The following is a 111677-nucleotide window of genomic DNA, read 5'->3' as shown; positions in this document are numbered from 1 at the left end:
CGCCGAAGCTGAGGACCGGCACCTTCAAGCCCGAGGCACCGAGATTACGATATTCCATGATCTACACTCCTATTCTGCGGGACACGTGATCGAGCTTGCGGACACCCGGTCGAGCCGCAGGCTCCAGAACGCCAGCGCGAGACCGAGGGCCGTGATAACCGCTGCGACTACTGGCAAGGCGGCGAGGCCGAGACCGCGATCGATGGTCACGCCGCCAGCCCAGGCGCCTAGCGCGTTGCCAAGGTTGAAGGCGGCGATGTTCAGGCTGGAAGCAAGGTTCTGCCCGGCCGTTCCCGCCTTCTCGATCACGCGAATCTGGAGCGGCGCGACCGTGGCGAAAGCTGCCGCGCCGAGCAGGCCGATCAGCAGCACGGCCGGCGCCTTGGCAGGGAGCGCGAGCGCAAGCACGACAAGGACGATGACGAGGCCGGCAAGGGTTCCGATCAGAGCACGCGGCAAGCCACTATCTGCAAGCCGTCCCCCGGCGATGTTGCCGATCGATAGCCCGACGCCGAATACGAGGAGGATCGGCGAGACCGCCGCCTCCGAAAATCCGGTGATCCTGGTAAGGATCGGCTGAATATAGGTGAATACCGTGAAGAGACCGGCGAACCCAAGCACGGTCATAGCCAACCCGAGCTGCACCTGCGGCCGCGCGAGCACCGTCAGCTCTTCGCGCAGCGATGTGTTCTCGCCGTTGCGGCCCACATGGTTCGGCACCAGCAGGGCAAGCACGATGAACGCGACGACGCCGATCGCCGCCACGGCCCAGAACGCGGACCGCCAGCCGAACGACAGGCCGAACCAGGCACCGAAAGGCACACCAAGCAGCGTGGCGGCCGTCAGGCCCGTAAACATCATCGCGATCGCCGAGGCCCGCTTGTCTTGTGCGACAAGCCCTGTCCCCACAACCGATCCGACGCCGAAGAAGGTACCGTGCGCGAGCGAGGTCAGAACGCGCGCTGCCATCAGCGCGGCATAGCTGGGCGCGACTGCGCAGGCGGCATTTCCGAGCGTGAAGATCGCCATCAACGCCAGCAGCACCGCCTTTCTCGGCATTCGGCGCGTGGCGAGCGTCAGGATCGGTGCGCCGGCGAAAACCCCGAGCGCGTAGCCGGAAATCAGCAGGCCGGCGGCCGAGACGGAGACCTGCATGTCGGCAGCGACCTGTAGCAGCAGACCCATGATGATGAACTCGGTCGTGCCGATGCCGAAGGCGCCAGCGGTAAGGGCGAGGACGGCAACAGGCATGGTTTTGGCTCCCGATCAGCAGTGATCGGCCAATAATGATGCGTCGCGTCATCTGGAACTAGAGGGAGACAATTCCATTCATTTATGAGATGAATTCATCATGCCTCGCTTCGACACCAACCGTGCCGCCGAGATGGAAGTATTCGTGCGGGTCGTCGACCTCGGCGGTTTCACTGCGGCGGCGCGCGAGTTCAAGCTGACGCCTTCCGGCGTCAGCAAGCTTGTGTCGCGGCTCGAAGCGCGGCTCAGCACACGCCTCATCAACCGCTCAACGCGCAAGCTACAGCTCACGCCCGAGGGGCAAGCCTTTTACGACCGGACCATGCGCATTCTAGCCGATATGGACGAGGCCGAGCGCGAGGCATCGGCAGGCGCCTGTCCCCGCGGCCATCTCCGGGTCAATAGCAACGTCCCGTTCGGGATGCGTCACATGATGCCGCTAGTGCCTCTGTTCCTTGCGCAAAATCCCGAGGTCACGCTCGATATCATGCTCTCGGACACGGTCATCGACCTGTTGGAAGAGCGCGCCGACATCGCCATACGCGTGGGCCCGCTTCGGGAATCGAGCCTCGTGGCGCGCAAGCTCGGTACGAGCCGAATGGCCGTTGTGGCATCGCCGGACTACCTTGCGCGGCACGCAGCTCCTCGCACTCCAGGCGATCTTGCGCGCCATAAAGGCATCGGCTGGACCTTCTCGCGCATCGTCGAGGGCTGGCCGTTTCGCAAGGGCAAAGGCATCGAGTCGCTATCACCGCCACCTGTTGCGCGGGCAAGCGATGGCGAGGCCGCGCGCCTTCTCGCCCTCGGCGGCGCGGGACTTGCGCGCCTTGCCCTGTTCCATATCGGTCCCGATATCGAGGCGGGCCGTCTCGTGCCTGTTCTGGAGGATTTCAACCCGGGTGACTGCGAGGATGTTCACGCCGTCTTTCTAGGCCAGGGCGGTCCCCTGCCCGCCCGTGTGCGCGCGTTCATCGACTTCCTGGGCGATCACGTCCGCATCGACAGCGTCAGCCTCGCGCGCGGTCGCCAGGGAAAATGGAAAGTGGCAGTTCCCAACCCACATGGCCGGCCGCGGGACGCGTGATGATTGCAACGAGCTTCGCTTCGCCTTGCTGTCGGTCGATTGGCGCAAATGGCGTCTCATGGCAAACAATGGCCAGGCCTGGGCCGCGGATCGCAAGCATGGGTTCGCGAAAAATCAGGCGGGCTGCAGCAGCGCCTTGCGAACCAGATCCGCGGTGTTGCGGGCGCCGAGCTTGCGCATGGCCTCGGCGCGATGGCTCTCGAATGTCCTTGGGCTGATATTCATCCGCAAGGCGCCTTGCTTGTTGGAGTAACCTTCGCTGATCAGGCTCAGCACCTCGCGCTCGCGCCTGGTCAGAGGCTTCTGCCCGGACTCCTGGGCCAACAACAGGCCCGGCCTGCGGGCGCCATCCGCGGAGCGGCCGACGTGGCCCTCGCTCGCCTGCTTGCGAACGGCGTCGGACGCTTGATGATTGTCCGACATCTGTTTCACCAGAGCGTGGACACGTTCGGTTTGCTGAAGCGCGTTCTCCACCACCTGTTGCAGGTAGAGCCGGTTGCCGGATCCTTGCGGAAACTGGTGGCTGTGCTGCTTGATCTCATTCATGTAGAGCAGCAGCGCTGTCAGCGGTCCGTTCAGCTGCCGCGCGATCGCCGCTCCCGCCTCTTCCGCGGCACGCGAGCGCGCAGCGGATAGCTGGACGATCTCAGGATTCTCTTCGAGAGGTGTGATGTTTTCCATCCACTTCGTGAAGTGCGAATCAGCGGCGCGATGATCTTGTCCCGACATATAACTATTTTATCGGTTCCACCCTCTTCCATAGTTAATTTCTTAACCGGTAAGAATACGGAGAATTCCGCCAGCGCGTCCCACCGCCTGACTAGATTGGGTTAAAAATCACTCGAAATTCGATATTTTTGACGAAAATGCGTGATCCGAACAAGAGCGCCTTAGGCCGCTGGTCCCGTATTTTTAACGGTGAGAGCATTTGCTTTGTTAATAGATCTCAGCCGTCTCGACGTGGGTTTCCCGGCGGCGCACGGCGTCTCTCGTTCCCTCGACACCCGTTCCGCGCGCACCGGCGTGCTTCACGGCATCGCCCTGACGAATACGGCTGAGAGATCGTTCGGCCGGAAAGTGAGGCCAGGACTGCCGCACCGAGTTCTATCCGACCTACGCTTACAAGGCGATCGGCACCGCAGCGCACGAGAAGGCGCAGTAGGCTTAAGGTCAGCCGAGCCTGGAGATCTGCTCCTCGGTCACGACGCGCTCGACATTCTCGGATTTGCTCCTGATGCGATAGCGTGGGCGGCCGTCGGCTTCGATCGGCAGGCAGGAAACGATGGTGTAGACGCTTCGTTCTTTCGCCGTGGCACGGCCCTGCGGCCCCTGCTGCTGGTGATGGACGTCGTCGTTGATCGCGAAGTTATGAGCCATCGTCGGTCTTCCCGCTGAAAAAGCGCTTGTAGTCTCAACGGCCTGGTAACGCAACACATTGTCCGCCTGATGTGCTTCGGATTTGAGGTCCACCGTGTCAGGCCGTCAGGAGCGCCTTTCGCCTGCCTACACGCGCGATCGATTTCTCGATCGCCGAACCGGACAAGGTTCCCTCGCGCAGGCCTTCTGCGATGTATTCGGCAATCTTGGCCATCTCCTGTTCCTGGTCGAACAAATTGTTGCCGATGCAGAGCATATCCATGCCGGCTTTGAGCGATTGCAGGCTGGCTTCCCGCGTGCCCAACGCCTTCTGCAATCCTTGCATCTGCATGTCGTCGGTGATCAGGAGCGTATCCGGAAGGCGCTTGCGCAAACGCGCCAAGCCCTGCCGCGGACAGCGTCATCGGGCAATGTTCGTCCCATTGTCTGACGATGGCGTGGCTAACCAGCACTGCATCGCCGAACATTTTTGGCGCAAGCGAATAGAACAGCTCTTCCTGCTCACCGCGAAAGGCATCGGAGATATCCATGAATTCCTGATGCGAATCCACCACCGCGCCGCCGATGCCGGGGAAATGCTTCAGGCACAGGCCGATGCCCTGCGCCCGCGCCACCTCGCTTGCCAGCAACGCATTGGCTTCCACCTCGGCGATGTCGGCGGAGTAGGCACGCTTGATTCTGCCGATATTGGGGTTGTCAGGATTGTAGTCGACGTCGATGACAGGCGCGAAATCATAGTGGATGCCGAGCCGCCGCATCTCGGCAAAGCTCGCGGTGAGGATCGCGTGCTTTTGATCCGGTGCAAGGAGATTGAATTCCCTCGCACTGGGAAGCGGCGCAAAGCCGCGGTTTTCCTTCAGCCGCCGCACCAATCCACCTTCCTGGTCGATGAACACCACCGGCCCCGACGGCAGCGCGGAAATCTCGGCGCAGAGGCGTTGCACCTGTTCAGGCGATTCAATGTTGTTGTCGTATTCTCGCGTCCGACAGGAATAGTCGAACAGGATCACCCCGCCGAGACCGTAGCGGGCCGCAAATTCCTTCAGCCAATTGGGAACGATCTTGCCGAAGAAGCCGAGGATGAAGAGTTCGCCGATGTCATTCATTGTGGCGGCCCTCCTTCGATAAGGCACATCGGCGCGCACCCGATCTCGATCAACCAAGCACTATCAGCGCGTCGAGGTCGATCTCGGTCAATGTCCCGTTCGTGTCTCCACCAGATTTTTTCGTTGAGCGGCTGATTGCCGGGGCTTGAACAGGCGCCACCGGAGTTTCGGGTCGAGATGTCGAGTCGTCTGCAGGCAGTCTGCTCAATTTCCTCTCGAGGGATCGCCAGCAGCATCAGTACCGGACGCTTCCGGCGCTACGTTCGCCGACGCACCCCGGTCGGTCCAATCCGGCGGCAGCCCAATCCTCTCTCCGATCATGCCGGTCAGTCCCGGCGCTCGCCCGAATGCTTCACAAATCGCCTCCTTCGACGCGCCACCGAGAGAGGCCTTCAGGCTGCCGATGGATGGCGGCGCGGAGATCTTCCCGAACGGACTCTCGGCAGTAACAAGCAATTTCCCGAAATCGTCTCCGAAAGCACTGGCGAGATCATAGGCATCCCCGTCGCTCGATACGCGCGGAGCGCTGGTGAAGGAATTCGCTCCGCGGGCCCAGATCATGGCAGCCTTTTGGTTGCCGCTGCGATCACGGACCTCGGCCTCGACTGACAGGCTCCCGAGTCCGATCGGAAGCCGCGGCACAGGGATGGGCACACCGGGAGCCACGACGGACGGTACAACGCTTGCGACCTTGGAGACGCCGGCGGCCGTCGCATCGGTCGGCGCAATGTGGGTAATGACCGCCCGGACACTCAAGTCCGCCGCTTCCGTCGGTGCTACAATTCGGAAGCGCTCGCTCAGCGCAAAACACATCGCTCTGTTTACCGCATTCTTGATTAGGCTGCGCTGCTGGTCCGAGAACGGCTCTCTTGCCGCGGCTACCGTGAATGCGGTTGGCTCGATCCGCGCGGTCTTCGCGCCGAGAACATAAGCTTTGCTGACCCGAACTTGCGACTTGGTCAGAAGATCATCGGACGGCGTCAGATTGTCGTAAGAGGCTAACGACCCGGACCGATCCAGTGGTGCGGTCGCGCAACCGGCAGCCATCAAGCCCAGCGTCGGGGCCAGGACCCATCTCATGGCGAGGCAACGAGGCCAACCTCCGATCCCTGGACCATGCGCCGGGAACGCGCGACCGGAACAGGAGAAAGCGCGGTGCCGGGCGCCGTTGCCAGGATTGGTTGCCATGTCGCATTCCAGCGCGTGAGCGTCGTCCCGTTGCCGTCGAAGGCCAGGTCGAGGAAAGCCAGAGTGAGTTCCGCGGTCGCAGCCTTCACCTTCGGATTCAGCGCCGGGCCGCCTGTGAACGAGCGATCTGTAAAGATGCTGTGCGAGCCGCCTTCGAATACAGCAAGCAGCTTGCGGGGTGTGGCAATGCCGTTGAAAACGGTTAACCGATCGGCAGCGGGCGAGTGGTATCCGGGAATTTCGATGACGTCGTTGGTCGCAGTCACGTGCAGGTTCGGAACCGTGATCTTGCTCAGCACCGAAGCAAGATCGGACTCGCCATAGAACGGCGGCGCCGAGATCACGATCGCCGCCGCAAAGCGCGGGTCGCGGGCCTCGACCCACTGCCCTTCACGCATCACGCGGGCGCCAACCGCAAGAAGGGCCGTGTTCGCGCCATATGAATGTCCGGCCGCCACGATACGCCGACGATCGATCTGGGTGCCGTAGGGGCTCGACAGCACGCGGTCCAGGGCGAAGCGCAGATCCCAGGCCCGCGCAAGCGCCTCGCTCTCATGAGCCGCTCGCTGCAAGCGGTTCACTACGGTGAGAGGATTGCCGACCCAGAGCGACGAATCGCTGCCCGCATGCTGAACATGCAAACTCGCAATGCCGCGGGCGGCCCAATATCGCCCCAGATAACTGTAGCCGCGGCGGGAGCCACCCATGCCATGGGAGAACACGATGAGCGGCACGCGCAAACCCGACGCGACACTCGTGGGCCAATGCAGACGCGCCGGAACGGCCCGCGAACGCGCGGGATCGACCCAGTCGAAATCAACGAAAGCGGGCGCGGCGGATTGCGCTCGCGCTGGATTTACCGGAGCGGCGGCCGTGATTGCGACGGCGAGCAGCATGGCACCGAGGCACCGTCGCGTCATGTTGGCCGCCACGATTGTTTCGCCCCGGCCACCCGCGAGAGCGGATTGAACATGCCGCGAGGGAGTATCGCCGCCCACCCTGCTCTTCATAAACACACCTTGAACACAATTCGCACTGGGTGTAATCTTATATTGCACTGAGTGTAATTTTGCAAGATAACAAATTCGTATCAGAGCTGGTCATGGAAAGTTCGGCTCCCAAGGAGGAACGTCCCCGCGAGCGGAAGCGGCGCGAGACGCTGCATCGTATCGCCGAGCAAGGCCTGAAACTGTTTTTGACCCGCGGCTATGAGGCTACCACGCTCGACGCGATCGCGGAGGCAGCGGGAATCTCGCGGCGGACGTTCTTCTACTACTTCAAGTCCAAGGAAGAGATTCTGCTGGCGTGGCAGGACGGCGGTTTCACCGAGACCCTGCGAACCGCCGTGCTGGAGCAATCGACCAGACAGTCGCCACTCAACGCGGTGAAGAGCGCCTTATTGGAGCTGACGATCCGTTTTCAGGCCGATTACAAGCAAACCAGGGTGATCGAACGCCTGATATGCGCGAACGAAGCGCTACGCATACGACATCAGGCGAAATATATAGAGAAAGAACAAGCGGTATTCGACGCACTCTGCCAGATGTGGCCGCAGCCCAAGCGACAGCCTGCGCTCCGCATCGTCGCCATGATCTCGATCGGAGCGCTTCGTCTTGCGATCGACAACTGGAACCGGGACCAGGGAAAACGACCTATCGCCATTTATCTCAAAGAGGCGTTCGCCGACCTGAAGTCGGAGATTTGAAACGCCCGCGGCTCGCCCGTTGCCAGGCTCGAGAGTTCGGCCCAGGCACACGCCATTGACGCAAGGTCAATCCCTTCTGCCGCCTGCCCGGACTCTGTCCTGAGATCGACGATGTCATCAACATCAACATTGTAGGCGCAGATCGTCAAAGGATCGAAGCGAGTGCTTCGCTTCATCGCGGCTCGCTGCACCGAAGCGCAAGAGGGCGGGTGCTTGGCTGCAAGTTCAATACGCGTCGAACGGAACCGGCAAAAGAAAGCCGAGTTCCGGCTGCGGCAAGCTGGATATGTGACGCCTCGCACATTTGTCGGCGCGCAGGTGGGCTAGGCTTCAGTCCGCGAGAGGTGCTGTGGAGAGACTTAGTCCGCGTCAACCGCTCGACCTCTTACGAGATGCTGCTTGCGTAACGAGCAGGCGATTGTCGACCAGGCTGAAAATTCCGGGTGCCAGGTGCGGCTCAGACGCCGTTTTGGCACGAGAGAACAAAGCTGAAAGCGTATACAATGCGGCGCATCCCAAATCTCCGATCGATCAACCCAATCGCAAACCGATCATTGCGGCCAGGATTTCGTTGCGCGATTCCGAAGGCCGTGAAGCGAGCGGTGGTAGCAACTGCATGCTGCTTCACTCTGCTGATCGGCCTCCAACCTGCTCTTGCCGACGCCGCGTCCGATAGGGACATGGCCACTCGCTACGAGCAGGCGGCGCAAGCGGGCGATGATGAGGCCCAGTTCTACCTCGGGGCGCTCTATTCGTCAGGCGTCGGTCGTCCGCGCAGCGACCAGGAGGCATTTCGCTGGTTCTTGCGCGCGGCCGATCAGGGACATGCCCATGCCATGCTGATCTTCGCCGGCCTTTACGCGAGCGGGCGCGGCGTAGCGAAGGATAACGTGAAGGCCTATTCCTGGGCCCACATCGTCGCTTCTGCGAGCAAGCTCGACGAGGACCGCAACGGTGCGCGGCAACTGATGACCCTCCTCATGAAGAAGATGACGAGCGACGAGATCGGCCGCGCCGTGGTGGCCGCAAGAGCCTGGCGCGCCGTTCGGGTTGCCGGCGCGGCCAGGGACTCCGTCAAGGCTTCCGACAAGGCTTCGAAAATCGAAAGAGCACTAGACAGCTCGGACCAACCCGAGCCGGCCGCGCCTCCACCTGCACCCGCCGTCGTGCAGCCAGCGCCCGCCGCCGCGCCGCCGCCTGCTGTGTCGCAGCCGGCTTCATCCAACATCACGGTGTTGCCGGCATCTCCCAAGGCCACGTCGGCAGCTCCAGTGAAGAGTGCGAAGAAAGAAGATGTTCGTGATCTGCTCGACCAGGTTCCACCGGGACTGCGCAAGCGGTTTGGCTTCTGATTCAGGGGACGCGCCATGAAATTGCAGCATCTGATCGCAACCGGCATTCTGGCCGTCGCCACGGCAGGAGTTGGCTATTACGCCTATCCCCATTTGCTTCGTGCACCGTTGGTGACCACCAGCATTGCGGGCCTCGCGCCGGTCTCCGAAGCGGTTTACGGCACCGGCACCGTCGAGCCCGAGCGCTGGGCCAAAGTGGTGCCGCTGCAGCGCCGCCGGCTGGTCGAGCTTTGCAGATGCGAGGGACAGGTGGTGAAGGCCGGCCAGATTCTCGGCCGCCAGGACGACGCGGAGGAGCGCAGCGCGCTGGATCAGATGGAGATCAATCGCGGCCAGCTCGAACGTGATCTGGCACGCGCCGAGAAGGATCGCGACAAAAGCGACGCCGCGCGCACCGAATACGAGCAGCGCTGGACCAAGCTTGAGGAAACGAAATCGCGGATCGCCGCGCAGAAGGTACGGCTCGATTCGCTGCTGCTGAGAGCTCCGCTCGACGGCATGGTGCTGCGGCGCGACGGCGAGGTCGGCGAGATCGCCGGCCCCACGGATGTCTTGTTCTGGGTCGGACCGCCTGCGCCGATGCAGGTCGTTGCCGAAATCAATGAGGAGGAGATCAACCGCATCGCGGCCGGCCAGAAGGCTCTTCTGCGAAGCGAGGCTTTCCCCGGAAGGGCGCTGCGAGCCACGGTCTCACAGATCACGCCGAAGGGCGACCCGACCCGCAAGACGTTCCGCGTCTATTTGCGACTGCCACAGGATACGCCGCTGCGAATTGGCATGTCAGTCGAGACCAATATCATCGTCCGCGAGAAGCCGGCGACTATCGTCGTGCCTGCAGAAGCCGTCGCAGGCGATTCGGTCCAGATGGTCGATGACGGCCGGGTCAGACGCGTGCCCGTGAAAGTCGGCATCCGAGGCAGCCGCAACATCGAGATCATGGGCGACGTATCCAAGGGCACCCCCGTGCTTTCACCCGCACGCATTGATCTCGCTGACGGCGCCAGGATTCGCATCGACCACAGTTCGACCAGAGCTGTGGAGCCGGCGGCCGCGAGTGAACCGATCGATCAGCCAGCCGCAACACCGGAATCAGCCGTGGTAGCCGCGGTCAACACAGCTTCTTCGGATCCCGATGATGCGGTGATTTCGGCAGCCATGACCGCCCACATCGATTCCGTCGTGAACGACGCCCGTCGCAACCTCATCAGTAACAGCCGGTAGCCGCCGTGAAGCTTCTGTTCAACATCGCATGGACTCACGTCAGCACCCGGGTGCGGCAGACCCTTGTGGGCATGGCCGGCGTATCCATGGGAGTAGGCTTCACCATCATGATGGCGGGCCTGATGCAGGGTTCGCAACTCGACTTCCTGCGGCAGCTCGTCGACACGATGCCACACATCACGGTCGAGGATGAGCGGCGCTCCGTGCCGACGCAACCCGCAGAGCAGGAATATGCGGCGGTCCAGATGTCCGACATCGCCAATATCGGCAAACGTCCCGGAATCAAATATCCGGAATCGGCGATGAGTTCACTGCGCTCCTGGATACCCGGCGACGTGGCTCCCTCGGCGAAGACCACCGCGATCATCAATCACGGCGGCGCGCGCATCGGCATCACCTTGTCCGGTATCGACCCCCGCCGTGAGGTTCAGGTCTCGAAACTTGCCACGCAAATGCGTGAGGGAAAGCTCGATGACCTTTCACGCGCGCCGAACGGCATCATCATGGGCGAGGCGCTGGCCGAAAAACTCGGCGTGAAAACCGGCAACACCGTCCTCTTGATCGGCGGCCAGGGCGTCCAACTGAATTCGACGGTTGCTGGGCTATATCGCTCCGGCCTGAAGCGCGTCGATGAGAGCCAGATTTATTCGCTGATGGGCCCCGCGCAGGTCATGATGGGACAAAGCGGGGTCGTCAACCAGCTCCGACTGCGGTTGAACGATCCCATGTCGGCGCAAAAGGTCGCAGCCCAGGTCGAAGCGCAGACCGGCTACAAATCAGTGTCCTGGCAGGAAGCCAATGCCGACTTGCTGTCATCGTTTACCGTGCGCGATTTCATCGTGCTTACCGTGATGGGCGCGATGTTGCTGACATCGTCCTTTGCCACCTACAACATCATCTCGACGATCACACACGAGAAGCGCCAGGACATCGCGATCATGAAATCGCTGGGCATGCGCGAGTACGCGGTGCGGTGGATTTTCATCATCGAAGCCGCCATCATCGGCGTGGTCGGCATCCTGTTCGGGTGGATCCTTGGTTACCTGCTCTGCTACGGCTGGTCGAAGATCACGATCTTCAATCCGCTGACGGGCGCAACCGTTCCGCTTCAGATCTATTACTCGCTGACGCACTATGTGATCGTCGGCGGCATTTCCCTTGTCTGCTGCGCAGGGGCGGCCTACTTCCCGGCGCGCAAGGCAACCTGCGTCCATCCAGTTGAAATCATTCGGGGGGCATCATGACCGAGGTCGCTTTGCAAGCGGTGGAGCTGGTTCGCCGCATCGAGGGCGCGGTTTCGCACACCCTCGTCAATGGTATCGATCTTGCGGTGAACAAGGGCGAATTCGTCGCCATTACCGGCCCGTCGGGATCGGGCAAATCGTCGCTGCTCTATCTGTTGGGCCTGCTCGATGCTCCCAGCGAAGGCGAGGTCATGATCTGCGGCCAGCCCACCTCGAAATTGTCGGAGACGGAACGGGCCGACGTCCGCCTGACCAAATGTGGCTTCGTCTTCCAGTTTCATTTCCTGCTGCCGGAGTTCACTTCGCTCGACAATGTGCTGCTGCCGATGCGCGCAGCGGGTAAAATGACCGAAGGCGAGATGCGCGAGCGCGGCCTTGCTCTGCTTGGCTCGCTTGGGCTTGGTGAGCACGCCAACAAGCGTCCCAACCAGCTCTCCGGCGGCCAGCGCCAGCGCGTCGCCATCGCCCGCGCGCTTGCCAACCGTCCCGAGATCATCGTCGCCGACGAGCCGACCGGCGCCCTCGACACCGCGTCGACGGAACAGGTGTTTTCGATCCTCCGCGACATCGCCGATCAGGGCCAGACCGTGGTCGTGGTGACCCACGATCCAGCGCTCGCCGCCCGCGCCGACCGCCGCATCCACATCGTCGACGGTAAGATCGCTGAGATCACGGGGCGCGGTGGCGGCGAGCTGGTTTGTGAGGCGGTGAATTAATCAGAGTTTGGCGGAGAGGGAGTCCGACGAACTATCGCTTTCCATTGATCGTCATCGTCCGTCGTCGATTTAAGTTCTCCCTTTCTTATAGGCCTATCTGCCGCTCTTGTTCGCCACCGTCTATTTCCGCCCGTCCCAAGCCGTGCTATTTTTGGGGACTGATTTGGGGACCAACGGGGCGGGGACATGGCAAGCAAACTCACTGCGCGAAAGGTCGAAACTGCCAAGCCGGGCAAATACAGCGACGGCGGCAATCTCTATTTGATCGTTTCGGAATCGGGGGCCCGGAAATGGGTTTTGCGCTTCACATGGCGCGGTCGAGCGAAAGAGATGGGGTTGGGCAGCGCCACCAGCGTTCCCCTAGCCGACGCTCGCGAGAAGGCCGCCAGCGCGCGCCGGAAGATTTCCCAAGGGCTCAACCCAATTGAAGAGCGCAAGCGCGACGGCGGCATTCCCACCTTTGGCGAAATGGCCGACGACGTACGGGAAACGCTTTCTGCCGGTTTCCGGAATGAGAAGCACAAGGCTCAATGGAAATCGACATTGGAAACCTACGCCGCCCCCTTGCGCGCAAAGCCGGTGGACACCATCGCAACCGACGACGTGCTAGCCGTCTTGAAGCCGATCTGGACTACCAAGGCCGAAACCGCCTCGCGCGTGCGCGGTCGGATTGAAAAGGTCTTGGATGCGGCCAAGGCCAAGGGCTTCCGTGAGGGGGAGAACCCTGCCCGGTGGCGCGGCCATTTAGATCATTTGTTGCCGCGACCGTCCAAGCTGGCGCGGGGCCAACATGCCGCAATGCCCTATGAGGACGTTGCGTCATTCGTCGCCACCTTGCGTGAACGGGAAGCCACCGCTGCCCTCGCCCTGGAGTTTTGCATTCTGACGGCGGCTCGGTCTGGCGAGGTATTAGGCGCACGGTGGCCTGAAATCGATCTGGATAAGAAACTCTGGACCGTGCCCGCCAACCGCATGAAGGCCGGTCGCGAGCATCGGGTGCCGTTATCCAGCCGCGCCGCATCGATCCTCAAGGAACTGGTAAAGCTCAAGGCAGGAGACTTCGTGTTCCCCGGCCAGGTTCGCAACAAGGCGCTGTCAAACATGGCAATGGAAATGATGCTGCGCCGCATGAAGATCGAGAACGCTACAGTTCACGGCTTCCGCTCCAGCTTCCGCGATTGGGCGGGGAACGTCTCAAGCTTTCCGCGTGAAGTGACCGAAACCGCGCTTGCTCACGTCATCGGCGACAAAGCCGAACAAGCGTACCGTCGGAGCGACGCGCTCGAAAAACGACGCAAGCTTATGGAAGCCTGGGCGTCTTATTGCGAGCCCAAGACTGCGGGCAATGTGGTGACGCTTCAAAGCAAACACGTTTAATTCTTAGCCCCCGCCTCTGGGCAATTCGCAACTGGTTTCAAGCGCGCTGATTTTGCACGAGCGCCCCGGCGCACCGTGACATGCAACTGGAAGCCCATCGCATCGAGAACATTAAAAACAGTCGTGAAGTTTGGTTTTTTTGGATCGCCTGAAAACGCACGGTAAATGCTCGGCCTCGAAAGCCCAGTTTTCTGCGCAAGGTCAGAGATATTGTACAGATGGGTGGCGGCGCCAATGGCGTGACAAATTTCGGCGATATCCGACTTCGCGAGCGCTCGATTTATGCAATCGGCAGCGTCCTGCCTTTGGTTCGATTGTGGGCGGGTCGCGGGCCTGACGGATTTTTCAGCCATCGTAACCTCCAACAAAATAGGCCGGCATTTCTGCCGGCCTACTTTACTGGAACAGATGTAATAGGACGAGGTCAGTATCTCGCTGCGACCGGTGCGCCGTAACCACCGAAGCGGTAGTTGATGCGGACGGTAACGATATCGACGTCCTGGCTGATCCGGTCGGTGCCGAAGAAGGCGCCGGTCGTGTCGACGAAGGTGTGGTCGCGGTCCTCCATGAACAGGTGATTGTATTCGACGCCGACCGACCAGTTCGGGGCGAAGCCGAATTCGATGCCCGCGCCGACCACGGCACCCCAACGGGTGTCGTCGCCGGTGGTGGCAACCAGGAGGCCCGTGGGAACATCAAAGATGCGGTAACGATCCGCGGTGACGGCCGCACCGCCCTTGACGTAGAACAGAACGTTGTTGGCGGCGTAACCGACCTGGCCCGTGATCAGGCCGAACGCATCGATGCGCGACTCGTTGCGGAGTGTCGGATCGATCAGGCTCACATTGCTGCCCTGGAAGTCGGCCCAGTTACCCTGGCCTTCAATACCGAACACCCAGGTGCCGGCCTGCCAGCGATAACCGATCTGACCACCGGCGGTGCCGCCGTCTGCGTCATGGCAACCCTCCGCGATGCTGCCGCCGGCGACCGGCAGGAAGTCCCAGCACTTGCGGCTCGTACCCCAGCCGCCGTTGGCACCGATGTAGAAGCCGGTCCAGTCGTACACGACCGCGACCGGCGCCGGCGCGGGTGGCCGTGCCTTGACGGCCATATCGGCGGCCGAGGCGGGAGCGCCCATCCCGAGAGCAAGCAAACCAACAGTTCCCAGCAAAAATTTCTTCATCTAGTTTCTCCATCCGCGTCGCCTTGTCGCGACCGCCAACCGCAGTTGAATCGAGCTTCCGAATTGCAACTGTAAGTTTGCGTGATTTTCCCGGGAAAGTCCGTGTCTCGGGGGCAACAATGCGTTTTTCAAATGTGACCCAATAGTGGCAGGTCGGAAGTCTTTCGGTCTCTATCCCTTTCCGGGATTGGGCGGGCAATGTGTCCCAATTTCCGCGCGAAATCACAGAGACGGCACTGGCTCATGTCATCGGCGACAAGGCCGAGCAAGCCTACCGTCGCAGCGATGCCTTAGATAAGCGCCGAAAGCTCATGGAAGCTTGGGCTGCCTATTGCGAGCCCAAGAAAGCGGGTAATGTAGTTCTGATTGGCAACCGCAAACGCACCAATTGAGCGACTCACTGTACGATACGGAGCGCGGATAGGACGGCCATCCGACAAGCCGGTAGCACCACCGGTTTCCGCGCGCTCCCGTGGTGCCGCGAGGTGCAGATGTCCAAATCGAAACCTTCCCCGCCAAAAAACCTGAACTATACGGATTTCGTGTCCTGCGGGTTTAGCCTGGATGAAATCAATCTCCTACTCACTGCAGTCGGAGAAGGCGTTTCGGCGGCGATAACGGATCGTGAAAAGCTTCGTTTGATCTTACAAACGATTTCACTGCGTTCGCAATGTCGCGAGCGAATGCCGAAACGTATTCAGTTGCCACTAAGAGAGCGATTGATCGGCTTCATAGTGTCAGCAAGAAAGCCAAAGTGTCGCTCAACGAAGCGATCAACAATCATTTCCAAAACACTTGGTTGCTCAATAAGGCTTGGGCCACTTGGCCGGGGCACGGCGAGCAGAGGTTAATCCAGATTCATTCTGCTCTTCATGATTTAGATAAAATGCTGACCGCGCCTGATTTACGGAGCTACAGTTACGGCATGAGTCTGGAGGTGCAATTACTGGGCCTTACACTGCCAACCACTTTCGAGACCCACTTCGGTCGCCCCTACAAGATTTCGCGCACAGCGAATCAAACACCCTCAGGACCGGCATTTAGATTTACGATGGAATGCTTACCGCTCAAGAAGGTCCTCAACAGTGTTGGTCGTGCCTTCACGGCCGAAACGATTTTGGCTCACCGCAATCAGGCTCTCAAAGCGATCAAGGCGCATCCCGAACTCGCAATTGCTCGGGCTCCAGTGCTGGTCCGTCGATGATGTGGCGGTAAACACAAAACTGTTTTGACACCACAACGTCCCGAAGTACTTCGAGCCGATTAGTTTCCGAACATCCGCCGATAACCGTGCGGACGTAAGGAGACGTTGAATTGATCGAACATGCATCAGGAACCTTGCGCGAAGGCCTTTCCGTAGCGGAAGCTTGCGCGGTAGCCGGAATTGGCCGGACGAAAATCTATCAAGCAATTAGTGAAGGCCGCCTCAAGGCTCGCAAGTGCGGCAAGCGTACGCTCATCCTAAGGGATGAATTGCGCCATTTCCTCGTTTCACTTCCGAGTGCGGCGTGATTCCAGTCCATCAAAAAATTGCCCGGCGCGGTCTGATCCACCGCTACCGGGCTTGTTGCTCATCCCTCGCGAAAGGAAATTGCCTCATGAAACTACATCACCCTCCCAAGAAATGCCAGCGTCCCGGCCAGTCCGATAGACTCGTCAGTCCGGATTTCTGCACAAACGAATACCGGGTTCGGCGGATTGCCGGTCAATGCCGGGTTTCTCTCGCCACCGCCGAAACTATCATCGCGAACGCGGGCTTCTCTGATGGGGAGCGTCGCTGATGATTTTAATCGTAAAAGCACAAATTGGCGAAACCGGACCGCTGGTGACCGTGCGCGGACGCGACGCTTGGGCATTGCTGGAGTTGAAGGCCGCCAATGACAACGGCTGCACTCCGATCGATCATCCGGGGCCGCGCTGGAGTGGCTACGTCCACAAGCTCCGCAAGGCCGGGATTGTCATCGAGACGATTCGCGAAGCCCATGGCGGCCCCTTCTCTGGGCAGCACGCCCGTTATGTGCTGCGGAGCCTGATTACCATCCTCGAAAAGAAAGGCGGCAAGTCATGATAGCGATTGCTGGCCCAGAAATCATCACTGGCGGGGCTTTGGCCCCGCCCGCACTCCAACCACGTCCAATGTCACGAACAATCACGGACAGGGTTCTGAGCCTCCTAGGGGGTGCTAATGCCAAAGCGGCCTAGACGGAATAAACGGCTCGATGCACCGCATGTGCGGCTTTACCGTTGGATGCTGGATTGCCCCGCCTACCTCTCTCTGAGTTGCCAAGCCCGTGCCGTCCTCCTCGAAATCGCTAGAGGCCACGACGGCACCAACAACGGCAGGCTCGGCCTCTCGGTTCGCCGGGCTTCCCAGCGTTGCAACATCGCACGCGGAACGGCTCAACGCGCCTTGGTCGAACTTCAGGAGCGCGGCTTTGTCGATTGCATGACGAAGGGAGCATTTAGCCGGAAGGCACCGCATGCCACCGAATGGCGACTGACTTGGTGGAGCTGCGATGTCACCGGCGAACTTGCGAGCAAGAAATTCATGAGCTGGGGCCGCGAAAAACAAAACGCGGTATTAAAATATCCCGTTGCGGTATCAAATCAGAGCCACCGCGCCGCGTGAAACGACAGGAAAAGAGCCTCACGGTGCCTTCGTTTGATACCGTGAGGGCTGTTTCGGCGGTGGTCGCGGTATCAATCTAGGGCACACATATAGTTTACCATAGGGCGTAGCCCGAACATCAACACCACTACGCTGCAACGCGGTTCACGAGGCAGCATTCAGATAGCCCACAGCTGATGTCGCAGCGCGCGACCGGGACTAGATTTTTGGCAGCCCGACCAGCGCAAACGCGGAAACCTGCGCACCTGGCTGCCCTCCCGGCAAAGCAAGCACTAAACGTGCAATCAATTGCCGCTCGATCTCTGGAGGTGTAACATAATTAATACGTGGCGAGTCACCGAGAATAGGCAGGGAGGCTCACAAATGGACGATGGCAGAATCGCATCGACGCTCCAAACAAACACGCTCATTTCCTAAACATATTGAGCACTGCTCGTGATGGCGCGCGTTGCGTCAGATCGGCAGTTTGACGGGGAGTGCGGCTGATGACCGATTTTCACAAAATTGGCGCGGACATGGGTGATTTCCTGCGTGGCCTTTTGCAGAGCAAGGAGATCAAAACCGAGACACAGGGGAGCGCGAAGAAGTATCTCTTGGTGGATGCTACCGAGGTTTCTCAAGGCACGAGTGTAAGCCTCGATCTTCAGCTTGGCAGCGCTGAGTTCGCTGAAGTTGTATCTCGCGATGTCGTATTCGAGGGCGTTGTCCAGTTTAAGTCAGGACAAACAGCTGCTCTGCAGCAGACTGTTGCGCAGAACTACGCACGCGCACTGGCCTTGGTCCCGGTGGCGGGGAAACCCGACGTCCTTCACATCGTCGCCGACGGCGAGCTCCAGCCGAGCGCTAAAGCACCGTACGAAGTCACGCTGCACGAAAGAAAGGCGGTTGAAGGGTCCGTCGTTCGACTCACCGGTCAGATAGCTAACATCGGCCTCAAAGACGCATCGGGGATTGCTGTCGTCGACGCAGCTAAAAGGGAAGTCAAGACGCATGTCAATTTTACCGTAACTCACGATCCCATCGACTTCGGCGTGATCGGTTTAGTGGGCGGGCTCGCCGCGCTGATATGTGGCGGGGTCGTTCTCATCGACGCAATCCTTAATGATTGCCTCAGAGACGCGAACGCGCAGTGTGGGACGAGGGGCGTGAAAAAGATAACTATCAAGCGGTCATACGGCTTTTCTTGGAAGCAAGGGCCGGATGTAGGTTGTGGGCAAACCTGCGAGATTGAGTGCAATCGGTAGAAGCAGGAGCGCGCCAGAGCGGACATTAACTGGACACCTTGCCCGCTACCTTGGAATGACTATTTCGAGGCTTAACATGGAGCCTTGGATGCCACGGCCACGCGAACGGGTTTGCTTGCAGGATGGACTGAAGCTGGATCTGAATCGGCTCGCTCGAAAGGGATTTGTCCAACACGGCGCGAACATTGGCGGACGTGGAATTACGTGGACGCATTCTTACTGGGGCGAAATTGCCACCGGAATGATTAGCGCGGATATGAGCGGCAACAATGAGGGTTGGTTTCGTATTCAGCTGGGCAGTCTCGATCAGTGGATCACCCTCGTGTCCCGTCCGCGTCATTTCGGTGGGCGGCAATGGTATTTTCTATGCCCGATCAAGAGTCGGCTCGCGTCCGTCTTGTGGAAGCCGAACGGCGCGAGTCGATTTTGCAGCCGACAGACTTTGGGCCGACAAGTCGCCTATCAATCGCAATTCAACGACGCCACAAACCGGGCTCACGGTGGAATAGCGCGGATCAAGTCTCGGCTGATTGGTAACCTCGATCCAGACGAATGGGATTTGCCGCCTAAGCCGAAATGGATGCGGTGGGCGACTTACAATCGCTATTCGGAACAATACGACCGTCACGAGGACGTTCTGGACCGTGGTTGCATTACGCTCGCGGCAAAATTCCTCGGAAAATAATTTCGTTTGAAATCAACAGGCAGTTTCAAGTTAGCCAAGAGATTTCGATTCCGAGCCAGCGCCATTGCGACACCAATGTTGCAAGCGATGAGCAGATAATTGGTCTTTACCATTAGGCGCCACTCTGAGGAACCTAGTGCCCCGAGGATGCGTTGGCCTGCCTAGCATGGAGGACGGCTATGACGGAGAAGTTCAACCCAGCGCCGAAAGATAAGCATGCCGAAGATCCGAAACAGGCGCAAAAGTCCGACAAGGAAATGCATGATAAATTGGACAAAGGTCTAGAGGATACATTCCCAGCATCCGATCCGGTAAGCAGCGCGCAGCCGGCGCAGTCCAAGCCGGATGCCGATAGACCGGAACGGAAGCGCTGACCGAACAATGCTTCGCCGTCGCGGGGTGGGCGGCGCAAAACATGGCTGTCGGCTTTGCCGCAGAGCCTTCCCGTTTTGGAGATCCAAGATGCGCGTTCGAACCATTCACTTCGTCTTTGCGATGTCAGTATTCGGTGCGCTAAATGCTCCAATATCAGCCCTTGCAAATCCCGAGCTGGAGGCGTGCCGATCGACAGGGTTGATCGCTCTTAGGGAACGCGATCCATCATTCAAAGACGTGACACTCGATTTTGATGGAATGACAGTTGCCAAAGCCAACACTAAGGTCGAGGACGGCCTTCGAGCGCCAATCGTTGTTCGGTCGCGTCGGGCTTCTCCGCCCGATAACTTGACACTTTCTCCCGTGCAGCGCGCTCTTCCTCCAGGCTTAAGTTGCCGTAGGTCTGCATTACCCAATCGATGGCTGCATGCATCTGACGCTCCCCGGGAGATTTCGGCACTGATCCGCGCTGCCCACGCTTTGAAACCTGATTGGCGGGATTAGCAAATGCCAAAATCATAAATACCCAGCCACTTGATCCGACCTTCAACAGCCTTACGAAGCCCACTCTTGTAGTGGTCGATCTTTCTCCCATTGTCAGCCCGCCATGCATCCCAACCGCTTCCGCAACTGACGGTGCCAGAATCGTAAACAGCGTCGGGAACGCGTTTGTCAATCGGCGTTCAAATTTGACCCCTCATCGGCTTCCAATTTTGACCCCCTTGAGCGGCGGGGTTTGGCGGTAGCGCTCGGCTCGTCGGAGCTGGCCGGGATTGCGGAGACGAGACGAGCGCGGGTTGCGTGATCGTCGTCGCGGCTTTTGAATCGCCAGCTGTCATTGCCGGTCTCGACGATGTCACAGTGATGGGTCAGCCGGTCGAGCAGCGCGGTGGTCATCTTGGCGTCGCCGAACACGCTGGGCCATTCGCCGAACGCAAGATTGGTGGTGACGATCACAGAGGCGCGCTCGTAGAGCCGGCTGACGAGATGGAACAGAAGCTGGCCGCCGGACTGGGCAAAGGGCAGATAGCCGAGTTCGTCCAGGACGATGAAGTCCATCCGGGTCAAATGCTCGGCGAGCCGCCCCTGCCGTCCGTTGCGGGTCTCGATCTCGAGGCGGTTGACGAGGTCGACCACATTGTAGAAGCGCCCGCGGGCACCGGATCGGATGCAGCTCCTGGCGATTGCGATGGCCAGATGGGTCTTGCCGGTGCCGGTGCCGCCGACCAGCACGACGTTGCGTTGCTGGGCGATGAAGCCGCCGCCGGCGAGGTCATTGACCAGCGTCCGGTTGATGGGCGTGCCTTCGAACTGGAAGTCCTCAAGGTCCTTGGCCAGCGGCAGCTTGGCGATGGTGAGCTGGTACTTGATCGAACGGGCCTGCTTCTCGTTGATCTCGGCGTTGAGCAGGTCGCCGACAATGCGCTGGGGTTCGTGCTGGCGCTTGACGGCAGTCGCCATGATCTCGTCGAAGGCGGCCTTCATGCCGTACAGCTTGAGTTCGCCCATGAGGTCAAACAGTTGGGTGCGCTCCATTAGTTGGTTCTCCTGAGGTTGTCGTAACGGGCACAGTCGGCGATTGGCGCATGCCGCAACATCAGCGCCGCCGGGGTAAGGATGTTGGCTGGTGGCGCAGGATCTCGCTGGCGGGCCAGGATGTTGAGAACGACATCGGCGGAATGGACGCCGTGAGCGACTGCCTCGGCGCAGGCCGCCTCGACGGCCGGCAGACCGTCGGTCAGCACCGCGTTGAGGATGTCGACCATTTGCCCATTGCCATCGTCGGTGCTGGCGAGCTTCCGCCGGATCCGCTCGATTGCGGCCGGCAGAACCCAGTCCTTGAAGGGAGCTCCGTTGCGCAGAGCGCCGGGTTTACGCGCCAGCACCGGCACATAGTGCCAGGGATCGTAGGTCGTCTCGCCGCGTCCGAAGGATCGCGGATGCTCCGCAACAACTCTTCCATCCTGACGGATCACGATGCGGTCGGCATAGGCTTGGACCTCGACCGGGCGTCCGACGGCACTGGCCATGACGGAGTACTTGTTGTTGTCGAAGCGCACCAGACAGGTCTTCGAGACCGACGCCTGCACGGCATGGAAGCCGTCGAACCGACCGGCATAGGGAACGAGCCTGGGCCGCTCGGCTTCGAACACCTCCCAGACCGTCTGCTCGGCCAGCTCCGGATGGCGATGCGCTTTGGCGTAGGCGATACATTTATCGAGCAGCCAGGCATTTAACTCGTCCAGGTTCTTGAACCGCAGCCGCGGCGTGAAGAAGCGTTCCCGGACCAGTCCGACCTGGTTCTCAACCTGCCCCTTCTCCCAGCCCGAGGCCGGCGTGCAGGCGACCGGGTCGACCAGATAATGGCTGCACATCTGCAGGAAGCGGCGATTGTAGCGGCGATCTTTGCCGACAAAGATCGTCTCCACCGCGGTCTTCATGTTGTCGTAGATGCCGCGGCTGCAAGTGCCCTTGAACAGGGCGAACGCCCGGTCGTGGGCGTCGAACACCATCTCCTGCGTCTCGCGCGGATAGGCCCGCACGAACAGCATGCGGCTGTGGCAGAGCCGGACATGCGCGACCTTCACGATCACCGTGGTCCCGCTCAACAGCACCACCTCATGGCTCCAGTCGAACTGATAGGCTTCGCCCGGCGCAAAGCTCAGCGGGACGTAAGCCGCCGCGGTTGATTGCCCGCGCTCCTTGCTCCACCGCCTGGCGTAACGACGCACCGCATCGTAACCGCCGTCATAGCCGCGGTCGCGCAGCTCTTCGAAGATCCGGATCAACGTCAGCTGTTCACGAGTGGATTTGGCCGCGTTCGCCGCCAGCAACTCGTCGAGCTCCGATGCCCATCGTCCCAGCTTTGGCCGCGGCTGCACCAACCGCTCGTACTCGAACGAGGTCTCTCCCGACCGCAGCACCTTCCGCACCGTGTTCCGCGACACCTTCAGGTCGCGGGCGATCTCCTTGATCGTCTTGCCCTTGATGAAGTGCTCGCGCCGTATCCGCGCAATCGTCTCCACGACCAGCATCCCCGACCACCTGCTTCATTCCAAAGCAGGCAGCGCAACAGACCTAACGATAGGGGGTCAATTTTGGACGCCGATCCCCCGGCTTAGGGGGTCAATATTGCAGGCCGAATAACATCTGAGGTACTTGGTGACGAACTCGTCACCGGGGTAGGGGCCAACACGGTTCTCGCGCGAACGTATCTTACTTACGGATGGAAATATAAACACGGGACGCTTCGCAATGTGTTGCCACAAACCGTGAAAATCGTGGCACGTGATCTAAAAGTGCCAAGGTATGTATATGTAACGGAGTTTTCGTTACTGCGTCAGTTAGAAGGCCTTTCACAGTACCAACGCCGTATCGTTGCCCACTGTGTTGTCGATGCAACCGCGAAGCACCAAGACATGGAATCTATCCTGCTGTTCCATGCACCTGGCCTTTGCTTTTGGCATCAGCATGATGCGGCCAACTCACTAGTCCGCTATGTTGCACCACTGTCTGACGACGGCGAGTACTATCCAAAGGCTCGCGGAGAGATAGATTTTGCACGGTTCGCGACGCCGTAACCCGCTTCTCCGATTTTTTCGTTATCTTTGCTGCGTGAAACAGCGCGAAAGAGCCTCACGGTGCCTTCGCTTGATACCGTGAGGACTGTTTAGATGGTCGTCGCGGTATCAATCCAGGGCACACATATAGTTTACCATAAGGGGTCGCCGCTAAGCGGACCACAACGACTTCGTTCGATTTTCCCCACATCATCGAAGCGCAAGAGTGCTTGGACCACCCCGTCCGGCACTCTATAGCCGACAACAATGTCCGGCCCCGTGTGCTGCAGGTCCACAAGCTCTCCAGCTGGCTTTTCTCTGAAGCGCTGCTCCCAATATGCGGTAATCGCGTCGTGTCCAACCATAATCTTCCGACCGCCACACGCGCACCCTAACGATGCAAGTTCGGCGTACAGATCCACAATGGAAAAAGAGGCCGCTCGGTAGGCATCAAGCCAATCGATCGCAGCGGCCATCGGGTCAAAGGTGCTCATGCCCCTACCTACATGCCATGAAAGACGCGATTCAAGAAGTTACCGATGAACAGTAACTGAATGACTTGCTGAGCAGCCAACACATCTTGGAAACGGATCGTTAGAAAGTTTGATCTTCGACACGCTTCATTGCTTGACTATCCTGGCTATCACCTTCATCCAGCGCTTGGACCGTCCGCTTTCATATGAAGGTCTTTCGGTTTGGTGCTGGTGGGCCGCGCCATTCTGGACGCCATTCTATGCGTTGGCTTGGCTCAAAAATCTCGCCGCCCAGAATGGCAAGAGCGGCTGACAGCAGCCGCTCTTTTTCAAAGTGGAAACTGCACGCCCGGGTTAGGCGGTGCGCCGGATCTCTTCCATACTTTGTTTGATCTGCTTTCCGGCGTCGTCGGCCATTTTGAGCGACATATCGGCTATCCGACGGCCGCTCTCCAGGGCGGATTCCACGGTCTCTCGCACCATGTCACTTTGTACTGCTGCAAAGTCCTGAGGAGTTCGGCAGGACCACAACTCATTCATGCGGTCCATGTTCTTCTCGACTTGATGCCGAACCATCTGGAAGTACTCTTGAGACATTCCACCCACCACTCTGGCAGCAGCGGTACCTGTGTAAAGCAGCGTTTGCGCGTTGCGCGCCGACCGTTCCGTTGCCTTCGTTGCCTGTTGCACCCCTTCTCCTGACACGCCGAGCGTCCGACCAAATTGCTCGGTAGACCGTCCCATGGCTGAGGTCGCGGCTTCCAGGCCGAAGCGCCATGCGTTCTGCAACGTCTCGACGTTTTGCTTGAGCAGGTCCGCACTTGCTCGAGCCACTTGCTCACCGGCTTCAGCCGCAGCTTGCCCGACCGTCGCCGTCTGATCGGCTGCAGCTTGTCCGATACGGGTGGTCTGCTCAGCAGTCCTCTCGCCGGCGCGGCGGGCTGCGTCTTCCATACCTTGAGTAGCCTTGTCCTCCTGGCGTGGATTTGCCATCTTTGTTTCTCCGCTGATTGCAGGTTGATGACTTGCCCCAGCTCCTTGCCGAGAACGCGCGCTGGGTGAGACCGTTCCTAAGCCGCCAGTCTTTTCCGCCGACGTCGTTAGGAACGATGGATGGTCAAGTTATGCCGCAGACTGGCTCTTCGCTTGCTGCAAATTGGCTGGCTACTCACGTCGCGAGGCTCAGCAATACGCTCTGCTGAACAAATACTCTTGCTGAAACTGTCTTCGTCATCGTTGTGGGCATTCTTCTTGCTCTCTTGCCCCCCAAATTGCGAACCACTATTTCGAGGCCTAACCTGGAGCCTCGAATGGCACGCCCGCGCCTACGCGTCTGTTTGCAAGACGGACTGAAGCTGGATCTGAGCCGGCTCGCTCGAAAGGGATTTGTCCGCAACGGGGCGAACATCGGCGTTCGAGGAATTACGTGGACGCACTCCTATTGGGGCGACGTTGCTACGGGAATGATTAGCGCGGACATGAGCGGCAAAGACCAAGGCTGGTTTCGTATTCAGCTTGGCAGCCTCGATCAGTGGATCACTCTCGTTGCCCGTCCGCGGCATTTCGGTGGGCGGCAATGGTACTTTGTTTGCCCTGTCAGGAATCGGCCCGTCTCTGTCTTATGGAAGCCATCCGGGGCGACACGATTTTGTAGCCGGCAAACCTGGGGCCGACAGGTCGCTTATCAATCGCAATTCAACGATGCGACAAATCGGGCGCACGCTGGAAAGGAGCGGATCAAGTCGCGACTGATTGCCGACCTCGATCCAGACGAATGGGATTTGCCACCTAAGCCGAAGTGGATGCGGTGGGCGACCTACAATCGCCACGTCGATCGATACGATCGGTATGAGGAAATTCTCGACTACGGATGCGCCGCTCTGGCCGCAAAGCTAGGAAAGAATTTCTTCTTATAAATCAATAGACCCTTTGAAGTTAGCCTAGAGATTTCGATTCTCTCGCGCGCGCATATCGGTTTCAAAACCCCTTTGATGGGGAGATCCGGGCTCAGTTGATCTGGCGTCGCCGGGCTACTCAGAACGCCAAGGAGACTTGCTATGCCTAGTTGCGCCAACCGAAGGTTTGCAGGAACGACGGAGGCTGGGCATTTTGCACAAACTGGCCCTGTTGGGGTGCTCGAGCTTCTTGTGCGGGCGGGTCCTGTACCCGTGAATTTTGCTCCCGCCGGACTTTCTTTCGGGGATTGTGCACGGGCCGCATCTCTGCCCGTGCATTATGGAGGGCGCGGACGTGTCGGGGCTTTTGCTTGGGCTTGAGAGATGCTCGGGTATCTTCCGCAACCTGTGCCGGGGCACTTTGCACAACCTGTGCCGGGGCATCTTGAACGGACTGTACGGGCCCGACCTGTGCCTGCGCATCTTTCTCGGCTGCCCAAGCTTCGAATTGCCTCGCAACCTGTGCCGGGGCACTTTGCACAATCTGTGCCGGGGCATCTTGAACGGACTGTACGGGCCCGACCTGTGCCTGCGCATCTTTCTCGGCTGCCCAAGCTTCGAATTGCCTCGCAACCTGTGCCGGGGCACTTTGCACAATCTGTGCCGGGGCATCTTGAACGGACTGTACGGGCCCGACCTGTGCCTGCGCATCTTTCTCGGCTGCCCAAGCTTCGAATTGCCTAAGCAAGGCTTCAGACGATGGCTCACTATTTTCCGTCTGACTCTGACCGACGGATCCAGAGGCGGCAGCAATTTCGTCGTGGGTCGGCGCGTCCTTTGCGGTCGGCAAAGCCTGAGCGTCGGCGGTAGATTGAATTGTTGGCGTCGACTGATCGGTGCCGGGCTGAAGCGCTGATTTGTCGACTAGCGAAGCCGTGACGTCCGCAAGGAGCGTCACGGGATTTCCCACCGATAGTATCGCGATACCGATCGCTGTCGCCGTTGCAACCAAAATACTTGTCTTGAGGACTCGCGACGAGATAGCAGCTCTGTCCCAATCTTTCCCGATACCCTGCTGCTCAGGTTCATCGGCGAGAAAGAGAGGCAAAGGATGGTCTGGATTAAAACCGTCTTTCGTCGGCATTGGGTGATGCCTCCTCTGAATGTTCTTGTCGATGTACCCTGCTATCGAGGTCCAAAAAGCGGAGAAATCTTGTTTTCACTTGGGCCGGGGAACCGCACGATTCGCCTTCGTCCCTCAGGCGCGGTCTTTCGGGAGCTCGCCATGCTCGCCGCTCCGAGACGCCGACACGGCCGTATTGCGCCATCAGGATACGAAGTAACGCCAGTGCATTCCTCAGAGCCGGTCGCCGCTGCCCCCCGCAGCGCAAAATCGCAGAACGCACCAGCGGCTAGTGGCGGGGGACGGGATGCAAACGAAACTGGAGAATCAACCCCAATGCAATTACCTATGCACCAGACCAAAGGGATGCGGAGCGCGAACACGGAGCGGGAAGTCGTGCCAGGCCCCGGCGATGGCAAACGGTAGATGATGGCGGTCCGTCGCTCGGTGCGCCAAAGGGTAATCAGCACGCATACAAGCATGGGCACTATTCGGCAGAGGTCGTTGCTCGACGCCGTGAGATTTCCGGCCTCATCCGAGCCGCTCGTGCTTTGAGTTCAGGCAGCCTGTAGCGCCATCTTATTGCGACGATAAGCCATGAAGCCGATGCCAGCGAAGCCAATCAGCAGCATCGCCCATGTTGAGGGTTCGGGGACGGCCGGTGATACTTCCAACACCAACTGCTGATTGCCGTTGGCACCCGAACTGCTGAATATTTCTCTCAACGCCTTGGTAGCGCCAATGGAGAACAACCCATTCCCAATCGCGTTATTGAGGTCCGCGATAGCCGCGCTATTTAATTGAAAGTCCAAAATGTCGGTCGGATGGAAGTCTACTGGTTGACTTGGTGATCCAGCTGTGCCGGTGCCATAGCTGACGCCACTTCCCAAGTCATTCCAAATTGCGAGAGGTGCGATACCGACGGTATGATTGAGCACCGATACACTGGTGTTTACGTCAAAAAACGAAATCAGACCGCCATCGTTATACCCTGTGCCGACGAAAGCCTGAAGTTTAAGCTTTGCGCCCGTTATTGTCTGACCCTGAAGCACAGGGTTACTCAGATCGAATGTAAAAAAGCTTCGATAGCTAAAATCTACGCCGGGACTTACGTTGGGGGATGTTCCAGTAATGTAGTTCGTGTTGGTCAATATGTTTGGAGTATCTAAGCTCCACCATCCCTGCCCCGCCTTCCCAAGCTGAGAAACTACAGAGGCATCGTTTGTGCTTAGAGTAACTGTGCTGGCATGGGCTATCGTGCCAATGCACAGCAACGCAGCAAAGCCTAAAGCCAGTCTAAATCTCATGACCCCGCCCCCCTGAACATCTTATCTCGTGTTCCCGCGCGCGTTGTGTCAATGCCAGCCAGCCGATTTGAGGGCGCGGAAGAAACAGCAGGGTCTGGGGGCTGATTTGGGGACTCATGCCAAAGGGCATGAAAATAAATAAGCAAATTCAAAAGCTTAACTGTTTACAATGGCGGAGAGGGAGGGATTCGAACCCCCGATAGGCTTGCACCTATGCCGCATTTCGAGTGCGGTGCATTCAACCACTCTGCCACCTCTCCAGGCGCCAAGGCGGGCCGGATTCGGCCCTGCGGTCGGGCCGTGTTCTAGGCGAGGAAGCCGGGGCAGACAAGGCGCGCGGCGGAGAAATTCGCCAAAAGCGGACCGGGCGGCTTTTGGAAAAATGGTGGGACCGCCAGACGCGACAAAAAACTGGCGGTCCCGTGCCGCTGCTTTGAAATCCTGGCCGGGAAGTGCGGCTTCGCCGGTCAGCCGGAGCGACGAAATGACGGTAGCAACGGCTGCGGAAACGGCAACGCTAACCCGTTTTTAACCTAACCAGTCAACCTTACCTCCCGCGAAAACGATCAATCCCGGCTCTTTTTCGCCTTCTTCTCGTCCTTGCCGTTGGCCTTCCGCCTGTTAGTGAAGCGCGCATTGCCGAGCCCGGTGCCGATGGTCAGCACGCCCCAGCGCTCGACATCCTGCATGAAGGGAACTTCGGAAAGGCCCTGCACCACGCCGTCATTGTGCATCAGCACGGCGGTGTCGTGATCGCCAATCTGCGGGATCGCCTCCACCAGGCTTGCCGGCAGGTTGAACTTGCTGCTTTCCCAGTTGCCGGGCAGGTTCTGTGCGCCCTTCTCGATGGAGCCATCCTCGTTAATGACGCCGGGGCACGCGATGCCGATGAAGGGCGCAAGTTTCAGGCCTTCGGTTTCCGCAGCGTCGATCAGGTCCTTCAGCATCTTCACCAGCCGCTTGACCGCGCCTTCGCGCGTCGGCTCATCGTCGGCATGCCGCCACAGCTCGGACGTCCAGACGTCAGCCTTGGACAGATCGGGCGCCTGCTTCCAGCTGGTCTCCACGACGCCGCAGCGGATGTTGGTGCCGCCAATGTCGACCGCAAGAATGCTGTCATGGCCTTCGAATATCCAGGACGGCGCCAGATGCAGCGTGCCGATCAGACCGGCGTCATCGGGATGAAAGCGGATCGGCAGCAGATCGACCTCGAAATCCTCTGCCTTCAGGATGAGGTCGGTACGCGCAATCGCGAGCTCGCCGACCCGGCTTTGCCGAAAGCCGCCCCCGACCACGATGCGCTCGGTGTCAGCCCAGGCCTTGGTCTTGAGAAACCGCTGCGTCACATAGGCCAGCTCCTGGGCGAATTCTTCGATCGCGCTGTGCACCAGCGCGGCTGCGCCGACATCGGCGCCGATCAGCGCCTCGTCGAGTTCGCTCTTGGCGATGTCGCCGCTGGATTTTTTGCCCAAGGGATCGTCGCCGTTTTTCTTCAGCGGCTTGCGCAAGTCGTCCAATATCTTGCGGAAGGCCCCCTTGCTGGCGCGGTCCCCGAGAAAGCCCTCGTCGTCCTTCAGTTCGACGTTGAAACTGTCGACCTCCACCGACGGCAGGCGGCTGGCCCCGTGGCGGGCGATGCTCGTGCTGGTAGTGATGTCTTCTGCCATTGCCCTCACCCTGCCGTATCTCGCTGGCGACAACGGGCGGGGAACCCGTTGGTTTCAAGCGGGAGCGAATGGCGAGTGGCGAATAGCGAATGGGAGCGGCGAACAAGTAGCCCTATTCTTCGCCATTCGCTGCTCGCCATTCGCCCTTTCGGGCCAAATCCCTCATTTTTGGCCGATTTTCAGGCCGTTTCGCCTTGACTCGCGGCGTTCTCGGGCTATAAGTCCCCGCATCCGGCGCGGGATTTCTCGCGCCACTTGTTTTTGCGCGAAATCTTACGGGGTTTGCTCCCCGGCCGCGCGAAAATCGTACCCATAACGACTGACCAAAAAGCCGACCCGGACAGCCCTTTCGGGAATACGTCCGAGGCCGGGATCGAACACGAAGGAAAAAAACGATGTTCGCAGTCATCAAAACCGGCGGCCGGCAGTACCGCGTCGTTCCGGATGATGTGCTCGAGATAGGCAAGATCGCCGGCGAAGTCGGCACGATCGTGCAGCTTGGTGAAGTTCTGGTGGTCGGCGGTGACACGCCGGTGCTGGGCGCGCCGACGGTGGCAGGCGCTTCCGTTGCGGCCGAAGTGCTGGACCACAAGCGTGGCCCGAAGGTGATCGCGTTCAAGAAACGTCGCCGCAAGAATTCGCGCCGCAAGCGCGGCTATCGCGACGAGATCACGGTGCTTCGCGTCACCGAGATCCTGACCGATAACGCCAAGCCTTCGATCGGCCCGCGGCCGAAGAGGGAAAAGGTCGCCGCTCCCGCCGCTGAAGCGTCGTAGACGCCGCGAAGGCAAGAGCGACAAGAAGTGATGCGCTTCGACGAAAAGTTGAAGCGCAACAAAAAATGAAATGATTCCGTCAAGGAATTGATCTAGAAATATTCGAGAAGTCGGAGACGGGCCATGGCTCACAAAAAAGCAGGCGGATCATCGCGAAACGGACGCGATTCAGCGGGCAAGCGCCTTGGCATCAAGGCGTATGGCGGCGAACACGTGATTCCCGGCAACATTATCGCGCGTCAGCGCGGCACCACCTGGCATCCCGGCCTTAATGTCGGCATGGGCACCGACCATACTCTCTTTGCCAAGGTCGAGGGTCATGTCGAGTTCCGTGCAAAAGCCAATGGTCGCACTTTCGTATCGGTAGTTCCGATGACGGAGGCGGCCGAATAGACGGTGGACATAATCGAGTCTGCCGGATCCTGTTGAACCGGCGGAGTCGAAATGGGCTCCAGGGGAGGCGGGAAACCGGCCTCCCTTTTTTAATTTGCGCATATTCGCAATCAGGAGCCCGACATGTTGCAGGACATCCCGATCCAGACCCCGACCTTGCGTCAAGCGAGTAGCTGCGTCCTCGAGACCGAACGGCTGACGCTGCGTCGGCCGACGCTCGCGGACGTAAAAGCGATTGCGCGTCTCGCCAATGATCGCCGCATTGCGGAAAACACCCGCCGCCTGCCGCACCCCTACCTGCAGGACCACGCGGTCGAGTTCGTGCGCGCGAAGGCTACCGATAACAGCGAGACGGTTTTTCTGATCGAACATAACTACTCACCGATCGGGATGGTCGGCATCGACCGCGCTGACCCGGACGCGCCGGAGCTCGGCTACTGGCTCGGCGTCGCGCATTGGGGCCAGGGCTTCGGCACTGAAGCTGCGCGCGCGGTGATCGACTTCTTCTTCGAAGAATTCGATGCCGAGCATCTCGTTTCGGGCGCCCGCGTCGCCAACCCGGGGTCGCGAAACATCCTGGAGAAATGCGGCTTCCAGTGGAGCGGCGTCGAGTTGCACCGCTTCGAAGCGCTGGGATCCTCGACCCCGGTCGACCGCTTCCGCCTGACACGCAGCGTGTGGGCATCGCTGAAGAACTGGGGAAGCTCGACGAGAAGAGAGCGCTAGTTTCGTCCTAGTTTTCGTCGTTGCCTGCGACAAACGCGAAGCGTTTGCGCAAGGGAGCAAAGCCACGAAGCAATCCGAAGTCTTCTGTCATTCCGGGATGTCAGAAGGACCAGACCCGGAATCTCGAGATTCCGGGTTCGATGCTGCGCATCGCCCCGGAATGACCGCGGGCGTGAACTTCACGCTGGCGGATTGACCACCGGTTCCTCGCGCCCAAGCTGCTGCTCTCGCAGGAAGATATAAATGCCCGCACCGATGATGATGGACGCACCGACCAGGGTTGAGATCGACGGCACGTCGCCCCACACGACAAAGCCGAAGATCACCGCCCACACGATCATCGAATATTGATACGGCACCACGACGCTGGCCGGCGCCAGCTTCAGCGAACGGTTGATGCACAACAGCGCGACGACGGAAACTACTCCCGCCGCAGCGAACAGGACGAGGCTGCCGAGGGTGGGCGTCACCCAGCCGATTGGCGACATCAGCGCGCCGAGCAGGAATGTGCCGCCGAACTGCGACGTCGTCAGCACGATATCCGGCGTGTCCCGCAGCGAGCGCGTGATCAGCATCAGGAACGCGAACGACAGACTGCCGCCGAGCGCGATCATCGCCGGCCAACTCACGGTCTGCGTGGACGGACGCAGTGCGATCAGAACGCCGCAGAATCCGATCAGGATCGCCGTCCAGCGCCGCCAGCCGACGTGCTCGCCGAGCACGATGCCGGAGAGCGCGGTGACGAAGATCGGCGAAGCGAGGTAATAGGTGATGACGTCGGCGAGCGGCAGATAGACGGTGGCGAGAAAGAACGCCGCGACTTCGAGCGTCGAGAGCGTCACGCGCAATAGCTGCAGCCACGGCCGCTCAAGACGCGAGAACTCGGCGCGCTGCTTCCAGATCACCGGCAATAGCACCAGCAGCGCCGCGCAGGCGCGCAGCCAAAGCAACTGCCCGACCGAATAGGTCGCGACCATGAATTTTCCGAGCGCATCGCCGAACGAGAACATGAAGATCGACAGCAGCATCAATCCAATGCCGGCGAGGCGCGCCGAGCGCTCGTCATAGGTCGAGATCTTGCCGAACAGGCTCATGACGTTTCCTGCTTTTTGCTCTTCGTCATGGCCAGCGGGTCCCGGCCATCCACTTTTTTGCGCAGCACGTTGTAAAGACGTGGGTGCAAGGGACATTTAGCGCGAAGATGCGCTTCGCGCTATTGCCTGGAGACGACGAATTGAGACGGATCGATTGCCGCAGCCACAGCGCTGCGGTACCGGTATCGCTCCAAAATCGGCAGGAAATCCGACATGACCGTGTTCGACCCCGCCCAGCATCGCATGGTGAGCGAACAGCGCTGGTTCGAGGATTTTGTGCTCGGCGAACGCTTCGTCATTCCTAGCCGGACCCAGACATCGGCGGTGTTCGCCGCGTTCCAGACCGCGAGCGGCGATACCCATCCGATCCATTACGATGTCGAATATTGCCGCGCCCGCGGCATGCCGGACCTGCTCGCGCATGGCTTCCAGACCTTGGTCCACACCGCGCCGGGTGCAGGCCTGTTTCCCTATCTCGTCGAGGAATCGCTGGTCGGCTTCCTCGAGCAGTCGAGCAAGTTCCTGAAACCGGTCTATGCCGGTGACACCATCTACCCCGCGCTCGAAGTGATCGAACTCGTTCCGGGCCGCTCGACCGGCGTGGTGACACTGCGCTCGACCGTGTTCAACCAGCGCAAGGAGCTCGTGCTGGAAGGAATGCAGAAGTTCCTGGTTCGCCGGCGACCGGCCCCGTAGGAAGCCGTGGCTTCCGGTTCGAAACCGAAAAAAGCCCGAAAATTAAGGCTTTTCGCCAATGTTGCGAGCCTTGAGGGTTGCCGCGCGGGGGCCCCTGCCCTAACTAGTACAAATCATGAAATTCCTTGACGAGGCAAAGGTCTATATCCGTTCCGGCGACGGCGGCAACGGCTGCGTGGCGTTCCGCCGCGAGAAGTTCATCGAGTTCGGCGGGCCCTCCGGCGGCAATGGCGGCCGCGGCGGCGACGTCATCGTCGAGGCGGTCGATGGGCTGAACACGCTGATCGACTATCGCTACCAGCAGCACTTCAAGGCGCAGAAGGGCACCAATGGCATGGGCAAGGACCGCCATGGCGCCAACGGCAAACCGATCGTTCTGAAAGTGCCGGTCGGCACGCAGATCTTCGACGAGGACCGCGAAACGCTGATCCACGACTTCACCAAGCTCGGCGAAAAATTCGTGCTTGCCGAAGGCGGCAATGGCGGTTTTGGCAACGCGCATTTCAAATCCTCCACCAATCGCGCACCACGCAACGCCAACCCCGGGCAGGAAGGCGAGGAACGCTGGATCTGGCTGCGGCTCAAACTGATTGCGGACGCCGGCCTCGTCGGCCTGCCCAATGCCGGCAAGTCGACCTTTCTCTCCGTCGTCAGCGCGGCCAAACCGAAGATCGCCGACTATCCCTTCACCACGCTGCATCCGCAACTCGGCGTCGTGAATGCGCAGGGCCGCGAATTCGTGCTCGCTGATATTCCCGGCCTGATCGAGGGCGCACATGAAGGCGCCGGCCTCGGCGACCGCTTCCTCGGCCATGTCGAGCGCTGCCGCGTGCTGCTGCATTTGATCGACGCGACCTGCGAACATGCCGGCAAGGCCTACAAGACGGTGCGGACCGAACTCGAAGCCTATGAGGGCCATCTCGCCGAGAAGATCGAGATCGTCGCGCTGAACAAGATCGACGCGGTCGCGCCGGATGAATTGAAGAAGCAGAAAGACCGGCTGAAACGCGCGGCGAAGAAGACGCCGCTGTTGTTTTCCGCCGCTACCGGCGACGGCGTGCCAGAAGCGCTCAACGCGCTGGTCGAGGTGATCGGCGAGGCCCCGGTTTCGCTGAAGGCCAAGGGCGGTCAGGACCCGTGGGCGCCGGTCCCGCCGCCGCAGGGCTGATACAAAGTTAGCCTCCCGCGGCACGCGCCACTTCCAAATCGGGAAACCGGCGCGTATTGCTTCCGACCATCCGCATCACCCGACCGCATCATGAAACGCCCCGCGCTCAAAAACTTCCGCCGCATTGTCGTCAAGGTCGGCTCCTCGCTGCTCATCGACTCCAATGCAGGCGAAGTCCGTTCGGCATGGCTGTCCGCGCTGGCCGCCGATATCGCCAAGCTGCACGGCGAAGGCCGCGATGTTCTCGTCGTCTCGTCAGGCTCGATCGCGCTCGGCCGCAGCCGGTTGAAGCTGCCGCGCGGCACGCTGAAGCTGGAAGAAAGCCAGGGCGCTGCGGCGGTAGGGCAGATCGCGCTGGCGCGGATCTGGTCGGAAGTGCTCGGCGCTTATGGCATCGGCGCCGGACAGATCCTGGTAACGCTGCAGGACACCGAGGAGCGCCGGCGCTATCTCAACGCGCGCTCGACCATCGCCAAACTGCTGGAATGGCGCGCAGTACCTGTGATCAACGAGAACGACACGGTTGCGACCAACGAAATCCGCTACGGCGACAATGATCGCCTCGCTGCGCGCGTCGCCACCATGACGAGCGCCGATCTGCTGATTCTGTTGTCCGATATCGACGGGCTCTATGACGCGCCGCCCGGCGCCAATCCCAACGCAAAACTGATCCCGATCGTCGAGTCGGTCACGTCGGAAATCGAGGCGATGGCGGGCGCCGCCGAATCCGAACTGTCGCGCGGCGGCATGTTCACCAAGATCGAGGCAGCGAAGATTGCGACCACATCAGGCACGCATATGCTGATCGCCTCGGGCAAGATCGAGCATCCGCTACAGGCGATATCAGATGGCGGACGCTGCACCTGGTTCCTGACGCCGGCCAATCCCGTCACCGCGCGAAAACGCTGGATCGCGGGCTCGCTGGAGCCGAAGGGCACGCTGACCATTGATGCCGGCGCGGTCGCGGCGCTGCGCGCCGGCAAAAGCTTGCTGCCGGCCGGCGTGACCCGGATCGACGGCCAGTTCGCCCGCGGCGATGCCGTGGTGGTGCGCGGCCCCGACACCCACGAGATCGGCCGCGGCCTCGTCGCCTACGACGCCGAGGATGCGGAGAAGATCAAAGGCCGCTCCTCCCCGGACGTGATGGCGATTCTCGGCATCAGCGGCCGGGCAGAAATGATCCACCGCGACGATTTGGTGGTAGGCCCGAGCGGAGCCATTCCGGCCAAGTAGGCCAATGGCCGAGTGGCCGTTTGCCGGTACCGGGCAGCCAGCCATGCTGGTTCCGGACCTCGCAACAGCGGGATTTCCGTGCTAGGACATAGCCTTACTCTAGACCTTGAGACCTGTGATGACCGCCCCCTTGAAGGCAATCGACGGTAACGCCGATCTGCCCGCTTTGATGACCGACCTCGCTTCCCATGCGCGCGAGGCCGCGCGGGTGCTGGCGCTGGCGCCGCCGGAGCAGAAGGACCGGGCGCTGGAGGCGATCGAGCGCGCAATTCGCGCCAACACGGCAAAGATCCTCACGGCCAATGCCGAGGACGTCGCAGAGGTGCGCGCCACAGGCGCGACCTCGGCCTTCATCGACCGCCTGACGCTGACACCGGCGCGCATCGACGCGATGGCGGACGGCGTTGCGACGGTGCGCGGCATTCCCGATCCGGTCGGCACCGTCACCGAGAGCTGGCAACGACCGAACGGCATGACCATTGAGCGCGTGCGCGTGCCGCTCGGCGTGATCGGCGTGATTTTCGAGAGCCGCCCCAATGTCACGGCTGACGCCGGCGTGCTGTGCCTGAAGTCCGGCAATGCCGTGATCCTGCGCGGCGGCTCCGACAGCTTCCGTTCCTGCCGGGCGATTCACGAAGCCCTCGTACAGGGCCTGCGCGAGGCCAGCCTGCCGGAAGCGGCGATCACGCTGGTGCCGACGCGCGACCGCGCGGCGGTCGGGCTGATGCTATCCGGATTGAACGGCGGCATCGACGTGATCGTACCGCGCGGCGGCAAGAGCCTGGTGGCGCGGGTTGAAGCGGAAGCGCGCGTGCCGGTGTTTGCGCATCTCGAAGGCGTCAACCACGTCTATGTCGATCGCACCGCCGATCTCGAAATGGCTAAGTCGATCGTGCTGAACGCCAAGATGCGCCGCACCGGCGTCTGTGGCGCCGCGGAGACGCTGCTGGTCGATCTCGCGGGCGCCGCCGCCAATCTGAAGCCGCTGATCGAGATGCTGGTGGAGGCCGGCTGCGAGGTGCGCGGCGACGACGTCGTGCAGAAGGTCGACGCGCGGGTGAAGCCGGCGACCGACGAGGATTGGGATACCGAATATCTTGACGCCATCATCGCCGCCCGTGTCGTTGACGGGGTCGACGCGGCGATCGCGCATATCCAGAACCACGGCTCGCGCCACACCGATGCGATCGTGGCCGAAGACGCCAAGACGGCCGAGAAGTTTCTCAGCGAAGTCGATTCGGCGATCGTGCTGCATAACGCTTCGACGCAGTTCGCCGACGGCGGCGAGTTCGGCTTCGGCGCAGAGATCGGGATTGCCACCGGAAAATTCCACGCCCGCGGGCCGGTCGGAGCCGAGCAACTGACCAGCTTCAAATACCGCGTTCACGGCACCGGGCAGACGCGGCCGTGACCGCAAGCCCGCGCCCGCGGTGACCCGTCCGATGAAATTGCAATCCGCCGCGCAAGACATTCCCTTCCATACCAATGGCATGCGCGTCGGCATGCTCGGCGGCTCGTTCAATCCGCCGCACGCGGCGCATCGCGCCATCAGCCTGTTTGCGTTGAAGCGCTTGAAGCTCGATCGCGTTTGGTGGCTGCTGACCCCCGGAAATCCGCTCAAGGATACCGGCCGGCTGCACGGCCTTGCCGAACGGGCGCGCGCCGCGCGCGACGTCGCCGACGATCCGCGCATCGACATCAGTTGTCTCGAAGCTGTCATCGGCACCAAGTACACTGTCGATACGATCATTCATTTGCGCCGCCGCGTTTCCGGCGTGCGCTTCGTCTGGATCATGGGCGCCGACAATCTCGCGCAGTTCCATCGCTGGAAAGATTGGCGGCGCATCGCTGCCGAGGTGCCGCTCGCCGTGATCGATCGTCCGCCGCAGAGTTTCCGGGCGCTCGCCGCGCCGGCTGCCCAGGCGCTGGCACGGTATCGATTGCCCGAGAATCAGGCGGCCCGGCTAGCCGATCAGCAGGCGCCGGCCTGGGTTTTCCTCACCGGCATGAAACTGAACCTGTCGTCGACGGGCCTGCGGAACTCCGACGGGAGCTGGAAGGCAAAAAGAAGTGACAGTTCGGTTTGAACCGGCGGGTGGGGACACTGGAATATTGAAACCATTAACCCCACATGCCTAATATGGTCCGCGGACGTCGGGATTCGGCGTTCGCGATACAGTGAAAGGAATGGTCCCTGGCCACATCTGTATTGTCCAAGTCCAAGTCTGTTTTACCCAAGGTTCCGAGCACGACCGCCAAGACCGCGCGTAAAACATCGACACAAGCTGCAGCCTTGAAGGCGCAACCCGACGCCGACAAGACGCTGAATATGATCCTCTCCCGCCTCGACGATATGAAGGCGGAAGAAACGATCACCATCGACCTTCGCGGCAAATCCGCCTTTTCCGACTACATGATCGTCACGACCGGCCGGGTTAACCGGCATGTCGGTGCGATCGCGGAAAACGTCACGAAAGCCCTGAAGGAAACCGGCATCAACAACATCCATGTCGAGGGCTTGCCCAATTGCGACTGGGTGCTGATCGATTCCGGCGATGTGGTCGTGCACGTGTTCAGACCCGAGGTGCGTGAATTCTACAACCTTGAAAGGTTGTGGACGCAAAACCCGGCGGCGGCAGCGATCTGAAACCTCGGCCGATGCGAATCGGCTAAGGCGCATGTAGTCTTCCAGCGCGCGCGAAAAACGCGCGTGCCGGAAAGTGCGCGCCAGAAACAGCATTCATGCGCCTCGTCGTGGTTTCAATTGGCCGGCTGAAGCAAGGCCCGGAGCAGGAATTGGCCGAGCGCTATCGCGAGCGCTTCGAGGACATCGGCCGCAAGCTCGGCTTTCGCGGGCTTTCGATCCATGAAATTCCCGAAAGCCGCGCACGCGACACTGCGACCCGGATATCGGAGGAGGCCGCCGCGATTTTGGCGACGATACCTGAGAAGTCCGTACTGGTGGCGCTGGACGAGCACGGCAAGAGCATCGACAGCGCGACCTTCGCCCGGCAGCTCGGCGCTTGGCGGGATGAAGGGGTTGCCAACACAATTTTCGTCATCGGCGGCGCGGACGGACTTTCGCCCGATTTGCAGCGCAAGGCTAAATTGCGCATTGCGTTCGGCTCGGCGACCTGGCCGCATCAAATGGTTCGCGTCATGCTTCTTGAACAGATTTACCGGGCCGCCACCATTCTGGCCGGCCACCCCTACCACCGCGCGTAAGGCACGGTGACGTGAATACAGAGAACACTGAATAGCCGGATGCATTCAACGCGGGACATTCATTCATACCCTCGCACCGCCCATCGCGGCGCGCCGACGTCAGCCGTCTCGTTTCCCCTGATCCTGCTGTCCGCAAGCTTCGCCGTGATGTTGCCTTCGCCGGCGATTGCGCAATCCGCGGCGACCGCGCAGCAAGCGACCGCCGTTTCCCCCGATGCCATCAAGCAGCGCGAGCAGGAGCTGGAGGCCACGCGCGAGCAGCAGCGCAAGACGGCCGAGCTGCAACAAAAGCTGAAGGCCGATATTGCGGCGATCGGACAGGACCGCTCCAAGCTCAACCAGCAACTGATCGACATCGCCACCCAGGTTCGCAACGTCGAGACACGCATCGGCGAGACCGAGGGGCGACTACGCCCGCTCGACAGCCGCGAGCAGCAAATCCGCGCTTCGCTCGATTCACGCCGCTCCGAAATCGTCGAGGTGCTGGCCGCCTTGCAGCGTGCCGGACGGCGCACCCCGCCCGCGCTGCTGGTCAGGCCCGAGGACGCGCTGCAATCGCTGCGCACTGCCATGCTGCTGGGATCGGTAGTCCCCGAACTGCGCGGACGCGCGGAGAAACTCGCCACCGATCTCGGCGAGCTGGTGAACTTGCGCAAGACCATCGCCACCGAGCGCGACGTGCTGGCCCGGGACCGCGACAGGTTGAAGGACGATTCTGTCAGGCTGGCCGCGCTGGTGGAAGAACGACAGCGCAAGCAGAGCGCGATCGAAAAGGACATGGAGGCCGAAGGCGCACGCGCTATCAATCTGTCGAGGCAGGTCGACAGTTTGCAAGGCCTGATCGCGAAAATGGAGCAGGATTTGAAGAGCGCCGCCAAGGCGGCCGCAACCGCCAGCCTGCAGGGCGCCCCGGCTGCCCCGGGCGGCAAGCCCAATCTGGGAGCATTGAAAGATCCCGCCCGGCTGAGCCCGGCGATCGCCTTTGCCTCCGCCAAGGGGTTGTTCGCCTTTCCGGTCAATGGCCGCAAGATTCGCGATTTTGGCGGTTCCGACGGCGCGGGTGGCGTGGAAAAAGGCATTTCTTTGGCGACCCGCGCCGGGGCTCAGGTCACAACACCGTGTGACGGCTGGGTTGTTTACGCCGGACCCTTCCGCAGCTACGGACAACTCTTGATCCTCAATGCCGGGGGCGGGTATCATGTCCTGATCGCCGGGATGGAGCGCATTTCGGTAAACATCGGCCAGTTTGTACTTACGGGAGAGCCGGTCGCGACCATGGGAACGACGTCCCAAGTCGCATCCATTCTCGCGACGACCGCGAGCCAGCCGGTGCTCTATGTCGAGTTCCGCAAGGACGGCACTCCGATCGACTCAGGCCCATGGTGGGCCGCAAATGAAGGCGAAAAGGTTCGCGGATGATGCGCAAGACTTCTGTAATTCTTCTCAGCGCCGCCACCGGTGCGGCTTTGACGCTCTTCGTCACGCAGCCTCGTTCCGTGCTGATGGGATCGAGTGCGCGTGCTGCGACGTCTGACACCTACCGCCAGCTCAATCTGTTCGGCGACGTGTTCGAGCGCGTGCGCAGCGACTATGTCGAGAAACCCGATGACTCCAAGCTGGTCGAATCGGCGATCTCGGGTATGCTGACCGGCCTCGATCCGCATTCCAGCTACATGGACGCCAAAAGCTTCCGTGACATGCAGGTACAGACCCGCGGTGAGTTCGGCGGGCTCGGCATCGAGGTCACGATGGAAGACGGGCTGATCAAGGTCGTCTCGCCGATCGATGATACGCCGGCGTCGAAGGCCGGCATCATGGCCAACGATATCATCACCAATCTCGACGACGAAGCCGTGCAGGGTCTCACCCTGAACCAGGCCGTCGAGAAGATGCGCGGACCGGTCAACACCAAGATCCGTCTCAAGATCATCCGCAAGGGTCAGGACAATCCGATCGAAGTGACGCTGGTGCGCGACAACATCCGGGTCCGCTCCGTCCGCGCGCGCGTCGAACAGGACGACATCGCCTATATCCGCGTTACCACCTTCAACGAGCAGACCACCGAGGGCCTGAAGCGCGAGATCGGCAACCTCTCGAACCAGATCGGCGATAAGCTGAAGGGCTACATCATCGATCTGCGCAATAATCCCGGCGGCTTGCTGGAGGAAGCGGTCACCGTTTCCGACACCTTCCTGGAGCGCGGTGAGATCGTTTCGACCCGCGGCCGCAATGCCGAGGAGACGCAGCGCCGCGCCGCCCATTCGGGCGACCTGACCAAGGGCAAGCCGATCATCGTGCTGGTCAACGGCGGCTCGGCTTCGGCTTCCGAAATCGTCGCCGGCGCGCTGCAGGACCACAAGCGCGCGACGCTTGTCGGCACGCGCTCGTTCGGCAAGGGCTCGGTGCAGACCATCATCCCGCTCGGCAGCGGCAACGGCGCGCTGCGCCTCACCACCGCGCGCTATTACACGCCGTCGGGCAAGTCGATCCAGGCCAAGGGCATCGTGCCCGATATCGAGGTGCTGCAGGACGTGCCGGACGAATTGAAGTCGCGTACCGACACCAAGGGCGAGGCCTCGCTGCGCGGCCATCTGAAGAACGATGGCGACGAGAAGACCGGCTCGCAATCCTACGTGCCGCCGGACGCCAAGGACGACAAGGCGCTGAAGACCGCGGCCGACCTGCTGCACGGCATCAAGTCGACGGCAAGCGCACCGGCAACCGGCGACAAGGCGGCAGTCGACAAGCCAGCCAAGGCGGCGAACTGATCATAGCCCCGTAAATCTCAGTGAAGAGGCGGCCTCCGGGCCGCCTTTTTGTTGCGGTTCCTGCCCCTCCGCTGCCCCGGCCAGGCGGCTTTTGCGCGCGGCGCAGCGCCCGATCCGACTCCTCGTGGTATCGTCGGCGAGGGTGATTCGGGGAGGTCTATGACGGAAACGGCCGACGAACTGAGCACGCCGCTTGGACAGAAGACGGAGCGCCAGAAGCGGCGGTTTCGGCTGCCGTTCACCGCGGTGCAGGCACTGGCCATGCTGCTCGGCCTGTTCCTGGTCGCCTTCCTGACGATCGCTCTGTTTACCGACAATCCGCTGGGTGGCGAGCCCGTCGCGCGCGTCGCATTGCGCAAGCCGGCGGGGGACGACAAGCAGCCGGCAGCTTCCGGCCACACCGAACAAGCCGCAAAAAGTCCATCCCAGCAGGCTCCGGCCGGCGATAGTAAGACCGTGACCATCATCGATGGCTCCAGCGGCAAGCGCCAGGACGTCGTGATCGGCAGCGATGCCGCCGACAAGTCCGGCTCAGACTCCGCGCCGGCAACCGCGATGGCCGGCATCGATCAGCGGCTCCTGGAAAAGTCGCGCTACGGCATGATCCCGGCGGTTGCCGATGGTCTGAAACCCTTCACTGTCTACGCAGCCGATGCCGACCGCACCAAGGCCGCGAAGATGCCGGTGGTCGCCATCGTCATCGGTGGCCTCGGCGTCGGCGCTGCCAAGACGACCGATGCCATCATGAAACTGCCGCCGGCCGTGACTCTGGCTTTTACGCCTTATGGGGCGGATCCCGCCAAGTTGGCCGAGCGGGCCCGCGCGCAGCGCCACGAGATCCTGCTGCAGGTTCCGATGGAGCCATTCGATTTTCCCGATAATGATCCCGGCCCGCAGACCCTGCTCACGACGCTGACGCCAGAGCAGAACATCGACCGGCTGTATTGGCACCTCAGCCGGTTCCAGGGCTATGCCGGGATCGCGAATTTCATGGGGGCGCGTTTCACGGCGACCGACACGGTGATGCAGCCGATCATCCGAGAGGCAGCCAAGCGCGGCCTCGGCTATCTCGACGACGGCTCCTCGCCGCGGAGCGCGGCGCCGTCCCTGACGGCAGCCCAATCGATGCCCTTCGCCAAGGCCGATTTCACCATCGATGCGGTGCCGACCTCGGCCGAAATCGACCGGACGCTAGTGAAACTGGAGACCCTCGCCAAGGAGCGCGGACTGGCCGTGGGCGTCGCCTCGGCGCTACCGGTTTCGATCGAGCGGATTGCCGCCTGGATCAAGACTCTTGAGGCCCGCGGCATCATGCTTGTGCCATTGACAACGGCGATGCTGAAATCAAAATCAGGCTAGAGATCAAACTGATGGCAGCAATCCGGACTCCCTCGGACTGCGCCGCCGCGGCCGGTTTGCGGGTGGACTTGCTGCAGGCAAAGGAGTCCTGACGGGATGGCGCGCTACGAGGACCTGCCTTACCGGACCTGCGTCGGCATGATGCTGATCAATGCGGCCGGGCTGGTCTTCATTGGCCGGCGCGCCGGCGGCATCGAGCATGTCGATGAAACCCACGTCTGGCAGATGCCCCAGGGCGGGGTCGATCCCGGCGAGGACACCTGGGAGGCCGCCAAGCGCGAGCTTTACGAGGAAACCAGCGTTCGCTCGGTGGAGAAGCTCGGCGAAGTCCCGGATTGGCTGATCTACGACATTCCACGCACGGTGGCAGGCCGCGCCTGGAAGGGCCGTTATCGCGGGCAGCGGCAGAAATGGTACGCGGTGCGCTTCACCGGCAAGGACAACGAGATCAACGTCGCCAGTCCCGGCGGCGGAGGGCACAAGGCCGAATTCGTGAGCTGGCGCTGGGAGCCGATGAAGAATCTCCCGAACCTGATCGTTCCGTTCAAGCGGCCGGTTTATGAACGCGTGGTCAAGGAATTCGCCAGCCTTGCGGGCGGTTAGCATGACGCATCTTCCAAGCAGTGCTCCGTCGTTCCGGGGCATACGAAGCATGAACTACGATGTGCAAGTGCACATCGGAGAATCTCGAGATTCTCAGGTGCGCAATTACGCACCATAGTTCGCGCCAGCGCGCGCCCGGAGTGACGGCTGCAATGTCCGACAAACCCTATCGCCCCAACGTGGGAATCGCGCTGTTCAACACCTCCGGTCAGGTGCTGATCGGCCGCCGCTTTCGTGACGACGGGCCGGAAATCATCTTGCCGGGTCTGGAATGGCAAATGCCGCAGGGCGGCATTGACGCCAATGAGAACCCGCGCGATGCCGTCATGCGCGAACTCTGGGAAGAGACCGGGGCGGTCAGCGCCGAATACCTCGGCGAGACCGATTGGATAAATTACGAATTTCCGCCGTATGATGGGCCAGTCGACCATCGCTTGGCGAAATTCCGCGGCCAGCGGCAGAAATGGTTCGCATTGCGGTTCACCGGCCGCGACGACGAGATCGATCCGCTGACACAGCGCAACGGCCAGCCGGCCGAATTCGATTCCTGGCGCTGGGAACGGCTCGACCGTGTCGCGGACCTCGTAGTGCCGTTCCGACGCGACGTGTACCGGATGGTGGTGCAGCAGTTCGCGGAATTCGCCCGCTAGATTCCAATCAGAACCGAAAAGGTCCTAGTTTTAGCTGAGTCTGCGAGACGGCGGATGCGAGGCGCTTGACAGCGGCTCGTTGCTGAATATTTTTTGCGCAAAGCGGCTTCACCGCTCTTACTCACGCAGAGGAACGAAAGCGACCGTCAAGGAACGACGAAGATGATCGACGAAAAACTGGCCCGCTTGCGTACACACCGCAACAACATCGACCGTTATCGCCGGCTTCTTAAAACCAGGCTGACAGAGCTTGAACAACAGTACATCGAAAAACGGCTCTCCGAAGAACAGTCGGCTCTGGAACGACTCGCTGCCTCTACATTTCCGCTCACCTTCCAGGCGCCGGGGCGGCATCCGCATAGACCGGGGCCACCGATCTCGTCGGCAGCCTGACATGTCCACGGCGGCGCGCCGCTTGTCGGCTGGTCTTGCCAGGGCCGGGAATAACCGGCGTGACCCAATGGTGGCCTGACATGAAGGACGTGATCGTAACCAAGCGCCGCCGCAGTTGGGAATGGCGGGTAACGGACGAGAGCGGCAGGCCGATCATGAGCGGCAGGGAACGCAGCCGGCCGGCGGCCCGCTATCATGGCTACCGAGCCTTGTTCATGCTGCTCGCCGTCGGCCAAAGGCCGGATGAGATGCAGGCCCAGCACTCGGGGCGCAATATTGGGCAAATTGTTGCGCGCGCCCGGCTTCATCCGGTTGTGCGAACCGCGCCTTCGGCATCGGCGGGACCGGGGTCGGGCGGCTTAACGCCCGATTAAGTATCCGACCACCGGCGTGACGGTGCACCGAAAATTTGGCCCGCCGGTCTTGAAACTTTTCGATCGATTTCTAATTCGATTTTTGCCGCCGACAGCGGTGCCGGATGCCAGCCTGGGTCCGGCGAGTTGAGTGGGCGCCGGATGGTGTCCGACGCTCCTTCGTATCCATCTTGCTCTTAGGAGGACTTGGTTATGAGGACCTTTGACTTCTCGCCCCTGTGGCGTTCCACGATCGGCTTCGATCATCTGGCCGACCTGCTCGATAGCAGCTTGCGGCATTCGGCCGACGACAATTACCCGCCCTATAATGTCGAACGCTGCGGCGAGGACGCCTACCGGATTTCGCTCGCAGTTGCCGGTTTCGGCATGGACGATATTGCCGTAACCGCAGAACGCGACACACTGATCATCGAGGGCAAGAAGCCCGACGCCGAGCAACGCGAATACCTTTATCACGGCATCGCGGCGCGGCCGTTCCGGCGGGTGTTCAATCTCGCCGACTATGTGCAGGTCAAGCAGGCCTCGTTCAAGGATGGCCTCTTGATCGTCGATCTCGTTCGCGAAGTGCCTGACGCGATGAAGCCGCGGCGCATCCCGATCGGCAACGCCGGCGCTTCCCACCAGATCGAGCAGAAGGCGGCTTAAGCCGCTTCGGCAGTACCGGCTCGGCACGCGGATAACCGGCCGCGCGCGAGCCAATGCAAGCAACATCAACAATCTCTGTAAGGAGGACATTATGGCTTTTCGTGATCTGATCCCCTGGTCGAGAAACCAGGAGCTTGCGCCAACGCGCGACAGCTTCGATCCCTTCTTCACCCTGCACCGGGAAATGAACCGGCTGTTCGACGAGGCCTTCCGCGGCTTCGGGATGCCTGCCCGCTTTGGCAGTCCGCTGATGGAAGGTCGCTTCGGATGGCCGCGCATCGAGCTCAACGAGACCGACAAGGAGCTGAAGGTGTCGGCTGAGCTGCCTGGGCTGACGGAAAAAGACGTTCAGGTCGAGATCGCCAATGGCGTTCTGACGCTGCGCGGCGAGAAGAAATCTGAACGGACCGATAATGGCGGAAAATATTTCTCGGAGCGCTACTACGGTGCGTTCGAGCGGCAAATCCCGCTCGATGGCGTCGAGGAAGACAAGGCCGAAGCCAAATTCCACGACGGCGTCCTGACCATCACGCTACCGAAATCCGAACAGGCGCAATCGGCCGTCAAGCGTATTCCCATCGTCAATCAGTGACGAAATTGGCGGCGGCGCAGCGCGCCGTCGCCACCACCAACGTCTCGATCGAAAGGAGAGCAAGGAGACCCTGTCGATGAGCAAGGCCGATCTGAGCACCACTGAATTTGCGTTATTTCATCCCGCCGCACATTACGGCTCCCCAAATGAAGTATTGAACGACGAGCAGCTTTCCGACGCCGAGAAGCGGGTGATCTTATCGTCGTGGGCATCCGACATGTTCGCGGTCGAATCCTGCCCGAGCCTGCGCGAGATTCCGGGCATGGGTCACACCATCCGCCTAGCCGATATCCTCGCCGCTCTGCGCCAGCTTGACGGCGATGAAGAAATCCTGCCGCGTGCAGAAATCAGCACGCGATGGCGGCCGCGTTGGAAAACCGTATTGCAGGGGCTCTCATCATGCTGACACCAACCATTATGGCGATTGCATGGGTCAACCACGCAGCCGCCCTGTGGGCGGCGCCATGGCTTGCCTTGCACCACGGCGCGGCACCGCAAGCCGGCTCCTGACCAGAACCCTTCTTAATCCGCGGACGAGAACCCACGTGAACCGATTTTTCGCGATTGTGCTGGCGGGCCTGGTCGGCGCCGCGACTATTCCAACTCAGGCCTCGGGACAAATTCCGAACCTGCGAACCGGCGGCACAGTACCGACGCTGGCGCCCTTGGTGCGCGAGATCACGCCGGCTGTAGTCAACATCGCCGTGCACGGCAAGATCCGCCAGGACAATCCGCTCTATCGCGATCCGCTATTCCGCGAGTTTTTCGACGTACCCAAGCAACTCGAGAAGGAAATCAACGCCACCGGCTCCGGCGTCATCGTCGATGCGCAGAAAGGCTATGTCCTGACCAACAACCATGTTGTCGACCAGGTCGCCACGGTCCAGATCAAAACCAAGGACGGCCGGCAATTGTTGGCCAAGGTCGTCGGGCGCGATCCCGGCACCGACATTGCGGTGTTGCGGATTCAATCGCCGTCCGCATTGAAGGCGATCGCGTTCGGCGACAGTGACGCGCTCGAAGTCGGCGATTTCGTCCTCGCCATCGGCAACCCGTTTGGCCTTGGCCAGACCGTGACCTCCGGCCTTGTCAGCGCGCTTGGCCGAACCGGGCTCGGCAAACAGGGTTATGAGGATTTCATCCAGACCGACGCCGCGATCAACCCCGGCAATTCGGGCGGCGCGCTGGTCAATCTGAAGGGCGAATTGATCGGCATCAATTCAGCGATCATTTCGCCGGCCGGCGGCAATGTCGGCATCGGCTTTGCGATCCCCGTCAATATGGCGCGGCGCGTGATGGAACAGATTGTCGAGAACGGCCGCGTCGAGCGTGGCCGGATCGGCATCTCCCTGCGCGAACTAAATCCCGCGACCGACGGCGGACGCAGCGAAGGCGCACGGATTGCCGAAGTCAGCCCGGGCTCGCCGGCCGAATTGGCAGGCCTGCGTAAGGGCGACATCGTGCTGAAGGCGGACGACCGCCCCATTCACTCTGCCGCGCAATTGAGAAACCGGATCGGACTCGCGCGGATAGGCGAACAGGTGCGATTGACCGTTGAGCGTTCCGGCGCGCCGCAAAGCGTTACCGTTGCGGTGGGACCGGCCACCGAAGCAAGCAGCAGCCAGAGCAACGGCTCGGTTCAGCGACGCTAGCTGGAGCGGTTCCGAGCCGTGCCTGGGGAGCAGCCTTGCGAGAGAAATACTGCCGCAAAAAGCTCAGCGCCCGTCACCGTGTGACGAGCGCTGGCGTGTCAGGGTCTTCATTGTGCCCCGGAGCGGTGCCCCGGGGCTTAGTGCATAGCGGTGGCGTTGAGCTCGATCTGGATGCTCTTGAAGTGGTCCAGCCGCTCGATGGCGTGATCGAGCTCGGTGCCTTCCTTCTCGGCGAGCTTGGCTTCCATCTCGGCGATGGTCTCGGCGAATTGCGCGCGGTCGACCTCGGCCATCGAGGTAGCGACGTCAGCCAGCACAGTCAGTCCATTTTCCGACATTTCGGCAAGACCGCCGAGCACGATGATCTTCTGGTGCGCGCCGTCCGCGGTGATCGTCAGGATGCCCGGACGAACCGCTGCCACGACCGGCGCATGTCCGGCGAGTACGCCGAAATCGCCTTCCACGCCGGGAACGTCAACCTGATCGACCTCGCCGGAGAAGGCGAGCTTTTCGGGAGAGACGAGATCGAAATGAAAGGTAGCCATGGTCGTTCCGTTCTTTCTGCTGTCACCCGCGGGCTTGACCCGCGGGTCCATCAAAAGAAATCCTCTTGGCGATGGATTGCCGGGTCAAGCCCGGCAATGACGAAGTCTTAGGCCGCTTCAGCAGCCAGCCTCTTGCCCTTCTCGACGGCTTCCTCGATGGTGCCGACCATGTAGAACGCCGCTTCCGGCAGATGGTCGTACTTGCCTTCGCAGAGGCCGCGGAAGCCCTTGATGGTGTCGGCGAGGTCGACGAACTTGCCGGGCGAGCCGGTGAAGACTTCGGCGACGTGGAACGGCTGCGACAGGAAGCGCTCGATCTTACGGGCGCGGGCCACCGCGATCTTGTCCTCTTCGGATAGTTCGTCCATGCCGAGAATGGCGATGATGTCCTGCAACGATTTGTACTTCTGCAGCACCTGCTGAACCATGCGCGCGGTCTGATAGTGCTCTTCTCCGACGACGAGCGGGGAGAGCATGCGCGAGGTGGAGTCGAGCGGGTCCACCGCCGGGTAGATACCCTTTTCCGAAATCGCGCGGCTCAGCACCGTGGTCGCGTCCAAGTGAGCGAACGAGGTGGCGGGCGCCGGGTCGGTCAAGTCGTCGGCCGGCACGTAGATCGCCTGCACCGAGGTGATCGAACCCTTATGCGTCGTGGTGATGCGCTCCTGCAGCGCGCCCATGTCGGTGGCAAGCGTCGGTTGATAGCCCACCGCCGAGGGGATGCGGCCGAGCAGCGCCGACACTTCCGAGCCGGCTTGCGTGAAGCGGAAGATGTTGTCGACGAAGAACAGCACGTCCTGGCCCTGGTCGCGGAAGTGCTCAGCGACGGTCAGGCCGGTGAGGCCGACGCGGGCGCGGGCGCCCGGCGGCTCGTTCATCTGGCCGAACACCAGCGCGCATTTTGACTTCACGCTCGGATCGGGATTGCGCGGATCGGCGTTGACCTTGGACTCGATGAACTCGTGATAGAGGTCGTTGCCTTCACGGGTACGCTCGCCCACGCCGGCGAACACCGAGTAACCACCGTGGGCCTTGGCGACGTTGTTGATCAGCTCCTGAATCAGCACGGTCTTGCCGACGCCGGCGCCGCCGAACAGGCCGATCTTGCCGCCCTTGGCGTAGGGAGCGAGCAGGTCGACGACCTTGATGCCGGTCACAAGAATTTCGGCTTCAGTGGACTGGTCAGTGTAGGTCGGCGCTTCCTGATGGATGGCGCGCTTGCCTTCGGATTTGATTGGACCGGCTTCGTCGATCGGTTCGCCGATGACGTTCATGATGCGACCGAGTGTGCCATCACCGACCGGAATTGCGATGGGCTCGCCGGTATCGGTCACTTCCTGGCCGCGTACCAGACCTTCGGTAGCGTCCATCGCAATCGTGCGCACGGTGGACTCACCGAGGTGCTGCGCGACTTCCAGCACCAGACGGTTGCCCCCGTTCTTGGTCTCCAGCGAATTGAGAATGGCCGGCAGATGACCTTCGAACTGCACGTCGACAACGGCGCCCATGACTTGGGTGACGCGACCGATCTGGTTAGCTGCTGTGGCCATGAATTGCTCTCCTTCGAAATTCTGTACTTGAACGACCGTCGGTTAGTTCGTGCGCTAGACCGCCGCCTCGGCGCCGGAGATGATCTCGATCAACTCCTTGGTGATCTGGGCTTGACGGGTTCGGTTGTAGACTAGGGTTTGCTTGCGGATCATTTCGCCGGCGTTGCGGGTGGCGTTGTCCATCGCGCTCATCTGCGCGCCGTAGAAAGAAGCATTGTTCTCCAGCAGCGCGCGGAAGACCTGCACCGCAAGATTGCGCGGTAGCAGCCGCGTCAGGATCTCGTCTTCTTCCGGCTCGTACTCGTAAGCGATCGACGGACGGGCATTGGCGGCCGGCTCTTCGACCACCAACGGAATGACCTGCTGGGCGGTCGGAAGCTGTGCGATGACGGATTTGAAGCGCGAATAGAACAGCGTGCAGACGTCGAACTCGCCGGCTTCGAACCGTACCAGGATCTTCTTGGCGATGTCCTCGGCGTTGACGAAGCCGAGCTGGCGAACCCCGCGCAGATCGACGTGCTCGATGATCTGCTTATCGAAGGTGCGGCGGAGCTGGTCGTAGCCCTTGCGGCCGACGCAGAAAATCTTGACGTCCTTGCCTTGGCCCATCAGCGACAGCGCGCGCTCACGGACCAGACGCACGATCGCCGAATTGAACGCGCCGCACAGGCCGCGTTCGCCGGTGCAGACCAGCAAGAGGTGCACCTGATCCCTGCCGGTGCCGGCCAGCAGCGCCGGAGCACCGGGCGAACTAGCGGCAGCAGCGGCGATGTTGGAAATCACCGCATCCATCTTCTCGGCGTAGGGCCGGGCCGCTTCGGCAGCAGTCTGCGCGCGTCGCAGCTTGGAGGCCGCGACCATCTGCATCGCCTTGGTGATCTTCTGCGTCGCCTTGGTCGAGGCGATGCGGACACGCATGTCTTTAAGTGAAGCCATTCTCAGTTCACCCCGGCGATCCGGTGTCTGGCACCCGACCGCAAGCCACTCTTTCGTCGGGCCCGGCTATCCGCCGGGCCGCAACGGCAAATCATCAAGAAAAGGTCTTGGCGTAACCTTCGACCACGCTCTTCAGCTTGGCCGCGAGATCGTCGGAGAGATCGCGGCTGTCGCGGATGCCGTTGAGGATCTCGACGTTCTTGCCGCGCAGCAGCGACAAGAGGCCGTCCTCGAAGGAGCGCACCTTGTTGAGCGGAAGCGGGTCGAGATAGCCGTTGGTGCCAGCCCAGATCACGCAGACCTGCTCTTCCATCTTCAGCGGCGAGAACTGCGGCTGCTTCAATAGTTCAGTCAGGCGCGAACCGCGGTTCAGAAGGCGCTGGGTCGAGGCGTCGAGGTCGGAGCCGAACTGCGCGAAGGCCGCCATTTCGCGGTACTGCGCCAGCTCACCCTTGATCTTGCCGGCGACCTTCTTCATCGCCTTGGTCTGCGCCGAGGAGCCCACGCGCGACACCGACAGACCGACGTTCACCGCCGGACGGATGCCCTGGAAGAACAGGTCGGTTTCGAGGAAGATCTGACCGTCGGTAATCGAAATCACGTTGGTCGGAATGTAGGCCGACACGTCGTTGGCCTGGGTTTCGATGACCGGCAGCGCCGTCAGCGAGCCCGAGCCCTGGTCCTTGTTGAGCTTCGCCGCGCGCTCGAGCAGGCGGGAGTGCAGGTAGAACACGTCGCCCGGATAGGCTTCGCGGCCCGGCGGGCGGCGCAGCAGCAGCGACATCTGGCGGTAGGCGACGGCCTGCTTGGACAAGTCATCATAGATGATGACGGCGTGCATGCCGTTGTCGCGGAAGTACTCGCCCATCGTGCAGCCGGTGAACGGCGCGATGTACTGCATCGGCGCCGGGTCGGATGCGGTGGCGGCGACGATGATCGAATATTCCAGCGCGCCCTGCTCTTCCAGCACCTTGACGAACTGGGCAACGGTCGAGCGCTTCTGGCCAATCGCAACATAGACGCAATACAGCTTGATGTTCTCGTCCGGCTGCGCGTTGAGCGGCTTCTGGTTCAGAATGGTGTCGAGCGCGATCGCGGTCTTGCCGGTCTGACGGTCGCCGATGATCAGTTCGCGCTGGCCGCGGCCGACCGGGATCAGCGCATCGATCGCCTTGAGGCCGGTCGCCATCGGCTCGCTCACCGACTTGCGCGGAATGATGCCGGGCGCCTTGACGTCAACGCGCATGCGCTTGTCGGCCTGGATCGGGCCCTTGCCGTCGATCGGGTTGCCGAGCGCGTCGACGACGCGGCCGAGCAGACCCTTGCCGACCGGCGTATCGACGATGGCGCGGGTGCGCTTGACGGTCTGGCCCTCCTTGATCTCACGGTCGGCACCGAAGATCACGATACCGACGTTGTCGGTTTCGAGGTTCAGCGCCATGCCGCGGGTGCCGTTCTCGAATTCGACCATTTCACCGGCCTGAACGTTGTCCAGACCGTAGACGCGGGCGATACCGTCGCCGACGGACAACACCTGCCCGACTTCGGTGACCTCAGCCTCCTGGCCGAAATTCTTGATCTGGTCCTTGAGGATCGCGGAAATTTCCGCGGCGCGGATGTCCATCAGCCTGCCTCTTTCATCGCGTGCTTGATCGAATTGAGTTTGGTGCGAAGCGAGCTATCCACCATGCGGCTGCCGAGCTTGACCACAAGGCCGCCAATGATGGAGGGATCGACTTTCACGTTGAGCGCGACGTCCTTGCCCGTCACCGATTTCAGTGCGGTCTTCAGCGCGTCGAGATTCTTGTCACTGAGCTGTTCGGCGACGGTGACGTCGGCGGTCGCCTCGCCCTTGAACTTCGCCACCAGCGCGCGGAAGGCGCGGATCACATCGGCCACTGCGAACAGCCGGCGGTTGGCGGTCAACACCTTAAGGAAATTGGCGGAAACGCCGGTAATTCCAGCCTTGTCGAGCAGGGCATTGAGCGCCTTGGCCTGCGCATCTGCCGAGAAGACCGGACTGCGGACGAGGCGCTTGAGATCGGCGCTTTCGTTCAGCATGGCCTCGAATCTATCGAGATCGGCCTTTACCGCGTCGACGGATTTCTCCTCGCGCGCCAACTCGAACAAGGCCGTAGCATAACGGCCGGACACTCCCGAAACGGACGGATCTTCAGCAGCCACAGAGACGCTCTTTTCAGATGTCAAACTCGCAAGGGAAAAACCGTCGCCACGGGTAGCGGCGCCTAGCGATCCAAGCCCTTGGAATTCAAGCGGGACTTCGATTTTCGACCGGCACGAGGGGTGCCGGGATCGTTAAAATCGCGGCTTTGCTAACATAGCGAGCGCGCAGGTGCAACATGACCGCGTGTTCAGGCGGTGCCTTGTCGCACGTCAATTTTCAGGCCCCGTTTCAGGCCCGGGTCGAATGCGGTTTGATGGGGAATCGGTGCGCCGGAATTTTGACTCCGCCGGTGCACGCGATCTGGAGTGGTCCCCGACTGGCCAATTTGTTCCGCCCGTATTTGCATGGCCGCTATGACCGATAGCGTTCGGAACGAACCGCCCTGATCCTCTCCATTTGCCCTTTACTTACCTTAATCTGTCCACGCACGCGAATGACCGTATTCGCAAGTAATTGGCAGTATTGAATTGGTTAAAACTCCGTTAACACGCAAGATTACGGAATATCGCTCGATTAGCGATCTCGGTAACATGATATGTCAGCCCGAGACATTCCCGATTTACTGCCCAATTCATGCCTCATTGCCTCATCAAACGGCCCTCACCGAAATTGGGACGGGGGTTCCATTTGCCACGCATGTGGCAATACTATCTGAGGGCTAGTTTAATGTTGCATACCAATAAAGTTGTGCCGGGAACTCCAACCCGGTCGCGCACGGCGCTCGCCTTGATCGCCGCAACTCTCCTGGTCGGTGGCGCCGTCACCGAAGCTTCTGCAAAATCCAGGCACCACCGCCATCACGCCAGCCACGCTCACAAGGCCAAGAGCAGCAATTGGCTGGACGCCAATGCCTCGATCAGCCCGTCGGGCTCCGGGCACGGCTTCTCGGGCAAGGCCTCCTTTTACGGCAATGAATCCGGCAGCAAAACTGCCTCTGGTCAGCGCTTCAATCAGAACGCCATGACCGCGGCCCATCGCTCGCTGCCGTTCGGCACCAAGCTCCGCGTCACCCATCGCGGCCAGAGCGTCATCGTCACGATCAACGACCGTGGTCCTTTCATCCGAGGACGCGTGCTCGACCTCTCCAAGGGCGCAGCCCGGGCCATCGGCCTGACCGGCGCTGGCGTTGGCCACGTCACTGCCGAAGTCGTCTCGTAAAGCGCGCGATCGCGCGCCGTTTCCGGTCCATCAGATCGCGTAAGCGTTGCGTTGCGTAACCGTCGCGGAACCTTCCGCGGCAACAAAGGCCTGCCGTCGCAAATGACGGCAGGCTTTTTTGTTTTCACAGCTATTTCCCCGTCATTGCGAGCCAACGGGTCGCGCGAACGCGCGCCCCGATGACAGGCTCCGCGAAGCAATCCATCCCTCCGCGCATGAGGAGAGATGGATTGCTTCGTCGCTTCGCTTCTCGCAATGACGGGGGGGAGACGTTGCTGCAGCTACAAAAAGCTCTGCGGATCGACATCGACCTCGAGCTTGAGGTTGCCCTTGGTCTTCGGCCCGGCGGTGAGCCACTCGCGCAAATATTCCGAGAGGTCGACATTGCGCAGCGACTTCACCAGGATCCGGAACCGATAGCGGCCCTTGATCACTGCAAGCGGCGCTTCGGCGGGTCCCAGCACCTGGATGCGTTCGTCGATCGGCGCCACAGCGGCGAGGCGGCGCGCAAAGCCTTCCGCGGTCGGCCGGTCGCCCGCAGAAATGATCAGGCTGGCGAGCCGGCCGAACGGTGGATAGCCGGTGCGCTCGCGGGAGTCGATTTCGCTGGCGTAAAACGCCTCACGGTCGTTAGCGACCAACGCCTTCATCACGGGATGTTCGGGCTGATGGGTCTGCAAGTAGCCAACACCGCGGCCCTGATCGCGTCCCGCACGCCCGATCACCTGATTGAGCAGTTGGAAAGTGCGCTCAGCAGCGCGCGGATCGCCATTGCCGAGGCCCAGATCCGCATCGATCACCCCGACCAGATTGAGCCGCGGGAAATTATGGCCCTTCGCGACCAGCTGCGTGCCGATGATGATATCGACGCGGCCTTCCGCGATCTCGTTCAGCTCGCTGCGCATGGTCTCGATCGAGGTGATCAGATCGCTCGACAGCACCATGGTGCGCGCTTCCGGAAACAGCGCAGCCGCCTCTTCCTGCAGCCGCTCGACGCCGGGGCCGACCGCGACCAGCGATTCCTCAGCCTGGCAATGCGGGCAGATATTTGGGCGCGGCATCGAGAAGCCGCAATGATGGCAGACCAGCCGCTGGCGAAAGCGGTGATCGACCAGCCAGGCATCACAGATCGTGCACGCGAAGCGATGGCCGCAAGCCCGGCACAGCGTCAGCGGCGCGTAGCCGCGGCGGTTGAGGAACAACAGCGCCTGTTCGCGCTTCTCGATCGCGAAACGAATTTGCTCGGCGAGCGGCGGCGAGATGAAGCGGCCGCGCGGCGGCGGAGCGCGTCGCAAATCGATCGCTTCGATATGCGGCATGTGTTGGCCGCCGAAGCGGGACGGCAGCGCGACGCGCTGATAGCGTCCCTTGCGCGCGTTGACTTCGGTTTCGACCGACGGCGTCGCGGACGCCAGCACTATCGGGATTTTGGCGATATGCGCGCGCACCACTGCCATGTCGCGGGCGTGATAATGCGCGCCGTCATCCTGCTTGTAAGCCTGGTCGTGCTCTTCATCGACGATGATCAGGCCCAGATCCGCATAGGGCAGAAACAGCGCCGAGCGCGCGCCGACCACGACCGGCGCTTCACCCGCCGATATCGCCGCCCAATTGCGCTGCCGCGTGCGCGGCGTCAGTTCAGAGTGCCATTCCAGCGGGCGCACGCCAAAACGCTGGGCAAAGCGGTCGAGGAATTGCCCGGTCAGCGCGATCTCCGGCATCAGGATCAGCGTCTGCTTGCCGCGCCGGACGACTTCCGCAATCGCCTCAAAATAGACTTCCGTCTTGCCCGATCCGGTGACGCCGTCGAGCAGCGCGACGTGGAACGTGCCGTTGGCAGCGAGCGCTCGCATCATGTCCACCGCCGCGCGCTGCTGGTGGGAAAACTCCGGCTGCGCAAAGGACGGATCGGGCGCCAGCGGCGCCAGTGGCGGCGGCATCACCTCTATGGCCAGGGTCCCCTCATCGACGAGGCCGTCGACCACGCCTGAGCTGACGCCGGCTTCTCGCGCCGCATCCGACTTGCCGTGCAAGAGGCCGTCCGACAGCACCTCGATCAGCCGCCGCCGCGCTGGCGTCAGGCGCTGCGGCGCTGGGCCCACCAGCCGCACGCCGAGGCGCATCCGTTCAGGTCCCAGATTTTCGCCCATCCGCAAAGCCATGCGCAGGACCATGCCGCGCGCGGACAGCGTATAGTTGGCGACCCAATCGACGAGGCTGCGCAAGTCCTCCTTGAGCGGCGGCACGTCGAGCTTTTCGCCGACGTCCTTCAGGCGGTTGTGCAGACGCGGATCGGGATTGGCGTTCTCCGCCCACACCACCGCCACCACCTCCCGCGGCCCGAGCGGCACGCAAACGACATCGCCCGCCTTCAGCTCCATGCCGCGCGGCACGCGGTAGGAATAGTTTTGATTGAGCGCGACCGGCACCAGCACGTCGACGACGCGGGTCGAGGCGGCCGATGAGCTGGTTTGGCGGGTGGCGTGGTCCATCAGGGGGAATCAGGCTTGAGGTTTTCGGAGCGAGGCTAGCGCCGCCCCGGCCAGTTAGCGAACGGTAAACGAAAGAGGTGCGATATAATGCGCTGAATCACCGTCTCCAAGGCAAGCTCTCAAGGCAAGCTCTCAAGGCAAGCTCTCAAGACAAGCTCTCGAAGGCAAGAATGATGGCCAGGGAAGTTCCGGCACTGCAAGCGGTCGAGCTCGAATGCGCCGACGAGGGCCTCGCGCAGGAGATGACGCGCTGGCTGACGCATCTGCGCGCCGAACGGCGGCTGTCGCCGAAGACGCTTGAAGCCTACGCCCGCGACCTCCGCCAATGCCTCACCTTCCTCGCCGAGCATTGGGGCACCCAAGTCACGCTGAAGAAGTTTGCGGCGCTGGAGGCCACCGACGTCAGGGCTTTCATGGCGATGCGTCGCGCCGACGACATCGCCGGGCGCTCGCTGATGCGGGCGCTGGCTGGCCTGCGTTCGTTCGGCCGCTATCTCGAACGGGAGGGCAAGGGCAAGGTCGGAGCTCTGTCCGCGATCCGCGCGCCGAAAATTGCAAAAAGCCTGCCGAAGCCGATCCAGATGGCCGCCGCCAAACGCTTTGCCGATGCCGACGAGCGCGCCGGCGAGGAGCGCGATCCCTGGATTCTCGCGCGCGACGCCGCGGTGATGGCGCTGCTCTATGGATCAGGCCTGCGCATTTCCGAAGCGCTGGGACTGAAGCGCCAGGACGTGCCAAGAACCGGCGAAGGCGACGTCATTATCGTCACCGGCAAAGGCAACAAGACCCGCATGGTGCCGGTGCTGCAAAACGTGCTGGCACTGATCGCCGATTACGTTGCGATGTGCCCGCATTCATTACCGCCGGCCGGCCCGATCTTCGTCGGCGCACGCGGCGGGCCGCTTTCCCCGCGAATCATCCAGCTCACCATGGAGCGATTACGTGGCGCGCTCGGCCTGCCCGACAGCGCCACCCCGCATGCGCTACGGCATTCTTTCGCAACACATCTGCTCAGCCGCGGCGGTGATCTGCGCGCGATCCAGGAACTGCTCGGCCACGCCTCGCTCTCAACCACGCAGATCTACACCGGCATCGACAGCGAGCGGCTCTTGGAAGTGTACCGCACCGCGCATCCGCGCGGATGAATTATTAGGCGCTCGCGCCGACACACTCCCGTCACATCGATGGTTTCTTGAGTGACCGCTTGCGCTCGCGTTGCGGTTCCGGCAATCGTACGCCGTCAATTGGCAGGAGGGGAATCATGGGTGGTGCACATGAAAGCATGGAGCATGCGGAGCACGCCGAGCATGCTTCAGGCTCGAACAAGAAGATCGCGCTGCTGATCGCGGTGATCGCCTTGTTTCTGGCGCTGTCGGAAACGCTCGGCAAGGGCGCGCAGACCGAAGCGATCAGCAAGAATGTCGAGGCTTCGAACCTCTGGGCGTTCTTCCAGGCCAAGAGCATCCGCCGCACCACGGTCCAGGCCACGGCGGAGCACGCCAAACTCAGCCTAGGGACCATCGGCGATGATGCTGCGAAAGCGGCCCTGCAAAAGCAGATCGACGACTGGAACAAAACCGCGGCGCGCTACCGTTCGGAGCCGGAGACCGGGGAAGGTTCGGAACAGCTCGCCGCACGCGCCAAGCATGCCGAGCACGAGCGCGACCTCGCGACGGCGAAGTACCACCACTACGAAATCGCCTCGGCCGCCTTCCAGATCGGGATCGTGCTGGCGTCGGCCACCATCATCACCGGCATGATAGTGCTGGCCTGGGTCTCCGGCGTACTGGCGATTGCCGGCATCGGTATCACCGCGCTCGGCCTCTACGCGCCGCATCTTTTGCATTTGCATTGAATGTCATCACCCGCGAAAGCGGGTGATCCAGTACGCCGCGACGTCTCGGCTCAAGCACTATTGTCTCTGGGATACTGGGTCGCCCGGTCAAACCGGGCGACGACAGCAAGAAGCTATCGCGCTTCGTGCACGCTCTTGCGAAAACGTGCGATCGTGCGCAGCATGCGCGATGACCAGCTATCACCGTCGCCGCGCAAAATTTCCCGGATGCGCTGCTTGATTGGATAGACCAGGGCGGCTGCCTTGGCGCGCATCGCCAGGATGAACTCATAAATGTTCTTGAACCACGCCATCTGCAGCAGCTTCGGCCGCGTCACGTCGAAGATAAACGCGGTGACGCCGACGCTGAGGAATTTGCCGAGCACGAAAACGACGGCGGCGCTGAACCAATATTCATTCGCCAGCAGCCACAAGCCGACCAGCTTGAGCGGAAACAGCGGAATCACCGGCACGGCAAATACGATCAGCGTCATCGCCGGCGACAGCGCATCGACGCGGTCGGACAGCCATTGCTTGAAGGCGCGAAGCGGGATCAGCGCGACGATGCGCTCGACGATCGGCTCGAGATGATCCCACAGCCATGCTTCGATCAGAAAGATGACCGCAAGCAGGACCCAGAACGGCTGAAACAGGCGACGCATCATCTAAGTGGTCTCTGCCCGCTTCTGCCGGGTTCAATCACATATGGATGGCACGTTTGCCGACCCCAAGCGCGGCTTCCTTGATCGCTTCCGAGCGGGTCGGATGCGCATGACAAGTCCGCGCCAGATCCTCGGCAGAGCCGCCAAACTCCATGAGAACAGCGGCTTCATGGATCATTTCGCCGGCTTCGCGGCCGACAATGTGCACGCCGAGCACACGGTCGGTCTTCGCATCCGCGAGAATCTTCACAAATCCGTCAGTGGTCTGGTTGACTTTGGAGCGACCGTTGGCGGTGAACGGGAATTTGCCTGAGGTGTAGGCGACGCCGGCCTGCTTCAGCTCTTCCTCGGTCTTGCCGACCGACGACACTTCCGGCGTGGTATACACGACGCCTGGGATCACATCGTAGTTCACGTGGCCCGCTTGCCCTGCGATGATTTCGGCGCAGGCGACGCCTTCGTCCTCCGCCTTGTGCGCGAGCATCGGCCCTGCCACGACGTCGCCGATCGCATAGACACCCTTCACGCTGGTCGAAAAATGCGCATCGATCTGCACACGGCCGCGACTGTCGAGCGCGATACCGGCTTCCTTGCACCCGAGGCCTTCGGTGTAGGGCACGCGGCCGATGCAGACCAGCACCACGTCGGTCTCAATCGTTTCCGCTGCGCCGCCCGCCGCCGGCTCTACCGTCGCCTTCAACGTCTTGCCGGAAGCGTCGACCGCCGTCACCTTGGCGCCGAGCTTGAATACAAAGCCCTGCTTTTCGAGGATGCGCTGGAATTGTTTTGCGACTTCCCCATCCATGCCGGGCAGGATGCGATCGAGGAATTCGACGACCATGACCTCAGCGCCAAGCCGTTTCCAGACCGAGCCGAGCTCCAGCCCGATCACGCCGGCGCCGATGATCAGAAGCCTCTCCGGCACCCTGTCGAGCGACAGCGCGCCGGTCGACGACACGACACGCTTCTCGTCGATCTCGATGCCGTTGAGCCGCGCGATGTCGGAGCCGGTGGCAATGACAATGTTCTTGGTCTCGACCGTCTGCGACTTGCCGTTACTGCTGACCTCGACCTTGCCGGCGCCGAGAATCTTGCCGGCGCCATAGAGGACGTCGATCTTGTTCTTCTTCATCAGGAACTCGACGCCCTTGACGTTGCCGTCGATGCCCTGCTGCTTGAAATTCATCATCGCCGGCAGATCGAGCTTCGGCGTGGAGACGCTGACGCCCATCTTGGCAAAGGAGTGCGCGGCCTCCTCGAACATTTCGGATGCGTGCAGCAGCGCCTTCGACGGCATGCAGCCGACGTTGAGACAGGTGCCGCCCAGCGTTGCGTTCTTCTCGACCACGGCCACCTTCATGCCGAGTTGCGCCGCGCGCACCGCGCAGACATATCCGCCCGGACCGGTGCCGATGACGACGAGATCGTAGGAAGCCATGATGAAGTCCTGTAGCTGAGAAAGGTGTCAGGTATTACCGGCCGCCCGATACATCAAGGATGGCGCTGGTGACGTAGGAAGCCTCGTCCGAAATCAGCCAGACGATGGCATTGGCGATTTCTTCCGCAGTGCCGACGCGCTTCATCGGCACCATGTGAGCGAGCCGATGCGCGCGATCGGGCTCGCCGCCTGAGGCATGAATCTCGGTATCGATGAGTCCAGGCCGGATCGCCGCGACGCGAATGCCCTCGCCGGCGACCTCATGGCCGAGACCGATGGTGAAGGAATCCACCGCGCCCTTGGACGCCGCATAATCGACATACGTATTGGGTGAACCGAGTTTCGCCGCGACCGAGGAAAGATTGACGATGACGCCGCCCTCGCCGCCGTTGCGGGTCGACATTCGCTTCACGGCTTCGCGCGCGCATAAAATGCTGCCGGTCACGTTGACCGCCATCATGCGCTGAATGCGCTCGGCCGACATGTCCTCGACCCGCGCCGACGGACCGACGATGCCGGCATTGTTGACGAGCGCGCCGAGCGTTCCGAATTCGTCCGATGCCTTGAACAGCGCGAGAATGTCGGCCTCGCTGCCGACATCGCATTTCACGGCAATCGCCTTGCCGTTCTTGCGCTCGATCAGCTCGACGACTTCCTTCGCCGCAGCTTCATTGCTGGCGTAGCCGACCACGACGCGAAAACCGCGCGCCGCGGCAGCGATGGCGGCCGCACGGCCGATGCCGCGGCTACCGCCGGTGATCACAACAACCTTGTCCGTCACATCAGCCCCCAACGCCTGAGTTTCATACGGCATCCTCGTCTCATGATTTCGGAGACTGTGTGATTGTCCAACTGGTCGTAAGATCGGGATTCTCGACCGTCTCACCCGTCGATCGTAGTCTGTATTGCCCCGGCCCGGCCGCCTGAAACGCTCGAAGATCCGGCGGTAACGTCATGGTCTGTCCTGTCCACAACTTGCCTTCACACACAATTGCAATGCCTCCGGGGTTCGCGCTGACGATCCGCCCCCAACATTGAACCTGTGACGTCACCGTCTTTTCGTCCGCTGCAAGGTAGGTGATGCCTGCCAGAACCAATTGGCCGACGAGACCGTCCCCTTCCTCCTGATCCCATGGAGGCGGACCGCCATAGGGAAATTCCGATGGCACCCAGGGCGGGCGCGCTGAAGCATCATCCGACACAGCAACCCGCAACCTAGAGATCCAGCACCAGCCGTGCCGGATCTTCCAGGCTTTCCTTGACGCGCACCAGGAAGGTCACCGCCTCCTTGCCGTCGATCACGCGGTGATCGTAGGACAGCGCCAGATACATCATCGGGCGCACCTCGATCTTGCCGCCGACGACCATCGGCCGCTCCTGGATTTTGTGCATGCCCAAAATGCCGGATTGCGGCGCGTTCAGGATCGGCGTCGACATCAGCGAGCCGTAGATGCCGCCATTGGTGATGGTGAAGGTGCCGCCCTGCATCTCGTCGATCTTGAGTTGGCCGTCGCGCGCGCGGCGGCCGAAATCGGCGATCGATTTCTCGATGTCGGAGATCGACTTGTGGTCGCAGTCGCGCACCACGGGCACGACCAGGCCCTTGTCGGTGCCGACGGCAACGCCGATGTGGTAGTAGTTCTTGTAGATCAAATCGGTGCCGTCGATCTCGGCGTTGACGGCCGGGATGTCCTTCAACGCCTGCACCACCGCCTTGGTGAAGAAGCCCATGAAGCCGAGCTTGCTGCCATGCTTCTTCTCGAACACGTCCTTGTACTGGGCGCGCATCGCCATGATGTGGCTCATGTCGACCTCGTTGAAGGTCGTCAGCATCGCAGCCGTGTTCTGCACGTCCTTGAGCCGCCGCGCGATGGTCTGGCGCAGCCGCGTCATCTTCACGCGCTCTTCGCGCGCGGCGTCGTCTGCCGGCGATGGCGCGCGCACCTGCACGGACGCGGCTGGCTGATGGACCGGGGTCGGCGCCGACGCCGCCTTCTCGATCGCGGCCAGCATGTCGCCCTTCGTGACGCGGCCGTCCTTGCCCGAGCCGGGAACGGTCGCGGCATCGATGCCGCTCTCGGCGGAGAGCTTGCGAACCGACGGCGCCAGCGGCGCATCCGATGCTGCAGCCTTCGGAGCCGCAGCAGGGGCAGCGGCGGGCGCTGCAGCCGGAGCGGCGGCCTTGGCCGGCGCGGCCGGCTTGGCGGCGCCGGCCGCGCCTTCGTTGATCTGCCCGAGCAGCGCGCCGACGGCGACGGTCTCGCCATCCTTGGCCGCGATCTCGCCGAGCACGCCGGCCGATGGCGCCGGCACCTCGATGGTGACCTTGTCGGTCTCGAGTTCGACCAGCGGCTCATCCACCGCCACGGCTTCGCCGGCCTTCTTGAACCAGCGGCCGATGGTGGCTTCCGTCACGGACTCGCCGAGCGTCGGAACACGAATTTCAGTCATGGTATGGTTTCCTCAGTAACCTTTAAGCCTGATCAGTTCCAAAGTAGTCATCGCCCGCGAAGGCGGGCGATCCAGTACGCCGAGACGGTCATGATCGAATTCTAACGGCGCCGGGTACTGGATGCCCCGCCTTCGCGGGGCATGACGGAATGCTAGTTCAGCGCCTCATCCAGCATGGCCTTGAGCTGCGCCAGATGCTTCGACATCAATCCGGTGGCGGTTGCTGCCGAGGCGGCACGGCCGGCGTAACGCGGACGCCGGTTCGGCGCGTGGATCTGGTTCAGCACCCATTCCAGATAGGGCTCGATGAAATGCCATGCGCCCATGTTGCGCGGCTCTTCCTGGCACCAGACCACTTCGGCATTCTTGAAGCGGCCGAGCTCCTGCACCAGCGCCTTCAGCGGCACCGGATAGAGCTGCTCGATGCGCAGGAGGTAGATGTCGTCGATGCCGCGCTTCTCGCGCTCCTCGTAGAGGTCGTAATAGACCTTGCCCGAGCACAGCACGACGCGGCGGATCTTGTCGTCCGGCGCCAGCTTGATCTTCTCGTCGGGCAGCATTTGCGCGTCATCGTACAGAATGCGGTGGAAGGTGGTGTCCGCGCCCAGTTCGTCGAGCCGCGAGACCGCGCGCTTGTGCCGCAACAGCGACTTCGGCGTCATCACGATCAGGGGCTTGCGGATCTCGCGATGTAACTGGCGCCGTAGCACGTGGAAGTAATTCGCCGGCGTGGTCGGATACACCACCTGCATGTTGTCTTCGGCGCACATCTGCAGGAAGCGCTCGAGCCGCGCCGAGGAGTGCTCCGGTCCCTGCCCTTCATAGCCATGTGGCAGCAAGCAGACGAGACCGGACATGCGCAGCCATTTGCGTTCGCCGGATGAGATGAACTGGTCGAACAGCACCTGCGCACCGTTGGCGAAGTCGCCGAACTGGGCTTCCCACATCGCCAGCGCCTTCGGCTCGGCCAGCGAATAACCGTACTCAAAGCCGAGTACCGCCTCCTCGGACAGCAGCGAGTTGATGACCTCGTAGTGGCCCTGATCGTGGCCAAGGTGGTTGAACGGCGTGTAGCGGCTCTCGTCTTCCTGGTCGATCAGCACCGAATGGCGCTGCGAGAAGGTGCCGCGTTCGGAATCCTGGCCGGATAGCCGGACGTGGTGGCCTTCCTGCATCAGCGTGCAAAACGCCAGCGCCTCGCCAGTCGCCCAATCGATGCCGACGCCATTATCAATTGCCTTGGCGCGGTTTTCCAGGAAACGCTGGATGGTCCGGTGAACCCGGAAACCATCCGGCACCTTGGTGATCTTGCGGCCGATATCCTTGAGGACACGGACATCGACGCCGGTGACGCCGCGGCGGGCATCTTCTTCCTGGTCGGCGGATTTGAAGCCGGCCCATTTGCCGTCGAGCCAGTCGGCCTTGTTGGGCTTGTAGCCGGAGCCCGCCTCAAGCTCGGCATCGAGCCGAGCGCGCCAGTCGGCCTTCGCCTTCTCGACCTCGCCTTCGGTCAGCACGCCGTCGGTGACCAGGCGCTTGGCGTAGAGTTCGAGCGTCGACGGATGCGAGGCGATGTGCTTGTACATCACCGGCTGGGTAAACGCCGGCTCATCGCCCTCGTTATGGCCGTGCCTGCGATAGCAGAACATGTCGATCACGACCGGCTTGTGGAATTTCTGCCGGAACTCGATCGCGACCTTCGCCGCGAACACCACAGCTTCCGGATCGTCGCCGTTCACGTGGAAGATCGGCGCATCGATCATCTTCGCCACGTCGGACGGATATGGCGAGGAGCGCGAATAGCGCGGATAGGTGGTGAAGCCGATCTGGTTGTTGACGATGAAATGCAGCGAGCCGCCGGTGCGGTAGCCCTTCAGATCCGACAGGCTGAAGCATTCCGCCACTACGCCTTGGCCGGCGAACGCGGCGTCGCCGTGCAGCAGCAGCGGCAGCACCGAGATGCGCATGTCGGGCGGATCGCCGTGCTGGTCCTGCTTGGCGCGCACCTTGCCGAGCACGACGGGGTCGACGATTTCCAGATGCGACGGGTTGGCGGTCAGCGACAGATGGATCTTGTTGCCGTCGAACTCGCGGTCGGACGACGCGCCGAGGTGATACTTGACGTCGCCCGAGCCTTCGACGTCCTCGGGATTGGCGGAGCCGCCCTTGAATTCATGGAACAGCGCGCGGTGCGACTTGCCCATCACCTGCGTCAGCACGTTGAGGCGGCCGCGATGCGGCATGCCAAGCACGATTTCCTTCACGCCCAGATTGCCGCCACGCTTGATGATCTGCTCCAGCGCGGGGATCAACGACTCGGCACCGTCGAGGCCGAAACGCTTGGTGCCGGTGAATTTGAGATCGCAGAACTTCTCGAAGCCTTCGGCTTCGATCAGCTTGTTGAGGATGGCGCGCCGCCCTTCCGGCGTAAAACTGATTTCCTTGTCCGGCCCCTCGATGCGCTCCTGGATCCAGGCCTTCTGCGCGGCGTTCGAGATGTGCATGAACTCGACGCCAAGGGTCTGGCAGTAGGTGCGCTCACAGATCGCGACGATCTCGCGCAGCGAGCCGTATTCGAGGCCGAGCACATGGTCGAGGAAGATCTTGCGGTCGAAGTCCGCCTCGGTGAAGCCATAGGTGCGCGGATCGAGCTCTTCGCGATCGCGCGGCGCTTCGATGCCGAGCGGATCGAGCTTGGCGTGGAAATGACCGCGCATGCGGTAGGCGCGGATCAGCATCAGGGCGCGGACCGAATCGCGCGTCGCCTGGTTGACGTCGGCAGCGGATAATTCGGCGCCCCTGGCCTGCGCCTTGGCGGCCAGCTTGGCGCCGACGGCCTTCTCGACAGTGATCCAGTTACCGTCCAGCGCCGAGGTCAGTTCGTCCTGCGGCGTGATCGGCCAGTTGTCGCGGCCCCAGGACGGCCCATCGGCGTTCTTCTGGACGTCTGCCGGGGTGTCTTTCAGGCTCTTGAAGAATTCCCGCCAGTCGCTGTCGACCGAGCCGGAGTCTTGCTCGTAGCGGGCGTAGAGCTCGTCGATATAGGTGGCGTTGGTGCCCTGCAAAAATGATGAAAGGGCAAATGCTGCGTTCGCGTCCTGGCGAGACATGATGACGTCCTGGTGAGTTTCGCTTTGCGCGTGGAAAACGGCGCTGTAGCCGGTCCGGGAGGCCCGAACCAGCTCGGTAAGAAGCTTTACCCTATTTAGGGCGGATATTCCCGCCTAAAAGAACCAAGGACTGAATTAAAACTTCAATTTTTCGGCAAGGGTATGTCCAAGTCGTGCCGGCGACGGAGATACCGTAATTCCGGCCGCTTCCATGGCCGCCGTCTTGGATCCGGCGTCGCCCTTGCCGCCGGAGATGATCGCGCCGGCATGACCCATACGGCGGCCGGGAGGGGCGGTGACGCCGGCGATGAAGCCAACCATCGGCTTTTTCCGGCCGCGCTTGGCCTCGTCCTTAATGAACTGGGCGGCGTCTTCCTCGGCCGAGCCACCGATTTCACCGATCATGATGATCGAGGTGGTCTTGGGGTCGGCCAGGAACATTTCGAGCACGTCGATGAATTCGGTACCTTTGACCGGGTCGCCGCCGATGCCGACCGCGGTGGTCTGGCCGAGGCCCTCCTGGGTGGTCTGGAACACGGCCTCATAGGTCAACGTGCCCGATCGCGAAACGATCCCGACGCTGCCCGGCTTGAAGATATTGGCCGGCATGATGCCGATCTTGCACTCGCCCGCGGTCATCACGCCCGGGCAGTTCGGCCCGATCAGGCGGGATTTCGATCCCGACAACGAACGCTTCACGCGCACCATGTCGAGCACCGGAATGCCCTCGGTGATGCAGACGATCAGCGGAGTTTCCGCATCGATCGCTTCGCAGATCGCGTCCGCCGCGCCCGGCGGCGGAACGTAGATCACACTGGCGTCAGCGCCGGTCTTCTCGCGCGCCTCACGAACGGTGTCGAAGACGGGCAAGCCGAGATGCGTCGAGCCGCCCTTGCCCGGCGAGGTGCCGCCGACCATCTTGGTGCCGTATGCGATCGCGGCTTCCGAATGGAACGTGCCGTTCTTGCCCGTAAAACCCTGGCAGATGACTTTGGTGTTGCTGTCGATCAGAACGGACATGATTGCGAACGCTTTCTTCGGTGACCGTGAACGAGGGGTTAATGAATGCGCCGGTACGTGCCGGTGAGCACGTCGGCCCATCCTTCGGCATCAGGCGAGAACTGGATCTTCATGGTGTAGTTGTTATCGTCGACGACTTCGTAGACATGACGCGCATTGCCGCGCAGCGAGCCGCGCACTAGGATCAGCGCCTTGCCGCTCCAGCCGCCGGAGGCCGGTGCCGGCGAATAGTAGCCGAGCGAATCGTGCCAGAATAATTTGTAGGTCCGGTCGTCGCGGTCATAGGTGAACACGCCGTGAGTGGCGAACGTCTCCTTGCCGTCCCGCATCTGACGGGTGTCCTGAATCAGATAAAAGCCGTTGAGATCCATGCGCGCGACCACATGCGAGGTCGCCGGACCGCCCGCGGTCCAGCGCGACGGATAGACCATTTCCTCGCCCGCCCACTCGCCCGCAAAAACCGCGAGCCGGCGGTGTTCTTCCAGCGGTGTTGGAGCGGCGAGACGGTCAGCCATCGTTAGCCTCCCTTGACGGCTTTCACGATTTTCTGTGCGGCATCGTCGAGATTGTCGGCAGGTACCACGTTGAGGCCGGATTCGCGGATGATCTGCTTGCCGGCGTCGACATTGGTGCCTTCGAGCCGCACCACCAGCGGCACTTTCAGGCCGACTTCTTTAACCGCAGCGACCACGCCTTCAGCGATGATATCGCACTTCATGATGCCGCCGAAGATGTTGACCAGGATGCCCTTCACGTTCGGGTCGGCGGTTATGATCTTGAACGCCGCCGCCACCTTCTCCTTGCTGGCGCCGCCGCCGACGTCGAGGAAGTTGGCGGGCTCCATGCCGTAGAGCTTGATGATGTCCATGGTCGCCATCGCAAGGCCGGCGCCGTTGACCATGCAGCCGATGGTTCCGTCGAGCGTCACATAATTCAGATCATACTTCGACGCCTCGACTTCCTTGGCATCTTCCTCGGTCAAATCGCGCAACGCCACCGCCACCTCGGGATGGCGGAACAGCGCGTTGTCATCGAACGACACCTTGGCATCGAGCACGCGCAGTTCGCCCTGCTTGGTGACGACGAGCGGATTGATCTCCAGCATCGCCATGTCCTTGGCAACGAAGGCGGTGTAGAGCTGCGTCACCAGCTTCTCCGCCTGCTTGGCGAGATCACCGGTAAGGTTCAGGGCTTTCGCGACCGTGCGGCCGTGATGGGCCATGATGCCGGTTGCCGGATCTACCGAGAAGGTCACGATCTTCTCAGGCGTGTTATGGGCGACCTCTTCGATATTGACGCCACCTTCGGTCGAGACCACGAACGCGACTTCAGACGTTTCGCGGTCGACGAGGATCGAGAGATAAAACTCCTTGTCGATGTCGGAGCCTTCCTCGATGTAGAGGCGGTTGACCTGCTTGCCCTGCGGGCCGGTCTGCACCGTGACCAGCGTCGCCCCCAGCATCTGCTTGGCGAATTCGTTGACCTCGGCGACGGATTTCGCGATGCGGACGCCGCCCTTGTCGCCGGCGGAAGCTTCCTTGAATTTGCCCTTGCCGCGGCCGCCGGCATGGATCTGGCTCTTCACCACCCAGATCGGGCCGGGAAGCTGTTTGGCGGCGGCTTCCGAATCCGAGGCCTTCAAAACAGGCACGCCGCGGGAAATCGGCACGCCGAATTCATGCAGCAGAGCCTTGGCCTGGTATTCGTGGATATTCATTTGGACGCTCCCCAAGACCCTTAGCGGCGAATTCTACAGCTCACCGGCATTGGTAGTTGGCATACCATATACCAATATAACTGCAACCCTGAAAACGCTTTCGCCCCTGGCAAGGGGCGAAAGCTGTATGAAATCAACGACCGAGCAGATCGGGCGCGATCTTCTTGCAGGCGTCGACCAGGCCCTGCACCGCGCCGACCGACTTGTCGAAGGCTTCGCGATCCTTGCCGGCCAGCTCGATCTCGACGATGCGCTCGACGCCCTTCGAGCCGATCACGACGGGAACGCCGACATACATGTCCTTCACGCTGTACTCGCCGTTGAGATAGGCGGCGCAGGGCAGCACGCGCTTCTTGTCCTTCAGATAGCTCTCGGCCATCGCGATCGCCGAAGCGGCCGGCGCGTAGAACGCCGAGCCAGTCTTCAGGAGGTTGACGATCTCGGCGCCGCCGTTGCGGGTGCGGTCGACGATCTCGTCGATGCGTGCCTGCGAGGTCCAGCCCATCTTGACGAGGTCGGGCAGCGGAATGCCGGCGACGGTGGAGTAGCGCGTCAGCGGCACCATGGTGTCGCCATGGCCGCCGAGCACGAAAGCGGTGACGTCCTCGACCGAGACGTGGAATTCGTCGGCCAGGAAATAGCGGAATCGCGCGGAGTCGAGCACGCCAGCCATGCCGACCACCTTCTTGTGCGGCAGGCCGGAAGCCTTCTGCAGCGCCCACACCATCGCATCCAGCGGGTTGGTAATGCAGATGACGAACGCATCGGGCGCATACTTCTTGATACCGGCGCCGACCTGCTCCATGACCTTGAGGTTGATGCTCAAGAGATCGTCGCGGCTCATGCCGGGCTTGCGCGGCACACCGGCGGTGACGATACAGACCTTGGCGCCATCGAGCGCCTCATAGGAATTGGCCCCTGTCAGATTGGCGTCGAAACCGTCGACCGGCGAAGATTGCGCGATGTCGAGCGCTTTGCCCTGCGGCACGCCCTCGGCGATATCGAACATCACGACGTCGCCGAGCTCCTTCAGGCCGACGAGGTGAGCCAGCGTTCCGCCGATCTGACCGGAGCCAATCAAAGCAATCTTGTCGCGCGCCATGGGAAATTTGTCCTTCTGAGACGAAGAGTGAGGGGTGGATAATCAGTCGGATGGCTGGTTATCCCTTTCGATTGACCGGTTCAAGCCGGGGCATGCCCAATTCTAAGGCCGCGCCTGGAATTCGTTCAGGTATGCCAAGAAGCACTGTCATTCCGGGGCGCGCACAGCGCGAACCCGGAATGACGGTCACGTCTCCACCAGCCCGGTGCTCGATCCGCTCGCCGCGGAATCCTTCCTTCCATGTGGAAGCGCCAGATAGGATTCGGAACTCATCTCGATCAGCCGCGACGCGGTCCGCTTGAACTCGTTGGCTTCAACGCCCTCGGCAGCGACATACAGCGAGACCGGATCGGCTTCGGCCGAGGCCATCAGCTTCACCGCGTTGTCGTAAAGCGTGTCGATCAGCGAGATAAAACGCTTGGCGGCGTTGCGCGCGGCGTAATCCATCACCGGAATGCGGTCGATCAGAATGGTATGATAATCGTGCGCCAGCCGCAGGTAATCCGACGCGGCCAGCGGCTTTTCGCAGATATCTGCAAAGGAAAATCGCGCCACGCCGTGCGCCGAACAGGGCACGCGCAGGATGCGGCCCTTGATCGCGATGTCGCGCGGCTTGCACGGCGCCTTGCCGGTCATCTTGGCCCAGGCGCGGTCGAGTGCGGCGCCGGCTTCATCATCCGGCGGCACCAGCCACATCTTCACGCCGGCAAGTTTTTCCAGCCGGAAATCGGTGCGTGCGTCGAGCCGCAGCACGTCCATGCGGTGTTCGATTTGCGAAATGAACGGCAGGAACAGCGCGCGGTTGAGGCCCCCTTTGTAAAGATCTTCGGGCGCGACGTTCGAAGTCGCCACGACCACGGTGCCGAGTTCGAACAGTTTGGAGAACAGCCGCCCCAGGATCATGGCGTCGGCAATGTCGGTGACGTGGAATTCGTCGAAGCACAACAGCCACGCCTCGTCGAAGATGGCGTTGGCCGTCAGCTCGATCACGTCGCTATCTGCGATTTCACCGCGCGCGATATTCTGGCGATAGGCGTAGATCTTCTCGTGCGCCTCGGCCATGAATTCGTGGAAATGGGCGCGGCGCTTGCGCTGGACCGGGCTCTGCTGAAAGAACAGGTCCATCAGCATGGTTTTGCCGCGGCCGACCTCGCCGTGAATGTAGAGCCCGCGCGGCGGCGGCTCGCTTTTGTCGCCGAACAATCGGCCGAGCAGGCTTAGCTTGCGCGCCGGCTTGTAGCTCGACAGCCGCTCCTCAAGTGCGGCAAACGCCTCGGCAACTTCCGCCTGCGCGGGATCGGCCTCGATCGCGCCGGAGGAAACCATTGCCTGATATTGTGCGCGGAACGAGGTGGGGTCAGTCGACAGCATGACCCCTTTCGGCCTCAAGCGTGCGGAAATTGCAAGCCGTGAATTGGTGCTGGGGGTATGCTGATGAAGCCATTCCTGGATCGTCATACCCCGCGAAGGCGGGGTATCCAGTACGCCGCGGCCTTTCGGATCTATATCAGGCGTCTCTGGTATGCTGGATCATCCGCTTTCGCGGATGATGACAGCAGGAGAATACCGCGAGCCTGCCCTCACGCACTCAGCGCGTAGGAATCCTCGACCACATAGGGCCCGCCGCCGGTGGACGCGCGGGACGAGAACAACACGAAGCGCGAAGCCCAGAACGTGCGGCTCGGGAAATAGCCGCGCACCGAGAGATAATCGGCAACGTCCTGGCTCGAGGCGTCATGCAGCCGCGCCAGCGTCACATGGGGAATGAATTTGCGCCCCTCCGGATCGAGCCCGAGCCGCTGCATCAGCCTTTCGAGCTCGGCCTGCAGCTCGATCAGCGGCCGGCTCGGCTCGACGGAAGCGACCACTGCGCGCGGTTTCTTGCCCCCAAAGCTCTGCAGCCCCTGCACCTTGACTTCGAACGGCTTGCGGTTGACCCGAAACAGCATCGAGGCGATTTCATTCGCCGACATGCCGTCGATATCGCCAATGAAGCGCAAGGTGACGTGATAATTTTCGGGATCGATCCAGCGTGCGCCGGGAAGGCCGCCACGCAAATTGGAAAGGCTCTGGCCGATCTCGGCCGGAATTTCCAGTCCAGCAAACAAACGCGGCATCGCAAAATCCTCGATGCGAAGGCGCAAGCTTGAGGCTTACGCCTGGAAGCAAACCCGGTGACGAATCACCGATTACCAATTCCTACCCGACTTATGTGACCCTGCGAAGCACGCGGCGCGAGCACTCCGCAATGGTAAGGGAAAAGCTTGGGGTAACCTCATTCGTTGCTGCTTTTTTCAACTCCGCTGCCGGGAGATCGTGCCAACAAATGCCTCCACCATGGGCAGAATATTCTTCACGATAATGTCGACACCCTCGGCTGTCGGATGAATTCCGTCGGCCTGGTTGAGCTTGGCCTCGCTCGCAACCCCCTCCAGGAAAAACGGGTAGAGCGGCACGCCGAACGATTTGGATAGCTCCGGATAGATGGCGTTGAAGCGCGCCGCATATTCGCTGCCGTAATTGGGCGGCGCCAGCATCCCGCACAAGAGAACGGCGATGTTGCGCGCCTTCAGCCGGGTCAGGATATCGCTCAGCGCCGCGCGGGTGACGGCGGGATCGATCCCGCGCAAGGCGTCGTTGGCGCCGAGCTCGAGAATGACCGCCTCGGTTCCCTCCGGGATCGACCAATCCAGGCGGTCGCGACCGCCGGACGTGGTATCGCCGGACACCCCGGCATTGATCATGTCGACCTTTATCCCCTTGTCGCTTAACGCTTTTTGTAGGCGGGCGGGGAATGCTGCCGGCGCAGACAGGCCGAGGCCAGCGCTCAAGGAATCACCGAGAACGACCATTTTGACCGGTTTGGCGGGTGCAGTGGCCGGGGCTTGCGTCTGGGCCAAAGCCGGCCCGGCCGTCATCAAAGCCACAATCAACACGCGTATGTGCGCAAACATCTGTTTCAAGCCCTCGACCCGAGCGGTGGAAGTGCCATATGACCGAGCCATGGACAGTCTCATCGAACCCTCTTCACTGACCGGCGTCGGGCCGGACACCATTTCCATCTCCAACGTCAACATCTCGCTCGGCACAGGCGCCGCCCGCGTTCATATCCTGAAAGATATCAGCCTTCGTGTGGCATCCGGCGAGGCGATCGGCCTGATCGGGCCGTCAGGTTCGGGTAAATCGACCTTGCTGATGGTGATGGCGGGGTTGGAACGTCCTGACAGCGGAGAGGTGGTGGTCAACGGCACGCCGTTCAATGCCCTCGACGAGGACGCGCTGGCCCGCTTCCGCGGTCGCCAGGTCGGCATCGTGTTCCAGTCGTTTCACCTGATCCCCACCATGACGGCGCTGGAAAACGTAGCCGTGCCGCTGGAGCTTGCCGGCAGTCCCGACGCAGCGGAGCGCGCGGCGAAGGAATTGACGTCGGTCGGCCTCGGCGAGCGCCTCCATCATTACCCGACCCAATTGTCCGGTGGCGAACAGCAGCGCGTGGCGCTGGCTCGCGCCCTGGCACCCGATCCCGCCATTCTCGTCGCCGACGAGCCGACCGGCAATCTCGATGAAACCACCGGCAAGCAGATCGTCGACATGCTCTTCACCAAGCATGCCGAGCGGGGCATGACGCTGGTGCTGGTGACGCACGACAGTTCGCTGGCGCAACGCTGCGACCGGGTGGTGCGGCTGCGCTCCGGCCGTATCGACGGGCACTCATGACCACGATTTCCGAGCCGGTCTACAAGAGCCGCGCATCCTCGCTGGCGCTGCGCTACGCGCTTCGCGAATTGCGCGGCGGCCTGCGCGGCTTTTACGTCTTCATCGCCTGCATCGCACTCGGCGTCATGGCAATTGCCGGCGTCGGCTCGGTGGCGGCAAGCCTAAGCGAAGGTCTGACCCGCGAGGGCCGAACATTGCTCGGCGGCGATGTCGCATTCTCGCTGATACAGCGCGAAGCCAAGCCGGAAGAACTCGCTTTCCTGCGCGCGCGCGGCCAGGTGTCCGTCGCGGCCGCGCTGCGGGTGATGGCCCGCGCCAGCGACGGCAAGCTGGCGCTGGTCGAGCTCAAGGCGGTCGACGGCAACTATCCGATGCTCGGACAGTTGACGCTTGATCCCCAAATGCCGATGTCGGATCTGCTGGCTGAACGCGATGGCGCGTTCGGCGCGGCAGTCGATTCCACTCTGCTGGCGCGGCTCGATCTCAAGCTCGGCGACCGCATCGGCATCGGCAACGCCACTGTCCAGATTCGCAGCGTGGTTGGCGCCGAGCCGGACAAGCTCGCCGGCAATGTCGGCCTGGGCCCGCGCGTTCTGGTCAGCGAATCGAGCCTGCGCGCCAGCGGATTGCTGCAGCCGGGCAGCCTGGTGCGCTGGATGTACCGGGTAAAACTGCCGGACAATGCGGCCGACGAACGCGCCGCCGCCCAGTTGGTCAACAGCGCCCGGAGCGCGTTGCCGGAAGCCGGCTGGTGGATCCGCAGCCGCGACAATGCCTCGCCGCAGCTCGAACGCACCATCAACCGCTTCACCCAATTCCTGACGCTGGTTGGCCTCGCCGCCCTTCTGGTCGGCGGCGTCGGCGTCGCCAACGCCGTCAAGAGCCACATCGATCGCCGACGCGACGTCATCGCCTCGTTCAAGGCGCTGGGCGCCACCGGCCGCGACGTCTTCACCATCTACCTGACGCAGGTGATCGTGCTCGCCGGAATTGGCTCGCTGATCGGGCTCGCCGCCGGCGCGGCCTTGCCGTTTGCCATCGTCGGCGTATTCGGCAAATTGCTGCCGCTGCCGGTGATCCCTGCCCTGCACGCCGACGAACTGGCGCTGTCGTTCCTCTACGGCCTGCTCACCGCGCTCGCCTTCGGGCTCTGGCCGCTCGGCCGGGTGCACGACGTGCCGGTCGCCGCATTGTTTCGCGAAGAGGTCGCCCGCGAATGGCACCGCCCGCGCTGGAGCTATCTCGCGCTGATGGCCGTGGTGATCGCACTGCTAGTCGCGGTCGCGATCGGGCTGGCCTATGACAAGCGGGTCGCCGCCGTATTCGTCGTCGCTTCGGTTGCGGTGTTTGCACTGTTGCGCGGCGTCGCCGCCGGCCTGATGGCGCTGGCGCGGCGCCTGCCGCGGTCCAGCATCACCATGTTGCGGCTGGCGATTGCCAATATTTACCGGCCCGGCGCGCTGACGCCCTCGGTGGTGATGTCGCTCGGGCTTGGGCTCGCGGTCCTCGTCACCATTACCCAGATCGACGGCAATCTGCGCCGGCAGTTCCTGGCCGCGCTGCCGGAGCGCGCGCCCTCGTTTTACTTCATCGACATCCCGACCGCCGACGCCGACCGCTTCGGCGCCTTCCTCAAGCAGATCGCGCCGCAATCTAGCGTCGACGACGTGCCGATGCTGCGCGGGCGCATCGTAGCCGCCCGCGGCGTCAAGGCGGACGAACTCAAGCCGTCGCAGGATACGGAATGGGTGCTGCAGAGTGACCGCGGCCTGACCTATACCGGCGAAGTTCCAAACGGCTCGAAGGTGGTCGAAGGTAAATGGTGGAGCGCGGACTACAAGGGGCCGCCGCTGGTCTCGCTGGAGAAGAAGATCGCCGACGGGCTAAAGCTCAAGATCGGCGATGAGATCGTCGTCAACGTACTCGGCCGCGACATCCAGGCCAAAATCAGCAATCTGCGCAACGTCGATTGGCAGGGGCTCGGCATCAATTTCGTGCTGGTGTTCTCACCCAACGCCTTCAAGGGCGCGCCGCACAGCCATGTCGCGACCCTGTCCGAGGTCCACCCCGACCCGGCCGGCGACGCCCGAATCATCAAGCAGGTGGCGGACGCCTTTCCGATGGTGACCAGCGTTCGGGTCCGCGAGGCGCTCGAGACCGTCGGCACCGTCGTTACCAACCTCGTGCTCGCCATCCGCGGCGCCAGCGCCGTGACGCTGATCTCGGCGATCCTGGTGCTCGGCGGCGCGCTCGCCGCCGGCCATCGCCACCGGGTCTACGACGCGGTGATCCTGAAGACGCTCGGCGCAACCCGGGCACGGCTGCTCGGGGCCTATGCGCTCGAGTACCTCCTGATCGGCCTCGCCACGGCCATATTCGGCGTGATCGCAGGCTCGATCGCGGCGTGGCTGATCGTGACGCGGCTGATGACGCTCAGCTTCATCTGGCAGGCTGGCAGCGCGGCCGGGGTGGTCGCAGCCGCCCTGATCGTCACGGTGGGGCTGGGGCTCGCCGGCACGTTGTTGGCCTTGAACCAGAAGCCGGCCAGCGTGTTACGGAATTTGTGACAATTTGTAGCGGCGGAGGCAGGGGTTAACACTGCTTTTACCCGGAAAAAGCTGGCAGAAGCGACATTCAGCCGCGCGTGGAAGCTTGCGTCGAATGTGTTAGTTTCCCACATACCAGCCAAGATCAGTGGCCGGGTTGATGACGTAAGATTAACGTCGGCAGATCGGGACATCTGAGATAGAAATCTAACCGGCGCCGCAAACCCCTTGCGCTCCGCCGGGCAACCAACGGGAATTCGACCATGTCGGACCTAGACCGTAACTACGTATCTCCTTTCGGCCGGGCCGCCGGACGCGTTGACGCCGCGGCCGTCGATGCCGGTCTGCGCGCCTACATGCTGCGCATCTACAACTACATGAGCATCGGCCTGGCCATCACCGGCCTTGCGGCGCTCGGCGTCTACATGGCCGCCGTGACCACCGACCAGGCCGGCGCCGCCGCCCGGTTCGGTAACGCCTTCCTGACGCCGTTCGGCTACGCGATGTATGTCAGCCCGCTGAAGTGGCTGTTCATTCTCGCGCCGCTGGTGATGGTGTTTGCGATCTCGGCCGGCATCAACCGGCTGCGGCCCGCGACCGCCCAGATGCTGTTCTGGGTGTTCTCGGCGCTGATGGGCATTTCGCTATCGTCGATCTTCCTGGTGTATACGCACACCTCGATCGTGCGGGTGTTCTTCATCACCGCGGCGACTTTCGGCGCACTGAGCCTCTACGGCTACACCACCAAGCGTGACATGAGCGGCATGGGGTCGTTCCTGTTCATGGGTCTGATCGGCGTCATCATCGCGAGCCTGGTCAACCTGTTCCTGGCGAGCTCGATGCTGCAGTTCATCGTCTCGGTGGTCGGCGTGCTGGTGTTCGCGGGCCTCACCGCCTGGGATACCCAGCGGCTGAAGAACGAGTACATCTATGGCTACGCTTCGGGAGGCGCTGACGTTGAAGAGCGTGCGGCGATTACCGGTGCACTGTCGCTCTACCTGAACTTCATCAACCTGTTCACGCTGCTCCTGCAGCTCCTCGGCCAGCGCGACTAGCCGCTGCCGGACCCAGGTTCAAGAGCTGAAGCCCCGGCCTCGCGCCGGGGCTTTTCTTTTACTCAGTGCCATGCCCGGGCTTGATCCGGGGCATGGCGGAAAGACCGTTGATCGAGATTTGTCTGCTGGTATCTTTTTGCCATGTCCGCTCCCGAAATCCGGCCCGCCACCGAGGCCGACCTCCCCGCCATCACCGAGATCTATGAGCACGCGGTGCGCTACGGCACCGCCACGTTCGAACTCGTTTCGCCCGACCTCGCCGAGGTGACCCGGCGGTTCAGAGCCCTGTCGGATGGCGGCTTTCCCTATTTGGTCGCCGCCGTCGAAGGCCAGGTGATCGGATACGCCTATGCCGGCCCATACCGGCCACGGCCGGCCTACCGCTTCACGGTGGAGAATTCGATCTATTTGAAACCGGCCACACACCGGCGCGGCATCGGCCTGCAACTGATGAAGCGGCTGATCGCCGAATGCGAGGCGCGCGGCTACCGGCAGATGATCGCGGTCATCGGCGACTCCGCCAATGCCGGCTCGATCGGCGTTCACGCCAAGTGCGGTTTCCAGATGATCGGGACGCATCCCAGCGTCGGCTTCAAGTTCGGCCGCTGGCTCGACACGGTCATGATGCAGCGCGCGCTGGGTGAGGGCGCAACGACGCTGCCGACGGATGGCGTGAATTCGTAGCCCGGATGGAGCGAAGCGCAATCCGGGAATCTCACAGCCGGATAAACCTGCCCCGGATTTCGCTGCGCTACATCCGGGCTACGAACCGCTCGTCAAACCACCGCCAGCTTGCGGTCGATCACCAGCAGCACGCGTTCGAGTTCGTGGCCGCGGCGCAGGATCAGTCCGGTCGCCGAGATCACGCTGTACATGCCCTGCTTGCGCGCAAGCCGCGGATCTTTCTCGATGCGATAGATCGGAACTTCGGAAGCGCGGCGAAATACGGAGAACACCGCGCGGTCTTTCAGAAAGTCGATGGCGTAGTCGCGCCACTCGCCGTCGGCGACCATGCGCCCATACAGATTGAGGATACGGTTGAGTTCGAGGCGATTGAACGTGACGCGATTCGGCGGCGGGCTCGCAGTGGCGACGCGCGCCACTGCGCGGCTATCGCTTGGATCGGTCTCCTCCGAAATCAGAGTCATGGAGCGGCCTCCTGTCATCCAATTTACATGATTGCGCTAACCGCAGGGCGCCGCAAGGGGGTTGTAAATACGAAGGAAACCGCGGCGAATGCCCGGTATCAGCCGGAAATATCGATTCACGGGATCGTTAGCGGAATCTTATTGCTGCCCTACTTCTGCCAACCGTCCGCCCCGCTAGATTGCGAAAAGAAAATCCTGCGTTGGCCCGGTCCTTTCGGTTCCGGATTCCTCAGCCCCCAGCCCCCCGGGGCCGTCGGGATCGGGCCTGTTCGCAGAGGGAGTTAATCCCGATACTGGGCCAACGAAAGTTGGTCCTTTTTCGTTTTTGGGGACTGCTCTCGCAAATGTCGCGCGGCTCTGACTTCGCCGATTATGCGAAGCTGGTTCAAGGTGACAGGAAAGTTAGGCCTCATAGCCCGGGATGGAGCTAATCAGCGCAGCGCCGTCATGGCGGCGCCGAGCATCGCGCCCGGCTTGTCGCGACTGCCGTCCTGGACGTAGACGACCGCAGCGTCCACGCCGTCGCGGGAAATATTTTCAAGCGGAATGGTCCAGCTGCCCGAACCGCCGTTCCAGTCGCCGACCTTCACGAGGTTGCGTACCACGTTGTAGTAGGTGAGTTGTTGGCCGCGATTCTCGCCGCGCCCGATCGAGATCGGCACCGCCTTTGAGACCGAGCAGATCCAGACTTCGCCGCGGCCCGCCGTCGGCACCTTGCTCGCCTCTACTGAGACGTTGAGCAGTTTGCCCGACAACGTCATCTTCACCGGCACCGACATCACGCCTTCAGTCTTGCCGGTATTCTTGATGGCCCCTTCGATGGCGGCGCGATCGCTGCCGATCACCTGCGCCGAGCCATTGACGATCATCTGCGGCGTGTAGAGGTTACGGTCGCCACGCACATGCGAATAGGCCTTCTGACGCGCGCTAAAACGCGAATCCGCCAGCGTGTCCTTCCAGCCAAGATAATCCCAGTAGTCGATGGGCATGCTCAGCGCGATGATGGACGGATCCTTGGCGAGTTCGCCGACGATCTGGTCGGCCGGCGGACACGACGAACAGCCTTGCGAGGTGAACAATTCGACCACGGCACGCGGTTCGGCATGAGCAGGGCGGATGATGGCTATGATCGCGCAGACGCCGAGCGCACCGGACCATCGCGATATGCTGTTGTAGGCCATCATCGCTGTCATCGTGCGGACCGGGCGTAGCGTTTTCCATCCGTATATGTACGGGGCATGATTTGATATCCCAAAGGCGTGCCCCAGACGCGCGAAAGCGGCCTTGTCATAGGCCGCCTTCTTCTTGCTCGCTACTCACTTCGAAGTGAGGCATCGATCACAAATCCGCGTTAAGCCGCGAGTTTGCGCAGCACATAATGCAGAATGCCGCCGTTTCGGTAGTACTCGAGCTCATCGAGGGTGTCGATGCGGCAGAGCAGCGGCACGCGCTGCAGCGAACCGTCGCCGGACACGATCTCGGCCGTCAGGGTTTGGCGCGGCTTCAAATCACCCTGGAGCCCGCGAATCGTCACCGTCTCGTCGCCCTTGAGGCCGAGCGATGTCCACGACGTGCCGTCTTCGAAGGTCAGCGGCAACACGCCCATGCCGACCAGGTTGGAGCGATGGATGCGCTCGAAGCTCTGGCAGATCACGGCGCGGACACCGAGCAGACGGGTGCCCTTCGCGGCCCAGTCGCGTGAGGAGCCGTTGCCGTATTCGGCGCCGGCGAACACCACCAGCGGCACGCCCTCCGCCTGGTACTTCATCGCGGCGTCGTAGATCGGCATCTGCTCACCGTCGGGCCAGTGCTTGGTGAGGCCGCCTTCCGGAATATTGCCGTCGGCGCCCTTCAGCATGAAGTTCTTGATGCGGATATTGGCGAACGTGCCGCGCATCATGATCTCGTGGTTGCCGCGCCGCGTGCCGTACTGGTTGAAGTCGGCGGGTCGCACCTGGTGCTCGCTGAGGAATTTGCCGGCCGGCGAAGTCAGCTTGATCGAGCCAGCCGGCGAGATGTGGTCGGTGGTGATCTTGTCGCCGAACAGCGCCAGAATCCGCGCATCGACGACGTCCGCGATCGGCTCGGGCTGCTTCTTCATGCCCTCGAAATAGGGCGGGTTCTGCACATAGGTCGAGCTCATATTCCAGCGGTAGGTCTCGCTCTCGACCGTCTTGATCTTGCGCCAGTTGGTATCGCCCTTGAACACGTCGGCGTACTTCTTCTTGAAAATCGTCGCTGTCACGAACTTCTTCATGAAGGCGTTGATCTCCTTCGTGGTCGGCCAGATGTCCTTCAGGTACACCGGCTTGCCGTCCTTGCCGGTGCCAATCGGCTCGACCGCGAGATCCTTGGTCACCGTGCCGGCCAGCGCATAGGCGACAACCAACGGCGGCGAAGCCAGATAGTTCGCCTGCACATCCGGCGAGACGCGGCCTTCGAAATTGCGGTTACCCGACAGCACGGCCGCGGCAACGATGCCGTTGTCGTTGATCGACTTTGAAATTTCCTCCGGCAGCGGGCCGGAATTGCCGATGCAGGTGGTGCAGCCGAAGCCGACCAGGTTGAAGCCGACCTTGTCGAGATCCTTCTGCAGGCCGGAATTGGCCAGATATTCCGCAACCACCTGGCTGCCCGGAGCGAGCGAGGTCTTCACCCACGGCTTGGCCGTCAGCCCCTTGGCGGCGGCGTTGCGCGCCAGCAGGCCCGCGCCGATCAACACGCTCGGGTTGGAGGTGTTGGTGCACGAGGTGATCGCGGCGATCACGACGTCGCCATGGCCGAGATCGAAATCCCGGCCCTCAACCGGATAGCGCGTCGCAGCCGCGTCGGGCTTCTTGTACTCGCTGGCGAGCGCGGTCGCGAAGCCGGTGGAAACCGAGGGCAGCGCGACGCGGCCCTCGGGGCGCTTCGGACCCGCCATCGACGGCACGACGTCTTTGAGATCGAGCGTCAGGGTTTCCGTGAACACCGGGTCGGCCGATTTCGCCGTGCGGAACAGGCCCTGCGCCTTGGCGTAGGCCGCCACCAGCGCGACGCGGTCGGCCTTGCGGCCCGAGGTCTTGAGATAATCGATGGTCGCGGCATCGACCGGGAAGAAGCCGCAGGTCGCGCCATATTCCGGCGCCATGTTGCCGATCGTCGCCTTGTCCGCGACCGAGAGATAGTCGAGGCCGGGGCCGAAGAACTCGACGAACTTGCCGACCACGCCCTGCTTGCGCAGCATCTGCGTCACGGTCAGCACGAGGTCAGTCGCGGTGACGCCTTCCTTGAGCTGGCCCTTCAGCTTGAAGCCGACGACTTCCGGCAGCAGCATCGACAGCGGCTGGCCGAGCATGCAGGCCTCCGCCTCGATGCCGCCGACGCCCCAGCCGAGCACGGCAAGGCCGTTGACCATGGTGGTGTGCGAATCGGTACCAACCAGCGAATCCGGATAGGCGACCTCGAAGGTGCCGGTCTTCTTGCCGACCGTCATCTTCTCCTTCTTGGTCCACACCGTCTGCGCGAGATATTCGAGATTGACCTGGTGGCAGATGCCTGTGCCGGGCGGCACGACGGAGAAATTCGAGAACGCCTTTTGGCCCCACTTCAGGAACTCGTAGCGTTCCTGGTTCTGCTTGTATTCCTCGACGACGTTCTTGCCGAACGCCTTGTTGTCACCGAAAAAGTTGACGATGACGGAGTGATCGATGACGAGATCGACCGGGACCAGCGGGTTGATCTTCTCGGCATCGCCGCCGAGCGCCTGCATCGCGTTGCGCATCGCGGCGAGATCGACCACCGCCGGCACGCCGGTGAAATCCTGCATCAACACGCGCGCCGGGCGGAATGCCACTTCATGCTCGAGCTTGCGCTTCCGAAGCCACTTCGAAACCGCGACGATGTCTTCCTTCTTGACCGTGCGACCGTCCTCGTTGCGCAGCAGGTTTTCCAGCAGCACCTTCATCGAATAGGGCAGCTTGGCAATTCCCTTCAGACCGTTCTTCTCGGCGGCGGGCAGGCTGCAATACACGTAAGTTTTGCTGCCGACCTTGAGGGTCTTGCGGCATTTGAAGCTGTCGAGCGAGGTCATGTCAGGAAATCCCAAATTCTAGTTATACCCGGCAAGGTATTTAAATACCGTCAGCGGAAGGCTGGCTTCTTGGCTTGCAGCCGCCGATTGTGTGCTGCATCAAGTTCCGGGCTTATAGAATCTTTCTAGAAGCGCCGCCACAGCGACAAACGTGCTGCAGCAATGCGGTACCCACAAATTCTGACGCGGTACCCATCAATTTCAGAGGGCTGTGACGAAGCAAAATGCGGCTCTCGGGGCGCCAAATCAGTTGTGTCAGAGGCGGCAGAGAAGTGTTCTCGAACCTCGATTTCGAGGCCGCTTCCGGCGAAGTGCTCGCCGTGGTCGGCCCGAACGGCTCGGGCAAGACCTCGCTGTTGCGCCTGATCGCGGGTCTTTTGGTGCCGACCGGCGGAGCAATCGGCCTGGAAGGTGGCGAGGCCGAGCTGACGCTGCCGGAGCAATCCCACTATCTCGGCCATCGCGACGCGCTGAAACCTGCCCTCAGCGTGCTCGAGAACCTTGCGTTCTGGCGGGATTTTTTGGGCGGCGACATCGGCGACGTTAACCAATGCCTCGCTGCCGTCGGGCTCGGCCATGCCACGCATCTCCCGGCAGCCTACCTCTCGGCGGGCCAGCGGCGGCGGCTTTCGATCGCCCGGCTGCTGGCGGTGCGCCGGCCGGTCTGGCTATTGGACGAGCCGACCTCGGCGCTCGACATCGCCGGACAGGACCTATTCGTGGGCGTCATGCGGGAGCATCTCGCCAGCGGCGGGATCATTGTTGCGGCCACCCACACCCCGCTCGGGATCGAGGCGAGCGAGCTGCGGATGGGGGCAAAGAGGTGACTTTGCAGTTGATGCTCCCGCAAATTGTCGTGCGGCGCGGCACCGCTCTCTCCGTTCCCTCCCCTCTTGCGGGGGAGGGTCAGGGAGAGGGGTGCCACGCGACGCGCTCTCTCAAGCTGGCCCGTCGCAATTCTGCTCAGCGGTTCTATCGAACACCTTTTCCGGGGCCACCCCTCTCCCCCGCCCTCCCCCGCAAGGGGGGAGGGAGCGCACCGTCTACGCGGCAATGGCCATGGGCTCCAAGCAACTGTTCGGCGGGGTCCTTTCCATGACCGCCCTCGCCGCACTAATCCGCCGGGACATCAAAATCGCGCTGCGCGTCGGCGGCGGGGCGCTGATTGGGGTGCTGTTTTTCCTCACCGTCACGGTACTGATGCCGTTTGCGATCGGGCCCGATCTGCCACTATTGGCCCGGCTCGGCCCCGCAATCCTCTGGCTCGGCGCGCTGTTGGCGAGCCTGCTCACGCTCGACCGGCTGTTCACGGCCGACCATGAGGACGGCTCGCTCGACCTGATCGTGATGGGCCGGACACCGCTGGAACTCGCTTGTGCGGCGAAAGCGCTGGCGCATTGGCTCGCTGCCGGCGTGCCGCTGATCGTGGCGACGCCCGTGCTCGGGCTGTTGCTCAACCTCGACGCTGCGGCGACGTCGGCGGTGGCGCTGACCCTGCTGGTTGGAACGCCGGCGCTGACGTTTACGGGCATGATCGGCGCGGCGCTCGCCGTGACATTACACCGCGGCGGCCTCCTGCTCGCCGTGCTGGTGCTTCCGCTATCAGTCCCCGTGCTGATCTTCGGCGTTGCAGCCTCGCAGGCGGCCATTACCGGCCCGCTGTCGTTTGGAACTCCGTTTTCGATCCTTTGCGCGCTCTCGCTGGTCAGTTTCGTGGTCGGACCGTTTGCCGCTGCGGCCAGCCTGCGGCACGGTCTGGACTGAATTTGTTGACACCGATCAACTCTGGCGGAGGCGATGTGAAACAAACCATGCCGCATTGCCTGCTCCGCCGCTGACGACTATCAGGATGCCATGACGCTGATCGACCTCGCCAATCCCTCGAAATTTCTCGCGCTGACGGCGCGCGTGTTGCCGTGGCTGGCGGGCGCGACCGCGATCCTTTTGCTGGTCGGTCTCTATCAGGCGGCGATGGCCCCCGACGATTACCAGCAGGGCGCCACCGTGAAGATCATGTTCATCCACGTGCCGAACGCGTGGCTTTCGATGTTTGTGTGGGGCGTCATGAGCATTGCCGCGCTGGGCACGCTGGTATGGCGGCATCCGCTTGCTGACGTTGCCGCCAAGGCTGCGGCACCGATCGGCGCGGCGTTCACGTTTCTGGCGCTGGTCACCGGCTCGCTATGGGGACGGCCGATGTGGGGCACCTATTGGGAATGGGATGCGCGCCTGACCTCCGTCTTGATCCTGTTCCTGATGTATCTCGGCCTGATGGCACTGTGGCGCGCGGTGGAGGACCCGTCCCGTGCGGCGCGGGCCGCCGCCGTGCTGACGCTGGTCGGCGCGATCAACCTGCCGATCATCAAATTCTCGGTCGACTGGTGGAACACGCTGCATCAGCCGGCATCCGTGATGCGGATGGCCGGATCGACGCTCGACAAGGCGTTCCTGATTCCACTACTCGTGATGGCGGTCGGTTTTTCGCTTTTGTTCGTGACGCTGCACTTAGCGGCAATGCGCAACGAGATCCTGCGCCGGCGGGTGCGCAGCTTGCAGATGATGCAAGCCAGCCAGCAGGCGGCATGACGCGATGTCGCTCGGCCCCTACGCTTCCTTTATCGTGACCTCCTACATGCTGGTGGCGGCAGTCGTGCTGATCCTGATCGGCTGGATCACGCTCGACTATCGCCATCAGAAGGAGCGCCTGCGCGAACTCGATGCCTCTGGCGTGACCAGACGCTCCGGCCGCCAGGCCACGGACATCCGATGAGCGCGCCGGTAACATCCGATCAGCCACGCAGCCGGCGCTGGATCGTAGCGCTGCCGCTGATCGGCTTCATCGCCGTCGCCGCACTGTTCCTGCTGCGGCTCTACGGCGGCGATCCCGCAAAAATCCCTTCCGCCCTGATCGGCCGGCCGGCGCCGCAAACCACGCTGCCATCGCTGGAGGGCCTCGTCCATAACGGGATGCCCGTCCCCGGCCTCGACCCCACCGTGTTCAAGGGCAAGGTCTCCGTCGTCAATGTCTGGGCCTCCTGGTGCGTGCCCTGCCATGACGAGGCGCCGCTGTTGACGGCGCTGGCGAAGGATACGCGAGTGCAGATCGTCGGCATCAACTACAAGGATTCTCCCGACAACGCCCGCCGCTTCCTCGGCCGCTACGGCAATCCGTTTGTCGCCGTCGGCGCCGATGGCAACGGCCGCGGCTCGATCGAATGGGGCGTCTATGGCGTGCCCGAAACCTTCGTGGTCGGCCACGACGGCACCATTCGCTACAAGCTGGTCGGACCGGTGACGCCGGCCAATCTCGACAGCGTGTTGAAGGTCGAGATCGAGAAGGCGTTGCGAGCGGGGAGCTAACGTCGTCGTCATTCCGGGGCATCGCGCAGCGATGAACCCGGATCTCGAGATTCCGGGTTCGATGCTTCGCATCGCCCCGGAATGACAAGGCAGCAATCGACTCCAAATATTCTCCCGCTTTTATCCATCGTTTATCTCGCGGCCATGGCGCCGCCACGAATCCGCAGCTAGCTTGGTGCGTTACTTGAACCGTCCTTGGGAGGGACACTAATGCGTCATTTTACGCTCGCTTCTCTTCTCGCCACCGCGCTCACGCTCGGCCTTATGACGGCGACGCCGTCGATGGCCCAGAGCACCCAGCCAGCGGCCAAATCCGAAAGCAAGATGGCGCCAGCGCCAAAGGCCTCGGAGTCGAAGATGGCGCCGGAGCCAAAGGCCGAGCTGCTCGACATCAATTCCGCGACCGCCGAGCAGCTCGACGCGCTCCCGGGCGTCGGTAAGGCTTATTCGGAGAAGATCATCAAGGGCCGCCCGTACAAGGGCAAGGACGAACTGGTGCAGAAGAGCATCGTCCCGCAGGCGACCTACGATAAGATCAAGGACAAGATCATCGCCAAGCAGAAGAGCTGATACTTTCTTGCTGACCTCCCGCTTGCGGGGGCAAGACGAGCGAAGCTCGCTCTGAGGTCGATGCGCGCAAGCGCGTCGGGTGGGGAAATCTATCCACGAGCACACTGTGCGGAGGGACCCCCACCCCAGCCCTCCCCCGCAAGCGGGAGAGGGAGAAGAACTCATCCCTTGCTTATGTCACCCGCTTCGGCTTCGCTCGCTTCGAGCGAAGCCGGCTCCAGCTGATAGCGCTTGATCAGCGGCATCTGGGTCACGGCAAACAGCATCGTCAACGGCACCATGCCGAAGACCTTGAAGGCGACCCAGAAGTCGGTGCTTTGGGTGCGCCAGATGATCTCGTTCAGCACCGCCATGGCGAAGAACCACAACGCCCAGCGCGCGGTCAGGATGCGCCAGCCGTGCGGGGTGAGGTTGAACATCTGGTCGAACATGATGGCGATGAAGGAGCGGTTGAACAGCAAACCGCCAGCGAGAATGGCGGCGAACAGCGTATAGACGATGGTCGGCTTCATCTTGATGAAGGTCTCGTCATGCAGGATCAGCGTCAGCGCCCCGAACACGATGACCACCACCGCCGTGACGATCGCCATCATCGGTATATGCCGCGTCACCATGTATGACGCAACCATTGCAGCCAGCACCGCCACCATGAACACGCCGGTGGCGACGAACAGGTTGGACTTCGCGTTGGCGACGAAAAAGATGAGAAGGGGACCAAGCTCGGTCGCAAGCTTGAACAGCGGGTGCGGTACTTTCTTGTCCATTACTCGATTCCTGCAATCGCGTTGGCGAAATCCCGTGCCGTGAACGGCGCGAGATCATCGATGCCTTCGCCGACACCGATGAAGTGCACCGGCAGTTTGAACTTCTCCGCCAGCGCCACCAGAATCCCGCCGCGCGCGGTGCCGTCGAGCTTCGTCATCACAAGCCCGGTGACGCCAGCGGTACGATGAAACGCCTCGACCTGCGACAGCGCATTTTGTCCCACCGTCGCGTCGAGCACGAGCAGCACCGCATGCGGGGCTGATGCATCGACCTTCTTGATGACGCGAACCACCTTTTCGAGTTCGTTCATCAGCTCGGCCTTGTTCTGCAATCGCCCGGCGGTATCGACCAGCAGCACGTCGAGCTTTTGTTCCTTCGCCGCGCTCAGCGCGTTGAAGGCGAGGCTGGCTGAATCAGAGCCCTGCGCTCCCGCAACGACCGGCGATTTGGTGCGCTCGCCCCACACCTTGAGCTGCTCGATTGCGGCCGCACGGAACGTATCGCCGGCCGCCAGCATCACCTTGCGGCCCTCGGCGCTCAGTTTCGCGGCAAGCTTGCCGATGGTGGTGGTCTTGCCGGAGCCGTTGACGCCGACCACGAGAATAACAAAAGGCTTTTGCGCCGTGTCGATCTCCAGCGGCTTTGCCACCGGCGCCAACACCTTCTCGACCTCGGTTGCGACGACCGTCTTCACCTCGTCAGCCGAAATCGCCTTGTCATATCGGCCGGCCCCCACGGCGTCCGCGATCCGCACAGCGACCGCGGTGCCGAGATCGGCGCGCAGCAGCACATCCTCGATATCGTCGAGCATGGCGCGGTCGAGCTTGCGCTTGGTGACGAGGTCGGCCACGGCCGTGCCGAGCGAACTCGAGGTCCGCTTCAGACCGCTCGAAAGCCGCCGCCACCAGCTCAGTTTTGGAGTTCCAGGAGTGGTATCGCTCATGTCGGGGACGTGTTAGCGGTTTCGCGCCATGAGCGAAAGTCACAACAAATCCTTTGATGTTCCCGGGACATCCTTTGATGTTCCCGGGACATCCTTTGATGTTCCCAGGGCATCGTTTGACGTTCCAGGCCTAACGGCAGATGAAATCCAGGCCCGCGTGCTCCATCGCGACGGACTGATGCTGGTCATCGACAAACCCGCCGGCCTGCCGGTGCATCGCGGCCCCAAGGGCGGTGCCAACCTGGAGGCTTCCTTCGATGCCTTGCGATTCGGCCTGCCGCGGCCACCGGTGCTGGCCCACCGGCTTGACAAGGATACATCAGGCTGTCTCGTGCTGGGACGCCACCGCAAGGCCACCGCCTCGCTCGGCCTGTTGTTCAAGCATGGCAAGGTCAGGAAGACCTATTGGGCCGTGGTCGAGGGCGGACCTGCCGAGAATGGAGGCACCATTGATATGCCGTTGGGCCGGCTGAACGCCGAGCGCGGCTGGTGGCAAAAGCCGGACCCGGAAGGCCAGAAAGCCATCACCACTTGGAAAGTGCTCGGCCGCGGCGACGGCCTCGCCTGGCTGGCACTGGAACCCGTGACTGGCCGAACGCATCAACTGCGCGTGCACACATCAGCGATGGGCTGGCCGATCGTCGGCGACAATATTTACGGTAACGGCCCCCGCTTCGGCGAGCCGATCCTGCATCTGCATTCCCGCGAGATCGTCGTGCCGATTTCGAAGAACAAGGAGCCGGTGCGCGTGGTGGCGCCGGCGCCGGAGCATATGCGGGAGAGGTTGCGAAAGTGTGGGTGGAACGGGGAGTAGCAGGTTCGCAGGTAAGCACGGCGCCCCCAACTACCGCTGTCATCATCCGCGAAAGCGGATGATCCAGTATTCCAGAGACGTCCGTGATGAACCGAGGGCCGCGGCGTACCGGATCGCCCGGTCAAGCCGGGCGATGACAGCAGAATTTGCGACTCACACTGTTAGCCGTGCGCCATCGTGGCACTTGATCACGAGCGGCATCACGGCACCCGGCTTTTCGCCTGATATCGCGACCGGCAGAAAATGCTCCGTGCGACCCTGTTTGTCGCTCTCGATCAGCACCTGACGCGTCGCGCCGACTTCTGACGCGAGCCGTCGTCGCAGTGCCGCGTCTCCGCGCTCGCGCAACCGCTTCGCCCGCGCCTTGATCACCTCGCCCGCTACCTGCGGCATTCGCTCGGCCGGCGTGCCCGGACGCTTGGAGTAAGGGAACACGTGCAGAAAGGTGAGATCGCATTTATCAACCAGATCCGCCGAGCGCGCGAACATTTCCTCGGTCTCGGTCGGAAAACCCGCGATGATATCGGCGCCGAGCGTAATGTCCGGGCGCAATCGCCGCACCTGCGCGCAGAATTCGATCGCATCCTGCCGCGAATGCCGCCGCTTCATCCGCTTCAAAATGAGATCGTCGCCGGATTGCAGCGACAGGTGCAGATGTGGCATCAGCCGTTCGTCATCGGCGATAACATCGAGCAGGTCGCGGTCAGCCTCGATGGAATCGATCGACGAAATCCGCAGGCGCTTCAACTCCGGCACGTGGCGCAAAATCTGTTTGGTCAACTGTCCCAGCTTCGGCGTACCCGGCAGATCGGCGCCGTAGCTCGTCAAGTCCACGCCCGTGAGCACGATCTCGGCATGGCCGCGTTCGGCGAGCGAGCGGACCTGATCCACCACCGCCCCCATCGGCACCGAGCGCGAATTGCCGCGGCCGTAGGGAATGATGCAGAAGGTGCACCGGTGGTCGCAGCCGTTCTGCACCTGCACGAATACTCGGGGCAGGCCGGCCTTAAAGCCGTCAAGCAGATGCGGAGCCATCTCTTTGACCGCCATGATGTCGGCAACCGCGATCTTTTCGCTTGTCCCGAGGCCAAAGTCCAAATCGAACGCCGCGCGTGCGTCGCGCCAGGCCTCGCTCCGCATCTTGTCGTCATTGCCGAGGACGCGATCGACCTCGGCCATTTCGGCGAACATTTCTGCTTGCGTCTGCGCCGCACAGCCGGTGACGACGATGCGCGCATCCGGCCGCTCGCGCTTCAGGCGGCGGATCGACTGTCGCGCCTGCGCCACCGCCTCGTTGGTGACCGCGCAGCTATTGATGACGATAGTATCGGAAAGCCCGGCGCGCTCCGCTTCGCGGGCGATCACCTCGGATTCGAACGCGTTGAGGCGGCAGCCAAACGTGAGGACGTCGACGCTCATGGCTCTCAGGCGACGCTGGCGAACAGCGCGGGATCGAAGCGACCTTCATATTCGAAATCGGCGGTGCCGGTCATCAGCACGTGGTCGTCGCCCTCGCGCCATTCGATCGCAAGCTTGCCGCCAGGCAACGTGAGCTCCACCGTGCGGTTGGCGCGCTTCAGCCGGGCGGCGGCGACCGCGGTCGCGCAGGCGGCCGAGCCGCAGGCCTTGGTCAAGCCGGCGCCCCGCTCCCAGGTGCGGATCGTGATGTGATCGCGATCGGCGATGTGGGCGAGCGTAATGTTGGCGCGCTCCGGAAAAATCGGGTGATTTTCCAATAGCGGTCCGAAGCGCTCGAGATCATAGGCGTTGACGTCGTCGACCCAGAAGATCGCATGCGGATTGCCCATCGAGACGACCGACGGCGAATGCAGCAACGGCGCATCGATCGGCCCGACCTGCAGTTCGATATAGCGGGTGTCACGAAATTCCTCGGCCAGCGGAATATCCTGCCAGCCGAACTTCGGCGCGCCCATGTCGACGGTGTAGAGGTCGGGCGCCGGACCCTGCCAGCAGTTCAATAGCCCGGCGCGGGTCTCGAAGGTCACGGCGGTCTGGCCGGTCTGCTCGAACAGCCGGCGCACCACGCAGCGCATGCCGTTGCCGCAGGCGCCGGCTTCCGAGCCGTCATTGTTGTAGATGCGGATGAAGGCCTCAGTGCCTTGCAGCCGGGGCGGCTGCAATACCATCAATTGGTCATAGTGCACGCCTGTGGGGGAAGCCACGGCGCGGGCGTCTTCCGGCGTCACAGCGGCCTTTGAACCAGCCTTGGAATCGCGCAGGTCCACCACGACGATTTCGTTGCCGATGCCGTTCATCTTGGCAAATGCGTGGTTGGCCAGCGCGCTCATGGAATTTCCCAATTTATGCCTGCCTTATATGGCGAATGATGGCCAACTGGCTAGTACGCGGGGGCATATGACGCATCTGTCATGGGACGAATGCGGACCTTGCGTGTTAGGAATAGCGCCCATCCTGGCGGGCGCGGACCGGGACATGCCGCCGCCAGATGGGGTGGATGGAGAATACCTGAAATGAGCCTTACAAGCACTTTCCGTGTGGCCGTGGTCGCGCTCGCCATAGTTGCGCTTGGCGGGGCCGCATTGGCGCAATCACCGGCGCCGCCCGCCTCCTCTGCCGGAAGCCCGTCGGCGACGCCTAGCCCGGCACCGTCAGCGGCGCCGATCCCGCCGCCGGCCGAAACCAAGTCCCCGGCGGATGTCCCGACCGCAGAGAAAGCCCCGACGCCCGTTCCTCCGCCGCCCGCCGCCAGCGTCCAGAACGCCGACCCATTCGGCGAAGAGTTCACACTGGAGCCCAAGAAGGTGGTGGTCATGAAGGGCACCGCCAATTGGGATGCGGCGTTCGACACCCTGATCGATTCGTTCAAGGCGTTGACCGCCCTGATCGACAAGCAGGGCATCAAGGCCACGGGCAATTCGATGATCGTCTACACCTCGACCGACGATACCGGTTTTACGTATCTGGCGCAGATTCCGGTCGATCAGGACGTCAAGAACCTGACCAAGGACATCAGCATGGGCAAGTCGCCCGAGGGCAAGGCGCTGAAGTTCGTCCATCGCGGCTCCTACGACAACATGGACAACACCTATGAGGCGATCACCAATCACCTCGACGACAAGAAACTGGAAGCCAAAGACACCTTCATCGAGGAATACATCACCGATCCCCTGAAGACGGCAGAAGACAAGCTGGTCATCAACGTTTACGTGCCGCTGAGGTGATCGGGATGAAACGCTCGCTCTGCGTTGCGGTGGTCACCGCCACACTGGTTGCGCCCGCGCTGGCGCAGATGGCGCCGCCGCCTGCGATCTCGGTAACCGGCGAGGCGAACATATCGGTGGCGCCCGACCAGGCCCAGATCGACGGCGGCGTGACCTCGGACGCCAAGACCGCGCGCGAAGCGTCGGACACCAACAACGCGGCGATGGGCAAGGTGCTGCTGGCGCTGAAGGGCGCTGGCATCGAAGAGAAGGATTACCAGACGTCGCGGCTGTCGCTGCAGCCGCAATATGCGCCAAATCGTGCTGGCCCCTCGCCCGTCGTCGGCTATCGCGCCAGCAATCGCGTCACCGTCAAGATCCGCGACGTCACCAAAGTGGCTAACGTGATCGACGTGCTGGTCGGGGCTGGCGCCACCGACATCGGCGGCATCCACTTCAGCGTGACGCAGGCGTCCAAATATCTCGACGAGGCCCGCGAGAAGGCAGTCGCCGATGCCCGTCGCAAGGCGGAGCTTTACGCCAAGGCTGCCGGCGCGACGCTCGGCGAGGCCATCAGCATTACCGAGGAAGGCGCACCCACGCCGATCTTCCGCGGCAAGATGGCAACCCCGATGGCCGCCGGCGCACCGGTGGCGCAAGGCGAAGAGACGCTCTCGGTGACGGTGCATGTGTCCTGGGCGATCAAGGGCAAGGAATAACGCCCCCTCGTGTCCCGGACGCGGTGCAGCCTAGGCGATGCGCAGCATCGTCCGGCAACGCTGCTTCGCAGAGCCGGGACCCATTCACTTCCGAGCTGTTTGAGGCGAGATGGGCCCCGGCTCTGCAGCGCATCGCTAACGCGCTGGCGCTGCGTCCGGGGCACGAACGAGTGACGCGGGGACGACGAAAGTTAAATCTCGAAAACCTGCCCCGGCTTCAGCGCCGCGAACCGCTCCGGCGGAATCTTCGCTTCCTTCAGCGCGTCGGCCAATGCATTCACCGGCGCGTCGATCGCCTCATCGGTGAGCTGGAACGTGCCGTGATGATGCGCCAGCGCCGTTTCGGCGCCGCAGTCGGCGAACGCCTTCACCGCATCTGACGGATTCATGTGCTGGTCCTTCATGAACCAGCGCGGCTCATAGGCGCCGATCGGCAATATCGCCAGCCGCAGCGGTCCGTGCTGCTCGGCGACGCGTCGAAAATGCGTGCCCTCGCCGTAACCGGAATCGCACACGATGTAGAGTTTGCCGGCCGGCGTCTCCAGCACAAAACTCGCCCACAGCGCCTTGTTGCGATCGAACAGGCCGCGCGCCGACCAGTGCCGCGTCGGCACCAGCGTTACCGCGATGCCGTTGCCCAGATCGACCCGATCTTGCCAGTCGAACGCCTCGGCTTTGATCGCCGCATCCGCATCGCGCATAGTGATGTCGTTGCCGAGCGGCGTGATCACGCGCGGCGAAAATTTTTCGGCAAGTTTCGATAGCGTCGCGATGTCGAGATGGTCGTAATGGCCATGCGAGACCAGCACGACGTCGATCTTGGGCAGCGCATCGAAAGCGATGCCGGGATCATTGTGCCGGTGCGGCCCGGCCCACGAAATTGGCGAGGCCCGCAGCGACCACACGGGATCGACGAGAATATTGAGATCCCGCGTCTGGATCAGCCAGGAGACATGGCCGACAAAGGACAGCCGCACCTTGTCGCCGGAAACCCGCGGCGGCGGCGTGTCGCTGTGCGCATTCGGCACCCAATCCGGCCAGCTCGCGCGCTTGCGGTCAGTGCCGAACTGCCAGCGCAGCACCTCTGCCAATGATTTTGGCGGTACGCCGTCGGGATCAAAGAAGCGCGTACCGTCGAAGTGGTCGGAGACGGGGCCTTCATAGGTCTTCATGTTGCTGATCCAGACAGACGGCACGCCGACGGCCGTGGCGGCTCCGGCGAGCACTGCAAAGACGCGGCGGCGGGTGATGGGCACGGGGTTCACGAAACGCGGGAGAGGGCGAAGCACATGGGGTGCTATATGGCGTGGGCAGGTTCAACTTGGAACCTGCGGCGAAATGGACATTCATCTTTCCGCAGCTCCTTGTCTTGGAAAAGACAACTATATCAAAGCTTTGCCGGAAAACCCGTAGGCATTTCGACCTAGTTTCTCCTTGACTTTCGCCCCTCGCAGGCGTTTAAGGCGCGCACTTTCTCGGAAAGACGTTCTTTTCGACCCGCCGCCCGGCCCATGAGGCCGGAGGCCAACGTCCGACAGCGCGATGCGCCCTCGGGCGCGAAAGTGTTTGGAATATCGTTTTGGCGTTTGGCGCCAAGGCACATACCTGACCGTCATACCCCGCGAGGGCGGGGTATCCAGTACGCCGCAGCTTCTCGGTTCAAGCGAGTTGCTCTGGAATACTGGATCACCCGCCCCAGTGCGCAATTGCGCGCAAGGCGGGTGATGACATTAGTGAAATGGATCGGCGCAGCGTCCGCAAGGGCAGCAACAGGACAACGGCATTGTTCGACAATCTGTCGGAAAAGCTTGGTGGGATACTCGATCGGCTGACGGGCCGCGGTTCGCTGTCGGAGGCCGACGTCGACGCCGCGATGCGCGAAGTGCGCCGCGCGCTCTTGGAAGCCGACGTCGCACTTGAAGTGGTCAGAGGCTTCACCGAGCGCGTGCGCGAGCAGGCGGTCGGCGCCACCGTCGTCAAGTCGGTCACGCCCGGCCAGATGGTCGTCAAGATCGTTCATGACGAGCTGGTCGCCACCCTTGGCGCGGATGGCCAGACTATCGACCTTAACGCGGTGCCGCCGGTCGCCATCATGATGGTCGGCCTGCAAGGCTCCGGTAAAACAACCACCACCGCAAAACTCGCCCGCCGCATGACCCAGCGCGACAAGCGCAAGGTGCTGATGGCCTCGCTCGACATCTACCGCCCGGCGGCGATGGAGCAACTGGCCGTGCTGGGGCGCGACCTCGACATTCCGACGCTGCCGATCGTAACGGGGCAAAAGCCGGCGCAAATTGCCAAACGCGCCCTCGAAGCCGGCAAGCTCGGCGGCTACGACGTGGTGCTGCTCGACACCGCCGGCCGCACCACGCTCGACGAAGAGATGATGAGCGAAGCGGCGGAGATCAAAGCCACCGCCAATCCGCATGAAGTGCTGCTCGTCGCGGATTCCCTGACTGGCCAGGACGCGGTCAACCTAGCGCGAGCCTTCGACCAGCGCGTCGGCCTCACCGGCATCGTGCTGACGCGCGTCGATGGCGACGGCCGCGGCGGCGCCGCGCTGTCGATGCGTGCGGTCACGGGAAAACCGATCAAGCTGATCGGTACCGGCGAAAAGACCGACGCGCTGGAAGATTTTCACCCAAGCCGCATTGCGGGCCGCATTCTCGGCATGGGCGACGTGGTGTCGCTGGTCGAACGTGCGGCCGCGAATATCGACGCCGAGAAGGCTGCGCGCACCGCGGAACGCATGCGCAAGGGCCAGTTCGATCTCAACGACATGCGCGAGCAGTTGCTGCAGATGGCGAACATGGGCGGCATCAGCGGATTGATGGGCATGATGCCCGGCATCGCCAAGATGAAAAACCAGATCGCGGCCGCCGGCATTGACGACAAGATTCTGAAGCGCCAGGTAGCGATCATCGATTCGATGACGCGGGCTGAGCGCAAGAACCCCGACATTCTGAAGGCCAGCCGCAAGAAGCGCATCGCCGCCGGCGCCGGCCAGAATGTCGAGCAGGTCAACAAGCTCTTAAAGATGCACCGGAACATGGCCGACATGATGAAGGCCATGGGTTCCGGCAAGCGTGGCCCCCTCGCCGGTATCGCGCAGGCGATGGGCTTTGGCGGCGGCATGAAGCCGCCCTCGCCCGAGGAGATGAAAGCGCTGGCGGACAAGATGCAGGGCGGTGCCGGCGGTGGCCTGCCGAATTTGCCGAAGGATCTCCCCACCGGCCTGCGCCAGGGACTGCCGAATCTGCCGGGACTTACCGGGCTGAGCGGCAAGCCGACGCTTCCGGGCCTCGGCGGCTTTCCGGGAAAGAAGAAATGACGCCTCGCCAACACGCGCTGTCATCGTCCGCCTTGTGCGCAATTGCGCACTGGGGCGGACGATCCAGTACGCCACGCTCGCTCGGTTCAATCGCAAATGCCTGCGATTACTGGATGCCCCGCCGGAGCCTGTCATCGGGCTCGAAGGCGAGACCCGGTGGCGGGCATGACGAGCGAGGCGAGCTCTTCTCGCAATGATGCCAATTCACACCGTTCAGATCACCGAGTTTTACATTCAACAGGAGAACTAAATGTCAGTCGTTATCCGCCTCGCTCGCGCAGGCACCAAGAAGCGTCCGGTCTATCACGTCGTCGTCGCCGACTCGCGCTTTCCCCGCGACGGCCGCTTCATCGAGCGCCTCGGCCATTTCAATCCGCTGCTGCCGAAGGACAATGAGGCGCGGCTGAAGCTCGACATGGACAAGGTCAAGGCCTGGCTCGCCAAGGGCGCGCAGCCGTCGGATCGCGTGACGCGCTTCCTGGATGCGGCCGGTGTCGTCAAGCGCGCCGCCCGCAACAACCCGGAAAAGGCCGTGCCGCGCAAGGAGCGCAAGGCTCGCGCCGAAGCCGCCGCGAAGGCGTAAGGCTAGCGGCGTGCGACGGTGAAAACACCGATCTGCGTCGCCCGTATCGGCGCCGCGCATGGCGTGCGCGGCGCGGTGAAACTGTGGACGTTCACCGAAGATCCGCTGGCCGTAAAGCAATACGGTCCGCTGATGACCAAAGACGGCGCGCGCCAGTTCGAGGTGACGCATGTCCGAGAGGCCAAAGACCATCTAGTGGCGACGCTGAAGGGCATCGCCACCCGCGAGGACGCCGAGCGGCTCAACGGCCTCGAGCTCTATGTCGCCCGCGACAAATTGCCTGAGACCGACGAGGGCGAGTATTATCACGCCGACCTGATCGGACTTGCCGCCATCGACGCCGCCGGCGAGCCGCTCGGCCGCGTGATCGCGATCCACAATTTCGGCGCCGGCGACATTATCGAGATCGCGCCTCCGCAAGGTCCGACCATGCTGCTGCCGTTCACCAATGCGGTCGTGCCGACGATCGATCTGGCTAATGGCCGCGTGGTGATCGAGCTGCCGCAGGAAATCGAAGGCGACGACGCCCACCCCTGACTTGTCATCGCCGGGCCTGACCCGGCGATCCATCCTTCGAAGAAGATGGATACGCGGGTCAAGCCCGCGTATGACGGCCTGAGTTCAACCGCGATCCTTTGACCATGACCTGGCGCGCTACGGTTCTCACCCTCTTCCCCGAGATGTTTCCCGGGCCGCTCGGCGTCAGCCTGGCCGGCAAGGCGCTGGCGTCCGGACTTTGGGAGTTGGAGGCGCGCGACATCAGGGATTCCGCCACGGACCGCCATCGCAGCGTCGATGACACCCCGGCCGGCGGCGGCCCGGGCATGGTGCTGCGGGCCGACGTGCTGGCCGCGGCGATCGACGCTGCGGCCATCGATCAAAATCGACCGCGCCTCCTGATGAGCCCGCGGGGTCGGCCATTGACCCAGTCCATGGTTGCCGAATTTGCTGCGGGGGCCGGGCCCCTGATCATCTGCGGCCGGTTCGAAGGGGTCGATCAACGGGTCATCGAGGCGCGGAACCTCGAGGAAGTCTCGATCGGGGATTACGTGCTGTCGGGGGGTGAGATCGCCGCGATGGCCCTGATCGACGCCTGCGTGCGGCTGTTGCCGGGGGTGATGGGCAAGCAGGCCTCGGGCGTGGACGAAAGCTTTTCCGAGGGGCTACTGGAATACCCCCAATACACCCGCCCGCAGGAGTTCGAGGGCCGGACGATCCCGGAAGTCCTCATCTCCGGCGACCACGCCAAGGTGGCGGCTTGGCGAAAAGCCGAAGCCGAGGCCCTGACCCGGGCGCGGCGACCGGATTTATGGGCGGCGAGGGGCGGCCAAAAAGGCACAAAAAGCACGACAGGCGGGTGACAAGTGCGGCCCGATGCCTTATACGGGCGCCAAATCCGCACACGCGCAGGATAGATGACGTTTGCGCAGCCCCCGAAAGGCTGGGCGCGCCGCCGATGGAGATTTCAATGAACCTCATTCAACAGCTCGAAAAAGAGCAATTCGAAAAACTGTCGGCGACGAAGTCGATCCCGGAATTCGGCCCCGGCGACACCGTGATCGTCAACGTCAAGGTGGTCGAAGGCGAGCGCACCCGCGTGCAGGCCTATGAAGGCGTCTGCATCGGCCGTTCCGGCGGCGGGCTCAACGAGAGCTTCACCGTCCGTAAGATTTCCTACGGGGAAGGCGTGGAGCGCGTGTTCCCGGTGATGTCGCCGATGATCGACTCGATCAAGGTGGTGCGCCGCGGCAAGGTGCGCCGCGCCAAGCTGTATTACCTGCGCAGCCTGCGCGGCAAGTCGGCCCGCATCGTCGAGAAGCAGGACCGCGCCGCGGCCGTCGGCGAGTAACGTTCTCCCGCAAGGGATGCGACAAAGCGCGGGGTTTTGCCCCGCGCTTTTTTGTTGCGCCTCCGCGTCATTGCGAGCGCAGCGAAGCAATCCACCTTTCCGCCCGGATTGCTTCGTCGCTACGCTCCTCGCAATGACGGTGGCAACAAACGCATATCGCACTTAGATGTGCCATGTGATATGAGACTGGAATGGTTCTAGATCGCACCAGCGCCGCCTTCGGCACCGCTCAGCTCGTCGTCATCGACGATCGCTCGCGGCTGCCCGGCCGCTTCTTCGGACGATTCGCGACGTCGGCCACGTCCGAGCTTACGCGCGCAGCTTGATGCTGCGCTGACGTCTGTTGCTTGCGCGTTTCGCGCCTAACCGTTCACATAGAATTTCTTTTGGAGCTTGCGCTCATGTCCAAACCGACCACGCTGTACGACAAGATCTGGAACGACCATCTGGTGCACGAAGCCGAGGATGGCACCTGCCTGCTCTATATCGATCGCCATCTGGTGCACGAGGTGACCTCGCCGCAGGCGTTCGAAGGCCTGCGCGCGACCGGGCGCAAGGTTCGCGCGCCGGAGAAGACGCTCGCCGTCGTTGACCACAACGTGCCGACCACCGACCGCACAAAACCCAATCCCGATCCTGAGAGCGCCGAGCAGATCAAGGCGCTGGCGGAGAACGCGAAGGAATTCGGCATCGAATATTACAACGAGTTCGACAAGCGCCAGGGCATCGTGCACGTGATCGGCCCCGAGCAGGGCTTTACCCTGCCCGGCACCACCATCGTCTGCGGTGACAGCCACACCTCCACCCACGGCGCGTTCGGCGCGCTGGCGCACGGCATCGGCACGTCAGAGGTCGAGCACGTGCTCGCGACGCAGACGCTGATCCAGAAGAAGGCGAAGAACATGCGTGCGGTGGTCGACGGCAAATTGCCCGACGGCGTCACCGGCAAGGACATCATTCTGGCAATCATCGGCGAGATCGGCACCGCCGGCGGCACCGGCTATGTGCTGGAGTATGCCGGCGATGCGATCCGTGCGCTGACGATGGAAGGCCGCATGACGGTCTGCAACATGTCGATCGAAGGCGGCGCCCGCGCCGGTTTGGTCGCGCCCGACGAGAAGGCGTTCGAATTCCTGAAAGGCCGCCCGAAGTCGCCGAAGGGCGCCGATTGGGACGCCGCGATGCGCTACTGGGAAAAGCTGCGCTCGGATGACGGCGCGCATTTCGATCACGAGATCCGGCTGGATGCGGCAAAGCTGCCGCCGATCGTGACCTGGGGCACCTCGCCCGAGGACGTCGTGTCGATCACGGGCTTTGTGCCGGACCCCGACAAGATCGAGGACGAGGCCAAGCGGCTCTCAAAACATCGCGCGCTGAAGTATATGGGCCTGACGGTGGGGACGAAAATCACCGACATCAAGCTCGACCGCGTCTTCATCGGCTCCTGCACCAACGGCCGCATCGAGGATCTGCGCGCGGCGGCTAAAATCGCAGAAGGCAAGACGGTCAATGCCAACGTCAACGCGATGATCGTGCCGGGCTCGGGCATCGTTAAGGAGCAGGCGGAAGCCGAAGGCCTCGACAAGATCTTCATCAAGGCCGGCTTCGAGTGGCGCGAGCCGGGCTGCTCGATGTGCCTCGCCATGAACCCGGACAAACTAGCGCCGGAAGAGCGCTGCGCCTCGACCTCGAACCGCAATTTCGAGGGCCGCCAGGGTTTCAAGGGCCGCACCCACCTGGTGTCGCCCGCGATGGCTGCGGCTGCGGCGATCGCGGGACACTTCGTCGACGTTCGGGAATGGCGTTAACGCTTCCTTTGTCTAGATAGCGAGACGTTCCGGAAACGGCCCGTTAACAGGCAAAGCGCACACTAGTCCCTTGCGAAGCGCTTTCGCGAGGGACTTTTGGCCGTGACGGACAAAGCAGAATTTATCGATATGATCAGCGAGGCGACGCGGCAGGTGCGGCGCCGCACGACCCCGCGCATCGTCGACCTGCAGCCTGTCGCCACCAAGGAAGCCTCGCGCCTCAGCCACTGGCCGCCGGAGCACTGGCAGCGGTGGCGGATGGAGAAGCTCACTCCGTGGAAGATCAAGCCTTGGGAAGGCTAGGATTGGCATTGGCTGATGGGATCCAATCCCCGCTCGAAAAAACAGGCGCCTAACCGGGCGCCTGTTTCGTTTCAGCCTGATCTTACCAATACCGGTATGCATAATACCGGTGACGCCACCACGGACGACAGATCCTGCGCGGCCCATAATAGGTCAAGACCACGCGGCAGCGCCGCGGATAATAGTAGGCCGGATAGTAGGCCGGGTATGCATAGAAGGCCGGCGCGAGGTAGAAGCGGCTGTGGAAGTGCCGCCGGTGATGGAAGTGCGGCCGATGGTGGAAGTGCGGCCGGTGGAACGCGTGACGATGTACGAAGCGGTGTCCGCCGCCATGAAAGGCGGGCGCCCCACGAAAACCGCCACGATGGATCGCCATCCCACCGCCTCTGAATCCACCGCCGTGAAATGCCGCGCCGCCACCACGGAAGCCGCCGCCATGAAATGCCGCCCCGCCGCCGCGGAAGCCGCCACCATGGAAACCGCCGCCGCCACCGCCGCGAAAGCCACCGCCATGGAAACCGCCACCGCCGCCACCGCCGCGAAAGCCGCCGCCCATACCACCGCCGCCCACGCCACCGCGATGTTGAACCTCGGTGGTCAGTCCGTCGGTTGCGTATTTCGCTGACGGCGCTGTGCCGGGGGTCGCTAGCGAAAGCGCCTCGGCGCGCTGTTGCGATGCCGCTGCGAGCGCGAATACCGCCGCAGCCGTAACGCCCAGACAGCGGACAAGGCCGCGTCCGGGATCCGATATCGACATGGATGAATCCTCCCTAACCGGCGACGGCGCCTTGGGCCGCACTGCGGTTGGCCCCGTCGCGTCCCTTTGCGGTCGCTCCCAGCCATGACGTTAGGAAAGACCAAGTGAATGAGCCATGAATGCGTGGAGGCCGAAGATGAACGCGCCGCTGAGAGACGTCGTGCAATTTGCGACCTATCGTCTCACCACCACAACGGCCCAAACCCGATGCCGAACGTGAACGGTGCCGGCGCATCGTAGGGGTACGGCCGGTAGTAAGCGGGCCGCCCGTAATAATAGGGTGAGTAGTAGGGGCGATAATATGAACGATAATAACCATAGGGGCGATAGCGCCGGTGGTAGCGATGCGCGCTGAAATCGGTCGCATCGGAGGTGCCGGCGGTTTGTAACTTCGCTTTCGGCGCGGCGGCCGCCGGATCGATCGCTGCCGGGCCGACAATCGCGAGCGCGCCTCCGACGATGGCTGCCCCGATCAAGCTCTTCATGACGGTCTCCTCTTGCTGATCCCGGGGGTCAGATAACGCGCAGCAATATCGCAGTTTCATGGCGGCGCTGAGCCGAAAACAGGCCCGCAGAAAGCGGGCCTGTTCGAAATCCGCTCTAAGCTGCCGCAATTACCAGCGGTGCCAGTGACGGTGATGATGGTGGTGATAGCGATGATGGTGGTGGTGCCAGCGATGCCACCGATGATGATGATGGTGGTGGTAGCGGTGATGTCGCCAATGCACTTCCGTCGTCGCCAACCTGGCATCCTCCTGAACCGCCGCGGCGGCGCCGGGATTACTGAGCGACAGCGCATTGGCGCGCTCGGCCGGAGCGGCAAACGCCAGCAAGGCGCCAACGGCCGCAAGCCCAAAAACCTTCACTACCTGCATATCCAGTCTCCTCGGGTCGTCGGATGCACGTCTGCGCCGAATGGCTTGCATCAACTAACGGCATCGCCGCGACACGTGCACAGACTGAAGCAAGTGACTTGAATGAGGTGTGAATGAGCGCGCCACGAATATGAAGAATGCGCCACGAACATGAATGGATGCTGCTTGAGCGATCTCACGTAAGCAGTTTGTGCAGACCGTCGTCAGCACAGAGCGCGACTCGGTACCTGTCAGAAAATGCTCGACATAAAAAGAGAGGGGAATCTAGCCCGGTCGCCACCAGCAGTTCATGCGCGGGGTGATCACCGTGCCGCTCGGCCGGTATTCCTGCGCATAATGCGCGGTGCAATCGCGCACGGCGTTCGGCCCGGGGTTGTAGCGCGGATAGACGTCAGGTGCCCATTCCTGCCGATAGATCGGCACACGCCGCAACGGACGCCGGCGTTGCGCCGACACATCCGTGACGACCGCCTTCGGCGCCGGCGCGACCCGCAGTTCCGGCGATGCCGACTGGGCCTGCGCCATGGTGCCGGGAAGCAAGAGCCCGGCAAAGGCAGCCCACATTGCGACCGTCACAATCCGCTTCATCTGAAGTCCACCCACGCCTGATAATGCCCGCACGGTCTCCGATTGGAGCGCCGAGGTCAACTCGCAAAACCTGTATGCGCCCGGGTACAACACACGCTAAATACGTCGTGATGTGGACCGAAGCAAAAGCCCCTTCCCTCGCCGACATGGAAGCCATGGCGCATGAGGTGTTCGAGCGCCTGCCAAAGACGTTTCGAACCCTGTGCCAGGGCGTGATCATCCGCGTCGACGACTTTCCGACAGACGAAGTCCTCGACGAAATGCAGGCGCAGAGCGAGTTCGACCTGCTCGGCCTGTTCCAGGGCGTCGGCCTGCCTCAGCAGAGCAACGACGATATCGGCCGCCTGCCCAACATGATCTGGCTGTACCGCCGTCCGATCCTCGACTACTGGGCCGAGCATGAGGAAACGCTGGGCCATATCGTCCGCCACGTCCTGATCCACGAGATCGGGCACCATTTCGGGCTGTCGGACGCCGACATGGAGGCGATCGAGGCCGCCGCAGACTAGGGCGGTTCGCGCCAAAACAGGCGGCCTATGCGCAAATTGGCCTTTTGCCCGGACCATATTCGCGATAAATCACCGGCCCGTCCCACCTTTTCAACCGGGAAGTGCAATCGATGGAAAAGTTCACCACACTGGAAGGCGTCGCGGCGCCTCTGAAGATCATCAATGTCGACACTGACATGATCATCCCGAAGCAGTACCTGAAGACCATCAAGCGCACCGGCCTTGGCAAAGGCCTTTTTTCGGAACAGCGCTACAAGGACGACGGCAGCGAGAACCCTGATTTCGTGCTTAACCAGCCGGCCTATCGCAACGCCAAGGTGCTGGTCGCCGGCGATAATTTCGGTTGCGGCTCCAGCCGCGAGCACGCGCCGTGGGCGCTGCTCGACTTCGGCATCCGCTGCGTGATCTCGACCTCATTCGGCGACATCTTCTACAACAACTGCTTCAAGAACGGCATTCTGCCGATCCGCGTCACCCAGGAAGACCTCGACAAGTTATTCGACGATGCCGAGCGCGGAGCGAATGCCACGCTGACCATCGATCTTCCCAACCAGGAAATCCGCGGCCCCGACGGTGGCAAGGTGAAGTTCGAGATCGATCCGTTCCGCAAGCATTGCCTGATGAACGGCCTCGACGACATCGGTCTCACCATGGAAAAGAAATCGTCGATCGACGATTACGAGGCGAAGCTGAAGAAAGAGCGCGCCTGGGCCTAATCATGTTACGAGAGCCCCGACCAGATCGGGGCTCTTTCGTTAGGTAAGGAGGCGGCGCGGATGCGGCCGGACGTCGTCACCTTCTGGCACGGCCCCCTCGACGGGCTGCGGCTGACCTGCCTCAGGTCGCAGGTTGCCGCCGGCCACAAGGTCACCGTCTACAGTTTCGATCCCCTCCCCGGCCTGCCCGACGGCATTGGCAATGCCGAGGCCGAGGCGATCCTGCCGCATTCCTTTTCCGAGCGGCTGCGCCCGCCCGAGCCTGATGGAAGCTGGCGCGACTGGACCATTTTGCAGTTCAGCGATTTCTTCCGCATGCGGCTGATGGCTGAGCGCGCCGGATTGTGGCTCGATGCCGACGTGCTGCTGCTCAAGCCGGTCGAGATCGATCCGGCCAAGCCTTATTTCGCGTGGGAGCGCCGGCGCCAGCTCGGCAACTCGGTTTTGTATCTGCCTGCGAACGATCCGATCGTGCGGGCGTTTGAGGAATTAATCGAGCAGGAGGACCTGACGCCGGACTGGCTGGCGCTTCGCCATCGCCTCACCTTCATGCTGCGGCAGTTGCGTCGCCGATCGAGCCGTCTCTCCGATATTCGCGTCGCTATCTACGGCCCCGCTGCACTCACCGCACTCGCGCGCCGCGCCAACGAATTGCAGCACGCGCTGCCGAAGCAGTCGTTCTATGCGGTGCACGCCGAGCCAAAGCTGTTCTTCGAGCCGACGGATTTTTCGGCGCTGCTCGCCGCCCCCGAAATCATCGGCCTGCACATCTCGCCAAAGGGCCGCGGCGGAGAGAAACCCATTCCGGGCAGCCTGTATGCCTGGGCGGCCGAAAGGTACGGCAAATAAGGGCAACTTTCTTCCTTCTCCCCTTGGGCCGGCACCTTTTGCCTCGCCGCGCGTTGATGAAAATGTCGCGCTTCACTTGGCTGCACATCTCGATCGCAGTTCTTTGCGCGCTGGCGATCCTGCTGTTCTTCCGGGTACGTGACGCGAGCGGCGCCACGCTGCCTTCAGACAGAATCTCGGCCGGACATCGTCTCACCGAGGCGTGGTGCAGGGATTCTCATGGTATCGATGCCAAGTTCGCGGGCGCCAAGGGCGGTCCGCCGGATTTCGTCGCGATCACCAACATCCTGAGCCTGAAGCGCAACTAGTGCCCCATGGCCGCGATTGCGTCGGCAATCGCAATCGTTCGCTGCGCCATGTCGGCGTGCAGTCGTTCCACCATCCGCCCGTCGAGCTGGATTGCCCCGCGCGAGGCGTTTTCCGGCTTCTCGAAAGCCGCAATGATCTTGCGCGCCTGCTCGACCTCCTCGGCCGGCGGCGTGAAAATGGCGTTGCAGGCCTCGATATGGCTTGGATGGATCAGCGTCTTGCCGTCGAAGCCGAGATCGCGGCCTTGCGCGCATTCGGTCGCAAAGCCGTCGATGTTGCTGATGTCGCTGTAGGGGCCATCGAGAATTTCCAGCCCGTGCGCGCGCGTCGCCAGGATGCAGTGCGTGATCATCGGGATCATCGCCGCGCGGCCCGGCTGCATGCGGATTCGTGTTTCCCGCGAAATGTCGTTCGGCCCGAACACGAATCCCGCAAGCCTGGTTTCGGAATCCCTCGATGCCGCGGCGAGCTTGTCGGCGTCCAGCACCGCGCGCGCGGTTTCGATCATGGCCCAGACCCGGATCGAGGTGGGCGCGTTGATGTCGCTAAGGCGATTAGCGATCGCGTTGAGATCGTCGACGGTGGAGATCTTGGGAACCAGAATGCCGTCGGGCCGCGCCTTGCCGGCCATGGTGACGTCCTCTACCCACCAAGGCGTATCGAGGCTGTTGACCCGGATCAGCACCTCGCGCTTGCCGAACCCGCCGGCCGCAATCGCCTTGGCGATCTGGTCGCGGGCCATTGCCTTGGCGTCCGGCGCCACTGAATCCTCGAGGTCGAGAATAATGCCGTCGGCCGGCAGGTTGCGCGCCTTTTCCAGCGCCCGCGCGTTAGATCCCGGCATGAACAACAGGCTGCGGCGCGGACGGATCATGGAGTGGTTTCCTCGGGATGCTTTTCAGGCCTCCGCGATATCACCTCACGCGATCGCCTGAAAGCCTTGTTCCCGTCATCGGCTTATGGTTAGGCATGGCACCATGACCTCATTCCCGCAACATCTGCTCGATGGCTACCGGGCGTTTGCCTCGCAGCGGCTGCCGACCGAACAAACGCGCTACCGGGAACTCTCCGAGCGCGGCCAGTCGCCCGCCGTGATGGTGATCGGCTGCTGCGATTCGCGCGTCTCGCCGGAAGTGATTTTCGACGCCGGCCCCGGCGAGCTCTTCGTGGTGCGCAACGTCGCCAACCTGGTGCCGGTCTATCAGCCCGACGGTGGCGCCCATGGCGTCTCCGCGGCGCTGGAATACGCGGTCAACGTGCTCCGCATCAAGCACATCGTCGTGCTCGGCCATGCCCAGTGCGGCGGCATCCGCGCCTTCATCGACAAGATCGACCCGCTGTCGCCGGGCGACTTCATCGGCCGCTGGATGGCGATGTTCATCAAGCCGGGCGAGGTGGTAGAACAGCGCGAGCACGAGACGATGCAGGAGTTCACGATCAGGGTCGAGAAAGCTGCGATCTTCCGCTCATTGGAAAATTTAATGACGTTCCCGTTCGTGCGCGCCCGCGTCGAGCGCGGCGAAATGGAATTGCACGGCGCCTATTTCGGCGTCGCCGAGGGCTCGCTGTTCGTGCTCGATCAGGCGGCGAAGGAGTTTCGCAGTGTCGGGGAAGCGGCATAGACCGTAGGGTGGGCAAAGTCGCGTAGGGTGGGCAAAGCGAAGTGTGCCCACCATCTCTCCAACGCGATGAAACAGGATTGGTGGGCACGGCGCACATGCGCCTTGCCCACCCTACAAATCCAAGCTCAGGCAGCCCTCTTCTTCGCGGTGATCAGCTTGCGGTTGATCAGGGATTCGGCGATCTGCACCGCGTTCAGGGCTGCGCCCTTGCGCAGATTGTCGGAGACGCACCACAGCACCAGGCCATTCTCCACCGTCGCGTCCTCGCGGATGCGGCTGATATAGGTGGCGTCCTCGCCGGCCGCCTCGTAGGGCGTGACGTAGCCGCCGGGCTCGTGCTTGTCGATCACGAGGCAACCCGGCGCGTTGCGCAGGATGTTGCGCGCTTCATCGGCTGTGATCGGATTCTCGAATTCGATGTTGACGGCCTCCGAATGGCCGACGAACACCGGCACCCGCACGCAGGTGGCGGAAAGCTTGATCTTGGGATCAAGAATCTTCTTGGTCTCCATCATCATCTTCCACTCTTCCTTGGTGTAGCCGTCCTCCATGAACACGTCGATCTCGGGGATGACGTTGAAGGCGATACGCTTGGGGAATTTCTTGTTGATCAGTTCGCTGTTGGTGTAGACCGCCTTGGTCTGCGAGAACAGTTCGTCCATCGCGTCCTTGCCGGCGCCCGAGACCGACTGATAGGTCGCGACCACGACCCGCTTGATGGTGGCTTTGTCGTGCAGCGGCTTCAGCGCCACCACGAGCTGCGCGGTCGAGCAGTTCGGGTTGGCGATGATGTTCTTCTTGGCAAAACCCGCGGCCGCATCGGCGTTCACTTCCGGCACGATCAGCGGCACGTCCGGGTCCATCCGCCAGGCCGACGAATTGTCGATCACGACCGCACCCGCCGCGCCGATCTTGGGCGACCATTCCTTCGACACCGAACCGCCTGCCGACATCAGGCAGATATCGACGTCGGAGAAGTCGTAGTGCTCGAGCGCTTTGACCTTCAGGGTGCGGTCGCCATAGGACACTTCGACGCCGACGCTGCGGCGCGAGGCGAGCACCACGACCTCGTCGGCGGGGAATTTGCGCTCGTCGAGAATATTGAGCATTTCGCGCCCGACATTGCCGGTCGCACCGACGACAGCGACTTTGTAACCCATCGTTCACTCTCCGAGGAAAAATGCCGCCCTGCCGCGTCAAGCGGAAAGGGAGAAGGCAGCGCTTCTATGCGAGAAACGCCGATATGACAACGTTTGGCGGTTGTGTTTGGGCGTTTGATGCATTCGTTTCCGGCCGGTTCGGCCGATTCCCACTATAGGACGACAATTCATCCGGCGCTGGCAAGCTTGGTGGACGAGGTCTGCGGCACGCTGGCACGGCTCTGCGCCTATCTGATGACGCTGGCGCTGATGACCATTGGCGGTATCGCGCTATGGCAGCATTTGCCCGATATTACGGCGATGGAGACGGCGCCGAAGGCCTGGAGCCAGGCCGGGCGCATGGCACCGGCGTTCGCCGTAAGCCAGTTCATTTTTCCAGGCAAGATAGAGACTTACGAGGTCTTTCGGCACCCCGAGGGTGGTCGCAAGGACGTGTTCCGCTGGAGCGGGCTCGGCGGCACGCCGGTCGCCGAACTCGAAATCTATCGTCCGGGCGAAGAAATCGATCAGGTCGGCTCGGCCGCCGGCTACCTCGCCGCAAGGATGGACCCGGCTGGCCCGCGCGAGCTGGAAGCTGCCGGGATCATCGATAGCAAGTTCGGCGCTGTGATGCTGTTTCGCCGGGTCGGCGGCACGGAGGCGGCCAGCGCATGCCTCCGATTTTTCAAACACGTCGATGAGCCGAAATTCCGCCTCTCGGGCTGGTCATGCCTGGGCGAGAATGTGCCGGCTCGCCGCGCCGCGATCGGCTGCATGCTGAACCGGCTGGTCCTGCTTTCGGCCGGCAACGATACGAAACTTACGGAATTGTTCGCCCGCGACGAAGTCAGGCGCAGCGATTGTGCGGCGTCAGGCGCGCCGGCCTTGTCAGCGGATTGGGTAACCGGCGCCGATAACCCGCGGCTGCGCGGCACTCTTTAAGCCTGCTGGCGGCGCGGTTGTTATCGCCGCCCCTCACAATTGTGGCAACAAGCGGCCAAGACGCTTGTTTTCATGAAACTTTTTCGCTTCGCACCGCATTATTCCTGCGCGGTGTGGCGCAATTGACCTAGCGACGATGGTCTTGCCACGGCTACAATGCACGCAATCAGATTTGACGATCCGCCAGCCCGTCACGGCGGACAATGACGAGGATGCAATGACCCGAAAATTCCCTGCTGCGAGCAAGCTCGCGATGTTGCTTGCCGCGGCCGCCCTCGTCGCTATTGGCACGACCTCGGCCGACGCCCAGTCCAGGCAGCAATACGACCGCGACGGCCGGCCCTATTACGGCCCGAATGGTCCCAACCGGTCGTACCAGCAGGGCCCGCGCACCCGCGTCTACGTCACCACCCGCTCCTGGCTCGATGCCGGCACCGAAGTGCTGCCGGGCGACCGCAAGTTCCAGGACTACGCCTTCCCGCCGGATCTGGGATATCCGTCGTTCGCGCGCGAAAACCTCAACCGGCCGATCGACCGCCAGCCGCTGAACCCGCCGTCGGACATGGGCGGCTATCCGCAGCGCTTCCCGCTGTATTGAGTGCGACAAGCATATGACGAAAATGCCCGGTCTCGACCGGGCATTTTTTTGTGACTGCAAAAGCGCGACCCTCATGGTGAGGAGGCGCTCTAGCGCCGTCTCGAACCATGTGGCCGAGCTCGTGCCATTCATCCTTCGAGACGCGCGAAGACGCGCTCCTCAGGATGAGTCTGGCAGGAGTGCCGCGCCCTTCCCCGTTTTCGATCTAGCGACCCGCAGCAAGCGCCGGGTCGTAACGCTCGCAAAACTGCTCGATCGCTTCGGAGCGAAAATCGCTTAAGCGTTCGAAGATGATTTCGTCCGGCCAATCCCACCAGGCGATGCGGCGCAGGCTTTCGGCGATCCCGTTGGGAAAGCGCTTTCGGATCGGACGAGCCGGAACGCCACCGACGATAGTATAGGGCGACACGCTGCGGCTGACGACCGCTCCCGCGGCAATGACGGCACCGTCGCCGACCGTCACGCCCGGCAGGATGATGGCGGCATGCCCGATCCAGCAATCGTTGCCGACGATCACCCGGCCGCTGCGGCGTTCCGCAAAGAAGTCGCGGTCGCGGGTGGCCGTCGCGTCGTAATATTCCGGGCAATAGGTGAAGCGATGCTGGGACGGGCGGCCCATGGGGTGGTTCGGAGCGCCGATCCGGACCGAGTTGGCGATTGCCGTGAACTTGCCGATCAGTGCGTCGGCGACCTCGCAATTCTCCCCGAGATAGGAGTAGTCGCCAAGCGAGGCATATTCGATGCGCGTGTTACACAGGACTTCGCAACGCCGGCCGATCTGCGCCTCCCGCAGCCGCACCGTTTCATGGATGATTGTTTCCGCGATCTTCGGCCGATGCGATGCATCCATGAAACGGCTCCGATGGTGTCTTCTGCGACGTAGCCCGGATGGAGCGAAGCCGCAATCCGGGAATCTTGCCGCTTGTGAGATAGACCCCGGATTTCGCTACGCTTCATCCGGGCTACACCAAACAAATCACTCACGCGTGTAGCTTCTGCAGCTCCTTCAGGATTGCCTCGCCCATCTGCGTGGTCGAGGCCGCCGTCGTGCCCTCGGACTTGATATCAGCGGTACGCAATCCACTGGCTAGCACCGCGGCGATCGCCGCGTCGACCTTGTCGGCGAGATCGCCCATGTCGAAGGAATAGCGCAGCGCCATCCCGAACGAGGACATCATCGCGATCGGATTGGCGAGCCCCTTGCCGGCGATATCGGGTGCCGAGCCGTGCACCGGCTCGAACAGCGAGCGGCGCTTCTTGGTCTTGGCGTCGATCTCGCCGAGCGACGCCGAAGGCAGCATGCCGAGCGACCCCGTCAGCATCGCCGCGATATCGGACAGCATGTCGCCGAACAGATTGTCGGTCACGATGACGTCAAATTGCTTCGGCGCCTTCACCAGCATCATGCCGCCGGAATCGGCGAGCTGGTGCTCCAGCGTCACGTCCTTGTACTCGCGCGCATGCACCGCCGTCATGACCTCGTTCCAGAGCACGCCCGATTTCATGACGTTGCGCTTTTCCATCGACGTCACCTTGTTGCGACGCTTGCGCGCCAGGTCGAAGGCGACGCGGCCGATGCGCTCAATCTCGTAGGTGTCATAGACCTGGGTGTCGATGGCGCGCTTCTGGCCGTTGCCGAGATCGGTGATGGTCTTCGGCTCGCCGAAATAGACGCCGCCGGTGAGCTCGCGCACGATCA

120 protein-coding genes, 1 tRNA gene and 1 pseudogene (2 of these 122 cut by a window edge) are annotated in these 111677 nt (G+C 62.2%); 69 read left to right on the top strand and 53 right to left on the bottom strand.

The features are described 5' to 3' along the window. A protein-coding gene (locus tag RX328_RS02220) for an aldo/keto reductase (protein ID WP_213252717.1) crosses the window boundary here: on the bottom strand, nt 1-58 show its 5' end (the start). Its footprint begins 977 nt before the window's first position; the window shows 58 of its 1035 coding nt (coding positions 1-58); its start codon is at nt 56-58; its stop codon lies beyond the left edge, outside the window. 11 nt (nt 59-69) lie between these two features. After that, a complete protein-coding gene (locus RX328_RS02215; protein WP_213252718.1) occupies nt 70-1251 on the bottom strand; it encodes an MFS transporter in 1182 nt (393 codons plus the stop codon). Nucleotides 1252-1351: 100 nt separating this feature from the next. Here RX328_RS02215 and RX328_RS02210 point away from each other — a divergent pair, with 100 nt between their 5' ends. Beyond that, nucleotides 1352-2335: a LysR substrate-binding domain-containing protein gene (locus RX328_RS02210; RefSeq protein WP_213252719.1), complete on the top strand. Its 984-nt coding sequence runs from the start codon at nt 1352-1354 to the stop codon at nt 2333-2335. Nucleotides 2336-2449: 114 nt separating this feature from the next. On the opposite strand, the gene RX328_RS02205 is transcribed toward RX328_RS02210, so the two are convergent. The 6 genes and pseudogenes from RX328_RS02205 to RX328_RS02180 all read right to left on the bottom strand — a co-directional run bounded on the left by RX328_RS02205 (nt 2450) and on the right by RX328_RS02180 (nt 6926). Next, nucleotides 2450-3016 carry a response regulator transcription factor gene (locus RX328_RS02205; protein WP_409410827.1) on the bottom strand — a complete coding sequence of 189 codons (567 nt, stop codon included), beginning with the start codon at nt 3014-3016 and terminating at the stop codon, nt 2450-2452. Nucleotides 3017-3505: 489 nt separating this feature from the next. After that, nucleotides 3506-3712, bottom strand: a complete 207-nt coding sequence (locus RX328_RS02200; protein ID WP_213252721.1) for a hypothetical protein — start codon at nt 3710-3712, stop codon at nt 3506-3508. Nucleotides 3713-3809: 97 nt separating this feature from the next. Next, nucleotides 3810-4085 (bottom strand): glycoside hydrolase family 3 N-terminal domain-containing protein, encoded by a 276-nt coding sequence (locus tag RX328_RS02195; protein WP_283772384.1) that lies wholly within the window; start codon nt 4083-4085, stop codon nt 3810-3812. Between the two features lie 70 nt (nt 4086-4155). Next, nucleotides 4156-4818, bottom strand: a pseudogene (locus RX328_RS02190) (glycoside hydrolase family 3 N-terminal domain-containing protein); the annotation flags it as partial. Nucleotides 4819-5022: 204 nt separating this feature from the next. Continuing rightward, nucleotides 5023-5898 (bottom strand): DUF3313 domain-containing protein, encoded by an 876-nt coding sequence (locus RX328_RS02185; protein ID WP_213252722.1) that lies wholly within the window; start codon nt 5896-5898, stop codon nt 5023-5025. Continuing rightward, on the bottom strand, nt 5895-6926 hold the full coding sequence (locus RX328_RS02180) for an alpha/beta hydrolase family protein (protein ID WP_213252723.1): 1032 nt from the start codon (nt 6924-6926) through the stop codon (nt 5895-5897). The genes RX328_RS02185 and RX328_RS02180 overlap by 4 nt, the downstream gene beginning before the upstream one ends. A 182-nt stretch (nt 6927-7108) precedes the next feature. Here RX328_RS02180 and RX328_RS02175 point away from each other — a divergent pair, with 182 nt between their 5' ends. The 6 genes from RX328_RS02175 (at nt 7109) to RX328_RS02150 (ending at nt 13621) form a co-directional block, all read left to right on the top strand. Continuing rightward, the gene (locus RX328_RS02175; protein WP_213252724.1) at nt 7109-7711 is read left to right on the top strand and encodes a TetR/AcrR family transcriptional regulator; all 603 of its coding nucleotides are present in this window, start codon (nt 7109-7111) and stop codon (nt 7709-7711) included. 680 nt (nt 7712-8391) lie between these two features. Then, nucleotides 8392-9063 carry a tetratricopeptide repeat protein gene (locus tag RX328_RS02170; protein WP_213252725.1) on the top strand — a complete coding sequence of 224 codons (672 nt, stop codon included), beginning with the start codon at nt 8392-8394 and terminating at the stop codon, nt 9061-9063. Between the two features lie 15 nt (nt 9064-9078). Continuing rightward, a complete protein-coding gene (locus RX328_RS02165) occupies nt 9079-10284 on the top strand; it encodes an efflux RND transporter periplasmic adaptor subunit (protein WP_213252726.1) in 1206 nt (401 codons plus the stop codon). Nucleotides 10285-10289: 5 nt separating this feature from the next. Continuing rightward, a complete protein-coding gene (locus RX328_RS02160) occupies nt 10290-11528 on the top strand; it encodes an ABC transporter permease (protein ID WP_213252727.1) in 1239 nt (412 codons plus the stop codon). Continuing rightward, the gene (locus tag RX328_RS02155; protein WP_213252728.1) at nt 11525-12244 is read left to right on the top strand and encodes an ABC transporter ATP-binding protein; all 720 of its coding nucleotides are present in this window, start codon (nt 11525-11527) and stop codon (nt 12242-12244) included. Before RX328_RS02160 ends, RX328_RS02155 begins: the two co-directional genes overlap by 4 nt. A 186-nt stretch (nt 12245-12430) precedes the next feature. Beyond that, nucleotides 12431-13621, top strand: coding sequence for a tyrosine-type recombinase/integrase (locus RX328_RS02150; protein ID WP_213252729.1), 1191 nt, complete (start codon nt 12431-12433; stop codon nt 13619-13621). Here the strand turns inward: RX328_RS02150 and RX328_RS02145 are convergent. Continuing rightward, nucleotides 13618-13974: an addiction module antidote protein gene (locus RX328_RS02145; protein ID WP_213252730.1), complete on the bottom strand. Its 357-nt coding sequence runs from the start codon at nt 13972-13974 to the stop codon at nt 13618-13620. The two genes, RX328_RS02150 and RX328_RS02145, sit on opposite strands and share 4 nt — an antisense overlap. A 71-nt stretch (nt 13975-14045) precedes the next feature. Further along, entirely contained in the window at nt 14046-14804 is a 759-nt protein-coding gene (locus tag RX328_RS02140; RefSeq protein ID WP_317258610.1) for an outer membrane protein, read from the bottom strand. Nucleotides 14805-15004: 200 nt separating this feature from the next. Here RX328_RS02140 and RX328_RS02135 point away from each other — a divergent pair, with 200 nt between their 5' ends. The 8 genes from RX328_RS02135 to RX328_RS02100 all read left to right on the top strand — a co-directional run bounded on the left by RX328_RS02135 (nt 15005) and on the right by RX328_RS02100 (nt 19736). Beyond that, a complete protein-coding gene (locus tag RX328_RS02135) occupies nt 15005-15196 on the top strand; it encodes a hypothetical protein (RefSeq protein ID WP_409410924.1) in 192 nt (63 codons plus the stop codon). A 362-nt stretch (nt 15197-15558) separates the two neighbouring features. Then, nucleotides 15559-16008 carry a hypothetical protein gene (locus tag RX328_RS02130; protein WP_213257423.1) on the top strand — a complete coding sequence of 150 codons (450 nt, stop codon included), beginning with the start codon at nt 15559-15561 and terminating at the stop codon, nt 16006-16008. Between the two features lie 110 nt (nt 16009-16118). Further along, a complete protein-coding gene (locus RX328_RS02125) occupies nt 16119-16316 on the top strand; it encodes a helix-turn-helix domain-containing protein (protein WP_249727352.1) in 198 nt (65 codons plus the stop codon). Nucleotides 16317-16584: 268 nt separating this feature from the next. After that, nucleotides 16585-16872, top strand: a complete 288-nt coding sequence (locus tag RX328_RS02120; protein ID WP_213257421.1) for a hypothetical protein — start codon at nt 16585-16587, stop codon at nt 16870-16872. 342 nt (nt 16873-17214) lie between these two features. Continuing rightward, nucleotides 17215-17433, top strand: coding sequence for a hypothetical protein (locus RX328_RS02115; RefSeq protein WP_317258609.1), 219 nt, complete (start codon nt 17215-17217; stop codon nt 17431-17433). Nucleotides 17434-17918: 485 nt separating this feature from the next. After that, complete coding sequence (locus tag RX328_RS02110) at nt 17919-18677, top strand: hypothetical protein (RefSeq protein ID WP_213257419.1); 759 nt, start codon at nt 17919-17921, stop codon at nt 18675-18677. Between the two features lie 88 nt (nt 18678-18765). Beyond that, nucleotides 18766-19362 (top strand): hypothetical protein, encoded by a 597-nt coding sequence (locus RX328_RS02105; protein ID WP_213257417.1) that lies wholly within the window; start codon nt 18766-18768, stop codon nt 19360-19362. Between the two features lie 179 nt (nt 19363-19541). Beyond that, nucleotides 19542-19736, top strand: coding sequence for a hypothetical protein (locus RX328_RS02100; RefSeq protein ID WP_213257415.1), 195 nt, complete (start codon nt 19542-19544; stop codon nt 19734-19736). 281 nt (nt 19737-20017) lie between these two features. Here the strand turns inward: RX328_RS02100 and RX328_RS02095 are convergent, their stop codons facing one another. The 5 genes from RX328_RS02095 to phaP all read right to left on the bottom strand — a co-directional run bounded on the left by RX328_RS02095 (nt 20018) and on the right by phaP (nt 24763). After that, nucleotides 20018-20413 carry a hypothetical protein gene (locus tag RX328_RS02095; RefSeq protein ID WP_213257413.1) on the bottom strand — a complete coding sequence of 132 codons (396 nt, stop codon included), beginning with the start codon at nt 20411-20413 and terminating at the stop codon, nt 20018-20020. Further along, nucleotides 20410-21273: an IS21-like element helper ATPase IstB gene (istB, locus tag RX328_RS02090; protein ID WP_410733946.1), complete on the bottom strand. Its 864-nt coding sequence runs from the start codon at nt 21271-21273 to the stop codon at nt 20410-20412. The genes RX328_RS02095 and istB overlap by 4 nt, the downstream gene beginning before the upstream one ends. Beyond that, nucleotides 21273-22772, bottom strand: a complete 1500-nt coding sequence (gene istA / locus RX328_RS02085; protein ID WP_213257592.1) for an IS21 family transposase — start codon at nt 22770-22772, stop codon at nt 21273-21275. The genes istB and istA overlap by 1 nt, the downstream gene beginning before the upstream one ends. 677 nt (nt 22773-23449) lie before the next feature. After that, entirely contained in the window at nt 23450-23791 is a 342-nt protein-coding gene (locus RX328_RS02080; RefSeq protein ID WP_213251023.1) for a nuclear transport factor 2 family protein, read from the bottom strand. A 333-nt stretch (nt 23792-24124) separates the two neighbouring features. Beyond that, nucleotides 24125-24763 (bottom strand): phasin family protein, encoded by a 639-nt coding sequence (phaP, locus tag RX328_RS02075; protein ID WP_213251020.1) that lies wholly within the window; start codon nt 24761-24763, stop codon nt 24125-24127. 317 nt (nt 24764-25080) lie between these two features. On the opposite strand from phaP, the gene RX328_RS02070 reads away from it, so the two are divergent. Then, nucleotides 25081-25686, top strand: a complete 606-nt coding sequence (locus RX328_RS02070; protein ID WP_213251017.1) for a hypothetical protein — start codon at nt 25081-25083, stop codon at nt 25684-25686. A 145-nt stretch (nt 25687-25831) separates the two neighbouring features. On the opposite strand, the gene RX328_RS02065 is transcribed toward RX328_RS02070, so the two are convergent. The 4 genes from RX328_RS02065 to RX328_RS02050 form a co-directional block, all read right to left on the bottom strand. Next, nucleotides 25832-26809 (bottom strand): hypothetical protein, encoded by a 978-nt coding sequence (locus tag RX328_RS02065; protein WP_317258607.1) that lies wholly within the window; start codon nt 26807-26809, stop codon nt 25832-25834. Nucleotides 26810-27345: 536 nt separating this feature from the next. After that, the gene (locus RX328_RS02060; protein WP_213251012.1) at nt 27346-28095 is read right to left on the bottom strand and encodes a PEP-CTERM sorting domain-containing protein; all 750 of its coding nucleotides are present in this window, start codon (nt 28093-28095) and stop codon (nt 27346-27348) included. A 170-nt stretch (nt 28096-28265) separates the two neighbouring features. Further along, nucleotides 28266-28355 (bottom strand) — tRNA-Ser (locus tag RX328_RS02055). Nucleotides 28356-28661: 306 nt separating this feature from the next. After that, a complete protein-coding gene (locus tag RX328_RS02050) occupies nt 28662-29762 on the bottom strand; it encodes an ROK family protein (RefSeq protein WP_213251010.1) in 1101 nt (366 codons plus the stop codon). 395 nt (nt 29763-30157) lie between these two features. On the opposite strand from RX328_RS02050, the gene rplU reads away from it, so the two are divergent. The 3 genes from rplU (at nt 30158) to RX328_RS02035 (ending at nt 31657) form a co-directional block, all read left to right on the top strand. After that, nucleotides 30158-30538 (top strand): 50S ribosomal protein L21, encoded by a 381-nt coding sequence (gene rplU / locus RX328_RS02045; protein ID WP_213251007.1) that lies wholly within the window; start codon nt 30158-30160, stop codon nt 30536-30538. A 123-nt stretch (nt 30539-30661) separates the two neighbouring features. Next, nucleotides 30662-30931: a 50S ribosomal protein L27 gene (rpmA, locus tag RX328_RS02040; RefSeq protein ID WP_028348532.1), complete on the top strand. Its 270-nt coding sequence runs from the start codon at nt 30662-30664 to the stop codon at nt 30929-30931. A 123-nt stretch (nt 30932-31054) separates the two neighbouring features. Next, nucleotides 31055-31657 (top strand): GNAT family N-acetyltransferase, encoded by a 603-nt coding sequence (locus tag RX328_RS02035; RefSeq protein ID WP_213251005.1) that lies wholly within the window; start codon nt 31055-31057, stop codon nt 31655-31657. Nucleotides 31658-31836: 179 nt separating this feature from the next. On the opposite strand, the gene RX328_RS02030 is transcribed toward RX328_RS02035, so the two are convergent. Beyond that, complete coding sequence (locus tag RX328_RS02030) at nt 31837-32751, bottom strand: DMT family transporter (RefSeq protein ID WP_213251002.1); 915 nt, start codon at nt 32749-32751, stop codon at nt 31837-31839. Between the two features lie 213 nt (nt 32752-32964). Between RX328_RS02030 and RX328_RS02025 the strand changes: the two genes are divergently transcribed. The 18 genes from RX328_RS02025 to RX328_RS01940 all read left to right on the top strand — a co-directional run bounded on the left by RX328_RS02025 (nt 32965) and on the right by RX328_RS01940 (nt 48109). Then, nucleotides 32965-33447 carry a MaoC family dehydratase gene (locus RX328_RS02025; RefSeq protein ID WP_213250999.1) on the top strand — a complete coding sequence of 161 codons (483 nt, stop codon included), beginning with the start codon at nt 32965-32967 and terminating at the stop codon, nt 33445-33447. A gap of 115 nt (nt 33448-33562) precedes the next feature. Further along, complete coding sequence (gene obgE / locus RX328_RS02020) at nt 33563-34615, top strand: GTPase ObgE (protein WP_213250997.1); 1053 nt, start codon at nt 33563-33565, stop codon at nt 34613-34615. A 90-nt stretch (nt 34616-34705) separates the two neighbouring features. Further along, entirely contained in the window at nt 34706-35848 is a 1143-nt protein-coding gene (gene proB / locus RX328_RS02015) for a glutamate 5-kinase (RefSeq protein ID WP_213250995.1), read from the top strand. Between the two features lie 118 nt (nt 35849-35966). After that, the gene (locus tag RX328_RS02010) at nt 35967-37259 is read left to right on the top strand and encodes a glutamate-5-semialdehyde dehydrogenase (protein WP_213250992.1); all 1293 of its coding nucleotides are present in this window, start codon (nt 35967-35969) and stop codon (nt 37257-37259) included. A gap of 31 nt (nt 37260-37290) precedes the next feature. Next, complete coding sequence (locus tag RX328_RS02005; RefSeq protein ID WP_213250990.1) at nt 37291-37935, top strand: nicotinate-nucleotide adenylyltransferase; 645 nt, start codon at nt 37291-37293, stop codon at nt 37933-37935. A 206-nt stretch (nt 37936-38141) separates the two neighbouring features. After that, the gene (gene rsfS, locus RX328_RS02000; RefSeq protein WP_213250989.1) at nt 38142-38495 is read left to right on the top strand and encodes a ribosome silencing factor; all 354 of its coding nucleotides are present in this window, start codon (nt 38142-38144) and stop codon (nt 38493-38495) included. Between the two features lie 95 nt (nt 38496-38590). Next, nucleotides 38591-39073: a 23S rRNA (pseudouridine(1915)-N(3))-methyltransferase RlmH gene (gene rlmH, locus RX328_RS01995; RefSeq protein WP_213250988.1), complete on the top strand. Its 483-nt coding sequence runs from the start codon at nt 38591-38593 to the stop codon at nt 39071-39073. 39 nt (nt 39074-39112) lie between these two features. Beyond that, complete coding sequence (locus tag RX328_RS01990; RefSeq protein WP_213250986.1) at nt 39113-40492, top strand: peptidoglycan DD-metalloendopeptidase family protein; 1380 nt, start codon at nt 39113-39115, stop codon at nt 40490-40492. Then, the gene (locus tag RX328_RS01985; protein WP_213250984.1) at nt 40489-41841 is read left to right on the top strand and encodes a S41 family peptidase; all 1353 of its coding nucleotides are present in this window, start codon (nt 40489-40491) and stop codon (nt 41839-41841) included. Before RX328_RS01990 ends, RX328_RS01985 begins: the two co-directional genes overlap by 4 nt. Before the next feature lie 159 nt (nt 41842-42000). Continuing rightward, nucleotides 42001-43200: a divergent polysaccharide deacetylase family protein gene (locus tag RX328_RS01980; protein WP_213250982.1), complete on the top strand. Its 1200-nt coding sequence runs from the start codon at nt 42001-42003 to the stop codon at nt 43198-43200. A 96-nt stretch (nt 43201-43296) separates the two neighbouring features. Continuing rightward, nucleotides 43297-43803: an RNA pyrophosphohydrolase gene (locus RX328_RS01975; RefSeq protein WP_213250980.1), complete on the top strand. Its 507-nt coding sequence runs from the start codon at nt 43297-43299 to the stop codon at nt 43801-43803. A 152-nt stretch (nt 43804-43955) separates the two neighbouring features. Continuing rightward, entirely contained in the window at nt 43956-44453 is a 498-nt protein-coding gene (locus RX328_RS01970; RefSeq protein ID WP_213250978.1) for an RNA pyrophosphohydrolase, read from the top strand. Between the two features lie 162 nt (nt 44454-44615). Beyond that, nucleotides 44616-44846, top strand: a complete 231-nt coding sequence (locus RX328_RS01965; protein ID WP_213250977.1) for a hypothetical protein — start codon at nt 44616-44618, stop codon at nt 44844-44846. Between the two features lie 59 nt (nt 44847-44905). Beyond that, a complete protein-coding gene (locus RX328_RS01960; RefSeq protein WP_213250976.1) occupies nt 44906-45220 on the top strand; it encodes a hypothetical protein in 315 nt (104 codons plus the stop codon). Between the two features lie 192 nt (nt 45221-45412). Beyond that, nucleotides 45413-45865, top strand: a complete 453-nt coding sequence (locus RX328_RS01955; RefSeq protein WP_213250974.1) for an Hsp20 family protein — start codon at nt 45413-45415, stop codon at nt 45863-45865. Between the two features lie 91 nt (nt 45866-45956). Beyond that, nucleotides 45957-46457, top strand: a complete 501-nt coding sequence (locus tag RX328_RS01950) for an Hsp20/alpha crystallin family protein (protein WP_213250972.1) — start codon at nt 45957-45959, stop codon at nt 46455-46457. Nucleotides 46458-46533: 76 nt separating this feature from the next. Then, complete coding sequence (locus RX328_RS01945; RefSeq protein WP_249726294.1) at nt 46534-46863, top strand: hypothetical protein; 330 nt, start codon at nt 46534-46536, stop codon at nt 46861-46863. A gap of 163 nt (nt 46864-47026) precedes the next feature. Further along, nucleotides 47027-48109: a trypsin-like peptidase domain-containing protein gene (locus RX328_RS01940; RefSeq protein WP_249726301.1), complete on the top strand. Its 1083-nt coding sequence runs from the start codon at nt 47027-47029 to the stop codon at nt 48107-48109. A 137-nt stretch (nt 48110-48246) separates the two neighbouring features. On the opposite strand, the gene RX328_RS01935 is transcribed toward RX328_RS01940, so the two are convergent. The 5 genes from RX328_RS01935 to RX328_RS01915 all read right to left on the bottom strand — a co-directional run bounded on the left by RX328_RS01935 (nt 48247) and on the right by RX328_RS01915 (nt 53324). Next, nucleotides 48247-48654, bottom strand: a complete 408-nt coding sequence (locus RX328_RS01935; protein ID WP_057842603.1) for a F0F1 ATP synthase subunit epsilon — start codon at nt 48652-48654, stop codon at nt 48247-48249. A gap of 107 nt (nt 48655-48761) precedes the next feature. Then, nucleotides 48762-50204, bottom strand: coding sequence for a F0F1 ATP synthase subunit beta (gene atpD / locus RX328_RS01930; RefSeq protein WP_057842602.1), 1443 nt, complete (start codon nt 50202-50204; stop codon nt 48762-48764). Between the two features lie 54 nt (nt 50205-50258). Continuing rightward, nucleotides 50259-51140 carry a F0F1 ATP synthase subunit gamma gene (locus RX328_RS01925; protein ID WP_213250968.1) on the bottom strand — a complete coding sequence of 294 codons (882 nt, stop codon included), beginning with the start codon at nt 51138-51140 and terminating at the stop codon, nt 50259-50261. Between the two features lie 94 nt (nt 51141-51234). Beyond that, on the bottom strand, nt 51235-52764 hold the full coding sequence (gene atpA, locus RX328_RS01920; protein ID WP_213250966.1) for a F0F1 ATP synthase subunit alpha: 1530 nt from the start codon (nt 52762-52764) through the stop codon (nt 51235-51237). After that, entirely contained in the window at nt 52764-53324 is a 561-nt protein-coding gene (locus tag RX328_RS01915) for a F0F1 ATP synthase subunit delta (protein ID WP_213250964.1), read from the bottom strand. The genes atpA and RX328_RS01915 overlap by 1 nt, the downstream gene beginning before the upstream one ends. A gap of 667 nt (nt 53325-53991) precedes the next feature. Here RX328_RS01915 and RX328_RS01910 point away from each other — a divergent pair. Next, nucleotides 53992-54483, top strand: coding sequence for a septal ring lytic transglycosylase RlpA family protein (locus RX328_RS01910; RefSeq protein ID WP_213250962.1), 492 nt, complete (start codon nt 53992-53994; stop codon nt 54481-54483). A gap of 281 nt (nt 54484-54764) precedes the next feature. Here RX328_RS01910 and RX328_RS01905 read toward each other — a convergent pair whose 3' ends face one another. After that, the gene (locus RX328_RS01905; protein ID WP_213250961.1) at nt 54765-56975 is read right to left on the bottom strand and encodes a primosomal protein N'; all 2211 of its coding nucleotides are present in this window, start codon (nt 56973-56975) and stop codon (nt 54765-54767) included. A 173-nt stretch (nt 56976-57148) separates the two neighbouring features. On the opposite strand from RX328_RS01905, the gene RX328_RS01900 reads away from it, so the two are divergent. Both RX328_RS01900 and RX328_RS01895 read left to right on the top strand, forming a co-directional pair. Continuing rightward, nucleotides 57149-58120: a tyrosine recombinase XerC gene (locus tag RX328_RS01900; RefSeq protein ID WP_213250960.1), complete on the top strand. Its 972-nt coding sequence runs from the start codon at nt 57149-57151 to the stop codon at nt 58118-58120. A 116-nt stretch (nt 58121-58236) separates the two neighbouring features. After that, nucleotides 58237-58830 carry a DUF4337 domain-containing protein gene (locus RX328_RS01895; RefSeq protein WP_247509745.1) on the top strand — a complete coding sequence of 198 codons (594 nt, stop codon included), beginning with the start codon at nt 58237-58239 and terminating at the stop codon, nt 58828-58830. 113 nt (nt 58831-58943) lie between these two features. Here the strand turns inward: RX328_RS01895 and RX328_RS01890 are convergent, their stop codons facing one another. The 12 genes from RX328_RS01890 to RX328_RS01835 form a co-directional block, all read right to left on the bottom strand. Next, the gene (locus RX328_RS01890; RefSeq protein ID WP_213250958.1) at nt 58944-59474 is read right to left on the bottom strand and encodes a hypothetical protein; all 531 of its coding nucleotides are present in this window, start codon (nt 59472-59474) and stop codon (nt 58944-58946) included. 34 nt (nt 59475-59508) lie between these two features. Continuing rightward, nucleotides 59509-60909: a dihydrolipoyl dehydrogenase gene (gene lpdA, locus RX328_RS01885; protein WP_213250957.1), complete on the bottom strand. Its 1401-nt coding sequence runs from the start codon at nt 60907-60909 to the stop codon at nt 59509-59511. 34 nt (nt 60910-60943) lie between these two features. Then, the gene (locus RX328_RS01880) at nt 60944-61690 is read right to left on the bottom strand and encodes an SDR family oxidoreductase (RefSeq protein WP_213251045.1); all 747 of its coding nucleotides are present in this window, start codon (nt 61688-61690) and stop codon (nt 60944-60946) included. A gap of 434 nt (nt 61691-62124) precedes the next feature. Next, nucleotides 62125-63360, bottom strand: coding sequence for a 2-oxoglutarate dehydrogenase complex dihydrolipoyllysine-residue succinyltransferase (gene odhB, locus RX328_RS01875; RefSeq protein WP_213250955.1), 1236 nt, complete (start codon nt 63358-63360; stop codon nt 62125-62127). A 152-nt stretch (nt 63361-63512) separates the two neighbouring features. After that, nucleotides 63513-66470 carry a 2-oxoglutarate dehydrogenase E1 component gene (locus RX328_RS01870; RefSeq protein WP_213250953.1) on the bottom strand — a complete coding sequence of 986 codons (2958 nt, stop codon included), beginning with the start codon at nt 66468-66470 and terminating at the stop codon, nt 63513-63515. A gap of 135 nt (nt 66471-66605) precedes the next feature. Continuing rightward, nucleotides 66606-67490 (bottom strand): succinate--CoA ligase subunit alpha, encoded by an 885-nt coding sequence (gene sucD / locus RX328_RS01865; RefSeq protein ID WP_213250951.1) that lies wholly within the window; start codon nt 67488-67490, stop codon nt 66606-66608. Between the two features lie 38 nt (nt 67491-67528). Further along, the gene (locus tag RX328_RS01860; RefSeq protein ID WP_213250949.1) at nt 67529-68005 is read right to left on the bottom strand and encodes a DUF1579 family protein; all 477 of its coding nucleotides are present in this window, start codon (nt 68003-68005) and stop codon (nt 67529-67531) included. Between the two features lie 2 nt (nt 68006-68007). Further along, entirely contained in the window at nt 68008-69207 is a 1200-nt protein-coding gene (gene sucC, locus RX328_RS01855; protein WP_213250948.1) for an ADP-forming succinate--CoA ligase subunit beta, read from the bottom strand. 133 nt (nt 69208-69340) lie between these two features. Continuing rightward, entirely contained in the window at nt 69341-70309 is a 969-nt protein-coding gene (gene mdh, locus RX328_RS01850; RefSeq protein WP_213250947.1) for a malate dehydrogenase, read from the bottom strand. A gap of 186 nt (nt 70310-70495) precedes the next feature. Beyond that, on the bottom strand, nt 70496-71680 hold the full coding sequence (gene zapE / locus RX328_RS01845; protein WP_213250945.1) for a cell division protein ZapE: 1185 nt from the start codon (nt 71678-71680) through the stop codon (nt 70496-70498). A gap of 209 nt (nt 71681-71889) precedes the next feature. Next, nucleotides 71890-72426: an RNA 2',3'-cyclic phosphodiesterase gene (thpR, locus tag RX328_RS01840; protein WP_028348494.1), complete on the bottom strand. Its 537-nt coding sequence runs from the start codon at nt 72424-72426 to the stop codon at nt 71890-71892. 177 nt (nt 72427-72603) lie between these two features. Continuing rightward, on the bottom strand, nt 72604-73314 hold the full coding sequence (locus RX328_RS01835) for an arylesterase (protein ID WP_213251043.1): 711 nt from the start codon (nt 73312-73314) through the stop codon (nt 72604-72606). On the opposite strand from RX328_RS01835, the gene RX328_RS01830 reads away from it, so the two are divergent. The 4 genes from RX328_RS01830 to RX328_RS01815 all read left to right on the top strand — a co-directional run bounded on the left by RX328_RS01830 (nt 73313) and on the right by RX328_RS01815 (nt 78311). After that, nucleotides 73313-74026, top strand: a complete 714-nt coding sequence (locus RX328_RS01830; protein WP_213250943.1) for an ABC transporter ATP-binding protein — start codon at nt 73313-73315, stop codon at nt 74024-74026. The genes RX328_RS01835 and RX328_RS01830 overlap by 2 nt on opposite strands. After that, entirely contained in the window at nt 74023-76593 is a 2571-nt protein-coding gene (locus RX328_RS01825; protein ID WP_213250941.1) for an ABC transporter permease, read from the top strand. The genes RX328_RS01830 and RX328_RS01825 overlap by 4 nt, the downstream gene beginning before the upstream one ends. Nucleotides 76594-76835: 242 nt before the next feature. Further along, a complete protein-coding gene (locus RX328_RS01820; protein WP_213250939.1) occupies nt 76836-77627 on the top strand; it encodes a Bax inhibitor-1/YccA family protein in 792 nt (263 codons plus the stop codon). 141 nt (nt 77628-77768) lie between these two features. Continuing rightward, the gene (locus RX328_RS01815; protein WP_213250937.1) at nt 77769-78311 is read left to right on the top strand and encodes a GNAT family N-acetyltransferase; all 543 of its coding nucleotides are present in this window, start codon (nt 77769-77771) and stop codon (nt 78309-78311) included. A 92-nt stretch (nt 78312-78403) separates the two neighbouring features. Here the strand turns inward: RX328_RS01815 and RX328_RS01810 are convergent, their stop codons facing one another. The 3 genes from RX328_RS01810 to acnA form a co-directional block, all read right to left on the bottom strand. Further along, nucleotides 78404-78775, bottom strand: coding sequence for a DUF2794 domain-containing protein (locus RX328_RS01810; protein WP_213250935.1), 372 nt, complete (start codon nt 78773-78775; stop codon nt 78404-78406). 431 nt (nt 78776-79206) lie between these two features. Next, complete coding sequence (locus RX328_RS01805) at nt 79207-79968, bottom strand: DUF1223 domain-containing protein (RefSeq protein ID WP_213250933.1); 762 nt, start codon at nt 79966-79968, stop codon at nt 79207-79209. A gap of 158 nt (nt 79969-80126) precedes the next feature. Beyond that, nucleotides 80127-82847: an aconitate hydratase AcnA gene (acnA, locus tag RX328_RS01800; RefSeq protein WP_213250932.1), complete on the bottom strand. Its 2721-nt coding sequence runs from the start codon at nt 82845-82847 to the stop codon at nt 80127-80129. Nucleotides 82848-83071: 224 nt separating this feature from the next. Here acnA and ccmA point away from each other — a divergent pair, with 224 nt between their 5' ends. From ccmA to RX328_RS01770, 6 genes are all read left to right on the top strand, one after another. Continuing rightward, nucleotides 83072-83674, top strand: coding sequence for a heme ABC exporter ATP-binding protein CcmA (ccmA, locus tag RX328_RS01795; RefSeq protein WP_213250930.1), 603 nt, complete (start codon nt 83072-83074; stop codon nt 83672-83674). A gap of 268 nt (nt 83675-83942) precedes the next feature. Further along, nucleotides 83943-84611: a heme exporter protein CcmB gene (gene ccmB, locus RX328_RS01790; protein ID WP_213251041.1), complete on the top strand. Its 669-nt coding sequence runs from the start codon at nt 83943-83945 to the stop codon at nt 84609-84611. Between the two features lie 90 nt (nt 84612-84701). Continuing rightward, nucleotides 84702-85433: a heme ABC transporter permease gene (locus RX328_RS01785; RefSeq protein ID WP_213250927.1), complete on the top strand. Its 732-nt coding sequence runs from the start codon at nt 84702-84704 to the stop codon at nt 85431-85433. Between the two features lie 4 nt (nt 85434-85437). After that, the gene (gene ccmD, locus RX328_RS01780; RefSeq protein ID WP_213250925.1) at nt 85438-85617 is read left to right on the top strand and encodes a heme exporter protein CcmD; all 180 of its coding nucleotides are present in this window, start codon (nt 85438-85440) and stop codon (nt 85615-85617) included. Continuing rightward, nucleotides 85614-86207: a DsbE family thiol:disulfide interchange protein gene (locus RX328_RS01775; protein WP_213250923.1), complete on the top strand. Its 594-nt coding sequence runs from the start codon at nt 85614-85616 to the stop codon at nt 86205-86207. The genes ccmD and RX328_RS01775 overlap by 4 nt, the downstream gene beginning before the upstream one ends. Before the next feature lie 210 nt (nt 86208-86417). Continuing rightward, nucleotides 86418-86777, top strand: coding sequence for a ComEA family DNA-binding protein (locus tag RX328_RS01770; RefSeq protein ID WP_213250921.1), 360 nt, complete (start codon nt 86418-86420; stop codon nt 86775-86777). A gap of 161 nt (nt 86778-86938) precedes the next feature. On the opposite strand, the gene RX328_RS01765 is transcribed toward RX328_RS01770, so the two are convergent. Both RX328_RS01765 and ftsY read right to left on the bottom strand, forming a co-directional pair. Further along, the gene (locus RX328_RS01765) at nt 86939-87541 is read right to left on the bottom strand and encodes a septation protein A (RefSeq protein ID WP_213250918.1); all 603 of its coding nucleotides are present in this window, start codon (nt 87539-87541) and stop codon (nt 86939-86941) included. Then, entirely contained in the window at nt 87541-88485 is a 945-nt protein-coding gene (gene ftsY, locus RX328_RS01760; RefSeq protein WP_213250916.1) for a signal recognition particle-docking protein FtsY, read from the bottom strand. Before ftsY ends, RX328_RS01765 begins: the two co-directional genes overlap by 1 nt. A 178-nt stretch (nt 88486-88663) precedes the next feature. Between ftsY and RX328_RS01755 the strand changes: the two genes are divergently transcribed. Then, nucleotides 88664-89299, top strand: a complete 636-nt coding sequence (locus RX328_RS01755) for an RluA family pseudouridine synthase (protein WP_249726291.1) — start codon at nt 88664-88666, stop codon at nt 89297-89299. A gap of 153 nt (nt 89300-89452) precedes the next feature. Here RX328_RS01755 and mtaB read toward each other — a convergent pair whose 3' ends face one another. Further along, nucleotides 89453-90718, bottom strand: a complete 1266-nt coding sequence (gene mtaB / locus RX328_RS01750) for a tRNA (N(6)-L-threonylcarbamoyladenosine(37)-C(2))-methylthiotransferase MtaB (RefSeq protein ID WP_213250912.1) — start codon at nt 90716-90718, stop codon at nt 89453-89455. Nucleotides 90719-90723: 5 nt separating this feature from the next. Beyond that, a complete protein-coding gene (dapF, locus tag RX328_RS01745; RefSeq protein WP_213250909.1) occupies nt 90724-91608 on the bottom strand; it encodes a diaminopimelate epimerase in 885 nt (294 codons plus the stop codon). A gap of 183 nt (nt 91609-91791) precedes the next feature. Here dapF and RX328_RS01740 point away from each other — a divergent pair, with 183 nt between their 5' ends. Further along, a complete protein-coding gene (locus RX328_RS01740; protein WP_213250905.1) occupies nt 91792-92502 on the top strand; it encodes a GyrI-like domain-containing protein in 711 nt (236 codons plus the stop codon). A gap of 5 nt (nt 92503-92507) precedes the next feature. After that, the gene (locus tag RX328_RS01735) at nt 92508-93200 is read left to right on the top strand and encodes an SIMPL domain-containing protein (RefSeq protein ID WP_213250901.1); all 693 of its coding nucleotides are present in this window, start codon (nt 92508-92510) and stop codon (nt 93198-93200) included. Between the two features lie 191 nt (nt 93201-93391). On the opposite strand, the gene RX328_RS01730 is transcribed toward RX328_RS01735, so the two are convergent. Further along, entirely contained in the window at nt 93392-94456 is a 1065-nt protein-coding gene (locus RX328_RS01730) for an MBL fold metallo-hydrolase (RefSeq protein ID WP_213250899.1), read from the bottom strand. A 527-nt stretch (nt 94457-94983) separates the two neighbouring features. Between RX328_RS01730 and ffh the strand changes: the two genes are divergently transcribed. The 9 genes from ffh (at nt 94984) to RX328_RS01685 (ending at nt 101699) form a co-directional block, all read left to right on the top strand. Next, nucleotides 94984-96531 carry a signal recognition particle protein gene (ffh, locus tag RX328_RS01725; protein ID WP_213251039.1) on the top strand — a complete coding sequence of 516 codons (1548 nt, stop codon included), beginning with the start codon at nt 94984-94986 and terminating at the stop codon, nt 96529-96531. Between the two features lie 250 nt (nt 96532-96781). After that, on the top strand, nt 96782-97114 hold the full coding sequence (gene rpsP / locus RX328_RS01720; protein ID WP_213250897.1) for a 30S ribosomal protein S16: 333 nt from the start codon (nt 96782-96784) through the stop codon (nt 97112-97114). A gap of 18 nt (nt 97115-97132) precedes the next feature. Further along, entirely contained in the window at nt 97133-97651 is a 519-nt protein-coding gene (gene rimM / locus RX328_RS01715) for a ribosome maturation factor RimM (protein WP_213250894.1), read from the top strand. A 104-nt stretch (nt 97652-97755) separates the two neighbouring features. Then, entirely contained in the window at nt 97756-98475 is a 720-nt protein-coding gene (gene trmD / locus RX328_RS01710; RefSeq protein WP_213250891.1) for a tRNA (guanosine(37)-N1)-methyltransferase TrmD, read from the top strand. Nucleotides 98476-98582: 107 nt separating this feature from the next. Next, on the top strand, nt 98583-98963 hold the full coding sequence (rplS, locus tag RX328_RS01705) for a 50S ribosomal protein L19 (RefSeq protein ID WP_028348467.1): 381 nt from the start codon (nt 98583-98585) through the stop codon (nt 98961-98963). A gap of 191 nt (nt 98964-99154) precedes the next feature. Further along, the gene (locus RX328_RS01700) at nt 99155-99289 is read left to right on the top strand and encodes a hypothetical protein (protein WP_256470161.1); all 135 of its coding nucleotides are present in this window, start codon (nt 99155-99157) and stop codon (nt 99287-99289) included. A 75-nt stretch (nt 99290-99364) separates the two neighbouring features. After that, nucleotides 99365-100771: a 3-isopropylmalate dehydratase large subunit gene (leuC, locus tag RX328_RS01695; RefSeq protein ID WP_213250888.1), complete on the top strand. Its 1407-nt coding sequence runs from the start codon at nt 99365-99367 to the stop codon at nt 100769-100771. A gap of 102 nt (nt 100772-100873) precedes the next feature. Further along, complete coding sequence (locus RX328_RS01690; protein ID WP_213250886.1) at nt 100874-101074, top strand: hypothetical protein; 201 nt, start codon at nt 100874-100876, stop codon at nt 101072-101074. A 241-nt stretch (nt 101075-101315) separates the two neighbouring features. Further along, complete coding sequence (locus RX328_RS01685) at nt 101316-101699, top strand: hypothetical protein (protein ID WP_213250884.1); 384 nt, start codon at nt 101316-101318, stop codon at nt 101697-101699. A gap of 314 nt (nt 101700-102013) precedes the next feature. Here RX328_RS01685 and RX328_RS01680 read toward each other — a convergent pair whose 3' ends face one another. The 3 genes from RX328_RS01680 to RX328_RS01670 all read right to left on the bottom strand — a co-directional run bounded on the left by RX328_RS01680 (nt 102014) and on the right by RX328_RS01670 (nt 103294). Then, nucleotides 102014-102316 (bottom strand): hypothetical protein, encoded by a 303-nt coding sequence (locus RX328_RS01680; protein ID WP_213250882.1) that lies wholly within the window; start codon nt 102314-102316, stop codon nt 102014-102016. A 129-nt stretch (nt 102317-102445) separates the two neighbouring features. Then, entirely contained in the window at nt 102446-102706 is a 261-nt protein-coding gene (locus RX328_RS01675; protein ID WP_213250879.1) for a hypothetical protein, read from the bottom strand. 264 nt (nt 102707-102970) lie between these two features. Beyond that, nucleotides 102971-103294, bottom strand: a complete 324-nt coding sequence (locus RX328_RS01670) for a hypothetical protein (RefSeq protein ID WP_213250877.1) — start codon at nt 103292-103294, stop codon at nt 102971-102973. Nucleotides 103295-103404: 110 nt separating this feature from the next. Here RX328_RS01670 and RX328_RS01665 point away from each other — a divergent pair, with 110 nt between their 5' ends. The 4 genes from RX328_RS01665 (at nt 103405) to RX328_RS01650 (ending at nt 105676) form a co-directional block, all read left to right on the top strand. Continuing rightward, nucleotides 103405-103803, top strand: coding sequence for a metallopeptidase family protein (locus RX328_RS01665; protein WP_213251038.1), 399 nt, complete (start codon nt 103405-103407; stop codon nt 103801-103803). A 110-nt stretch (nt 103804-103913) separates the two neighbouring features. After that, nucleotides 103914-104519: a 3-isopropylmalate dehydratase small subunit gene (gene leuD / locus RX328_RS01660; protein WP_171713603.1), complete on the top strand. Its 606-nt coding sequence runs from the start codon at nt 103914-103916 to the stop codon at nt 104517-104519. 60 nt (nt 104520-104579) lie between these two features. Beyond that, the gene (locus tag RX328_RS01655; protein WP_213250875.1) at nt 104580-105368 is read left to right on the top strand and encodes a capsular polysaccharide synthesis protein; all 789 of its coding nucleotides are present in this window, start codon (nt 104580-104582) and stop codon (nt 105366-105368) included. Between the two features lie 62 nt (nt 105369-105430). Further along, nucleotides 105431-105676 carry a hypothetical protein gene (locus RX328_RS01650; RefSeq protein ID WP_213250872.1) on the top strand — a complete coding sequence of 82 codons (246 nt, stop codon included), beginning with the start codon at nt 105431-105433 and terminating at the stop codon, nt 105674-105676. Here the strand turns inward: RX328_RS01650 and RX328_RS01645 are convergent. After that, on the bottom strand, nt 105673-106551 hold the full coding sequence (locus tag RX328_RS01645; protein WP_213250870.1) for an HpcH/HpaI aldolase/citrate lyase family protein: 879 nt from the start codon (nt 106549-106551) through the stop codon (nt 105673-105675). The two genes, RX328_RS01650 and RX328_RS01645, sit on opposite strands and share 4 nt — an antisense overlap. Nucleotides 106552-106654: 103 nt before the next feature. Here RX328_RS01645 and RX328_RS01640 point away from each other — a divergent pair, with 103 nt between their 5' ends. Continuing rightward, the gene (locus tag RX328_RS01640) at nt 106655-107299 is read left to right on the top strand and encodes a carbonic anhydrase (RefSeq protein ID WP_213250867.1); all 645 of its coding nucleotides are present in this window, start codon (nt 106655-106657) and stop codon (nt 107297-107299) included. A gap of 125 nt (nt 107300-107424) precedes the next feature. Here RX328_RS01640 and RX328_RS01635 read toward each other — a convergent pair whose 3' ends face one another. Then, nucleotides 107425-108459 (bottom strand): aspartate-semialdehyde dehydrogenase, encoded by a 1035-nt coding sequence (locus RX328_RS01635; RefSeq protein ID WP_213250864.1) that lies wholly within the window; start codon nt 108457-108459, stop codon nt 107425-107427. Between the two features lie 117 nt (nt 108460-108576). Here RX328_RS01635 and RX328_RS01630 point away from each other — a divergent pair, with 117 nt between their 5' ends. Then, a complete protein-coding gene (locus RX328_RS01630) occupies nt 108577-109380 on the top strand; it encodes a hypothetical protein (protein WP_213250862.1) in 804 nt (267 codons plus the stop codon). Between the two features lie 217 nt (nt 109381-109597). Then, nucleotides 109598-109978, top strand: coding sequence for a hypothetical protein (locus RX328_RS01625; protein ID WP_213250860.1), 381 nt, complete (start codon nt 109598-109600; stop codon nt 109976-109978). 205 nt (nt 109979-110183) lie between these two features. On the opposite strand, the gene RX328_RS01620 is transcribed toward RX328_RS01625, so the two are convergent. After that, entirely contained in the window at nt 110184-110828 is a 645-nt protein-coding gene (locus RX328_RS01620) for a DapH/DapD/GlmU-related protein (RefSeq protein WP_213250857.1), read from the bottom strand. A 130-nt stretch (nt 110829-110958) separates the two neighbouring features. Further along, nucleotides 110959-111677, bottom strand: the 3' portion of a protein-coding gene (leuB, locus tag RX328_RS01615) for a 3-isopropylmalate dehydrogenase (RefSeq protein ID WP_213250854.1). Its footprint extends 394 nt past the window's final position; the window shows 719 of its 1113 coding nt (coding positions 395-1113); its start codon lies off the right edge, out of view — the gene reads right to left on this strand; the stop codon is at nt 110959-110961.

The organism is Bradyrhizobium sp. sBnM-33, assembly GCF_032917945.1.
Taxonomy (GTDB): domain Bacteria; phylum Pseudomonadota; class Alphaproteobacteria; order Rhizobiales; family Xanthobacteraceae; genus Bradyrhizobium.
The sequence above is the reverse complement of the archived record's forward strand: the minus strand, read 5'-3'. Positions and strand labels throughout refer to the sequence as shown.

Bases quoted from the DNA above. Each gene is read 5' to 3' on its own strand.
- RX328_RS02025 (WP_213250999.1), top strand. From the start codon at position 32,965: ATGACCGTGTTCGACCCCGCCCAGCATCGCATGGTGAGCGAACAGCGC.
- RX328_RS02030 (WP_213251002.1), bottom strand. From the start codon at position 32,751: ATGAGCCTGTTCGGCAAGATCTCGACCTATGACGAGCGCTCGGCGCGC.
- RX328_RS01645 (WP_213250870.1), bottom strand. From the start codon at position 106,551: ATGATCCGTCCGCGCCGCAGCCTGTTGTTCATGCCGGGATCTAACGCG.
- acnA (WP_213250932.1), bottom strand. From the start codon at position 82,847: ATGACCTCGCTCGACAGCTTCAAATGCCGCAAGACCCTCAAGGTCGGC.
- phaP (WP_213251020.1), bottom strand. From the start codon at position 24,763: ATGGCAAATCCACGCCAGGAGGACAAGGCTACTCAAGGTATGGAAGAC.
- ccmB (WP_213251041.1), top strand. From the start codon at position 83,943: ATGACCGCCCTCGCCGCACTAATCCGCCGGGACATCAAAATCGCGCTG.
- RX328_RS01990 (WP_213250986.1), top strand. From the start codon at position 39,113: ATGCATTCAACGCGGGACATTCATTCATACCCTCGCACCGCCCATCGC.
- RX328_RS01810 (WP_213250935.1), bottom strand. From the start codon at position 78,775: ATGACTCTGATTTCGGAGGAGACCGATCCAAGCGATAGCCGCGCAGTG.
- rlmH (WP_213250988.1), top strand. From the start codon at position 38,591: ATGCGCCTCGTCGTGGTTTCAATTGGCCGGCTGAAGCAAGGCCCGGAG.
- sucC (WP_213250948.1), bottom strand. From the start codon at position 69,207: ATGAATATCCACGAATACCAGGCCAAGGCTCTGCTGCATGAATTCGGC.
- RX328_RS02165 (WP_213252726.1), top strand. From the start codon at position 9,079: ATGAAATTGCAGCATCTGATCGCAACCGGCATTCTGGCCGTCGCCACG.
- RX328_RS02180 (WP_213252723.1), bottom strand. From the start codon at position 6,926: ATGACGCGACGGTGCCTCGGTGCCATGCTGCTCGCCGTCGCAATCACG.
- RX328_RS01680 (WP_213250882.1), bottom strand. From the start codon at position 102,316: ATGAAGAGCTTGATCGGGGCAGCCATCGTCGGAGGCGCGCTCGCGATT.
- RX328_RS01620 (WP_213250857.1), bottom strand. From the start codon at position 110,828: ATGGATGCATCGCATCGGCCGAAGATCGCGGAAACAATCATCCATGAA.
- RX328_RS01970 (WP_213250978.1), top strand. From the start codon at position 43,956: ATGTCCGACAAACCCTATCGCCCCAACGTGGGAATCGCGCTGTTCAAC.
- RX328_RS02070 (WP_213251017.1), top strand. From the start codon at position 25,081: ATGGCACGCCCGCGCCTACGCGTCTGTTTGCAAGACGGACTGAAGCTG.
- RX328_RS02080 (WP_213251023.1), bottom strand. From the start codon at position 23,791: ATGAGCACCTTTGACCCGATGGCCGCTGCGATCGATTGGCTTGATGCC.
- mdh (WP_213250947.1), bottom strand. From the start codon at position 70,309: ATGGCGCGCGACAAGATTGCTTTGATTGGCTCCGGTCAGATCGGCGGA.
- RX328_RS02145 (WP_213252730.1), bottom strand. From the start codon at position 13,974: ATGGCTGAAAAATCCGTCAGGCCCGCGACCCGCCCACAATCGAACCAA.
- RX328_RS01770 (WP_213250921.1), top strand. From the start codon at position 86,418: ATGCGTCATTTTACGCTCGCTTCTCTTCTCGCCACCGCGCTCACGCTC.
- RX328_RS02120 (WP_213257421.1), top strand. From the start codon at position 16,585: ATGATTTTAATCGTAAAAGCACAAATTGGCGAAACCGGACCGCTGGTG.
- lpdA (WP_213250957.1), bottom strand. From the start codon at position 60,909: ATGGCTTCCTACGATCTCGTCGTCATCGGCACCGGTCCGGGCGGATAT.
- atpA (WP_213250966.1), bottom strand. From the start codon at position 52,764: ATGGACATCCGCGCCGCGGAAATTTCCGCGATCCTCAAGGACCAGATC.
- RX328_RS02200 (WP_213252721.1), bottom strand. From the start codon at position 3,712: ATGGCTCATAACTTCGCGATCAACGACGACGTCCATCACCAGCAGCAG.
- RX328_RS01765 (WP_213250918.1), bottom strand. From the start codon at position 87,541: ATGGACAAGAAAGTACCGCACCCGCTGTTCAAGCTTGCGACCGAGCTT.
- RX328_RS01815 (WP_213250937.1), top strand. From the start codon at position 77,769: ATGTCCGCTCCCGAAATCCGGCCCGCCACCGAGGCCGACCTCCCCGCC.
- RX328_RS01980 (WP_213250982.1), top strand. From the start codon at position 42,001: ATGACGGAAACGGCCGACGAACTGAGCACGCCGCTTGGACAGAAGACG.
- RX328_RS01775 (WP_213250923.1), top strand. From the start codon at position 85,614: ATGAGCGCGCCGGTAACATCCGATCAGCCACGCAGCCGGCGCTGGATC.
- ftsY (WP_213250916.1), bottom strand. From the start codon at position 88,485: ATGAGCGATACCACTCCTGGAACTCCAAAACTGAGCTGGTGGCGGCGG.
- RX328_RS01870 (WP_213250953.1), bottom strand. From the start codon at position 66,470: ATGTCTCGCCAGGACGCGAACGCAGCATTTGCCCTTTCATCATTTTTG.
- RX328_RS01825 (WP_213250941.1), top strand. From the start codon at position 74,023: ATGACCACGATTTCCGAGCCGGTCTACAAGAGCCGCGCATCCTCGCTG.
- rpmA (WP_028348532.1), top strand. From the start codon at position 30,662: ATGGCTCACAAAAAAGCAGGCGGATCATCGCGAAACGGACGCGATTCA.
- RX328_RS01820 (WP_213250939.1), top strand. From the start codon at position 76,836: ATGTCGGACCTAGACCGTAACTACGTATCTCCTTTCGGCCGGGCCGCC.
- RX328_RS01985 (WP_213250984.1), top strand. From the start codon at position 40,489: ATGATGCGCAAGACTTCTGTAATTCTTCTCAGCGCCGCCACCGGTGCG.
- RX328_RS02150 (WP_213252729.1), top strand. From the start codon at position 12,431: ATGGCAAGCAAACTCACTGCGCGAAAGGTCGAAACTGCCAAGCCGGGC.
- RX328_RS01965 (WP_213250977.1), top strand. From the start codon at position 44,616: ATGATCGACGAAAAACTGGCCCGCTTGCGTACACACCGCAACAACATC.
- RX328_RS01740 (WP_213250905.1), top strand. From the start codon at position 91,792: ATGAGCCTTACAAGCACTTTCCGTGTGGCCGTGGTCGCGCTCGCCATA.
- RX328_RS02050 (WP_213251010.1), bottom strand. From the start codon at position 29,762: ATGGCAGAAGACATCACTACCAGCACGAGCATCGCCCGCCACGGGGCC.
- RX328_RS01975 (WP_213250980.1), top strand. From the start codon at position 43,297: ATGGCGCGCTACGAGGACCTGCCTTACCGGACCTGCGTCGGCATGATG.
- leuC (WP_213250888.1), top strand. From the start codon at position 99,365: ATGTCCAAACCGACCACGCTGTACGACAAGATCTGGAACGACCATCTG.
- RX328_RS01830 (WP_213250943.1), top strand. From the start codon at position 73,313: ATGGACAGTCTCATCGAACCCTCTTCACTGACCGGCGTCGGGCCGGAC.
- RX328_RS02210 (WP_213252719.1), top strand. From the start codon at position 1,352: ATGCCTCGCTTCGACACCAACCGTGCCGCCGAGATGGAAGTATTCGTG.
- RX328_RS01630 (WP_213250862.1), top strand. From the start codon at position 108,577: ATGCATTCGTTTCCGGCCGGTTCGGCCGATTCCCACTATAGGACGACA.
- atpD (WP_057842602.1), bottom strand. From the start codon at position 50,204: ATGGCCACAGCAGCTAACCAGATCGGTCGCGTCACCCAAGTCATGGGC.
- RX328_RS02035 (WP_213251005.1), top strand. From the start codon at position 31,055: ATGTTGCAGGACATCCCGATCCAGACCCCGACCTTGCGTCAAGCGAGT.
- RX328_RS01640 (WP_213250867.1), top strand. From the start codon at position 106,655: ATGACCTCATTCCCGCAACATCTGCTCGATGGCTACCGGGCGTTTGCC.
- RX328_RS02140 (WP_317258610.1), bottom strand. From the start codon at position 14,804: ATGAAGAAATTTTTGCTGGGAACTGTTGGTTTGCTTGCTCTCGGGATG.
- RX328_RS02010 (WP_213250992.1), top strand. From the start codon at position 35,967: ATGACCGCCCCCTTGAAGGCAATCGACGGTAACGCCGATCTGCCCGCT.
- proB (WP_213250995.1), top strand. From the start codon at position 34,706: ATGAAACGCCCCGCGCTCAAAAACTTCCGCCGCATTGTCGTCAAGGTC.
- RX328_RS02185 (WP_213252722.1), bottom strand. From the start codon at position 5,898: ATGAGATGGGTCCTGGCCCCGACGCTGGGCTTGATGGCTGCCGGTTGC.
- RX328_RS01635 (WP_213250864.1), bottom strand. From the start codon at position 108,459: ATGGGTTACAAAGTCGCTGTCGTCGGTGCGACCGGCAATGTCGGGCGC.
- RX328_RS01835 (WP_213251043.1), bottom strand. From the start codon at position 73,314: ATGGCTCGGTCATATGGCACTTCCACCGCTCGGGTCGAGGGCTTGAAA.
- dapF (WP_213250909.1), bottom strand. From the start codon at position 91,608: ATGAGCGCGCTGGCCAACCACGCATTTGCCAAGATGAACGGCATCGGC.
- RX328_RS01785 (WP_213250927.1), top strand. From the start codon at position 84,702: ATGACGCTGATCGACCTCGCCAATCCCTCGAAATTTCTCGCGCTGACG.
- istB (WP_410733946.1), bottom strand. From the start codon at position 21,273: ATGGAGCGCACCCAACTGTTTGACCTCATGGGCGAACTCAAGCTGTAC.
- RX328_RS02205 (WP_409410827.1), bottom strand. From the start codon at position 3,016: ATGGAAAACATCACACCTCTCGAAGAGAATCCTGAGATCGTCCAGCTA.
- RX328_RS01755 (WP_249726291.1), top strand. From the start codon at position 88,664: ATGCTGGTCATCGACAAACCCGCCGGCCTGCCGGTGCATCGCGGCCCC.
- RX328_RS01950 (WP_213250972.1), top strand. From the start codon at position 45,957: ATGGCTTTTCGTGATCTGATCCCCTGGTCGAGAAACCAGGAGCTTGCG.
- RX328_RS01625 (WP_213250860.1), top strand. From the start codon at position 109,598: ATGACCCGAAAATTCCCTGCTGCGAGCAAGCTCGCGATGTTGCTTGCC.
- RX328_RS02170 (WP_213252725.1), top strand. From the start codon at position 8,392: ATGGCCACTCGCTACGAGCAGGCGGCGCAAGCGGGCGATGATGAGGCC.
- RX328_RS02065 (WP_317258607.1), bottom strand. From the start codon at position 26,809: ATGCCGACGAAAGACGGTTTTAATCCAGACCATCCTTTGCCTCTCTTT.
- RX328_RS02215 (WP_213252718.1), bottom strand. From the start codon at position 1,251: ATGCCTGTTGCCGTCCTCGCCCTTACCGCTGGCGCCTTCGGCATCGGC.
- rplS (WP_028348467.1), top strand. From the start codon at position 98,583: ATGAACCTCATTCAACAGCTCGAAAAAGAGCAATTCGAAAAACTGTCG.
- RX328_RS01910 (WP_213250962.1), top strand. From the start codon at position 53,992: ATGTTGCATACCAATAAAGTTGTGCCGGGAACTCCAACCCGGTCGCGC.
- zapE (WP_213250945.1), bottom strand. From the start codon at position 71,680: ATGCTGTCGACTGACCCCACCTCGTTCCGCGCACAATATCAGGCAATG.
- RX328_RS01735 (WP_213250901.1), top strand. From the start codon at position 92,508: ATGAAACGCTCGCTCTGCGTTGCGGTGGTCACCGCCACACTGGTTGCG.
- sucD (WP_213250951.1), bottom strand. From the start codon at position 67,490: ATGTCCGTTCTGATCGACAGCAACACCAAAGTCATCTGCCAGGGTTTT.
- RX328_RS01890 (WP_213250958.1), bottom strand. From the start codon at position 59,474: ATGATGCGTCGCCTGTTTCAGCCGTTCTGGGTCCTGCTTGCGGTCATC.
- RX328_RS01860 (WP_213250949.1), bottom strand. From the start codon at position 68,005: ATGGCTGACCGTCTCGCCGCTCCAACACCGCTGGAAGAACACCGCCGG.
- RX328_RS01670 (WP_213250877.1), bottom strand. From the start codon at position 103,294: ATGAAGCGGATTGTGACGGTCGCAATGTGGGCTGCCTTTGCCGGGCTC.
- ccmA (WP_213250930.1), top strand. From the start codon at position 83,072: ATGCGGCTCTCGGGGCGCCAAATCAGTTGTGTCAGAGGCGGCAGAGAA.
- RX328_RS01665 (WP_213251038.1), top strand. From the start codon at position 103,405: ATGTGGACCGAAGCAAAAGCCCCTTCCCTCGCCGACATGGAAGCCATG.
- rpsP (WP_213250897.1), top strand. From the start codon at position 96,782: ATGTCAGTCGTTATCCGCCTCGCTCGCGCAGGCACCAAGAAGCGTCCG.
- RX328_RS01650 (WP_213250872.1), top strand. From the start codon at position 105,431: ATGTCGCGCTTCACTTGGCTGCACATCTCGATCGCAGTTCTTTGCGCG.
- RX328_RS01925 (WP_213250968.1), bottom strand. From the start codon at position 51,140: ATGGCTTCACTTAAAGACATGCGTGTCCGCATCGCCTCGACCAAGGCG.
- thpR (WP_028348494.1), bottom strand. From the start codon at position 72,426: ATGCCGCGTTTGTTTGCTGGACTGGAAATTCCGGCCGAGATCGGCCAG.
- RX328_RS02060 (WP_213251012.1), bottom strand. From the start codon at position 28,095: ATGAGATTTAGACTGGCTTTAGGCTTTGCTGCGTTGCTGTGCATTGGC.
- trmD (WP_213250891.1), top strand. From the start codon at position 97,756: ATGACCTGGCGCGCTACGGTTCTCACCCTCTTCCCCGAGATGTTTCCC.
- RX328_RS01955 (WP_213250974.1), top strand. From the start codon at position 45,413: ATGAGGACCTTTGACTTCTCGCCCCTGTGGCGTTCCACGATCGGCTTC.
- odhB (WP_213250955.1), bottom strand. From the start codon at position 63,360: ATGACTGAAATTCGTGTTCCGACGCTCGGCGAGTCCGTGACGGAAGCC.
- obgE (WP_213250997.1), top strand. From the start codon at position 33,563: ATGAAATTCCTTGACGAGGCAAAGGTCTATATCCGTTCCGGCGACGGC.
- RX328_RS01655 (WP_213250875.1), top strand. From the start codon at position 104,580: ATGCGGCCGGACGTCGTCACCTTCTGGCACGGCCCCCTCGACGGGCTG.
- RX328_RS01895 (WP_247509745.1), top strand. From the start codon at position 58,237: ATGGGTGGTGCACATGAAAGCATGGAGCATGCGGAGCACGCCGAGCAT.
- ccmD (WP_213250925.1), top strand. From the start codon at position 85,438: ATGTCGCTCGGCCCCTACGCTTCCTTTATCGTGACCTCCTACATGCTG.
- RX328_RS01805 (WP_213250933.1), bottom strand. From the start codon at position 79,968: ATGACAGCGATGATGGCCTACAACAGCATATCGCGATGGTCCGGTGCG.
- RX328_RS02110 (WP_213257419.1), top strand. From the start codon at position 17,919: ATGACCGATTTTCACAAAATTGGCGCGGACATGGGTGATTTCCTGCGT.
- istA (WP_213257592.1), bottom strand. From the start codon at position 22,772: ATGCTGGTCGTGGAGACGATTGCGCGGATACGGCGCGAGCACTTCATC.
- RX328_RS02100 (WP_213257415.1), top strand. From the start codon at position 19,542: ATGACGGAGAAGTTCAACCCAGCGCCGAAAGATAAGCATGCCGAAGAT.
- RX328_RS01700 (WP_256470161.1), top strand. From the start codon at position 99,155: ATGGTTCTAGATCGCACCAGCGCCGCCTTCGGCACCGCTCAGCTCGTC.
- RX328_RS01905 (WP_213250961.1), bottom strand. From the start codon at position 56,975: ATGGACCACGCCACCCGCCAAACCAGCTCATCGGCCGCCTCGACCCGC.
- RX328_RS02175 (WP_213252724.1), top strand. From the start codon at position 7,109: ATGGAAAGTTCGGCTCCCAAGGAGGAACGTCCCCGCGAGCGGAAGCGG.
- RX328_RS02005 (WP_213250990.1), top strand. From the start codon at position 37,291: ATGAAATTGCAATCCGCCGCGCAAGACATTCCCTTCCATACCAATGGC.
- RX328_RS02105 (WP_213257417.1), top strand. From the start codon at position 18,766: ATGCCACGGCCACGCGAACGGGTTTGCTTGCAGGATGGACTGAAGCTG.
- RX328_RS01900 (WP_213250960.1), top strand. From the start codon at position 57,149: ATGGCCAGGGAAGTTCCGGCACTGCAAGCGGTCGAGCTCGAATGCGCC.
- RX328_RS01945 (WP_249726294.1), top strand. From the start codon at position 46,534: ATGAGCAAGGCCGATCTGAGCACCACTGAATTTGCGTTATTTCATCCC.
- RX328_RS02155 (WP_213252728.1), top strand. From the start codon at position 11,525: ATGACCGAGGTCGCTTTGCAAGCGGTGGAGCTGGTTCGCCGCATCGAG.
- RX328_RS01675 (WP_213250879.1), bottom strand. From the start codon at position 102,706: ATGCAGGTAGTGAAGGTTTTTGGGCTTGCGGCCGTTGGCGCCTTGCTG.
- rplU (WP_213251007.1), top strand. From the start codon at position 30,158: ATGTTCGCAGTCATCAAAACCGGCGGCCGGCAGTACCGCGTCGTTCCG.
- mtaB (WP_213250912.1), bottom strand. From the start codon at position 90,718: ATGAGCGTCGACGTCCTCACGTTTGGCTGCCGCCTCAACGCGTTCGAA.
- leuD (WP_171713603.1), top strand. From the start codon at position 103,914: ATGGAAAAGTTCACCACACTGGAAGGCGTCGCGGCGCCTCTGAAGATC.
- RX328_RS01935 (WP_057842603.1), bottom strand. From the start codon at position 48,654: ATGGCTACCTTTCATTTCGATCTCGTCTCTCCCGAAAAGCTCGCCTTC.